The following is a 114217-nucleotide window of genomic DNA, read 5'->3' as shown; positions in this document are numbered from 1 at the left end:
AGTTCGCGCGCGTGGATCTGGGCGTGCAGGACGAACTTCGGCTTCTTCCCCGTACTGTTCAGCGCACAGTCGCCGGTGGTCAGCTTGGTGATGCACAAGGCCTGGATGTCGTGCCCACCTTGCCCTTTCGCCTTCTGCCACGAGTCCCCGATGTCGTACAGCTTCACCAGGTCCGGATGCGCGGCGGCCACTGCGGCATTGTGCTGCTCATGGCCGAGCACGTTGTGGTAGCCGCCGTAGTACGTCGTACTGGTGGTGCCGGCGCCGCGTACCAGCGGCTGGTAGACGCTGCCGCTCTTGCCGAGCAGTACGCCTCGGTCGCGCAAGCTCTTGGCTTCCACAGGGGTCGCGACCACGATCGGGCGAGTGCCGTGGCCGTGACTGATGTCGTAGCCGTCACGGACGAGCTGGGCGATGGTCAGCCCGGCTGGGAGCTTCAGCGTGTAGTACGCCGGGGCGCTGTCGACCTGGGCCACCGGTTCATGCGCTGGCGCGGCCGCACTGCCAGGGGCGAACCCGGCGACCGCAAGGGCGACTGCGGCCAGGCCGGCCAAGGACGTGGCGATTCTTCGCATGGGTGTTTCCTTCCGCTGGGCGGGGCGGCGCCCGAACAGCAAACCCCACCAGCAGTCACCACACCATCACAGTGAGCGCTCAAGCTCAGAACAGGATCGTCGCGAAGGTCTCCACGGTCCGGAAGCCGACTCGTTCGTACGCCGCTCGTGCCGGGGTGTTGAAGGCGTTCACGTACAGCGTCACGACCGGGGTGAGCTGCCGGGCGAGTTCCACCACGGCGGCCATACCCGGCGCGGCCAGCCCTTCGCCGCGCCGCTCGGGGTCGACCCAGACCCCCTGGATCTGGCAGACACCGGTTCCGACGGACCCGATCTCGGCCTTGAAGACCACCTTGCCGTCCTCGATCCGCGCGAACGCCCGGCCGGTCCGGATCAACTCGGCCACCCGGGACCGGTAGAAGGTGCCGTCCGGCCCGGTCTGCGGCGGTACGCCGACCTCTTCGGTGTACATCGCCACGCAGGCCGGATAGAGGATCGGCAACTCGACCGGCTCCACCGCGCGGACCAGCGGATCGGGGGTGATCACCGGCGGCCCGTCGATCACCATGAACGGCTGGTCGTCGCGGACCTCGCGAGCCGGCCCCCAGTGCGGTTCGAGCGCTTCCCACAACACCTCGACCGCGCGGGCCGGGCCGAGGATCTGGAAGCAGTTGCGTCCACGCCGCAAGGCATAGGCGGCGAACGCCCGGAGCGCGGCCTCGCCGGCGCCGACCGGGACCATGTTGCCGCCGGCATGGCAGAGCGCCTCGAGCACGCCCTTCTCGACGTACCCCCAGACCTCCGCGCCGCGGCGCGGATCGAGTCCGGACGTCTGCACCAGACTGTCCACGAAGACGTTCACGACCGGATCGCGGGCGATGACGGCCCTCGCTGCTGAGAGGTCGCGAGGACCCAGTACCCGTACGCCCACGGGGCAGAACCTAGCGGATTCCCGCCGTTCAGGCGTGCAACGGGTCGTGCGCCGCCGCGATTCGCCGCAACGGAGAGGTCCAGGCGACCACGACGGCCACCACGCCGCCGACGCCCATCAGCACCATCCCGGACCGGATCCCGAGCCAGCTGCCGAGCACGCCACCGACGACCGAGCCGCCGGTCCAGCCGACTCCCCAGGACAACATCCGGCCGGCCGTGTTCACCCGGCCGAGCAGCTGCTCCGGCGTCACCTGCTGCCGGTAGGAGACCGCGTTGACGATCACCAGCACGTACGCCGAACCCCAGACCAGCAAGGCGATCGCGGCCAGTTCCCAGTTCGGCATCAGCGGACTGACGATCCCGAGTGCGGCCGACACCGGGATGGCATAGAGCGTGACGGCGGCCGGCGGCATCCGCTTCAACAGCCTGGGCAGCCCGAGCGCCGCGATCAGTCCGCCGATCCCCCACGTCCCGTAGACGAGGCCGAACCGGATCCCCGACGTACCGACGTGCAGCACGCGGTCGCACCACACCACCATCAGCGCCATGAACCCGCCGCCGGCGAACGACTGCAGGCTGCCGACGATCGTCATCGTCCGCACCCCGGCGTGCCGGAACAGGAAGCGCAGCCCTTCGGCGATGTCCGCGAACACCACCCGCGGCCGCAACGGCCGCTGTCCGGTCCGTGGCTCGGACATCGCCCGGACGATGCCTCCGATCGCGACAGCCGACGCCGCGAAGCTCAACGCGTCGATGCTGAGCAGGCTGGCCGGATTCATCACGGCCAGCAGAACGGCAGCCAGCGGTGGGACGAACAGCTCGATCAAACTCGACGCCGTCCACACCGCCGCGTTCGCCTGCGCCACCCGCTCTCGCCCGACCAGCACCGGCAGTGCGCCGAAGTTGGCGCCGTCGAAGAACGTGAACACCGTCTGGACGATGAACCCCACCACCAGCACCTGCGCGACGGTGAGGACCCCGGCCAGGTACGCGAGCGGGACCGAACCGATCACCACCGTGTTGATCAGATCGGCCGACACCATCACCCGGCGCCGGTTCCATCGGTCCGCGAGAGCCCCGGCGAACAACCCGACCAGCAGGTACGGCGCAGCCTCCAACGCGGTGACCAGCGCGGTGAGGAACGGCGATCCGCTCAGCCGGTAGACCAGCACCGGCAGCGCGATCGCGGTCACCATCGACCCGGTCAACGACGACGAGCGCGCCAGCCAGTACCGCCGGAAGTCTGGATCGTCGCGCAGTCGGAGCGGCATGTCGGTGATCATCGGGCCTCGAGCCCACTTGAAGTCAACCCGTGCACCACGACGGTCTGCCCGTCCGGATCCGCAACGATGAGACGGTCCGCTTCCCGCCGTACTTCGTACCCGCCACCCGCCACCCGCTCGGCGACCGCCCCGAGCTCCTCGGTCGTGTCCAAATCGATCCGTACGGCGAAGGCGTCGGCGGGCGACCCGTAGTACACGGACTGACCACCGCCGAGCACCGCCAGGAACCGCTCCCACTCGGCCTCGTCGGCTCCGGTGAGCCGGGGCTTCACCGACCATCGCGGATCCGGGGCGCCGTCGTGGACCTTGTAACCGTAGAGATCCTCGGCGCGCTCGTCGAACCAGATCTGTACGCCGCCGGACGGGGTCACCGAGAGCACCCGCCCGTACGCCTCGTCCCAGATGGTGGCGTCCTCGTACCCCGCGGCGATCAGCCGGTCCTTCAAATCGTCGATGTCGTCGGCCTCGAACGACAGCGTCGTGTGACCTGGGGCGGCACCCATCGCGGAGGCCGCCGAGTCGTGCAGGGCGACCATCCCCCGGCCGCCGATCATGTCCACCCAGCCGCCGCGCTCCGACTCGATCCGCGACCGCAGGCCCAGCAACTCCAGGAACTCCCACATCGCCGCCAAGTCGGCGCTGAACCTCAACGGACGGATCAGGATGTCGTTCATCCGCGTGCCTCCCCATGCTTGTCCAGGTAGTCGGCCAGCGCCTGCTCGACCAGCGCCGACAGACTCACCCCGTCGTCGATGGCCTTGTGCTTCACCCGCCGGATCAGCTCCGGCGGCAGATACACGTTGAACTGCGCCTTCTTGGCAGCCTCTGCACTCATGTCTAGGATGCTAGCATTCTAGGTAGCTACCAAACAAGAAGGCGTGACACCGTCCGGGTGTCACGCCTTCACTGGGTCCGACGGCAGCTTCAGACGGCGGCCAGGAGCGCGTCGTCGAGTTCCTTCAGGAGTTTGGCCTTCGGGCGGGCGCCGACGACCGACCAGATCAGCTCGCCGCGGTGGAACAGCATCAGCGTCGGCAGCGCCATCACCCGGTACCGCGAGGAGATCTCCGGGTTCTCGTCGGAGTTCAGCTTCACCACCGTGAGCTGGTCCTTCCGCTCGACCGCGATCTGAGCCAGGATCGGCACGATCTGGTGGCACGGCGGGCACCATTGCGCCCAGAAGTCGACCAGTACCGGCTTGTCTCCCGCCAGCACCACCTGGTCGAAGTTCGTGGTGTCGACTATCTGCAGATCCGTCATGGTGCCCTTGTCCTCCAGCTCTCGGCATCGGCAAGGAGGTCGGTCAGCCTGGCCCGCAGCTCGGTCAGTTCGGCGATCCGCCGGTCCACCTCGGCGATCCGGGTCCGGTACGCCGTCAGCGACGCCGGGCAGACGTCCGCCCGGTCGTTTCCGGCCCGCAGGCACTCGATGAACGGGTAGGTCTGTTCCGCGGTCAGCCCGAGCGACAGCAACGCCTTGACCTCGCGGACCACCGCGACGTCCTCGGCACGGTAGGTCCGGTACCCGTTGGGTTCGCGGCCGGGCTTGAGCAGCCCCTGCGATTCGTAGTACCGGACCGCCTTGACCGTCACGCCGGCCTCGGCCGCCAGATCGCTGATGTGCATCCCGCCTCCTCGACACCGACGCTAAACCCTGCCCTTGGGGTCAAGGTCAAGCCAGAATAGCGGGCATGTATCTCGGCAAGTTCGTCCACGATTCCGGCCTCGACCTGACCGCGCCCACGCTCGAACGGGTCGCCGTGCGCGGCGTGCTCTTCCGCGGCTCGCAGTTGCTGCTGCTCCGCTCGCGGCACGGCGACTACAAGTTCCCGGGCGGTGGAGTGGAGAGCGGCGAGACGATGACCGCGGCGCTGCAGCGTGAGTTCGTCGAGGAGTGTGGGCTGCGCGAGGTGGAGGTCGGGCTGGCAGTCGGACTGACTGTGGAGTATCTGCGGGCGGCTGAACCGGAGTACGCGGTCTTCAAGATGACCTCGCACTACTTCTACTGCTCAGGCGGGGTGACCGGTGGTTCGCAGGCGCTCGAGGACTACGAGAGCGAGCTGGAACTGACTCCTGAATGGGTCAGTGTCGCCGACGCGCTCGCCGCGAACGAGGCGGTCGCGGAGAGCGGCATCGGCGTACAGCGGTGGCTACCGCGCGAGACCCAGGTCCTCTCCCACTTGAGCTCGAACCCAGTCGCCTAGCACCTTGGCGCTCGTGTCCACCAACGCCGGCCAATCCATCGCAGCTTCGTCGGCAGTGTCCGACACGTGCTTCACCAGCCGCACCGGTACGCCGTACTCACGGCAGGCGAACGCGACGCCATAGCCCTCCATGTCGACCAGGTCCGCCCGCTCGGCCAACCGATCCCGTACTGCGGGGTCGGTCACGAACACGTCGCCCGACGCGAGCACCGTCCCGTCGCCGCCGCCGATCGTCAACGACTCCTGCGGATCAAGCCCGATCGCCCGCACCGCATCGGCGTTGATGTCGTGGTTGATCACCTCGCTCGGCAGGTAAAGCCCTGACATCCCGTCGCGCAACGCACCCGTGGTCCCGATGTTCAACACCACGAGCTCGGCGGTGTCCCTTGCCGCCAGAGCCTTGGCGGTCGCCACCGCAGCCGCCGTCTTCCCCACACCAGTCAGCACAACGGAGATGCCTTTCGGCACATACTTCGCTTCCCCCGCAATCGCACTAACCACCAGATATCGGGTCACCAGCCAAGGCTAGTAGCTCAAAGCGACCCCTTCGGAACGACCCACTCCGTCGGCTGTCCGGTGACCTTGGCAATCCGGTCGTAGTCGTCGTCGTAATGCAGGACGGTAAGCCCGGCCAGTTCCGCCGTGGCGGCAATGATCAGGTCCGGCAACGCGAAGTGGCGATGCTGACTCAACCGAGCAAGTTCCCGATGCACCACCAGCGCCCGATCCATCGCCTCGGTCGTCACGTCGATCCACCGCTGCCCGTGCACCGCACTCCAAAGGAGCTCATAACGCCGCGGATCGGGAGCGTTGTTCAAATACTCCAAGGCGGTCATCTGACATGCGGCGAGGCGACCTTCGATCAGGAGAGCCTGGAACCTCCGCTGCACCTCAGGCGAGCGCCCCTGGTAGACGAAGACCGAAGTGTCCGCCAGGTACGCCTGGCCGGTCATCATGCGCTGCGATTCTCTCGCGCGCGATCAGCCAAGCCCTCCAGATCGCGACCGCCGCCGTACCGCCACGCGGTCTCCGAGCCGGAGAAGTCCATCGGCACGGAAGCGAAGATCTCCGCAATCTCCCGCGCGCGCTTCTTCAGCGCGAACTGCTCGAGGGCAGCGTTGATGGTCGCCACCTTGGTCTCAGTGCCGAGTTCCTCCCGGGCGGCATCAAGCCACTCGTCGTTGACGTCCACCGAGATGCGTGTCATGAACGCAAGCTTACACCAGAGTCACCTCTTCGGACGCACCAAACTGATGAGCTAGATAGCACCAAGTAAAGGTCGCGCACGGCACCAACCACTGCGCGGCGGTTGTTCCATATCAACCTGGCGGAGGAAAGGGCCCAGGCGTTGTCCGCCTGCCGACGCACGGCGGTCCGGGTGGTCGGGGCGCTGCTGTGGAGTGCGGCGCTCGGATGTTGGCACTGCCCGTACCGCAATCCCAGCCGCAACGTAGGAGCAGCGTCTGGGACAGGAGTCCGCGACGCAGGCGCGAGCTGATGGCCTAGGAGTTTGCGCAGGAGCAAGCGTGGGCGGGCTGCAACCTCGCACCCAACCAACCCGTGCCACCGCCGCAGTCGCGACGCAGGAGCCGCGTTCAGGGTGGGAGCACGCGACGCAGGAGCCGCGTTCAGGGTGGGAGCACGCGACGCAGGAGCCAGCGTGGGCGGGCTGCAACGCCGACCACCCACCCGCACCACCGCCTCAGCCGCGACGCAGGAGCAGGCGTCCCCGGGGTGGGAGCCCGCGACGTAGGAGCAGGCGTCCCCGGGGTGGGAGCCCGCGACGTAGGAGCAGGCGTCCCCGGGGTGGGAGCCCGCGACGTAGGAGCAGGCGTCCCCGGGGTGGGAGCCCGCGACGTAGGAGCGGGCGTGGGCGGGCGTAGTACTAGCTGACTGTGACTGTGGGCTCGCCGCTGGCTGCGGACTCGCCCATTTCTTCGGCGATGCGCAGCGCCTCTTCGATCAACGTCTCGACGATCTTCGACTCGGGGACGGTTTTGATGACCTCGCCCTTGACGAAGATCTGGCCCTTGCCGTTGCCGGAGGCAACACCGAGGTCGGCCTCGCGGGCCTCGCCGGGGCCGTTCACGACGCAGCCCATCACGGCGACGCGGAGCGGGACCTCCATGCCCTCCAGGCCGGCGGTGACCTGCTCGGCCAGGGTGTAGACGTCGACCTGGGCGCGCCCGCAGGACGGGCAGGAGACGATCTCGAGCTTGCGCTCGCGCAGGTTCAGCGACTGCAGGATCTGCAGGCCGACCTTGACCTCCTCGACCGGCGGCGCGGACAGCGAGACGCGGATGGTGTCGCCGATCCCCTTCGACAGCAGCGCACCGAAGGCAACGGCCGACTTGATCGTGCCCTGGAACGCCGGGCCTGCCTCGGTCACGCCGAGGTGCAGCGGCCAGTCCCCCGCCTCGGAGAGCAACTCGTAGGCGCGCACCATCACGACCGGGTCGTTGTGCTTGACCGAGATCTTGAAGTCGTGGAAGTCGTGCTCCTCGAACAGCGACGCCTCCCAGACGGCCGACTCGACCAGCGCCTCGGGCGTCGCCCGGCCGTACTTCTGCAGCAGCCGCGGGTCGAGCGAGCCGGCGTTGACGCCGATCCGGATCGAGGTGCCGTGGTCCTTCGCGGCGGCCGCGATCTCCTTGACCTGGTCGTCGAACTTGCGGATGTTGCCCGGGTTCACCCGGACGGCGGCGCAGCCGGCCTCGATCGCCGCGAACACGTACTTGGGCTGGAAGTGGATGTCCGCGATCACCGGGATCTGCGAGTGCCTGGCGATCTCCGGCAGCGCGTCGGCGTCGTCCTGCGACGGGCAGGCGACCCGGACGATGTCGCAACCGGCCGCGGTCAGCTCGGCGATCTGCTGCAGCGTGGTGTTGACGTCCGAGGTGAGCGTCGTCGTCATCGACTGCACCGACACCGGCGCGTCGCCACCGACCAGCACCTTGCCGACCTTGATCTGGCGGGTCTTGCGGCGCGGGGCGAGGGTGGGCGGCGGCAGCGCGGGCATGCCCAGGGAGATACTCATTTGTCCTTTGTCCGTTGAGAAATTGTCGGTTGCGGGATCATCCGTTGAACAGCTTGATCGGGTTGACGATGTCGGCGATGACTAGCAGCACGCCCATCACCACGATGAAACTGGCCGCGACGTAGGCGATCGGCAGCAGCTTGGCGACATCGACGTACCCCGGGTCCGGCCGGTGGAACAGCTTGGCGAACCCGCGCCGGATGCCTTCCCAGATGGCGCCGACCATGTGGCCGCCGTCCAGGGGCAGCAGCGGGATGAAGTTGAAGAGCGCGAGGAAGAGGTTCAGCGAGGCGAGCAGCGAGACCAGGAAGGCGATCCGCTCGCCACCGGTCAACTGGTTGTTCGAGGCAACCTCACCGGCGACCCGGCTCGCACCGACGACGCTCATCGGGCTGTCGGCGTCCCGGTCGCCGCCGACGATCGACTTCGCGACGCCGACCAGCTTCGACGGGAAGTGCCCGAGCGCCTTCACGGTCGCGACGCTCAGCTCGCCCATCTTGTCGACGACGAAACCGAAGTTCTGCCGCTCCACCTTCATCTCCGGCGACACCCCGAGGAAGCCGACCGAGACGATCCTGTCGGAGCCGGCCTTGTCGACGACCTGGTTGAGAATCGTGCTGGTGTGCAAGGTGGTCTGCTGACCGTTGCGCTCGACAACGATCGTGGCCGGCTTGTCGGTGTTCGCGCGGATCAGCGGGGTGAGGTCGTCCCAGCTCTTGATCGCCGTACCGTTGAAGGACACGATCTTGTCGCCGACCTGGAAGCCGGCGGTCTTGGCCGGCGACACCTTGTCGCCCGGCTGACACTTGCGATCCGCCGAGGCCTGCGAGGCGGGGACCACACAGTCGGTCACGGTGGAGACCGTGGTCTGCGCGACATTGGCGCCGTAGAACATGAACAGCCCGGCGAACAGGAAGAACGCGATCAGCACGTTCACCAGCGGCCCGGACGCCATCACGATCAGCTTCTTCCACCACACCTTCTGGTAGAACAGCCGGCCGTCGTCCTCGGGCGCGATCGTCTCGTACTCCGCGGAGCGCGCGTTCTCCACCATCGACTGGATCGGGCCCGTGTTCGCCTTCCGCACCTTCGTAGGATCCTGCCCCTTCGCGGGCGGCATCATCCCGATGATGCGGACGTACCCACCGGCGGGGATCAGTTTGAAGCCGTACTCCGTCTCGCCGCGCTTGGTGGACCAGACCGTCCGGCCGAAGCCGACGAAGAACTGGGTCACCTTCATGCCGAACGCCTTCGCGGGCAGCATGTGGCCCATCTCGTGCAGGGCGACCGACGCCAGGATGCCGACGACGAACAGCACGATCCCGATGAGGGTGAGGAGTGCGCTCATGCCTGTGTGATCTCCTGGCGCTGGTCGGTGGCGGCGGTCAGTTCACGGGCCCTGGTCCGCGCCCAGGTGTCCGCGGCGAGCACGTCGTCGATGGATAGTTCCTCGTACGAGGGTACGTCGTGTTCGGTCACAATCCGGGCCACGGTGTCGACGATCCCCAGGAACGGCAGCCGCCCCTCGCGGAACGCCTCCACACAGACCTCGTTGGCGGCATTCAGTACTGCGGGCGCCGTACCGCCGCGCTCCCCCGCTTCCCGGGCCAGTTGCACCGCCGGGAATGCCTCGTCGTCGAGCGGCTCGAACTCCCAACTGGCCGCGGTGGTCCAGTCGCACGACGGCGCGGCGTCCGGAATCCGGTCGGGCCAGCCGAGTGCGAGGGCGATCGGCAACCGCATATCGGGCGGTGAGGCCTGGACGACGGTGGAGCCGTCGATGAACTCGACCATCGAGTGCACGATCGACTGCGGGTGCACCACCACGTCGATCCGGTCCATCGGGAGCCCATAGAGCAGGTGGGCCTCGATCACCTCCAGGCCTTTGTTGACCAGGTTCGCCGAGTTGATCGTGATCACCGGCCCCATGTCCCAGGTCGGATGGTTGAGCGCCTGCTCCGGTGTGACGTCGGCCATCTCGGCCCGCGACCGACCGCGGAACGGCCCTCCGCTCGCGGTCACCAACAACCGGCGTACCTCGTCGGCTGTACCACTGCGTAGACACTGGGCGATCGCGCTGTGCTCGGAGTCCACCGGCACGATCTGCCCCGGCTTGACTCGCTTGACGACGAGCGGACCGCCGATGACCAGCGATTCCTTGTTGGCGAGCGCCAACGTCGTACCAGCGTCCAGTGCGGCCAGTGTCGGTCGCAGCCCGACCGAGCCGGTGATGCCGTTCAGTACGACGTCACACGCCATCCCGGCGAGCTCGGTGGAGGCGTCCGGCCCGGTGAGAATCTTGGGGATCCGGAAGTCGCCCTGCGCGTAACCGCGGCGCTGCGCCTCGGCGTAGAAGGCCAACTGGAGGTCCTGGGCGACCGTCGCCTTCGCGACGCCGACCACCTCGACCTCGAACTCCAGCGCCTGCTGGGCGAGCAACCCGACGTTGTCACCGCCGGCCGAGATGGCCAGCACCCGGAACCTGTCGCGGTTGCGGCCGATCAGCTCGAGTGCCTGGGTCCCGACCGAGCCGGTCGAGCCGAGGATGACGACGGTACGCGGATTCACGTCGGTCATTGTCCCAGGTAAGCGGTGATCGCGGCGATTCGCCGTACTGCGGTTGTGGCGATTCGCCGTACTGCGAAGGCCCGGTGGCGGCGCTACCTTTGCTCCCATGAGTTTGGAGCAGCCGCCGCCCGAGCATCGGGCCTCTGACCACGACCGCGAACAGGCCGCCTCGGTGGTGCAGGAAGCCCACAGCGACGGCCGGCTCGATTTCCAGGAACTGGACGAGCGGCTGACCCAGATCTACTCCGCCAAGACCCAGCTGGAGCTACGGACGGCGACCGCCGACCTGGTCCCGCTCCCGCACGGCAGCAACTCCGCCGAGCTGGTGATTCGCGGGAAGCACAGCGCGCAGAAGCGCGAGGGTGCCTGGCAGGTGCCCGAGCGGGTGGTCGCGGTCGGCGAACACTCCTCGATCCGGCTGGACTTCACCGACGCGGTGGTCCGGTGGCGGGAGATTCACGTGGACGCGCGGATCAAGCACAGCTCGGTGGTGATGATCGTGCCGGCGGGCTGGAGCATCACCATGGACGAGATCGACATGGTGCACGGCACAGCGTCCAACAAGGCCGGTGCGCCGGCGCCCGGCGGCGTACGGCTGCGCGTGACCGGCGAGGCGCGCCACGGGAGCATCGTCGTACGGCATCCGCGCAAGCGTCGCTGGTGGTGGCCCTGGTACCGCAAGTAGCGGTGAGCAGTGCCACACGGGCTTGTGGATATCTGAAAGCACGGCCGGCCTGGATGCGGCTAGCGTGACGTCATGACCGTTTCGCTGGATCTCGTCGACGTCGACTCGCTGCTGACCTCCGAAGAGCTCGACATCCGGGCCACTGCGCGCAGGTTCGCCGACGAACGCCTGCGGCCGCAGCTGCCCGAGTGGTTCGAGTCGGCGACGATTCCCGCCCGCGAGCTGGCCAAGGAGCTCGGGTCGCTCGGGTTTCTGGGGATGCACCTGACGGGGTACGGGTGTGCCGGTGTCGGGCCGGTCGCCTATGGGCTGGCGTGCCTGGAGATCGAGGCCGCGGATTCGGGGATGCGGTCGCTGGTGTCGGTGCAGGGGTCGCTCGCGATGTACGCGATCTGGAAGTACGGCAGCGAGGAGCAGAAGAGTGAGTGGCTGCCGCGGATGGCGGCCGGCGAGGCGATCGGCTGCTTCGGGCTGACCGAGCCGGACTTCGGGTCGAACCCGGCGGGCATGCGGACCAACGCCCGGCGTGACGGGGACGACTGGGTGCTGAACGGCTCGAAGATGTGGATCACCAACGGGTCGGTGGCCGACGTCGCAGTGGTCTGGGCGCGCGCAGAGGACGGGGTGCGCGGCTTCGTCGTACCGACTTCCACGCCTGGATTCTCGGCGCCGGAGATCACGCGGAAGCTGTCGCTGCGGGCGTCGGTGACGTCCGAGTTGGTGCTGGAGGATGTGCGGCTGCCTGCGTCCGCGATGTTGCCGGAGGCGCGCGGGTTGTCGGGACCGCTCGGGTGCCTGAACGAGGCGCGGTTCGGGATCATCTTCGGTGCGATGGGGGCGGCGCGGGACTGTCTGGAGTCGGCGCTGGACTACGCGGCCGAGCGGCAGGTGTTCGACAAGCCGCTGTCGGCGTACCAGCTCACGCAGGCGAAGTTCGCCGACATGAGCGTCGAGCTGAACAAGGGCATCCTGCTCGCGGTCCACCTCGGCCGGCTGAAGGAGAAGGGCTCGCTGCGACCGGAGCAGGTCAGCGTCGGCAAGCTCAACAACGTCCGCGAGGCGATCGCCATCGCCCGCGAATGCCGCACGATCCTCGCCGCCAACGGCATCAGCGGCGAGTACCCGATCATGCGGCACGCCAACAACCTCGAATCCGTCCTCACCTACGAAGGCACCTCCGAAGTCCACCAACTAGTGATTGGCCAAGCCCTCACCGGCCAGGCCGCCTTCCGCTGACCCGTGCTCGTCGAACCGCCGGTCGACCGGAGCACGCTGACCGACGCCGTCCTCCAGTACTACGGCCTCACGGTCTCGTCGCTGGAATACGTCCCGGTCGGTTGGGCCACCGCGGGCTACTCGGTGTGGGCCGACGGTTCGCAGTACTTCCTCAAGCTCTGGCCTGATCGCGAGCGAGCGACCGGCGCGTTGGAGCGGCTGCCTTTCGTGCAGGAGCTGCACGCGCATGGGCTGCGGGTGCCCTATCCGTTGGCGACGAAGACGGATGAACTGTGGGTAGAGGTCCCCACGGGTGTGATCGCGTTGTTCCCGTTCCTCATCGGGGAGATCCTGCCGGACTGGCCGGTCTGGCCGCGCTCTGTGCTGAGGGAGATCGGCAGGACGGTCGGGCAGCTGCATTCGATCCCGCTCGAGCTGCCGTTCCGCGAGGAGTTCGAGATGAAAACGCGCGAGCAACTCCGCCCGTACTACGGCGGCGAGGTGCTCCGGCCGTACGAGACCGAGTTGGCGGCTCAGCTGGATCGCCTGGACGAGTTGCAGGCTGCGGCGCGTGCCGTGCCGAGTCGCTTCGTCGTCAGTCATACCGACCTCTACGGCAACAACATGCTGGTCGACGGCGATGGACACGTCAGCGTGCTCGACTGGGACGACATGCGGCTCGCGCCGCCGGAGTACGACCTGTCCTTGCTGCTGCACGGCGTACAGCCGATGGACGCCAGTGCGTTCCTGACTGTGCTCGAGGTTTATCCGATCCGGCCGCTGCGGTTGGAGTTGTTCGCGTTCTTCCTGCTGAGGCGGGCGTTGAACGATTTCACCGCCCGCGTGGTCGTGCTGGCCGACCCTGACCTGAGCGCTGCAGCGGTCGCCGATGCTCGCGAGGGGCTGGAGGTTTGGGGTGCGGAGCAATGGCGTCACCTCGATCGGCTTCTTGGGCTTATCCGGGCACCTTTGGCGGGGTAGGTTCTGCGGGTGACTGGACGGCTGGGGATGAAGTTGGTCGGGGCGGGCGCTGTTCTGGCTCTCCTTGTGGGCGGTGGTGCGGTGGCGCTCCGTCGTACTGGAACTACCGACGCGACGTGGACCGTGGCGAGGGCTACGCCCACACCTACGGCCACTCCGTCAGCAGCGGTCAGTCCTGGAGCCACCGCTACTACGACTCCAGCTGAGCAGCCGCTCGCCGCCTCGAATCGGGCGGTGATGCAGAACCCCCTCTATCGAGTCGGTCAGTTGCCGGCATCGCATTGCAAGGAGCCGTCCGCCAGGCCGACGTCGGTCGCTCAGGTCAAGGCCTACTACACCGAATCCATCCGTTGCCTGGATCGGGCGTGGGCACCCGTCATCCGCAAGGCGGGCTTCACCTTCTGGTCTCCCCGGCTGGAGGTCCTCGCGCCCGGGCAGGTCCGGACGCAGTGCGCGATCACCGACTCAGGTGCCTACTGCAACGGTGTCATCTCGATGCGGGCTGACTTCGACCTGACGAACCAGCGCCGCTACGACCGGCTCTGGACGCGGACGACGATGGCGTTCCTGATCGCGCACGAATACGGACACCACATCCAGCGCTTGACCGGGATCATGGCCGCGTCGGACACCCGGGCGAACTATGCCAACGGCACCGACGCGAGGCTGACCGAGAGCAGGCGGCTGGAACTGCAGGCCTCCTGTTTCAGTGGCGTCTACCTCGCCGCCGACCGTCGGTACTTCCCCGCCACCGGTGCCTGGCTGAAGAAGTGGCTCTGGACGGTCGCCCACCGCGGCGACGAATGGAACCCAGAACGCTCGCACGGCAACAAGACCAGCCACAGCCGCTGGTCCCGCCGTGGCCTGACGTCCGCCAGTCCGGCGTCGTGCAACACGTTCACCGCTGCTCCGGCGGCCATCGCCTGAACAGGTGGGTGCTTGACAAGCGTTTGATTGGGTACTGAGAGTGAGTAAGGGTCAACAATTAGTCACTTCTGATCGGTGCCGCCCTGCCGGGGTAGGGAGCAAGGATGCGAATCAACTTCGGGATCCTGCTGATGGCGGCCGGCGCGATCCTCGCCTTCGCTGTCCGGGACGGCTCCGGACCGGTGGACCTGAGCGTGGTCGGCATCGTCATCATGCTCGGCGGAGCCGCCGGGCTCTGGTTCTCCTACCGGGTCGCGAACCAACGGGAGCAGGAAGAGATCACGCTGATCAAGCCGGGGATCGAGGAGCAGTACGACACGACTCCGCACGAGTACGTCATCGAGGAACAGATCGACGTCACCCCGGTCGAGTACCAACCCGGCCACTCCCCCGAGCAGGCGTAGTACCGGCTGAATCTCCAACTACCCCTCCTGTGCGATCGGCTTTAAGTCTGGCTGAAGCAATCCGGAGCACACTGAGAATCGGCAACGGGGCCGAAAGGGGTGGCGGAGATGACCGATCGCAATCGAGAACTGCTGGAGCGGTTGTGGCCGATGGACGGGCAGCTCGCGCTGTCCGCCGAGGCCGAGCACGAACTGCGCACCGAGGGGTACGTGCTGGAGTTGCCGCAGTCCGGCGAGCGGATCGTCGGGCGGGACACGATGCGGTCGATGCAGCAGGAGTACCCGAACCCGCCGGCGATCGAGATCCAGCGCATAGTCGGCGCGGGCGACCACTTCGTCGTCCTCGGCCGGTCGGACTACGGCGGCGACGTGTACTACGTCGCGAACATCGTCGAGTTCGACACCGGCCGGATCGCCCGCGAGACCCGCATCTACGGCTCCCCCTTCGAACCGCCGGACTGGCGCACAAAGTACGCCGAACCTCACTAACGCAGGAGGAACCAGCCGATACGCCGCACCGGCCGGGGCGGGCCGCGGCGCAACGCACGCCACACGCGCCGAGGCCGGTCGCCGGTACGACGCACCCCGCACGCGCCGAGGCCAGTCGCCGGTACGACGCACCCCGCACGCGCCGAGGCCAGTCGCCGGTACGACGCACCCCGCACGCGCCGAGGCCAGTCGCCGGCGCGACGCACGTCGTACGGGGCTGAGGCCGGTCGCCGGCGCGACGCACCCCGCACGCGCTGAGGCCGGTCGCCGGTACGACGCACCCCGCACGCGCTGAGGCCAGTCGCCGGTACGACGCACGCCGTACGAGCTGAGGCCGGTCGCCGGCGCGACGCACGTCGTACAGGGCTGAGGCGGGTGCCGGTACGACGCACGCCGTACGCGCCGAGGCCGGTCGCCGGTACGACGCACACCGTACGGGCTGAGGCGGGTCGCCGGCGCGACGCACGTCGTACGGGCTGAGGCGGGTGCCGGTGCGACGGGCGTCGTACCGGCTCCGGCTACTTCGCGACCTCGGTGGCGCGGGATTCGCGGACGACGGTGACCCGGATCTGGCCGGGGTAGGTGAGTTCCTCCTCGACCTGCTTGGCGATGTCGCGCGCCATCACCTGCGCGGCGATGTCGTCGACCGCGTCCGGCAGCACCATCACGCGAATCTCGCGGCCCGCCTGCATCGCGAACACCTTCTCGACGCCGTCGTGGTGCATCGCGATCTCCTCCAGCCGCTCCAGCCGCTGGACGTACGCCTCGAGCGACTCGCGCCGCGCACCCGGCCGCCCACCGCTCACCGCATCGGCGGCCTGCGTCAGCACAGCCTCGACAGTGCGTACCTCGACCTCGTTGTGGTGAGCCTCGATGCAGTGCACAACATCGTCGTCCTCGCCGTACTTGCGCGCCAGTTCCGCCCCGACGATCGCGTGACTGCCCTCCGACTCGTGCGTGAGCGCCTTGCCGATGTCGTGCAGGAACGCGCCGCGCTTGCATCGCTTGGCATCCAGCCCGAGTTCGGCCGCCATCATCCCGGCGATATGCGCCGACTCGACCAGGTGCTTCAGCACGTTCTGCCCGTACGACGTGCGGTAGCGCAGCAGCCCCATCGTCCGGATCAGCTCCGGGTGCAGATCGGTGATCCCCACCTCCGCCATGGCGTCCTCGGCGGCGCGCTCGCACAACTCGGCCACCTCGCCCTTGCTGCGCTCGTAGATCTCCTCGATCCGGCTCGGATGGATCCGGCCGTCGAGTACCAGCGAATCCAGCGTCAACCGCGCGGTTTCCCGGCGTACCGGATCGAAGCAGGACAACAGCACTGCCTCGGGGGTGTCGTCGATGATCAGGTTGACGCCGGTGGTCTGCTCGAACGACCGGATGTTGCGGCCCTCGCGACCGATGATCCGGCCCTTCATGTCGTCGCTCGGCAGGTGCACGACAGAGACGACGGACTCGCTGGTCTGCTCGGAGGCCAGTCGCTGGACCGCGCCGGTGATGATCTTGCGCGCCTTGACCTCGCCCTCGTCCTGCGCCTGCCGTTCGATGTCGCGGACGATCGTGTGCGCGTGCCGCTTCGCCTCGGCTTCGATCGCGGCCACCAGTTCGGCCTTCGCCTGCTCGGTGGTCAGGTTCGCGACGCCTTCGAGGATCCGGCGGCGCTCGTCCTCGAGATCGCGGATCTCCTGTTTGCGCTGATCGAGTTCGGCGAGCTGGACGGACAACTCGTTCTGGCGCTCCTCGATCGAGCGGTGCTGCTCGTCGAGGCGTTCCTCCCGCTCGGTCAACCGGTGCTCGCGCCGCTCCATCTCGAGCCGCTGCTCGCGCAGATCATCGCGGATCGACTGCGCCTCGAGCTCAGCCTCCCGGCGTACGTCGGACGCCCGCTGCTCGGCTTCCCGCCGTACTTCGGACGCGCGATCCTCGGCGCCACGGCGGATCTCCTCGGCCCGCTGCTCAGCAGCCTCGGCCCGGACCCGCAGTACCGCGGCTTCCTCCTCGGCCTGCCGGCGGACCAGCTCGGCCGACGCCTTCGCGCCGGCGGTGATGTTCGCGGCCTCCAGCTTCGCCGTCGCCTCGGCCGCGTGGACGGCGGCCGACGCATCGGCCTCCTTGCGGCGCGACAACGTGAAGCCGATCCACGCGAGGAGACCCACGATCAGTAGGCCGATCAGGACGAGCCCGACTGATGCCGCCACCGGCATGGCCGCGAGTGACATCGGCGTCTCCCCTCTTCGGAGTCACGCTCGGCGTGACTTTGGCTGCGACGAAGGGATGGTCCACTCGGCGGTCGGACAACGGTACGGCGAAACACACCACCCTGGTCGGGGCGGTGCCCGGTCCGTCGGCATCGGCCGAGCGGTCCGGTGACCACGTCGTCGACGGTGCCATCCGTTCCGGCCGGGCCGTCAGCCATGACGGGTTTCCTGCCGCTACAACGGTCCCTTCTTGGTGACCCGGCCCGGCCTGTGCTGGCCACGCCTGTCCGCCGAGGCGGTTCCGTCCTATTCCAGCCGCGATCGGGTCGCGGTCGTCCGTCTTTCAGCTCGGTCGAGCGTTGGTCTCGCGTTCATCGTCCGGCAGTCAGCCGGTGATCAACCGGCCCGCCGGTGCTATATCCGCCACCGTCAGGTGGAGTGATCCCTTACTGATCCCGAGGCTAAGCGCGGCTATCCACAGGGTCAAGACAAACACCCACCCCCCACATCACGGTCTGCCCCACCACCCCACCCCAGTCATCCCCCCATCACCCTCCGCCAACCCCACCCGACCCACCCGCGCACAGAACCAACCCGACGAACAGCACCCGACTCGGCGCGGATTCCGCTCGCGCACAACTCCAACCCCGCGGCAGAGCAGGCTCGCCGACAGCACCCCGACTTCGCCGGAGTCCGACTCGCCGGCAGCCCAGACTCCACAGCGGAGCTAGCCTCGCCGACAGCGTCCCGACTGCGCGCGGAGACACGTAACGAACAGCCCCCCGACTCTCGGCGGAGGCAGGCTCGCGCATAGCTCCGACTCCGCAGCGGAGCCAGACTCGCCGACAGCCCCCGCGCCTCCGCGGCGGACAGCCTCACGGACACAGCTCGGCCCCGCGGTGTGCGAACTGCGCCTGACCGCGGGGCCTGAGCTGGTTTCTGTGAGCTGGTGCCGACCCAGGCTGGTGCCAGCCGGTCGACTCCAGGCCGGTTAGGAGCGCGGGCCTGGGAGGCCGCCTTCTGAGCTGTCGGCGTCGTCCGCGGACACCCCGGTGGCAGTGGCGCCGGGCCTGGCGTTTTCGGCATTCGACCCCGCCGAACTACTCGGCTGCTCAGCTACATCAGGCACTTCTCCGCCAACCACACGCCCATCAGCCGCGGCGGGCGCTTCCCCCTGGGTCTCCCCCTCAGGCGCACCATCACCCTGCTCAGCCTCGTCACTTCCCCCGGTCTCATTAGCCTGAGCCGTCTCCCCAAGCCCCGCGTCCTCGCCACCGGCAGTGGCGTCGTTCGAGTCCGTGGCTGCGCCGGCATCAGCCGACTCCGCAGTCGAATCGCTACTCACGTCACCGTCGGTGCCGGATACCCCAGCCGAGTCGTCGGCCGAAGTCGGCGTCTGGGTCGTGTCCGTGGTGGTGGTGCTGTCGGCTTGTTCGGGTGCGGTGCTGTCGGAGGTACCAGGAGTACCGGGCTCTTTGGCGGCCTGCGTATCGACGTACTGGCCGACCTTCTCCTGCACGGAGTCGATCTTGTCGGCGTACTTCCCGCCGGTCTGCTTGTCGATCAGGTCGCCGGCCTTCTCGAAGCCAGCCTTGATCTTGTCCGGGTCTTGCTTGACGACATTCCGGAGCCAGTTCTTCGCCTGTTCCTGGAAATCGTTCATTTGCACCCTCCGAGAGGTGTCAGGGGCGGATCGGACGAAAATCTCAGCCTACGGACCAGTCACAAACACCAGTCCACACTCCGGATCAGACACCGTCCGCCCCCACCCGTCAACGTCCCTCGCCGCACACACCCCCGTCGATCCCCCACAACAACGCCCCAACCACCCCGCCAAAGCTGCCCCACTCCACCCCTCCACCCCCGCGAAGCCGCCCCGCCCGCACCGAGCTGCCCAACCAACCGACGCACACCGAGCTGCCCGACCAACCAACGGACGCACACCGAGCGACGCGAGCCCTCCAACAAGACGCCCGACCAGCCAACCGACTCACGCCGAGCGACGCCAGCCCTCCAACAAGCCGCCCGAGTAGGCGAGCAGTCACCCCGGCCTCCCCCCGCCATATCCCGCCCGCCGAGCACCACCCACACAACCCGACACTCGCCCTCGTTTCGAGCTGGCAGACCGGACCTACGCGACCAACCCAGCGTGATCCACCAAGCAGCACCTCGCGGTGGCCGATGGCTACTGGAGCGCCACCACCCGACCAACGCGGCCGAACATCCGATACCCGCGCAACCAAACCTGCCGTACGAAAGGTGGCGGGTGGCGGATCAGTCGGCTTCTAGGCCGGAGTCGTTGAGGAGAGGGAGTTCTTCGTCGCTGGCGGCGAGTTCCTGCTTGATGACGGTCATCGCCAGCGAGCCCGGGTATCCCTTGCGAGCCAGCAGACCCAGGAGCCGACGCATGGCTACCTGGCGGTCGAGTGAACGCATCGAGCGGAGCTTCTTCCGGACCAGTTCCCGCGCGGTGGCTTCCTCCTGGTCGGGATCGAGCTCGTCCAAAGCATCCCGGGCCAATTCGTCGTCCACGCCCCGGCGACGGAGCTCCTGGGCCAGAGCGCGTTTGCCCAGCCCGCGACCTCGGTGTCGTGACTCGACCCAAGCGTTCGCGAAGGCGGCGTCGTCGATCAGCCCGACCTCGGTGAAGCGATCGAGCACCTCATCGGCCACCTGGTCAGGAATCTCGCGCTCGGCCAACACATCAGCCAACTCTGCCCGCGTCCGCGGCTGCCCGGTCAACTTGTCCAGCAAGATCGTCCGCGCCACCGAATGCGGATCCCCCACCGGATCCACCTCAGGATCAGCCTGCCGAGGCGGCCCCGCTCCAAACCTCCGAGTCCGCCGCACCCCCGGCCGCCGCCCAGAACGTCCCGCAGAACCCCCCACCGACCCCGAAGTGTCACCCGGCAGACCGTCGCGGCCCACGCTCGCCGGTGCCCCATCCAACACACCGTCGCGACCCTCGCTCGCCGGTTCATCCGACAAGCCGGCGCGACTCATACTTGCCGGTGCCCCATGCGACGCCGAATCGGGACCAGGCCGTCCATCGCCACCAACAGCCGCCATACCGTCGCCGCTGCTAGCAGGAGGCGAAGTCGGCGCAACCTCGCTCAGGCTTGAAGCAACGGCATCGGCTGACACGGACTTTCGGCGCGAACCCGCAACGGGCGACACCACTTCGTCGTCCCCCCACACCGAACCAGCCTCCGCCGACGCGGAAATCCTGCCGGTCGCGCCAGCAGGTGAGGCCGATGGGTCCTCGCCCCAGATCGAGTCGGCTGTGCGGGCGGTTCGGGTACGTCGGCTCGAATCGGCCGGCGAGGTCGACGCTTCGTCACCCCAGGCTGAATCAACCGCGGCAGAATCGGCGGACGGATGGCCAGAACCGGCGGACGGTGAGGCCGAATCGTCGTCGTCACCCCAGATCGAGTCCGCACGGCGTGAGGTCGGGGCAAGGCGGCTCGAATCGGTCGGCGGGACCGAGGCGTCATCACCCCAGATCGCATCGGCATCGGCCAGTCCAGGCACATCGCTCGAACCCCCAGCGGATGAGGGCGGCGTGTCGTCACCCCAGATCCGGTCAGAAGTGGGTGAGGCCGAGGTACGACGGCTCGAAGTGGGCGCGCCTGAGGTTGGAGTGTCCTCGCCCCAGATCGGGTCGGCGGCGGGTGAGGTGGACGGGTGGGAAGTTGAAGCGTTTGTGCGCCGCTTGGAAGCGCGGGTGCCTGCTATCTGGTCCTGAGCGTCGGGATCGTCCGTGGGTACGTCGAACCAGTCGGGACCGCCGGAGCGTTCACCCGCGTTGGTCGACCAAGGGTCGAACTCGGCGGGTTCGGAGGAACCGAGGCGACTGGACCTGCCGCTGCGTTTGCTCTGACCAGAGCGATCCGCAGTCTTGCCGAAACGGTTGCCAGCCGCACCAAACCGTTCACCCGTAGCGCTGGAGCGCGGATTGGTGCGGCCGCCGGTCGCGCTAGGAGGAGCGGCCGATTCGTCGTCGGTGCCCGGCTTGGCGACGCGATCGGCGGACCTGGCCGAGCGGTTGCCGGACTTGGCCGAGCGGTTGCTTGGCGAGGTGGAGCGGTTGCGACGGGCGTCCTGCGTGGTTGCGGGAGAGCCGTCTCGGAACCATGGGAGGGGCTGGACGGGTGGACGTTCCGCGTCCGGGTCGGGACCCGCCGGTTTGGGGGGCGGGGTGATTCCCGACAGTCCGCGGCGTACTCCGTCGGGCAGCTCCGGTAGCGACTTCTTGGAGCTGCCCTGACGGTTGGTGCCGGCGGACGGGGTGTGGTCAGAAGTCGACATCGACCTCGACCGGCGCCGTGGCGTCGACCGGCTTGTCCAGGGTCGGACCGATCCCCATCTTTTCCTTGATCTTCTTCTCCAGCTCGTTGGCGAGGTCAGGGTTGTCGCGCAGGAAGTTCCGCGCGTTCTCCCGGCCCTGGCCGAGCTGGTCGCTCTCGTAGGTGAACCAGGCGCCGGCCTTACGGACGAAGCCCTGCTCCACGCCGAGGTCGAGCAGGCTGCCCTCGCGGCTGATGCCCTGGCCGTAGATGATGTCGAACTCGGCCTGCTTGAACGGCGGGGCCACCTTGTTCTTCACGACCTTGACCCTGGTCCGGTTGCCGACGAAGTCGGTGCCGTCCTTGAGGGACTCGATCCGGCGGACGTCCAGCCGGACGGAGGCGTAGAACTTCAGCGCCTTACCACCGGTGGTGGTCTCCGGTGAGCCGAACATGACGCCGATCTTCTCGCGCAGCTGGTTGATGAAGATCGCGGTCGTGTTGGTACCGCTGACCGCACCGGTCATCTTGCGCAGCGCCTGGCTCATCAGCCGGGCCTGCAGACCGACATGGCTGTCACCCATCTCGCCCTCGATCTCGGCCCGGGGCACCAGTGCGGCGACCGAGTCGATCACGACGATGTCGATCGCGCCGGAGCGGATCAGCATGTCGGCGATCTCCAGCGCCTGCTCGCCGGAGTCGGGCTGCGAGACCAGCAACGCGTCCGTGTCGACACCGAGCTTCTGGGCGTAGTCGGGGTCGAGGGCGTGCTCCGCGTCGATGAACGCCGCGATACCGCCGGCCCGCTGCGCGTTGGCGACCGCGTGTAGGGCCACCGTCGTCTTACCCGAGGACTCCGGGCCGTAGATCTCCACCACCCGGCCGCGAGGCAGACCGCCGATCCCGAGGGCGATGTCGAGCGCGATCGACCCAGTCGGAATGACCTCGATCGGGGCGCGGCCCTGCTCGCCCAGCCGCATCACCGAGCCCTTGCCGCACTGCCGCTCGATCTGCGTCAGCGCGGTCGCCAGCGCCTTTTCACGATCTCCGGCCTTGCGCTGCTCCGCCGCCGCACTCGCCGCTGCACCAGCCATCTGACTGCCACCTAACCCATCTAGTAATCGGGGCCGCTGTCCCAGCCGCCCGGAGGAAATTCTTTGTCGCCAGAGACGGTATTGGTTACGTCGGACAGTTTTCGGTGCCACTTGAAATCTGTGGACAACTCGGCCGTTCCGACGAACTCGTACGAGACAAAATAACCCGAACACGTGTTCGAACCGCAACTGACACGCCGGAACCTGCCGGAACAACCGTTCTGCCCTGCCCAGTCCCTACCCTTGCGGGCGTGACAGAGCGCCCCGACGTCCCCGATTCCGCCGTGGTCCTGGCCCTGAGCCGGGTCGAGTTCGGCATCGACTCGGTACTGGACGCGCTGCGGACCCAGGATCCCTTCGGCATCCGCAGCATCCTGACGGAGTACTCCGCCCAGGAGCAACCCAACCTGGCCGAGAAGGGCCTGATCCTCGCAATCGACCGGCTGCTGAAGATGAAGGTGCCCGGGCATGCCGAATGGCCGACGCTGCCGCTGGCCGAACGCTGCGACTGGTGGGTCGAGCGGCTCGGCGGGTTCGCTGCGGTCGTCGCCGGACTCCCCCGGCTCAGCGGCGCCGCGGCCGACACCTTGCCGATCAAGGACACGCTGGGCGCCGCAGTACAGGCAATGGTAATCGGTGCGGTCTGCCGCGAGTACGGCGTCGAAGCGCACGCCGATCGAACAGCAGTGATCGCCAGGGTTCTGACCGAGCGTCCGATCACACCGGACGCAGTACTCGAGTACGACGACCCCACTGCCGCTGGTCAGGACGTGGCCAGGCAACTGGGGTTCGGTGACGACTCCGAGGAGGCTGGGCTGCGCAAGGGCATCAGGTTGGTCTGGCGGATCAGCAAACTGCTCGGCGGGCTAGGTGATGTGTTCGAGGATCGTCCGCGCGGCAGCATCGGCGCCAGGATCATCGGCAAGCTCCCGGCCGTCGGTGTCGTCGGCGGCTTCTTCGACGAGCGCAAGGGCATCCGGAAGGCCGCGTACGCCGCCGCAGAGCTGCTCACCACCGGCTCCTTCCGCGTCAAGCCCGTCTGACCGCCACAGTGCAAGGCCCCTGTGCCGGCAGCGTCCGCCGCTGGGATGATCAGTCCATGAGCGCGATCGTGATCGTCCAGCCGGACGAGACCTGGCCGGCGCAGTACGAGAAGACCGCTGAGACCATCCACCGGATCCTTGGCAGTACTGCGGTCCGCGTGGACCACATCGGCTCGACCTCCGTGCCGGGGCTCCCCGCCAAGGACATCCTCGACATTCAGGCGACGGTGGCCACCGAGCCCGCACTGGACGACGCAGCGCAGCTACTGGTCGCAGCCGACTGGGAGCTACGCCCCCCACGCCGCGACCACCCAGTACCCGGTCTGCCCAAGGATGAAGGCCAATGGGTGAAGCGGCTCGTCGTCGAGCCCATGTACCGACGCCGGGTGAACCTGCACATCCGCGTGGACGGACGCGCCAACCAGAGGTACGCACTGCTGTTCCGCGACTATCTACGGGCTCACCCCGACACAGCCGCGGCGTACGGCGAGTTCAAACGGCGAGCAGCGTCGTTGCCGTTCGACGGTGTCGGTGACTACGCCGATCTGAAGGACCCGGTGTGCGACCTGGTCTATCTACCGGCCGAGGAGTGGGCGACGAGGACCGGCTGGTCCGCCTGATCAAGGTGCAGAGCTCAGCGCTCGCTGGGCGGTAGCTGGAGGTGGGCCCAGACGGCGCGCCAGACAGTCTTGGCGTGCTCGCCCTGGGCCAGCGCCTCGGTGACCGTACGACCACCGAGGCCGCTCACCACCTGGGTCTCTGCCCAGGTGCGTGAGTAGGCGGGACCGAGATGGCGATCCATCCGGTCCCAGAATTCCGTCAGTCTCATGCCTGCCCGTCGTTGTCCGGGCGGTTCCAGCCGCCCTGTTGTCCACCCTGTTGCGGCGGCTGTCCCCAGCCACCTTGCTGCGGCGCCGGACCCTGCTGAGGAGGTCCCTGCCGGGGCGGTCCCTGCTGAGGCTGCGGCCCTTGCGGGGGCTGCGCCTGCGGCGGCTGACCCTGCGGCCCAGGCTGTCCCCAGCCGCCCGGCCCGTGCTGTGGCGGCCCACCCCACTGACCCGGCTGCTGCTGCCCAGGATACTGCCCTGGTTGGGGCTGTCCCGGGTACTGCGGTTGCCCCTGCGGCCCAGGACCACCCGGCTGCCCGTACTGCGGTCCACCCGGCTGCGGTCCGTACTGCGGTCCGCCCGGACCCGGCTGCCCATACGGACCACCTTGACCCGGCTGGCCGCCGTACTGGGGTCCCCACTGGCCGGGCTGCGGCTGTCCGGGGTACTGCCCGTACTGGCCCGGGTACTGCTGTTGGGCGGCGGCCTTGCGGCTCCGCAGTACGAAGAACGCCACGGCACCGGCAGCGGCGAGCAGCAACACGATGATGAGGATGAGAGCCCACAGCGGGAAGCTGCTGCCCGCCTCCGACGTCAGGTCGACATTGCCGAGCTTGTCCAGGCTGTCGTAGGTCGCCGTCCGGCCGTCGACCTTGGCGCCGTCGTCGTGGGCGGTGATCTTGCCCGGCATGGTGATCTTGAAGTTGACCACCGGGTTGGTACCGGCCGGGGTCTTCCCCAGATCCATGCCCTTGACAGTGACGTGGAACGTGTCGCCGTCCTTGCTGAAACCCACCCCGTCGTCGGTCGACGAGCCCATCTTGCTGAACGGCACGTCGTCGAACTTGCAGTCGGAGCCGACGTACTTGTCGTCCTCGAACGCCTTGCAGGTGACGCCGTCGGTGGTGGTCTGTTTGATCCCGCGTTCCATCTGGTCCCGGACCTTGTCGAGCGACTGGCCGCTGGCTTCCATCAGCTGCTTGTCGACGCCGATCTTCATCGAGCCGGCCACGGTCTGGTCCGAATTCACCTTGAGGTCGCCATCGATCTTCACGCACCCGGTCAGCGAGACCAGGCAGGCGATGACGACGAGCGCAGCGCGCACGCGGTTCTTCATGCGTCCGATCATTCCAGAAGCGGGGGACATTCCCCTCCCGGGTGCCGACCGCGGAAAACTGTCGGCGGTACCCGGCAAGATGGGTGACGTGCAGAGATCCACCGCGTTCAGCCGCTTCTCGCCCGCGACCCGGGCGTGGTTCGGCGACGTCTTCGAGGCGGCCACCCCGGCCCAGCTCGAGGCGTGGGACGCCATCACCGCGGGCCGGGACGCACTGGTCGTGGCTCCGACAGGCTCCGGCAAGACGCTTGCCGCCTTTCTCTGGGCGCTCGACCGGCTGGCCACCGTGCCACCGCCCGACGACCCCAAACTGCGCTGCCGGGTGCTGTACGTGTCGCCGCTGAAGGCGCTGGCGGTCGACGTCGAGCGCAACCTGCGAGCTCCGCTGATCGGCATCCGCGAGACCGCCCGGCGCCTCGGTGAGGCCCCGCGAGACGTGGAGGTCGCGGTCCGCTCCGGCGACACCCCGGCGAACGAGCGGCGCAAGTTCGCGACCAAGCCGTCCGACATCCTGATCACGACCCCCGAATCGCTGTTCCTACTCCTCACCTCGCAGGCGCGCGAGTCGCTGCGTGGGGTCGAGACGGTGATCGTCGACGAGGTCCATGCCGTCGCCGGCACCAAGCGCGGCGCGCATCTGGCCCTCACGCTGGAGCGACTCGACACGCTGCTGCCGAAGCCGGCCCAGCGGATCGGCTTGTCCGCGACCGTGCGCCCAGTCGAGGAAGTGGCCCGGTTCCTCGGTGGCGAGCGGCCGGTGACAGTGGTGCAGCCAGAGTTCACCAAGCAGTGGGACCTGAGCGTCGTCGTGCCGGTCGAGGACATGGCCGAGCTGGCCAACACCGAGATCGAGACCTCGGGCAGCGCAGCCGGGCCGCCGCGGCACGCGTCGATCTGGCCGCATGTCGAGGAGCACGTGTTCGACCTGATCTCGGCGCACAGTTCCACCATCGTCTTCTCGAACTCGCGCCGCCTGGCGGAGCGACTGACCGCCAGGCTGAACGAGATCGCGGCCGAGCGCGCCGAGCGGGAGCTGCCGGAAGCGGGCTCGCCGGCCCAGCTGATGGCGCAATCGGGTGCCTCGCTCGCTGCGCCGCCGCTGATCGCGCGGGCCCATCACGGATCGGTGAGCAAAGAGCAGCGTGCCCTGATCGAGGCCGATCTGAAGTCCGGTCGGCTGCCCTGCGTCGTTGCGACCAGCAGCCTGGAGCTCGGCATCGACATGGGCGCGGTCGATCTGGTCATCCAGGTCGAGGCGCCGCCTTCGGTCGCGAGCGGTCTGCAGCGGGTCGGCCGGGCCGGGCACCAGGTCGGTGCCGTTTCGCGTGGGGTGCTCTTCCCGAAGTTCCGCGGCGACCTGGTCGACACGGCCGTCGTGGTCCAGCGGATGCGCGATGGGATGATCGAGAGCCTGCACATCCCGGCCAATCCGCTCGACGTGCTCGCCCAGCAGATCGTCTCGATCGTTGCCCTCGACACCGTCGACGTCGAGGAGCTCTTCACCCTGGTACGCCGGTGCGCCGCGTTCGCGACGCTGCCGCGTTCGGCGTACGACGGTGTGCTCGACATGCTCTCCGGGCGTTACCCCTCGGACGAGTTCGCCGAGCTGCGGCCGCGGATCGTCTTCGACCGGGTCAGTGGCCAGATCTCCGGGCGGCCGGGCGCTCAACGGCTCGCGGTCACCAGTGGCGGCACGATCCCGGACCGCGGGCTGTTCGGTGTGTTCCTGGTCGGCGAGTCCACGAACCACCGGGTCGGCGAGCTCGACGAGGAGATGGTCTACGAGTCGCGGGTCGGCGACGTGTTCACGCTGGGTGCGTCGAGTTGGCGGATCGAGGACATCACCCACGATCGGGTGCTGGTCTCCCCCGCGCCTGGTCAACCGGGGCGGCTCCCCTTCTGGAAGGGCGACGCGGTGGGCCGTCCTGCGGAGCTCGGCGCAGCGACCGGGGCATTCGTGCGGACGATGGCTGCCCTGCCTGCGACCAAGGCGGTCAAACGTGCTCGCGAGGCTGGGCTGGACGAGTTCGCGGCCAACAACCTGGTCGCGTATCTGGCCGAGCAGAAGCAGGCAACCAGCCGGGTCCCCGACGACATCACCATCGTGGTCGAGCGGTTCCGCGATGAGCTGGGCGACTGGCGGGTGTGCATCCATTCTCCGTACGGCGGTCAGGTGCACGGGCCGTGGGCGCTGGCGATCGCGGCCCGTCTCCGCGAGCGGTACGGGATGGATGCGCAGTCGGTCTCGGGCGACGACGGCATCGTGCTGCGGCTGCCGGAGACGGACGAAGCGCCGCCCGGGGCCGAGTTGGTGCTGTTCGATCCGGCGGAGATCGAGGACATCATCACCACCGAGGTCGGCGGTTCGGCCTTGTTTGCGGCACGTTTCCGCGAGTGCGCCGCGCGTGCACTGTTGTTGCCGAGGCGAAACCCGGGTAAGCGGTCGCCGCTGTGGCAGCAACGGCAGCGTTCGGCGCAATTGTTGAGTGTGGCAAGCAAGTACGGCTCGTTCCCGATCGTGCTGGAGACGCTGCGCGAGGTTCTGCAGGACGTCTACGACATCGATGCCCTGAAGGATCTGCTGACCGGGATCGGCGAGCGCCGCGTGTCCGTGGTCGAGGTGGAGACTGCGGAAGCGTCGCCGTTCGCGAAGTCGTTGCTGTTCGGCTATGTGGGCGCATTCATGTACGAGGGCGACACTCCCCTGGCCGAGAAGCGTGCCGCTGCGCTGTCCCTCGACCAAGGCCTGCTCGCCGAATTGCTGGGCAGGACCGAGCTTCGCGAACTGCTCGACGCAGAGGTCGTACTGCGCACAGAGGCCGAGCTGCAGAGGCTGGCCGAGGACCGCCGCGCCCGTGATGCCGAGGGGCTTTTCGACGTACTACGGATGGTCGGGCCGCTGTCGATCTCCGAAGCCGCGCAGCGTTGTGTCGAAGGGGCCGACGCAGAGACCTGGTTGACCGAGTTGGCCGCCGCTCGCCGGGTCGTCAGGGTGCGGATCGCCGGCGAGCATCGGTGGGCCGTCGTCGAAGATGTCGCACGCCTGCGCGACGCACTGGGCGTGCCCCTACCACCTGGTGTGGCCGAGGCTCACGCCGAGCCGGTGGCGGATCCCCTCGGCGACCTCGTCTCACGTTATGCGCGGACGCATGGTCCGTTCCGAGCCGTCGATCTCGCCACGCATCTCGGCACCGGTGTCGCCGTCGTGACGGACACCCTTCGCCGGTTGGGTGCTGCCGGGCGCGTAGTGGAAGGCGAGTTCCTCCCCGGCGGCATCGCCATGGAGTGGTGTGACAGCGAGGTGCTGCGACTACTACGGCGCCGGTCCCTCGCGGCGCTGCGCAAGGAGGTCGAGCCGGTCGATCCAGCGGTGCTGGCTCGTTTCTTGCCCGCATGGCAGGGCATCACGAGCAGCCGCGGGCGTGGGTACGACGTACTGCTGGCTGCCGTAGAGCAACTCGCGGGATGTGCGGTGCCGGCGTCGGCGCTCGAATCGATCGTGTTGCCGTCGCGCGTGCCGGGGTACCAGCCATCCATGTTGGACGAGCTGACCGCGACTGGTGAGGTGGTGTGGGCAGGCTCGGGTTCGCTGCCGGGCACCGACGGCTGGATTTCCCTGCATCTTGCGGACAATTGCGATCTGACCCTGCCCGACCCGGATGCGACCTTCGAACTGGGTGAGACCCACCAAGCGGTGCTCGACGCGCTCGCCGGCGGGGGCGCGTTCTTCTTCCGGCAACTCAGCGATGTCGTCGGCTCGACCGCCGGTGTCGTCGACGACGAGACGCTGGTGGGCGTGCTGTGGGATCTCGTCTGGGCGGGCCAGCTCACCAACGACACGCTGGCACCGGTACGCGCGCTCGTCGGTGCAGGCCGGGGCAGCCACCGAACACGCCGTACTACGCCTCGCGCGCGCCCCGGCCGGGCGATGCGACCCGGGCGACCGGCGATGCCGTCGCGCAGCGGTCCTCCGACTGCAGGCGGCCGGTGGTCATTGCTGCCCGAGCGCAATCCAGATGCGACTCGGAGGGCCCACGCGGCAGCCGAGACCCTGCTCGACCGGTACGGGATCGTCACACGAGGCTCGGTGATCACCGAGCGCACGCCAGGCGGCTTTGCCGCGGTTTACAAGGTGCTGAGCGCGTTCGAGGAGTCGGGTCGCTGCCGACGCGGGTACTTCGTGGCTGGGCTCGGGGCTGCCCAGTTCGCTCTGCCTGGGGCGGTCGACCGGCTACGGGCGATGGCTGAGCTGCCTGGGACGGCCGGCTCACCACCCCCTCGCAGTGCTGCAAATCGCCCTGGCAAGGAGGAGGTGGCCGCGCGGGCCGTAGTACTGGCTGCTTCGGATCCAGCGAACCCATATGGTGCGGCGTTGCCATGGCCGGAGCGTGACGGGCACCGGCCAGGGCGAAAGGCGGGGGCACTCGTGATGCTGGTGGACGGGCGGCTGATCGTCTACGTGGAGCGTGGCGGACGGACGGTACTGAGCTTCACCGAGGATCCCGAGTTGCTGCAACCCGCGGTCGATGCGTTGGCGCTCGCGATCAGGGACGGGCATCTGGGCAAGCTCAGTGTCGAGACCGCCGACGGCGAACAGGTCAGGCATACGGCGTTCGGGGATGCGCTGGCGAAGGCCGGTTTCCATGCGACGCCGCGGGGCCTGCGGCTGCGGGCGTGATCCATGCCTGAGGGTGACACCGTTTGGCGAGCGACGAAGCGACTGGACCAAGCGCTGGCCGGACTCGAGCTGACCCGGACCGACTTCCGCGTGCCGACGCTGGCAACGACCGACCTCAGTGGCCGGACCGTGCTCGAAGTTGTTGCTCGCGGCAAGCATTTGCTGATGCGGCTCTCCGGCGGGCTGACGATCCATACCCATTTCCGGATGGAGGGCAGTTGGCATCTGTATCGGCCCGGCGAGCGATGGAAGGGTGGTCCGGATCATCAGGTGAGAGCCGTGCTCGAGACCGAGAAGTGGGTGGCCGTCGGCTACCGGCTGCCGGTGCTCGAGGTTGTTGCCACCGACGCCGAGAACGAAGCGGTCGGGCATCTCGGGCCTGACCTGCTCTCGCCGGAGTTCGACCGCGCGACCGCGATCGCGAATCTCGCCGCCGAGCCGTCACGGACCATCAGCGAGGCGCTGCTCGACCAGCGCAACCTGGCCGGCATCGGCAACTTCTACCGTGTCGAAGTCTGCTTCCTGCTCGGGTTGCATCCGTGGCGGCCGGTCTCCTCAGTGGACCTCGGCGCGGCCGTCGATCTCAGTCGGCGGCTGATGAAGGCCAATCTGCGCAACGGCACCCAGGTCAGCACGGGCGTGGACCGGCCGGGTCAGCGCAGTTGGGTCTTTGAGCGCGCCGGGAAGCCGTGCCGGCGGTGTGGCACCACGATTCTGACGGCGCCGATCGGCGAGCCGCCGCGCGACCGGGTCAGCTTCTGGTGCCCGAACTGCCAGCCCGCTCTCTGAACCCTGTGGACAACCCGCCACACCCCTCCGAATCCGGATACCTTCTCTGACACATCGAACACTTGTTCGAGTCCGAGAGGGGAAGACCATGTGCTTCAAGTGCGACGGAATGACCGATGACCAGTACGCACGGCTGATCGAGCAGAACATCAACGCCTACGGGTGGACCGTGCAGCATGTGGAAGCCGACGGCAGTCGCAATCCGTCCTTCGCCTACACACTCGGCCTGAGCCTGCGCGGACATCCGGAGCTGATCACCTTCGGCTGCGCCCCCTACCCCGCCTACAGAGCCTTGGAGCCGCTGGCGCTGGCCGTGCTCGCCGGTCGCCGCTTCGACGAGGGCGACGACGTCAGCGATCTGTACGCCGGTCGCCCGGAGTTGCTCCGAGTGCCGGACTCGACGACCCATCTGTTCCTGGCCAACGACCTCTTCCGCCGGCCCGGGCAACCGCCGATCGCCGCGCTCCAACTGGTGTGGCCGACTCGGCTACGGCCAATGGCCGAACTGCTCGAGTTCCCGAGCCAGGACGGGGACGCCCGGTGAGGGCCTCTCAGCCGGGCAAGGGCACCGGCTCGGCTGAGGCTCGCCAGACGCCGGAAGCGGCGCCCGGGCAACGGACTGCGCGGCGGTCCAGCCGCACAAGCAACGGGTTGGGGCGGCAGTCAGTCCACACAAGCAACGGCTTGGGGCGGCGGTCAGGCCGCAGAGGCAACAACCGCGGGCTCGTGGGCCAGTACCAGAGCTTCTTCGCGCGCCAGGTCTTCGCTCACTTCGGCGAAGATCGTCGACAGCGGGACGTCCAGCGCCGTGCAGATTGCCGCGAGCAACTCGCTCGAGGCTTCCTTCTGGCCGCGCTCGACCTCGGACAGATACCCGAGACTGACTCGGGCATCGGCAGACACCTCGCGCAGTGTGCGCCCTTGGCGCAGCCGCTTGCGCCGCAGGACGTCGCCCAGGAGGCCACGAACCAGCACCATGAGGTTTCTCCCTTCCGCCTGTCGGACCGAATCTACTCGCACGGTAGCTCGGCCGTGAGGACCAACGGTACCCGTTGCCGGGTCACTACTCCTCGCAATGTCCGGCTTCGGTGCGCCGTGCCAGTCTGCCCTACCTGTTCCCATGCTGGTCCCAACACTCCGATCAGCCTGGTTCTTCCGCGACCAGCTCGACCGCCAGCTCGAAGACGCCCTGCACACTGCCCCTCCGGACAGCTTCCCGGTCACCACTCAACGACAGCCGACGAACCCGTACGCCGGTTGGGCCGGCCACGCCGACATAGACCGTCCCCGGCTCGACCCCAGCCTGCGGGTCGGGTCCGGCCACACCGGTGGTCGCCAGCCCGTAGGTGGCCCCAAGCCGCTCCCGTACGCCGGAGGCAAGGGCTGCAGCCGTGTCTGGATGGACCGGTCCAACATCGGCCAGCAGATCCGCGGGGACGCCTGCGAGCGTCGCCTTCAGGTCCGTGGCGTAGACGATCACGCCACCTCGGTAGATCGCCGAGATTCCGGCGACTTCGGTCAGCGCTGCACCCACCATGCCGCCGGTCAGCGACTCGGCGGTGGCCAGCGTGGCTTCGCGCTCCCGCACGAGCTCGATCAGCTTGTGCATCGCCGCCTGTGACTCGTCGTGGGTCATGGCAGCGGCCTCTTGGCGGCGGCCCGGAGGCGGAGTGCGCGGCCCACGTAGTCCAGACCCGTGACGATCGTGACGATCACGGCTGCGCCCATGAAGACGATGGCGGTCCAGTGCAGGACAGCAACGGACTGCCATGGAAGGAGGTAGAGACCCAATGCGAACGCCTGCAGGACGGTCTTCAGTTTGCCGCCACGGCTGGCCGGCATCACGCCGTGCCGGATCACCCAGAAGCGGAGCGCTGTCACACCCCATTCGCGCACCATCACGACGATGGTCACCCACCAAGGCAGGTCACCAAGGATCGACAACCCGATGAACGCGGCCCCGGTCAGCGCCTTGTCGGCGATCGGGTCGGCGATCTTGCCGAAGTTCGTCACCAGGTTCCAGCGCCGGGCGATGTCCCCGTCGAACCGATCGGTGACGATGGCCACCACGAAGGCGGCCGTCGCGAGCAGCCGGGCACCTTCGGCGTCGCCGCCGTCGCGGAGCAGCAGCCAGACGAACAACGGCACGAGTACGAGCCGCAGCACGGTCAGCGCGTTGGCCACATTCCAGGCACTCGGCGCGCTGAGCGGGCCGGCTGCCGCGCGCGGCACCGGGTTCGTCGGCGGGATCGTCACGCGGTCAGGTTAGCTGCCGGGACGCCTTCCCGGGTGGCCACGTGCGCGGCGTATTCCGCGATCAGGTCGACGCCATCGCTCCCGACCACCTCGGCGGACACCAGGTCGCCGACGGCCAGGCCGTCCGGAAGGCCGGTCAGCGTCGTCGAACCGTCCACCTCGGGGCCCTGGTGTGCGGCGCGGCCCTCGGCGGTGCCGTCCTCGATCGACTCGATGAGGATCTCCACCGTCTCGCCGATCCGGGCCTCCGCGCGGGCCGAGGTCAGGTCCTCGGCCAGTCGGGTCACCCGGTCGAGGCGAGCCGCGATGGTGTCCTCATCCAGCTTGCCGTCGTACGTCTCCGCCTCGGTGCCGTCCTCGTCGGAGTAACCGAACACCCCGATCGCGTCCAGACCGGCGCGGGAAAGGAAGTCGCAGAGAATGTCCACGTCCTCCTCGGTCTCCCCCGGGAAGCCGACGATCACGTTGCTCCGGATACCCGCGGTCGGCGCCTGCGCGCGGACCAGCTCGATCAGGTCGAGGAAGCGCTCCGCGTCGCCGAACCGGCGCATCCGCCGCAGCAGCGGGCCGGAAGCATGCTGGAAGGAGAGATCGAAGTACGGGACGACGCCCGGAGTCGACGCCATCGCTGTGATGAGCGTCGGGCGCATCTCGGCCGGCTGCAGGTACGAGACGCGCACCCGGGTCAGACCCGGAACGGCCGCGATCTCGCCGACGAGCGTCTCCAGCAAACGGATGTCGCCCAGATCCTTGCCGTACGAGGTGGAGTTCTCGGAGACCAGGAAGACCTCGCGGACCCCGTTCTCGGCCAGCCAGTGGGCTTCGCCGAGCACCTCGGTCGGCCGGCGCGAGACGAAGGCACCACGGAAGGCAGGGATCGCGCAGAACGCGCAACGGCGGTCACAGCCGGAGGCGAGCTTGAGCGGCGCCATCGGGCCGCCGTCGAGACGACGGCGCATCACGCGAGGGCCACTGGCCGGTGCGGACTGCAGATCAGGCGCATCGATGGTCAGCTCGCGGTCGGAGGCCTTGACCGTCCTGCCCTTGAGTTCACGATCGGTCGAGCCGCCGGTGAGGTCGGCGCGAGTGACGCCCGCCTTCTCAAGCTCGTCGTCCGTCAAAGCCTGGCCGTCGAGCACGCTGAACTCGGCACTCACCGGCGTCAACGAACGACCAACCTCAGCCTGCGAGTTGGTTGCCGCTTGCGCGGAGGGATCGCCGCTGCCGTCTGCACGCGGGTCACTTGCTGACGATGCGGAGGGGTCGCCGGGAGCGGCTTGCATGCTGCTTGGCGACGGTGCGTTGGGGTTGCCGTGGCCGGGGACTGCGACGCCGGGGGCGTTGGCGCGGTCGGCCGGGGCGAGTGGGAGCAGCTTGCGACGGTCGCGGGGGACGTGCGACTGGTGCTTGTTGCCGGCGAGGATCGACCGGAGGCGCTCGGAGATGTCGGCGTAGTCGTCGAAGCCGAGCACGGCGTCTGTCTCGGGGAGCGCCTCGGCCAGTTGCTCGCCGTACCGCTCGGCGAGGCAGCCGACAGCCACGACAGCCTGCGTGCGGCCGGAGTCCTTGTAGTCCGAGGCGGCCAGCAAGGTGTCGACCGAGTCCTTCTTCGCGGCCTCGACAAAACCACAGGTGTTGACCACCACGGTGTCGGCCTCGGCGGCATCGTCGACGAGGCGGAATCCGCCGGCTTCCAATCGGCCGGCCAACTCCTCGGAGTCGACGTCGTTACGAGCACAGCCCAGCGTGACCAGGGCGACGGTGGTGGGTGTCTTAGTCATCACCCACGAGTATGACTGCTCCGCCCACCCCACAGAAACCAGCCCATCAGCACCACTCCCCCAGAGGCATGCGATCGGTGCCGCCGAGCAGACGGGCGAGTCCCTCGGCCAAGTACGCGAACGTATACGCAGGGGGTGGAGCGAATGTGCACGCGGGGGTGGGATAGGTGGCAGCACGCTGACGGTGGCGCACGCAGCCGCCGCACCCGCCCGCCGAGGACGCAAGCCGGCGGCCCCCGGCGCGGAAAGAGCAGGCTGGGCCGCGAGCCGGGCTTACTTGTCGGAGCGAACGGGCCTGCTTGCCGGAGCCAACGGGCCTACCGGTCCAGCGCGAACGGACCTACTTCCCGGCCGAGGTGGCCCAGTTGGCCGGTGAGTGAGCCTACTTGTCCGGTGAGTGGCCTACTTGTCCGGCGCGAACGGGCGTACTTGGCCGGCGAGCGGGCCTAGTTGCCCTTGAGTGGGCCTACTTGGCCGGTGAGTGGGCCTGCTTGGCCGGCGAGGGGGCCTACTTTTCTTTTTGGATTGTGCCGGTGGGGGTGATGATGAAGCGTTTGGATTTGGGGGCTGCTGGTTTGTCGTTGATGCGGATGGTGATGTTCGCCAGCGAGCCGAGGCTGACGCGGATGGAGCCTGGGTAGACGACTGTCTGGGACGAGCCGGGGCCTAGCAGGCCCTGGAAGAGTTTGAGGCCGTGGTAGTTCCGCAAGGTGACGTACGAGCCGTCCTTGGTGGCCGTGAGGGTCAGCTTGACCTTCTTGGCGGCCGGCTTCACCGGTGTCACCGGCGGTTTCGTCGACGTCTTGGTGGGAGTCGGCTTCGGCGACGGGGTCGTCACGGCGATCGTCGGGGTGGTGCGGGAGGCGTTCGCCTCGATGTCGCTCGGGAGCGTGAAGAGACGGATCATCCCCCAGCCCATCAGGCAGACCAGGATGGCGCCGACGACGAGCGTCCAGCGCGGCCGGGCCGGGTGCAGCGACGGTCCCTTCGCGGTCAGGCGTTCCTCGCGACGAGTGCGATCTGCGTCCTCTGTCGGGTGCGACTCGTCGTACTTCGCCAGCAGGACGGCTGGATCCGCCTTCACGACTCGCGCGATCGCCCGGATGTGGCCGCGGGCGTAGAAGTTGCCGCCGCAACGGGAGAAGTCGTCGGCTTCCATCGCCGTGAGCAGGCCGGTTCTGATCCGGGTCGCGGCGCTCAGCTGGTCAATCGTCAGGCCCGCCCGTTCGCGGGCTGCTGTGAGCTCGCTGCCGATGCTCACGCCATCACCGCCTCTCCACCGTGCCTGATTGTTCGGTCCCGTCGACTCCACTAGTCAACGGTCGCGGGCCGACGGGGTCACGGACGGGTCAGAGTTGTTCCCTGACCGGACACCTGGCATCGGCCAGCATGTGCAGCGCTTGCAGCACTTCCCCGTTCGACGGCCGCGCCGTCAACCCGAACGGTACCGCGAGAGACGTCCCGGTCAGCCGACGGTTGGCATCGGTGACCTTGCGAGTCGTCTCGGGCATCGCGGCCACGACTGGTCCGGGGTCGAGCAGGTGGACCGCGATCCGGCCGTCGTCGAGCAGGTGCCGGCGTCGCAGTACGGTGACTTCTTCGATCTCTTCCCAGCGGGCGCCGATCCACTCGTCGCGGATCCGCAGCCGGATCCCGACCTTGTCGGCAACGAACATGTCCCCGGTCGTGAGGCCCCGGGCGCACACCACGGCCAGCGCAGCGAAAGCGGCGGCCGCGATCCAGCGCAGTACGCCGGTGGCGCTGGTCGACGCGGACGCGGCGAAGCCGATCGCGACCAGTGCCGCGCCGGCCGCGAGCGCGCCGTGGACCTGCTGCGAACCGCGGATCGTGAACTCCTGGCTCACGGCGTCCGCGTCCACCGGGTGGGCGTGGGGCATCGTGGAAGAGGCGGTCACGGGTCACTCTCCTCGCAGTGTGGCGATGAAGTCCTCTAGATCGTCCGGTTTCACCAGGACGTCGCGGGCCTTGGATCCCTCGCTCGGCCCGACCACGCCCCGGCTCTCCAGGATGTCCATCAGCCGGCCAGCCTTGGCGAAACCGACCCGGAGCTTACGCTGCAGCATCGACGTGGAGCCGAACTGCGTGGAAACGATCAGTTCGGCGGCTTGCACGACCAGGTCCATGTCGTCGCCGATCTCGTCGTCGAGGTCCTTCGAAGGACCGGCGACAGCGGTGACGTCCTCGCGGTACGTCGGCTGCAACTGCTCCTTGCAGTGCTCGACGACCGCGCGGATCTCGTTCTCGGTGACCCAGGAACCCTGGATACGCATCGGCTTGCTCGCGCCCATCGGCAGGAACAGGCCGTCGCCTTGACCGACCAGCTTCTCCGCGCCCGGCTGGTCCAGGATGACCCGGCTGTCGGCCAGTGACGAGGTCGCGAAGGCGAGCCGGGAGGGCACGTTGGCCTTGATCAGACCGGTCACGACGTCGACCGACGGCCGCTGCGTGGCCAGCACCAGGTGGATACCGGCGGCGCGGGCGAGCTGGGTGATGCGGACGATCGAGTCCTCCACGTCGCGCGGCGCGACCATCATCAGGTCGGCCAGCTCGTCGACGATCACCAGCAGGTACGGGTACGGCGAGAGCACGCGCTCGCTGCCGGGCGGCGGCTTCACCTTGCCGCTGCGGACCGCCTTGTTGAAGTCGTCCACGTGCCGGAACCCGAAGGCCGCCAGGTCGTCGTACCGCATGTCCATCTCGCGGACGACCCACTGCAGCGCCTCGGCCGCCTTCTTGGCGTTGGTGATGATCGGCGTGATCAGGTGCGGGATGCCCTCGTAGTTGTTCAGCTCGACCCGCTTGGGGTCGACCAGCACCATCCGGACCTCGTCCGGCGTCGAGCGCATCAGCACCGAGGTGATCAGCGAGTTCACGAACGACGACTTGCCGGAGCCGGTCGCGCCGGCGACGAGCAGGTGCGGCATCTTGGCCATGTTCGCGACCACGAAGCCGCCTTCGACGTCCTTGCCGAGCCCGGCGATCATCGGGTGATGGTCGTTGCGGGCGGTGGCGGACCGGATCACGTCGCCGAGGCTGACGATCTCCTTGTCGGTGTTCGGGATCTCGATGCCGATCGCGGACTTGCCCGGGATCGGCGACAGGATCCGCACGTCGGCGCTGGCGACGGCGTACGCGATGTTCTTGCTCAGCGCGGTGACCTTCTCCACCTTCACCGCGGAACCGAGCTCGACCTCGTACCGCGTGACGGTCGGGCCACGCGTGTAGCCGGTGACCTGCGCGTCGATGCCGAACTGGTCGAACACCTCGGTCAGCCGGTCGACAACGGCGTCCGAAGCCTTCGTCCGGGCCTTGTGGACCGAACCGGGCTTCAGGATCTGACCGTCGGGAAGCGTGTAGGTGATGTCGCCGGAGAGGCTCAACTGCTCGACGCGCTGCGGCAGCGGCGTGTGTGGTGGCGGCTCGGGAGCCGACTCGGGCTGAGCAGCAGCCGGCTTCATCGCGGCAGCAACCGCGCCGTACGCCGGCGGAGCACCAGCCGCCACGTCGCCGTCGACGTCGTACGGCTCCTCCTCCGCGGCCTTCTTGCGGCCACGCTTGGAGATCTCGCGCCCCTCGAGCACAGGCGAGTCGTACGGCTTGACGGTAGGCTCGCCGTCCTCGTCCAGAGCTGCCTTCGCCCGGCGCTCCTTGCGCGTGAGCCGGACGGTCTCGTCGGCAGCGGCCGCGACCGACGGGGCATCCGAGGGAATCTCCGTACGGCCGAGCAGTACGTCGAATGCCGCCCGCACTCGCAGCGGTACCGCGTAGATCGGCGTTCCGGTGACCACGAGGGCGCCGAAGATCGACAGCAGCACAAGGAGAGGCGCCGCGACATACTGCGTGAGCAGGTCGGACAGGAGCGAGGACACGACGTACCCGATTGCGCCGCCGGCATCCTGCAGGCTGCCGTCCGCGGAATTGCCCGGGCGAGGGATGCCGTTGGCGATGTGGACCAGGCCGAGGACACCGAGCGAGATCGCCGTCCAGCCAATCACCTGGCGTCCAGCCGGGCCGTTGCGGTCCGGGTGACGCAGGGTGCGCAGAGCGATGAACAGAAGCATCAGCGGAACCGCCCAGCCGAGCATGCCGACGCTGCCACCTACGACGGTCCGTACTGCGTTGCCGACCGCGCCGGGCAGTTGCCACCAGAGCGCAGCGGCCACGACGACCGCCAGGCCGATCAGGGTGAGCCCGGCACCGTCACGACGGTGTGCCGGGTCAAGGTCACGGGCGCCGTGGCCGACACCGCGGACCACACTGCCGAGCAGGTGCGCGATGCCGATCCAGCACTTCACGAAGCCACGCCCGAGGTACAGCATGGTGGCCGCGAACGGACCCGCGCCGGTGGGTCGGGACGCGCTGGGACGCGCAGTGGTGGAGCCACTGCGCTTCTTCGCGCTCTGCCCACGCTTCTGGGCGCCTGACGGACGGGAGCGTCCACCAGCTGCCGACCGGCCCGTTCCAGGGCTGTTGGCTGCCGACTTCCGCGCCCGCGCCGGGGAAGACGTGCGGGTCGCCATATCTAGCAGGCTACCCCGACAACCTCTCGAGTCCCACGTGTCACACGCCGATCACGCTGCCCCATCCGTAGCGTCACGGCGCAGACACCGGCGCGGCGCCGCCGCCGGACACCATGTGGGGGCACCGCGACCGCGCCGGCCGGTCGCGGTGCCCGAGCTGCCCACGGGCCAGCTGTCGAGATGCAGGAGCGTTCCGTCGACACCTGAGGCCGGGTCAGGCGCCGGTGACGCCGTCGAGCTGTTCGCGCAGGAAGTCCGCGTGCCCACAGTGCCGCGCGTATTCGCCGATCAGGTGGATGTAGATCATCCGCAGCGACGACACCTCGTCACGGAACGTGAACCGCTCGTCGAGCGATCGCCCCGCCGCCGCCTTGTCCGACAGCTCCCACTCCTCGATCAGACCTTCGTACTCCGCTTGGGCGCGACTCGCGTCGATCAGCTCGAAGTCCGCGTCCTTGCCGAGCTCGGGGGCGAAGACGGGTTCAGCCGGTGCACCGTCGGCGAAGTGGATTCGGAACCAGATCCGCTCCACCTTGGTGAGGTGTCGGATCAGCCCGAGCAGCGACAGGTTCGACGGCGGCGCGGGACGCTCGGCCAACTGCTCGGCGGTCAGGCCGGCGCACTTGTACAGCAGGGTGGTCCGGTAGAAGTCCAGGTAGCCGGCGAGCAACTCTCGCTCGGGCGCCACCAGCGAGCCCTCGGGCCGGGTGACTTCGGGTGCGATCCAGGTCATCCGCGCATCCTCCCCCGCCGGCACCACGCAGTACCAATCCTTATCCCGCGGCGACGAGCCTGTTCATCCCGCCGCGAGGAACCGGAGCTTCATCCCCCGCGAGGAACCGGAGCTTCATCCCGGCGCGAGGAACCGGAGCTTCATCCCCCGCGAGAACCCGGAGCTTCATCCCGCCGCGAGGAACCGCAGGCCGTCGCGTAGATAGACCCGCGGGTTCGTGTCGAGGTGGTTTGCCCAGTCCGGCGCGGGCTCGCCGCGGAGCCAGGCATATCTCGCCAGCGCGTAGCCGTACATCGCCTCGGTCAGGTAGCCGAGCCGGCTGGTCCGGTAGCTTCCCCGCGAGTTGCGGAACTCGAACGCCGCGTTGGCCGAGAAGATGCCGAAGCCGAAGAAGACGGTGAACAGGTCCGTGAGCGGCTCTCCGTCCCGCCGGGATCGTGAGATTCGCGACTCGCCCAGCAATCGTTCGTGGCCGAGTTCGTGCGCGATGGTCGCGACCAGCGCCAGCGGCTCGCGCGCCTTGGCCGACTGCACCGTGATGACGGTGGCTCCATCGCGTCGCTGCCAATGGCCGGCAGCATCCTCGCTCTGATAGTTCACCGGCAGCACCGAGAGCAGCTCCGTGGCCTCTTGGGGTTCGATCTCCAGCTTCACCCGCTCCGGCTCGACGGCGACCAACCCGCAGATCTTGGCGAAGACAGCCCGTACGTCGTCCTCGGTGCCGCGGTAGCCGGCCGGGAAGAACGAAGCCTCGGGGACAACGACCGGGCGCCGCAGGATCTCGGTGCCGAACTCGTCGGCGAACAAGTCCAGCGATTCCTCGATCCAGAGCTGTTCCTCGGTGCGTACCGGGCACTTCGGCTGCTTGTTCCACCACATCGTGAGCCACCTCCGGCTGGTCGGACGCAGAACGGCCCCGTCAGGTTGCGTCTCAACATGTGTCCAGCTATCCCAGAAGATGAGATTGGTGCTGGCGCAGGCAATGGTTCGTTGGTTACGGTCTTGGCCAGGTCATGAGTGTCAGCGTCAAGCCCCGGCTCGCTGGCCGGCAACCCTCCTCCGCGGTGGGGTGCCCCGGGTGAGGACCCGGCCGTTCGGATGCCCCGATCGGCAAGTGCGGACCACCGGGAGCAGAAACATGTCGATCCTCTCCATCCTCGAGCCTGCCAACGCCACCGCCGCGCGGCCGGCCAGTGTGCGGCTGACCAACGGCAGCATCCCCGCCACCGTCGGCTCCGATCTGCTGGTGCCGCTGGCGGACGGCCGCGTCACCGACTACGCCAACTTCGACCACGGCGCGAGCGCACCCTGTCTGGAGTCGGTGCGAGCCGCGGTAGAGGCCGCCCTCCCGTCGTACGCGTCCGTGCATCGCGGCAACGGCTACGCGTCCCGGATCACCACCCAGTGGTACGAGCGGGCCCGCGCCGAGGTGCACGGCTTCGTCGGCGCCCGCGAGGACGATCAGGTCATCTTCACGCGGCAGACCACCGACGCCCTCAACCTCCTGGCCCGCGCAGTACCGGCCGACGCGACGGTGATCGTCTTCGAGTCGGAGCACCACGCAGCGCTGCTCCCCTGGCCGGCCGACCGCACAGTTCGTCTAGCGGCGCCCAGCTCGACAACCCAGGCCGTAACTGCCGTCGCCGACGCACTGCGCACCGCGCCCGAAGGACCGCGGCTGGTCGTCGTCACCGGGGCGTCCAACGTCACCGGCGAAATCTTCCCGATCGCAGAGATCGCCGCTGTCGCCAGGGCCCATGGTGCCCGGACCTGCCTCGACGCAGCCCAGTTGGCGCCGCACCGCGTGGTGAACATCGAAGAGCTCGACGTCGACTGGGTCGCCCTGTCCGGCCACAAGCTGTACGCCCCGTACGGCGCGGGCGCGTTGATCGGCCGCACCGACTGGCTCGACGCCGCAGACCCCTACCTGTACGGCGGTGGCGCGACTGCAGCCGTCAACGGCAACGACACGGTGTGGAACCAAGGCCCCGCAAGGCACGAGGGCGGCTCTCCCAACGTCATCGGTGCGATCGCCCTGGCAGCAGCATGTGCGGCGATCACCAAGCACCGCGAGGCGATCGAGCAACACGAGCGCAGCCTGCTGGCGCGCCTCCGGACCGGTCTGGCGCAGCTGCCCGGCGTAACGACGTACTCGATCTTCGGTGTTGAGGCCGACCGGGTCGGCACGGTCTGCTTCACCGTCGACGGCATCAGCTCGACGCTGGTGTCCGCTGCGCTCGCCGCCGAGTACGGCATCGGCGTACGCGACGGCAAGTTCTGCGCACACCCGCTGGTCGGCCACCTACTCGCCGACTCCCCGGAGCACGGTACTGCGGTGCGCGCGAGCCTGGGTCTCGCCACGACCCGCGAGCACGTCGATCGCCTCGTCAACGCCGTCCGCACCCTGGCCACCAACGGTCTGAGCCGCCGCTACGAAGAATCCACCCACGGCTGCCAGCCCGCCGACGACCCCCGCGACCTCGAGGCCCCCCGCATCTGGTGACGCGCCTCAGCCGTCCCGCTCGTCAGCGCTCAGCAAGTCGCCTCACCGCTACGGTCGCTGAGAACGAGCTGTCAGCCAGGTGGCGATCTGACTGCGGGAGCTGAAGCCGAGCTTGTCGAGGATGTGGACGACATGCGATTCGGCGGTCCGCCGGCTGATCACCAGCCGCAGCGCGATCTCCTTGTTGGTCAGGCCTTGGGCAACCAGTTCGGCGACCTGGTACTCGCGTTCACTCAGCGACCCAGGTCGTGCGGCGGCGGGACGCGGTTCGGCGACCCCGGCGTCGCTGCCAACGGCGTACGAGATCGCGTGGTCGAACTCGACGGCGGCAGCCGCACCGCGGTCGAAGGCGGCCTGGTAGCGCTCAGGGCCGAGCGCCTCCAAGGTGTTGCGTTCGCAGGTCTCGTGGGCGTCGATCATCAACAGCGAGCCCAGCATCGGCTGTCCGCCACCCAGCTGCCAGAGCTTGCTCCCGACTCCAAGCAGTACGGCGGCGCGCTCGAACCGGCCCATTGCCGCGGTCGTCCAGCACAGCAACTCCAGCCACGTCGCCGCGCCCAGTACGTCGTTGAAGCTCCGCGCCAGCCGGACGGCCTCGGTCAACCCGGCGGCGGCCTCGCTGTACTCCCCCAGCATCCAGCGGCTGAGCGAGCAGGCGAACAACAACGCACTGCGCGCATACTGCTCGCCAGTCTCCTCACAGAGCTCCAGACCACGGCTCGCAGTCGCCAACCCCTCGCGCAGCTGTCCCTGCCAGATCTCTGCCTGAGCAATGGCGGAGTAGAGCTGCAGTACGAAGCTGCCTGCTCCATTGAGCGCTTCGAGCCGCGCCAGCGCGTCGCGGAAGAGCGGCAGCGACTTCTCGATGTCGCCGGTCATGAACTAGTAGGCGCCGAGCAGGAACACCGTGTGCGCCAGTAGATCCTCGTCCTCGTTGCTATGGGCAACTGCTTCGGCCTCCCTGGCGTAGGAGTAGATCATCGGCGCGTGACCGGTCAGGCTCAACGCGTACGCGATGATGCCCAGCGCTTCGGCACGCTCCCTGGTCGGCTCCGGGTTCAGCTCCAGCGCCCGCTCGAGCCAGACCCGCCCCTCGGCGGCGTGCCCGCAGAACAACCACAAGAAGTGCAGGGCAATCACCATCCGCAGACCGGTCAGCTCCTCCCCCGCCGTACCGAAGCTGAAGTCCATCGCCGCTCGCAGGTTCGCGAGCTCCGGCCGCGCCTGCGCATATCAGGGTTCTTGTTCAGCTCGGTGAGGAACTCCCGCACTCGCCGTTCGATCCGCGGATCGGAACCTGCGTCGGGGATGTCGAACGATGCACTCATGGCATTTCTCCCTGCTCACGGGTGGGACTGGTGACCCGAGTCCATCACCGCCCACCGTGAGCAGGCATCCGTCAAAATACCGACCTCCTACTGCACAGAAGGCGGTTCCAGACCGGTGTGGTGGGCTGCGAACGCCAGTAGGTCGGCCCATTCGGAGGCGACCATCGCGGCGGGTTTGCCGAAGCCGTGGCCGGTGTCGACCTCGATGCGGGTCAGGACGGGCGCCGAGCCGGACTGGGCGTGCTGCAAGGCGGCGATGAACTTGTGACTGTGCAGTGGTACCACCCGGTCGTCGTGGTCGCCGGTGACGACCAGCGTTGCCGGGTACGCCGTACCGTCGCGCAGGTTGTGCAGTGGCGAGTAGGCGAGCAGGTCCTCGAACTGCTCCGGGTCGTCCGGCAGGCCGAAGTCCGAGGCCCAGGCGGCGCCGACGGTGAAGAGGTGGAAGCGCAGCATGTCCATCACGCCAACACCGGGCAGTGCGACGGCGAAGAGGTCCGGCCGCTGCGTCATGACAGCGCCGACCAGCAACCCGCCGTTGCTGCGGCCGTGGATCGCGAGCTGCGCGGCCGTGGTCACGCGCGTCTTCTGCAGGTGCTCGGCCACCGCGATGAAGTCGTCGAACACGTTCTGCTTGTTCTTCAGCCGTCCTTCCTCGTACCACGCGGTGCCGTACTCACCACCGCCGCGCAGGTTGGCGATCACCAGGACGCCGCCGGCCGCGAGCCAAGCCGGCCACCCGGGCCGGTAGTCGGTGAAGATCGGCACGCGGAAACCGCCGTACCCGTACAGGACCGTGGGCCGAGGCTCCGAGAGATCGAGGTCGGCCCGGCTGATCACGAAGTACGGCACCTCGCGGCCGGGCTCGACGACACGTCGCACGGTGATCTCCGGCGCCACGAAGGCTTCACCGGCAGGCGCCAGCGAAGGAAGTGGCCGGAGATCGCCGGAGGCGGCAGACACGACGTACGAGAGCGTCGGCGCCGTCGGGGACGACAACCCGATGAACAGCTCGTCGTACTTCGCGCCGGCGGTGACATCGACCAGCCCACCACTCGCCAGTTGCACCGACCGCGTATTGCCGCCGTCGAGGTCGTGCAACCTCAGCTCCGGCTGGGCGTCGACCAGGTAGATCGTCGCCAGCCCGCCCGAGGTCGCGTACGCCGACCGTAGCGCGTGCTCGCCCTCGGGGATCACGTCGGTGAAGTTGCCTTCGAGATCACTGCTGACCACCCGGCCGCGCGGCGCGTCCCGGTCCGTCCGCAGGATCAGCCGGTCCCCCGCCATCCGGACGAAATCGAGCTCGTCGGCGAACTCGTCGACCACCTTGATCGGATCGCCCAAGCCATCGGTGGTGATCGGGTAGAGCCACAACCGGGTGGCGGCGTCGGTGCCTTCGTGCAGGTGCATGACGACGTACCGGTCGTCCTCGGAAACGACTGGTGTCACGAAGAGTCGCGGCTGGTCCGGGAAGCTCAACACCAACTGGTCCTCGGCCTGCGGCGTACCGAGCTTGTGTAGCTTGAGCTGACCGCCGCCGAGCATCTTCGTCTCGGTCCCCTCGCTGCGTCCGCTCGCGGGATAGTGCGAGTAGAGGTACGCCGAGGAGTCGGGCAGCCAGACCGCCTCGGAGAACTTGGCTTCGGTGACCACGTCGTCCACCTCGGCACCGGTGGCGACCTCGAGCAGCCGGAACGTGGTCCAGTCGCTGCCGCTCTCGTTGATCCCGTACGCGAAATAGCGGCCGTCCGGGCTGACCGTGAAGGTGCCGAGCGAATCCGTACCGCCTTCGGACAGCGTGTTCGGATCGATCAGCACCCGGCCGCCTTCGAGCAACGCGGCCAGCGAGTCGGCGACGTACACGACGTCCTGCGCCTTCGTCCCGTCGTTGCGGCCGACGAAGAACCACCCCGAGGACTGCACGGGCACCCCGGCACGCGGCCGGCGAAGGATCGCGGTCATCGTCTGCTGGAACCAGTCCCGTTCGGCGTACTGCGTGAGCACGCTTTCGGTGCAGGCGTTCTGCCGGCTGACCCAGTCCTTGGTCTCAGCGGCATCGGCGTCCTCGAGCCAGCGATAGGGATCGGCGATCTGATGGCCGTGCAGCGTTTCGACGACACTCTCGTCGCGACGGCTCTCGGGATAGTCGGCAGTCATACCGCCAACCTAGTACGCCGAATCCGCTCAGCTCGAAGGATTTCCCCTTCCTGCCGGTGACAGGTCCTTGCGCCACAGCACGGTGTTGTAGAGGTCGCGGAGCGAGACGGTGAGAACGCCGCTGTGCGGGTCGATCTCGGCATGACCGAAGAACTGGTTGCCGCCGCTGGGCGGCTGGCTGGGGAAGTCCGCCGCCTTCTGGAACTCGACCTTGGGACCGAAGGTCGGGTCGAGCGCGTTCGGTCCGAACGTGCCCGCGTTCACCGGCCCGGCAACGATCTCCCAGAACGGATCGAAGTCCGTGTACGCCGCCCGCGCCGGGTCGTAGTGGTGGGCGGCGCAGTAGTGCACGTCCGCGGTCAGCCAGACCGTGTTGCGCACCTTCCGCCGCTTGAACTGCGAGAGGACCCACGCGATCTCGTGCTCACGTCCACCCGGAGCTCCGGCCAGGCCGTTGGCGACCGCCTCGATCTCGGTGCCGTCCGGAACCAGGAGACCCAGCGGCATGTCCGAAGCGATCACCTTCCAGGTGGCCTTGGACGCAGCCACCTCGCGCACCAGCCAGGCGGCCTGCTCCGCACCGAGCATCGCGACCGGGCCGGCCCCACCGGGAGCGGGGTTGGCGCCGCGATACGTCCGCATGTCGAGGCAGAACACGTCGAGCAGCGGGCCGTAGCTCACCTTGCGATAGATCCGGTCGCGCCCGGCAGTGTGCACCATCGGCAGGTACTCGAGGAACGCCTTGCGGGCGCGGGCTGCGAGCACGTTCACCCGCTTCTCGGTGTAGCGGTCGTCGGTCAGGATCTCGCCGGGATACCAGTTGTTCAGCGTCTCGTGGTCGTCCCACTGGCTGATGATCGGCACGTCGGCGTACAAGTCGCGGACGTTCTCGTCGAGCAGGTTGTACTTGTACCGGCCCCGGTACTCCGCCAGCGTCTCCGCAACCTTCGAGACCTCCTCGGTCACCACGTTCTTCCAAATGGTGCCGTCGGCAACATTCACGGTCGGCTGGATCGGTCCGTCGGCGTAGATGTTGTCGCCGGAGTGCAGGAAGAAGTCCGGCCGGGTGCGGTGCATGGCCCGGTAGGCGATCATGCCGCCGAGGTCCGGGTTGATCCCGTACCCCTGGCCGGCCGTGTCACCGGTGAAGACGAAGCTGACCGGGCGGCGGCGGCCCGGCGTACTGAAGGACCCCAGCGCGGTCTCGCCGAGGCGGCCGGAGGCGTCCTCGAAGCCGATCCGGTAGTCGTAGCGCTGACCCGGCCGGAGTCCGCGCAACGGAAGTTGGGCGGTGAAGTCGTCGTCGGCCGAGGTGACCGGACCACGAAGCCGGATCGCCCGGTCGAAGCGGCCGTGGCTGGTCAGGTCGACGACGAGCCGGCCCGGGCGATCCGCCCGGGACCAGACGACCGCGGAGTTCGAGGTGACATCGCCGCTGGCGATCCCTGACGTCAGGGCCGGCCTGCCCCGGCGTACGACGCTCGGCGCGGCGGCGGCAGAGAGGGTGGCGGGAAGGGCCAGTGTCGCGCCCGCGGCAGTGGTGGCGGCCAGCAACTGGCGGCGGCTCAGGTTCATGCTGCCGAAGGTGCTCCACCCGGATGACCGCCCGGTGACAGCTGAGCGAACTACCTGACAACTCAGCCTGGGTGGTCGCGGCCTTGTCCGGGGACAGATGATGGGAAGACTCCGGGTCGAGAGGGAACGCTGGGAATGACACGAGAACATCGCCTGACGCAGGTGTTCATCGAGCTGGCCGACACGCTCGTCGCCGAGTTCGACCTGGTCGACTTCCTCGGCCGGCTCGCCGAGGCGACCGTCGAGCTGATCGAGGCCGACGCGGCCGGGCTGATGCTCGCCGACGACCACGGCATCCTGCACGTGATGGCCTCGTCCGACGACCAGGCGGAGCTGCTGGAGCTGTTCGAGCTGCAGCAGGACGAAGGCCCCTGCCCGGCCTGCTTCCGGTCCGGTCAGCCGGTGGTGAACGTCGACCTGCGCAGCTGGCCGGATTTCGCGGCGGCGGCAGCGGCCGGCGGTTACGTCTCCGCCCACGCCGTGCCGTTGCGGCTACGCGGCCAGGTCATCGGTGCGATGAACCTGTTCCGCTCCGACGCGGCGCCGTTGTCGACCGAAGACATCGCCCTGGCCCAGGCACTGGCCGACATGGCCACGATCGGGCTGCTTCATCAGCGCGAGGTGGAGGGCCACCGAGAGCTGTCGAGCCAGCTCCAGCACGCTCTGGACAGCCGGGTCGTGATCGAGCAGGCCAAGGGCATGCTCGCCGAACGGGCCGGACTGAGTGTGAGCGAGGCCTTCAGTGCGATGCGTTCGTACGCGCGGGGCAACGGCTGCGGCCTGACCTCGGTCGCCCAGAACGTCCTCGACGGATCGTTGCAAAGTGATGCACTGCTGACGCGTTAGTTGCGTCTGGCAGTCAGCCGTGGTTCCGTTGGAGTATCAGCCACTTTCTCGTGGCGCTGCCCTGGACCCGGTGGCGCATCTCGACCGATGCACTCCGGATGGGGCGTTCTTCATGTCACAGCTCATTGCAGGCGGTAGACCTCCGCAAAGTCCGCAACAGCGGCACGCGAGTCTTTACAGCGACCTTCTGAACACCGTGCGTGAGCTGGGGCTGCTCAAGCGCCGCCACGGCTACTACTGGACCCGGATCGGGCTGGTGCTCGCCGCGCTGGGCGGCGTCGTGACCGGATTCATCCTGCTGGGCGACTCCTGGTTCCAGCTGTTGATGGCCGGCGCCCTCGCGCTGGTCCTGGTGCAGGTCGCCTTCCTCAGCCACGACAGCGCCCACCGCCAGATCTTCAACTCGGCCGCTTGGAACGACTGGACCGCGCGGGTGCTCGCAGGTGGTTTGGCCGGGATGAGCATCACCTGGTGGCGTAACAAACACAGCAAGCACCACAACGCCCCGAACCAACTGGGCAAGGACCCCGACATCGACATCGGCGTCGTGGCGTTCACCCCCGACCACGTCGCCCGTCGCACCGGGTTGGTGAAGTGGCTCGGTGATCGCCAGGGCTGGCTCTTCTTCCCGTTGCTGACCCTCGAAGGACTCAGCCTGCACGTCGCTAGCCTGCAGCACCTACTGCGCCGCAACGCCACCAAGGTCGAGCGGATCGAAGCCGCGATCGTGCTGTCCCGCCTCGGCGCGTACGTCGCAGCGCTGCTGATCCTGCTGCCGATCGGCAAGGCCGGCGCGTTCCTGGGTCTCCAGCTGGCCGTCTTCGGGGTCGGCCTCGGCGCGTCGTTCGCGCCGAATCACAAGGGCATGCCGCTGGTGCCGAAGACGATGAAGCTGGACTTCCTGCGCCGCCAGGTGCTGATGTCGCGCAACATTCGCGGCGGCGTACTGACCGACTTCGCGATGGGTGGGCTCAACTACCAGATCGAGCACCACCTGTTCCCGAGCATGCCGAGGCCGACCCTGAAGACGGTCCGCCCGATCGTCCGCGAGTACTGCGAACTGCACGGCGTGAAGTACACCGAGGTCGGGCTGTTCGAGTCGTACAAGATCGTCATCGACTACCTCAACAACGTCGGCCTGCGCGCTCGCGACCCGTTCCAGTGCCCGCTGTCCGCCCAACTGCGGGACTAGCCCTTCAGGAGTAGCAGGCCCGCGGCCAGAGCATCCTCGGCCGCGGCTTGTCCCAGTCCGTGATGGTCGGCGAGCACGGTCGCACCCTCCAGCAGCATCAGGAGCTGCCGGCCGACCCGCGCGGGGTCTGCCACGCCGGCTGTCGTCGCGATCTCGGTGAACAACTCCAGATAGCGATCGAGGTGGCGGGCCACGATGGTCCGGGCCGGCTCGACGTGCCGCTGGGTGGCCGCGTTCACGATCGCGCAACCGCGGAAGTCCGGTTCGGAGTACCACTGGCCCAGTACGCCGAAGACGGCCGTGAGCCGGGCCACGGCGTCGTCGCCGGCAGCCTCGGCAGCCGCGCGGATCCACGCGTTGACGCGGTCGCTGCGAGCCTGCAGGACGGCTTCGATCAGGCCGTCCTTGGAACCGAAGTGCCGGTAGAGCGTCTCCTTGGACGCACCGACCGACGCGCACAGCTCGGCGATCCCGACACCGTCCAGACCACGCTGGTAGAAGACCAGGCTCGCGGCCCGCAACATCTCCGCGCGGGTCCGCGCCGGATCCAGCGAACTTCCCTTGGCGACCGGCATGAGACAGATGGTACCGACCGGATCGATCTCTTGCTAGCGTTCATCATCGTACCGATCGGTTCGATGAAGACGAGAGGCCCGCCATGTACGCCAGCACACCTGCCTTCCCTGTCCCCAGCGCGGGTTTCGACCTGCCCGGAGTCCTGCATCTGCCGGCCGGCGCCGGACCTCATCCCACGGTGCTCCTGCTGCACGGCTTCCCCGGCAACGAGCGCAACTTCGACCTCGCCCAGGTACTGCGACGCGCCGGTTTCGCCACCCTCGTCTTCCACTATCGGGGCAGCTGGGGCGCGGCCGGCGCCTGGTCCTGGAGCAATGTGCTCGAAGACGCCCGGGCCGCCGTCGCAACGCTGCGCAGGGCACCCGGCCTCGACCCGGACAGGTTCGCCATCGTCGGCCACAGCCTCGGCGGGTTCGCCGCCCTGCACACCGCCGCCGCCGACCCCGCGATCTCGGCCGTCGCCTCGATCACCTGCTTCGATCTCGGCGCGGCCGGCACCGCCACCGATCCGGACCAGTACGTCGAACCGTGGGACGGCGAACTTCTCCCCCTGCGCGGCACCAGCGGCCGCGCGCTCGTCGACGAGATGGTTGCTCATGGCCCCGAATGGCGGTTGGCCGGCCTCGCCCCCGCTCTTGGCGGCCGGCCCGTGCTGTTGATCGGAGCCGGCCGCGACCAGGCCGCGCCGTACGAGCAGCATCATCTCCCGCTGGTCGAGGCCTATTCCGGAGCCGAGCACCACCTCTTCCCCACCGATCATGCGCTGTCCGATCATCGCGAAGAGCTCGCTGCGACGGTCCTCGACTTCCTGCAGCGGCAGCTGTGAAGTACCGGCTCGCGCTCGGCTCCGCGGTCGCCCTCGGCTTCGCGCGCTTCGCCTACGGCCTCGTGGTCCCGGCGATGCGCGAGCAGCTGGGTTGGTCACTCGCGGACGTTGGACTGCAGACCACCTCGAACGGCGTCGGCTACCTGGTCGGCGCGATCGTCGTCGCGACGGTGGTCCGCAAACTCGGCACCGCCCGGACGTTCCAGTTCGGCATGGTCATCAGCACCCTCGCCCTGGCAGCCACCGCGGCCACTTCTTCGCAGCTCCTCCAGTTGTTGCTGAGAGCAACGGCTGGGTGGGCCGGCGCGCTGGTCTTCGTCGCCGGCACCGTCGTCGCCGCGCGGCACGAGGATCGCTCGGCGCTCATCGTGTACTTCGGCGGCGCCGGGCTGGGTGTCGCGCTCAGCGGCTTCGTCCTGCCCCTCTTGCTCGACGGCAACTCCGGCCGGTGGCCTGTCGCGTGGTTGCTGCTGGCAACCGGTTCCTTGATCGCCACCGTCGTCTCCTGGTCGGCGGTCAGCGCTGTCCCGCCGACTCCGGATGTCAAGGCAAGGCTGGGACGTCTCTGGCCGGTGGGGTTCGCCTACGTTCTCTTCGGCGCCGGCTACATCGTCTATCTCACGTTCCTCACGGCCTATCTCAGGGCCGAGCACAGCACCGCACGCCAGGTCGCCATCACCTGGACCTTGATGGGCGTCGCCGCGATGGTCGCGCCGCCGCTGTGGAACCGTCCGCTGGCGACGTGGCACAACGCCCGGCCCATGGCCGCGCTGCTCGCGCTCCAAGTGGTCGCCGCCTTGCTGCCCTTGATCAGCCGGACGACGGTGCTGGTTTCGGCGGGGATCGTCGGCGTGACGTTCCTCAACGTTCCCGCCTCGGTCGCCGCGCTGGTACGGCGTACTGTCCCGCAACCCGAGTGGACCGCGGTGATCGGCACGCTGACCGTGTGGTTCGCGGCCGGTCAGACCGTCGGTCCCTGGCCCGCGGGATTTCTCGCGGACCAGCTCGGAGCGGGTGCTGCGCTCGGCTGGACCGCGGCGCTCTGCGCGGCCGGAGCGGTGGTTGCCGCTAGCTGGACGGCGGGATCTCGCCTGAGCCGCGGATCGTCAGTTTGACCGGCACCCGCACCGTCCGCCCGGGCCGGTGCGGTTCGGGGAGCCGCTCGGTCATCAGCTGGATCGCGGTCCGGGCCATCACGTCGGCCGACTGGGCCACCGCGGTCAGGCCGGGGCTGAGCAGATCGCCGAGCGCGAGGTCGTCGAAGGAGACCAGCGCGACCCGGTCCCGCCGGCCGGCCATGCCGCGTAGTACCTCGGCCGTGGTCATGTTGTTCGCCGACAGGATCGCGGTCGCCGGCTCGGGCCGATCCAGTACTGCGGACAGGGTGATCCCGATGCCCTCGGTGGTCGGCTCCGACAGGTGGACCAGATCCTCGTCGACGTCGATCCGGTGCCGGGCCATCGCGGCCCGGTAGGCGACCACGCGCTCGCGGGCGGTGAAGATCCGCTCGTCGTCACCGAGATAAGCGATCCGGCGGTGCCCCTGCCGGATCAGGTGATCGATCGCCTGGTCGATACCGCCCGCGTTGTCGGCGAGTACCGCGTCGGCCTCGATCCCGTGCGCCGGCCGGTCGATCGTGACGACGGCCATCCCGGCGTCGACGTGCGGCGCCAGGTATTCCTGGGTCTCGCCGATCGGCGCCATGATGAGCGCATCGGGGCGGCGGGCAACGAACTCGAGGCAGACGTCGCGCTCGCGCTCGGGGTCCTCGTCGGTCAGACCGATCATCACGACCGAGCCGCTGGAGCGCGCCCACAATTCGACCGCGCGGCCGAGCGAGGCGAAGAACGGGTCGCCGATGTCGCGGATCACGACCGCGATCGTGCCGGTCTTGCCGCGCCGCAGCATCCGGGCGCTCTCGTTCGGCGTGTAGTTCAGTTCCTTGATCGCGGCCTGGACCTTGGCGGTCAGCTCCGGGCTGACGTTCGGCTCCTCGTTGACCACCCGGGAGACGGTCTTGAGCGCCACGCCCGCCCGGGCCGCGACCTCTTTCATGGTGGGCCGGCGCTGCCCCGTGCCATTGACACCAGTAACGCTCATGCCCACTGTCTCCTTAGCTTTCGACGACGACCGGGATGATCATCGGCCGGCGACGATGCGTGTCGCTGACCCACTTACCGACCACGCGGCGGATGACCTGCTGCAACTGGTACATGTCGTCCACCCCGCTCCCGATCGCCTTCTCGATCTCCGCCTCGATCTTCGGCTTGAGGTCGTCGAAGACGGTATCGTCCTCGGCGAATCCCCGGGCCTGGATCTCCGGTCCTGCCGTCAGTTTGCCGGTGACAGAGTCCATCACGGCGATCACCGAGATGAAACCCTCGTCGCCGAGAATCCGGCGGTCCTTCAGCGACGTCTCGGTGATGTCGCCCACAGTCGAGCCGTCGACGAAGACGTACCCGCACTCCACCTTGCCCGCGACAACGGCTTTGCGATCGATCAGGTCGACCACGACACCGTCCTCGACGACGACCACGTTCTCAGCCGGTACGCCGGTCTGCCGGGCCAGCTCCGCGTTCGCATGAAGATGCCGGATCTCTCCGTGCACCGGCATCACGTTGCGCGGCTTGACGATGTTGTAGCAGTACAGCAACTCCCCCGCCGACGCGTGGCCGGACACGTGCACGAGCGCGTTGCCCTTGTGGATCACGTTCGCGCCGTGCCGGGTCAGGCCGTTGATCACCCGGAACACCGAGTTCTCGTTACCGGGAATCAGCGAGGACGCCAGGACGACGGTGTCGCCGGGCTGGATCTGTACGACGTGGTGGTCGTTGGCCGCGATCCTCGACAGCGCCGACATCGGCTCGCCCTGCGAACCGGTGGAGACCAGCACCACCTGCTCCGGCGGGTAGTTCTCCAGTTCGCGCATGTCGATCAGGGTGTCGCCGGGCACGGTGAGGAAGCCGAGATCGCGGGCCACGGCCATGTTGCGGACCATCGAGCGACCGACGTACGCGACCTTGCGGTGGTGCTTCACGGCCGCGTCCATCACCTGCTGGACGCGGTGCACGTGGGAGGCGAAACAGGCAACGATGATGCGCTGGTTCTTCGCCTTGCTGAAGACGCCGTCGAGGACCGGCGCGATGTCGCGCTCGTGGGTGGTGAAGCCGGGGACCTCGGAGTTGGTGGAGTCGACGCAGAACAGGTCGACGCCCTCCTCACCGAGCCGGGCGAACGCGCGCAGATCGGTGATCCGGTTGTCCAGCGGCAACTGGTCCATCTTGAAGTCACCGGTGTGCAGCACAAGGCCGGCCGGCGTACGGATGGCTACTGCCAGTGCGTCCGGAATGGAGTGGTTCACGGCGACGAACTCGCACTCGAACGGGCCGAGCCGGACGGTCTCGCCCTCGGTGACGGTCTGCTGCGGCACATTGCGGTGCCGGTGCTCCTTCAGCTTGCCCTCGAGCAGCGCCAGCGTGAGCTGCGAACCGAGCACGGGGATGTCGCCGCGCTCGCGCAACAGGTACGGCAGGCCGCCGATGTGGTCCTCGTGGCCGTGCGTCAGCACCACCGCCACGATGTCGTCCAAACGCTCCCGGATGGGCTGGAAGTCCGGGAGGATCAGGTCGACACCGGGCTGGTTCTCGTCCGGGAAGAGTACGCCGCAGTCGACGATCAGCAACTTGCCGTCGTACTCGAAGACCGTCATGTTCCGCCCGACCTCGCCGAGGCCGCCGAGCGGGATGACCCGCAACGCGCCGGGCGCGAGCGGGCCGGGAAGGTCGAGATCCGGATGGGGGTGACTCATGCAATCAGTCCTGCCGTCTTGAGGTCGGTGGTGAGGGCGTCGACCTGCCCGGCCGTCGCCTCGACCAGCGGCGACCGGACGGTCGCGTGCTCGATGACACCGGCCAGCTTGAGCGCGGCCTTCACCATGATGGCGCCCTGGGTCCTGGTCATGATCGCCTCGACGGCGGGCACCAGCCGTCGATCGATGGTTCGCGCGGTGGTCAGGTCGCCGCGCACGACCGCGTCGATCAGTTCGCGGTACGGCTCGGAGGCGACGTGGGCGACCACGCTCGCGATCCCGACCGCACCCATCGCGAGCCAGGCGAGATTCAGCTCGTCGGCTCCGCAGTAGTAGAAGAGGTCGGAGTTGGCCAGCACCTTGGTGGTCGCGGCGACATCGCCCTTGGCGTCCTTCACCGCGACGATCCGCGGGTGCTCGGCGAGCGCGAGCAGCGTCTCGGTCTGGATCGGCACGCCGGCCCGGCCGGGAATGTCGTACACCAGCACGGGCAGCCCGGTCGCGTCGGCGACCTGCGTGAAGTGAGCCTTGATGCCTTCCTGCGGCGGCTTGTTGTAGTACGGCGTGACGACGAGCAACCCGTGCGCACCGGCGGCCTCGGCAGCCTTCGCCGACTCGACACTGTGCGCGGTGTTGTTGGAGCCGACCCCGGCGACGACCTTGGCGCGGTCACCGATCGCCGCCAGCACCACCTTGACCAGCTCGACCTTCTCGGCGTCGGTCGTGGTCGGCGCCTCGCCGGTGGTCCCGTTGATGATCAGCGCGTCGTTGCCCTGGTCGACCAGCTGGGTCGCGACCTTCTGCGCTGCCTCCAGATCGAGCGAGCCGTCGGGGCTGAACGGGGTGATCATCGCCGTGGTCAACCGGCCGAAAGGCAGCGCCTGCGAGGCGGAGGATGCGCTTGAAGACATGGGGCTCAGATTACCGCTCCACACGCTTCGAGAAATGAGTAGGCCTGGTAGCTGTCCGCTCGGGGGTCCGGGCAGCTACCAGGCTCACTCGTCCTATCGTGGCGGCCCCAGGAGTCGTTACAGCTTCCACCAAAAAAGTCAGAAAAACTTTCTGTAATCACCTTCGGTCGCGATCTGGCTACTTTGTGTTGATTCTGGTGAGCGATGGCACCGCGAACGGCTAGCGTTCGGCCGTGTCCACACCGATGACTGCCCCCAAACCCGCGGCCGCTGCCGGCCTGACGATGGTCGTCGCCGCGATGATCGCGGCGATCCCGATGATCACGCTGGTGATGTGGTTCGTGCTCGCCGGCGACGGCATCGGAGATTTCCCGGGCGGCTGGGCGCCGCTCGTCGTCGTCGCCCTCGCCGTGGCCGCTTACAGCTTCTGCGAACTCGCCGGCTTCCGCGCGCTCGCGTTGCCACCTGGTGGGCAACCGGCCGAGATCGAGAGGGAGTCGTGGCAGAAGTTCACCTCGTCGACCTTCGTCCGGTTCGCGCTGTGCGAGGCGGTCTTCCTGGTCTCGATCGCGATCGCCTTCGTCGTCGACAGCTATTGGATCGTCCTCATCGGCGCAGTCCTGGCGTTGCCACTGGTCGCATGGGAGGTGTGGCCGAGCCGCCGCAACCAGCAACGCTTCGCCGCCGCGCTCGAATCGGCCGGCCACCCGTCGTACCTGCTCGGCCGCCCGCAGGATTACTGACCTGTACTACGCCCCGCCGGCGATCCAGATCGACGTGGTGGACCAGATCGCGGCGGCGAGGTTGGTCAGGGTCGCCCAGGCGCCGGGGAGGAGCAGGACGCCGCCGATGACGAGAGCCGGGGCGATCAGCAGGTTCTCCACCCAGCCGCCGGTGCGGAAGCGGAGATGACGTGGGAGACGTATCTCGTACCAGGTCTCGCCGCGGATGGGGACAGGCCACAGCCACGGGCAGCCCGAGCGGGTGAGGCTGTCGCCGAGGCAGTGCACGAACATACCGAGCGCGACGGCGACGCCGATCCAGCTGCCGATCCCGGCGAGCCCGGCCTGCAAAGCTTCGGCCGCCGTAGTACCGGGTAGTGCTTCGGCCGCGGCATCCGGCAGGACAGCGTTGACCACTGACCAACCGGCCGCGCCGAGAGCGGCGAGCACGATCCAGTCGCCGAGCACATCAGCAGCCAGCACGAGACCGGTCACGGCAATGGCGAGCACCGCCCACTTCCCACCCCGCTCCCCCGCGCCCGCGGCGAGGAAGCCGAGCAACAGCGCAGCCGCAACGGTGTGGGTGGCGTGCCGGTGCTTGCCGGTGCCCTCCTCGTCGCGCGGTCCCTTCGTGACGTTGTAGAGAATCCCGGAGAAGGTCCGCAAAGCCCCGGAGACGATGCGCGTGATCGGCCCGAGCAACCGCGAAGCCTTCGCGCCCGGGTGGTCGAGGTCGGGCAACAACGCATAGCCGGCCGTCGCGGCGGCGAACGGCACCACCTCGGCCACCGAGGTCAGGCCGACCAGCGGCGCCACCGCCAGTCCCGCACACCAACCGGACAACGCATGCGAACGCCCCATCACGGCGCCCCACCCCCATCACTCGTGAGCCGCCGATTCTTCCAGCGATCACCGACAGTTCCGGGAAGCCACACGGAGCGGGCGTCCTGACCTCGACGACCTGCACCGAAGCTCGCGGTACGGGCCGGGGCGTCAGCTTTCCGCCATGCCGGATTCCGACAGGTTCGATCCGGTACTACCCGCGTCACCGCGGCCAATACTGAGGGCAATCCACTCCACCGCCGTCCCGGCGAAGTCTTAGGAGAGCTATGAAGAAGTCCCTTGCAGGGTCGGCGATCCTGCTCACCCTCGTGCTGGCCGGCGGTCCCGCGGTCACCGCGGCCCAGGCCTCGGTCAGTTCCGTCGCCGCGGCGCCGGCCGCCGTACAGACTCTGTCGCCCGAGCAGACCAGCGCACTTGCCGCGAAGCTCAACGCACTACGGCCGACAGACGGGTCGACTCTGGCCGCCAAGGTCCAGGCCCAGGTCGCGATCGACGACGACCTCAGTGCGGCCGTCATTCCTACCGCGTGCAACCCCTCCACCCCGGTCCGGGACTGGGCTGCGGCACAGCGGTCCGACTGGACCGCTGCCGACCTGCAACTCGCCGACGCCATCAACAGCTTCCAGCCGCTGCTGCTCGACGTACTGCTGTGGCCGCAGGACGCGGGCTCAAACTTCGGCCTCAGCGGTGAGTTCAACACCGACGTCAACCACACGTTCCGCGACCTCGGCCGGTTCTGGGACATCGACCCGGCCGGCATCCGGCTGGAGCCGATGAAGGGCACCATGCTGACCGACCAGGCCCGGATGTTCCGGCTCTTCAACGTCGCCTACGGTTTCCCCGCGGCCACCGCGACGGCCCTGGCGACCGAGGTGGTCACCGCGATGAACCAGGAGAAGTTCGACCACGGCAACCACCCGTACTTCAGCTTCAACGCGTTCGCCTACCCGGGCACGGTCATTCCCGGCTTCGTCATCCCGAAGATGATCGTGATGGGCGACGGCGTCCTGGAGGCCTTCAAGGCGATCGGGTACTCCGACGTCACCGCTCAGGCGATCCTGGCGCACGAGTACGGACACCACGTGCAGTTCCAGCGCAATCTCTTCCAGAGCGACCTGACCGGGCCGGAGGCGAGCCGGCGGACCGAGCTGATGGCCGACTCGTTCGCGGCCTACTTCCTCACCCATGCTCGTGGGGATGCGCTGCAGTACAAGCGGATCCAGCAGTTCGACCAGGTCTTCTTCCAGCTCGGCGACTGCGGCTTCACCAACCCGAGCCACCACGGCACGCACGCCCAGCGCCTCAGGGCGGCCGACTGGGGCTACAGCGTCGTGCAGAACTCACCCGACCAGGGCCACATCCTGCCCAGCCTCACCTTCGCGAACCTCTTCGAGGCCGAGCTGCCCGTCATCGTTGCCTGATCGCTTCGGGCCTGGATCCCCACCACCGCGGGGATCCGGGCCCGAAGGACGTCAGGCCTCGCGAAATACTTCAGGCGCCGAAGTACGTCAGGCGTCGAAGTCGAGGGTGACCTTCTCGCTGGTCGGGTGGGACTGGCAGGTGAGGACGTAGCCGGCCCGGATCTCATCCGGCTCGAGCGCCCAGTTGGTGTCCATCCGGACCGAGCCTTCGACCACCTTCGCGCGGCAGGTGCCGCACACGCCGCCCTTGCAGGCAAACGGAGCATCAGACCGTACGGCGAGCGTCGCGTCCAGCACCGCCTTCGCGTGCTCGCCGAGCGGGAAGGTCGACCGCCGCCCGTCGAGGATGACCGTCACCTCGGCGGCGTCCTCGTCGATCGTGGTCTCCTCGACGCGCGCTGTGGGTGCCTCGTCGCCGACGTGGAACAACTCCGCGTGCACCGTCTCGCGCGGAACGCCCTGCTCCAGCAGGAGTTCCTGCGCGCCGACCACCATCGCGTACGGACCGCAGAGGAACCATTCGTCGACCGACTTCACCGGCAGCAAGACGTCGATCATCCGGCCCAGCCGCTCGCGATCGATCCGGCCGCTGAACAGCTCGACCTCGGTCGACTCGCGCGACAACACGTGCACCAGGTGCAGGCGTTCGGCGTACACGTCCTTGAGGTCGGCCAACTCGTCCGCGAACATCACCGAGCCCGCCGTACGGTTCCCGTAGAGCAAGGTGACCCGGCTCTCCGGCTCGACCGCGAGGGTGGTGGCGACCAGCGACAGCACCGGAGTGATCCCGCTGCCTGCGGCGATGAACGCATAGTGCTTCGCGTTCGCCGGATCGAGCTCCGTCCCGAAGCGGCCGAGCGGCGTCATCACCTCGATGGTGTCACCCGGCTTGAGCTCGTTCGCGGCGTACGAGGAGAACTCGCCACCCGGGATGCGCTTCACGGCGATCCGCAGTACGCCGGATCCCGCGGGCGAGCAGATCGAGTAGCTGCGGCGTACTTCGTCACCGGCACGACGGACCGTGAGGTGCTGCCCCGCACTGAACTCGTACTCCGCGGCGAGGTCGTCCGGCACCTCGAAGGTGATCGCGACCGACTCGTCGGTGATCGCGTCGATCGCCTTGACCTTCAACGGATGGAAGGTCGCCCGGCGGCGGGTCATCGTCGTCATCAGATCGCCTTGCTCTGTTGGCTTCTCAAAGGTCTTTGAAGTGATCGAAGGGCTCGCGGCAGGAGTTGCAGCGCCAAAGTGACTTGCAGGAGGTGGATCCGAACCGGCTCAGCTCGGTCGTGTCCGGCGAGCCACACAGCGGGCAACGGATGGTCAGGCTGACCGACACCGGCCCACCGACAGCACGCGTTCCGGTCGGCGGCGCGATGCCGTACTCCGTCAGTTTCGCCTTGCCCTCTTCGCTCATCCAGTCCGTGGTCCAGGCCGGCGACAGCACCGTCTCGACCCGGCCGTCGACGTGCAGGGCCTGAAGAGTGAGCTCGACCTCGTGCCGGATCAGGTCCATCGCCGGGCAACCGGAGTACGTCGGGGTGATCGTCACGACCACTTGATCGCCCTCGCGACGGACGCCACGCAGTACGCCGAGGTCGGCGATCGTCAGCACCGGCACCTCCGGATCGGCGACCTCCCCCACCGCATCCCAGATCGCTTGGTCGGTCAGCATCGTGGTCACCACTGCGCGCCCGGGTGCGAGCGCGCGATGTGCTGAAGCTCGGCAAGCAGGTAGCCGAGGTGCTCCGAATGCCGGCCTTGGCGACCGCCGGAGTGCTGGTACGACGAGGTCGGCATGCTGCAGGTGGATTCCTCGATCACCTGCGTCACCCGGCGAAGCCATTCCTCTTCGAGCGTCGACGGATCGACCGCCACGTCCAGGCGTCGCACCAGGTCATCGGAGGCGAACAGCTCAGCCGTGTAGGGCCACATCGCGTCGAGCCCGGCCTGCATCCGCCGATGGCTCTCTTCGGTACCGTCGCCGAGCCGCAGCACCCACTGGGTCGCGTGATCGACGTGGTACGCAACCTCCTTGACGGCCTTGCCCGCCACCCCCGCCAGCGTCTCGTCGGCACAACCACGCAGCTCTTCGTAGAGAAGATGCTGGTACGTCGCGAAGTACAGCAGGCGGGCCATCGTCGCCGCGAAGTCGCCGTTGGGCAGCTCGACCAGCTGCACGTTGGTGAACTCGCGCTCGTCGCGGAAGTAGGCCAGGTCGTCCTCCGACCGGCCCGCGCCTTCGAGCTGTCCGGCGTACTGGAGCAGGGAGCGGGCCTGACCGAGCTGGTCGAGTCCGATGTTGCCCAGGGCAACGTCTTCCTCGAGCTGCGGCGCGGCGGCGATCCACTCGGCGGTGCGTTGGGCGGCGATCAGCGCATCGTCACCCAACCGGAGCGTGTAAGTGAAGAGGTCGTTCACAGATGGTCCACGCCCTCTGGCACCTGGTAGAAGGTCGGGTGCCGGTAGACCTTGTCGCCGGCCGGATCGAAGAACTCGTCCTTCTCGTCCGGGCTGGAGGCGGTGATGTCGGCCGCGGGCACGACCCAGATCGACACCCCTTCCTGGCGGCGGGTGTAGACGTCGCGGGCATTGCGGAGCGCCATCGTCGCGTCCGGCGCATGGAGGCTGCCGACATGCACGTGCGACAGACCCCGGCGGGACCGGACGAAGACCTCCCACAGCGGCTCGATCAAACTGCCCGACCCACTCATGCGGCACTCGCCTTCTTCTGTGCTTGTTTCCCGGCGTACGCCGCGGCAGCCTCGCGGACCCAGGCGCCGTCCTCGTGGGCCTTCACCCGATGGGCGAGGCGCTGCTCGTTGCACGGGCCGTTGCCCTTGACAACTTCATAGAGCTCGGTGAAGTCCGGCTGGGTGAAGGAGTAGTGCCCGGTCTCCTCGTCGTACCGCAGCCCGTCGTCGGGCACCCGGATGCCGAGCACGTCCGCCTGCGGGACGGTCATGTCCACGAACCGCTGCCGGAGCTCGTCGTTGCTGTGCCGCTTGATCCCCCACGCCATCGACTGCTCGGAGTGGGTGGAGCTCGCGTCCGGCGGGCCGAACATCATCAGACTCGGCCACCACCAGCGGTCCAGCGCGTCCTGCGCCATCGCCTTTTGCGCCTCGGTGCCGTTGCACAGCGTGTGCAGGATCTCGAACCCCTGCCGCTGGTGGAACGACTCCTCCTTGCAGACCCGCACCATCGCCCGCGCATACGGCCCGTACGAACAGCGGCAGAGCGGGACCTGGTTGACGATCGCGGCGCCGTCGACCAGCCAGCCGATCGCGCCGATGTCGGCCCAGGTCAGCGTCGGGTAGTTGAAGATGCTCGAGTACTTCTGCTTGCCGGCGTGCAGCAGATCGAGCAGCTCGGCCCGGTCGACGCCGAGCGTCTCGGCCGCGGCGTACAGGTACAGCCCGTGACCGGCCTCGTCCTGCACCTTGGCCATCAGGATCGCCTTCCGGCGCAGTGACGGCGTGCGGCTGATCCAGTTGCCCTCGGGCTGCATGCCGATGATCTCGGAGTGGGCGTGCTGCGCGATCTGCCGGATCAAGGTCTTGCGGTACCCCTCGGGCATCGCGTCGCGCGGCTCGATCCGGCCGTCGGCGTCGATCGTCGCCTGGAAGCTGTCCATGAGCGCCAGCATAGCCCAGTTGTGACACTTCGTCTGCAAATCGACGAGAAGTGTCACAACAGCGGACAGGCGGCTCTTTGGTGGGTTTGTCGGCCTCGGCCGGACCTTTGTGACCACTGGAGTAGCGGTGAGCTGGAGGCTTCCAGTACCTCGTCGAACGGGACTCGCGGTGGTGCTAGCACCACCGCGAGTGTGGGGTCAGACCGCTGGGGGCGGGCCGCGGGCACCGGCAGGATCTTCGGTAACAGCTCAATCCCGACACAGTTTCCCGGAAGGAACTCCCGTGACGCAGCTCGCCACCCCAGCCCCGGTCGCGGCCGACCATCGTGGTCCGGTCCGCGGCGCCGAGCGGGCGCTGGCGCCCGACCTGATCCGCGGCGCGATGCTGCTGATGATCGGGCTCGCCAACGCCGCCAACTTCGCCTTCGCCGGCAGCCCCGGCCTGAACGGCAATCCGCACGGCCTCGAGCGGATCCTCAACTTCGTCAAGATCACCCTCGTCGACGCCCGGGCCTACCCGGTGTTCGCGGTGATGTTCGGCTACGGCCTGGTCCAGCTGGCCCGGCGCCAGCGGAACTCGGGCGCGACCCCCTCCGCAGTACGGAAGATCCTGCTGAAGCGCAACAGCTGGCTGGTCGCCTTCGGCCTCGTCCACGCGACACTGCTGTACTTCGGTGACTTCCTCGGCGCCTACGGCATCGTCGGAGTGCTCTGCACGCTGCTACTCCTCAACCGGGGCGACAAGTTCCACAAGATCGTGCTGTGGATCTGGGGCGCTCAGGTCGTCTACACGATCGTCGTAGCCGCTACGACCGCACTGGCCGTCGTTGGCTCATCCGGTCCTACGCACGGCATGACGAACGCCCCGAACCCGTCGCTGGGCGCGACCAGCTACTTCGCCAGCATGATCGACCGGCTGCACGAGTGGCCCGCGCACACGGCGTACGTGCTCGGCTTCGTCGTGATCGTCTGGCTCGGCATGTGGGCCGCCCGCAAGCAGTTGCTAGAGAACCCACAGGCACACCGGGCACTGCTGGCCCGCGTCGCCGCGGTCTGCATGAGCATCGTCGTACTCGGTGCGCTGCCGCTCGCTCTGGTGGCCGCCGGCTGGCTGAAGGTGGACGACGCCGCGCTGAGGTCGATGAACTTCCTGCACAACATCAGCGGTCAGTTCGGCGGACCTGGGTACGTCGCACTGTGGGCGCTGCTGGTCGGCAAGCTGATGACGCGTCGGCAGCCGTTGAGCAAGCCGGTCGTCGCGATCTCCGCCCTCGGGCAGCGGTCGATGAGCGGCTACCTGTTCCAGTCGGTGTCCTGGATGGTGCTGCTGGCACCGTTCACCCTCAACCTCGGCGACCGCCTCGGCAACACCGCCTACACCGCGGCGGGCGCAGCGATCGCGGTCTGGACGATCTCCGTCATCGCCGCCTACCAAATGAAGAAGCACAACTACCGGGGCCCCGCCGAGACCTTGCTACGGCGACTGACCTACTGATCCCGCCGGCTGACTTCTAGAGCCGCTGCTCGGCAGGACACCTCCCCGACGGGTGTCCTGCCGAGCGGCATTTGAAAGGATGGGCGGCATGAGCGACGACTTCGGCGTACCGGAACCCGAGCATCTGTCTTCGATGGGTGGCACCGAAGACCCGATCGCCGAGTCGAGTGTGCGGTTGGCGCTGCCGGCCGAGGCGGACGCGATCGGGCAGATCCAGGTCGCCGCCTGGCGCCGGGCGTACGAGGATCTGCTGCCGGCCGACGTACTCGCAGACCTCGACCCCGCCCAGTTCGCCGCTCAGTGGCGAGCCGCGCTGCTCATGCCAGGCGAAGCGCGCAACCGCGTGATGGTGGCGCTGGCAGGTCGTACCTTGGTCGGCTTCGCCGCGATCACCGCCTCCGACGACCCCGACGCCGACCCACGCAACGACGCCCTCGTCGCCGAACTCGCGGTCGACCCCGAAGCAACCCGCGCCGGTCACGGCTCCCGCCTGCTGAACGCGGTCGTCGACACGATCCGCGCCGACGGGTTCAGCCGCGTCACCGTCTGGGTCAACTCCACCGACGACGTCCTCCGCGCCTTCTACACCGACGCCGGCTGGGCCCCCGACGGCGCCAGCCGCGAACTCGACCTGTACGGCGACGGCAGCACCCGCGTCAAACAGGTCCGCCTCCACACCGACCCAACCGAGCGCACCGAGCTTGACCTTGCCCCCTAGGGGAAGGCTTACGGTCCCGGGATGCACCTGCTCCTGATCTCGGGCAGCACCCGAGCCGCCTCGACCAACACCGCCGTACTGCGAACGGCGCAGCAACTCACCACCATCGAAACCACCTTGTACGGCGAACTGTCGGCACTGCCGGCATTCAACCCCGACGACGATCGGGAACCCTTGCACCCGGCGGTGACCCGGCTCCGGGAACAGGTCGAGGCGGCCGACGCGATCCTGTTCTGCACTCCCGAGTACGCCGGCGCACTGCCCGGGAGTTTCAGGAATCTCCTCGACTGGACCGTCGGCGGCACCGGCATGGACCGCAAGCCCGTTGCCTGGATCAACGTGTCGTCGGTAGCCGCCCCGACAGGTGGAGCAGACGCCCACGACTCCCTCCGCAAAGTCCTCGGCTATCTCAACGCCACTGTCGTCGAGGACGCCTGCGCCCGCCTTCCGATGACCCGCCAGTCGGTCGACGCCGACGGCCTGGTCTCGGCACCCGCCATCGTCACCGGCATCCGTCACACCCTCGCCACCCTGGCAAGCTCGGTCGCCTGAGCTGCTCACCTCTTGGGGTGGGCGTTCCGACGGACAGGTAGTGCACAACGCGTACGCCGTACGTGGGCGCCGGAGTGCGCTCAAGTGCACTAGTCGGCAACCAACACCTCCTGTCCGTCGGATCGCCTCGGCTGGTCAGGCGCGCGGAGAGGTGAGGGCGAAGCGGCGGCGGTATTCGCTGGGTGGGAGGCCGGTTCGGCGGCGGAGTTGAGTGCGGAGGTTTGTCGCCGTGCCCAGGCCGGTTTGGCGGGCGACCGCGTCGAGGCGGACCTCGCCTGCTTCCAGCAGCCGGCAGGCGAGCGCGACCCGTTCGCTTGTCAGCCACGCCAGCGGCGTCGTCCCGAGCTCCGCCTGGAAGCGGCGATGCAAGGTCGCCTGACTCATCGCCGCATGCTCGGCGATATCGCCGACGGTGAGCGGAGTCGCCAGTTCACTGCGAATCCACGCGAGCAGCGGCGCTAGCGACGTGTCGGCGACCACCGGCACTGGCCGGTCGATGAACTGCCGCTGACCGCCGTCGCGATGAGCGGTGTAGACGAGCCGGCGGCTGACCACGTTCGCCACCTCGGCACCGTGGTCGCGGCGGATCAGGTGCAGCCCGAGATCCAGCGCGGCCGCGCTTCCCGCCGCGGTCAGAACGTTGCCGTCATCAACGAACAGGACGTCGGGCTCGAGCTTCACCGCAGGGAACATCCGCTCGAACAACCCGGCCCACCGCCAGTGCGTCGTCGCTCGCCGCCCATCGAGAACACCAGCCGCCGCCAAGCTGAAAGCACCCGTGCAGAAGCTCACCAGCCGAGCCCCGCGCGCGGCAGCCCGGCGTACGGCGGCCAGAACCTCATCGGTCGGGAGCACCTCGGGATCGGGACGGTTCGGCACGATCACCGTGTCGGCGTCGTCGACCGCGTCGATGCCGGCGACGTCGGTGAGCGTGAAGAAGCCCGAGTGCATCCGGGTCGCGCCGCCCGGCGTACAGAGGGCGAAGTCGTACCAGGGGCGATCGAGTTCGGGGCGGCGCAGGCCGAAGAGTTCGGTCGCCACGCCGAGCTCGAACGGGTTCGATCCCTCGTCGACGATCGCGACGACCTTGTGCTGCGAGGATTGTTGCGGCATGCGCTATTCCTAGCACTCACGCTCTGCTGACGCATGCCGCGACGATGGAGAGGTGACCAACGAACCGATCGACCTGCGCGCAGTACTGAAGACCTTCGACGAGCTGTGGAGCCCGCGGATCGCCGCGCGGATCAACGACTACGACGTCCGCGTCACCCACGTGGCCGGCTCGTACATCTGGCACGTGCACGAAACCACCGACGAGTTCTTCCTCGTCCTGGACGGCGAACTCAGCATCGCCCTCCGCGACCCCGACGAACGCGTCGTCTCCCTCACGCCTGGCACAGTCTTCGTCGTACCTCGCGGCGTCTACCACCGCCCGTTCTCCGAAGCCGGCGCCGACATCGTCGTCATCGACCCAGCCGGCACCCCCACCACCGGCGACACCCACGACCCCCTCCCCGACCACATCCAGACCCACACCGGCATCCCGATCGACTGACCTCCCGTACTGCGAACCGCCGGTCCCCGGTCGCGACAGCCGGACCGGCAATCGTCAGCTGCCGCCGGGAATCGTGAGCTTCGACGGGGATCGTCAGCTGCCGCCGGAACCGTCAGCTGCCGCGGGGACCGTCAGCTGCCGCCGGGACCGTCAGGTGCCGCCGGGACCGTCAAGTGCCGAAGCGGGCGTGGATGGCGTGGAGCAACTCAGCCGGCCGCGTGCGCTGAACGGCGTGGCCGGCACCCTCGATCGTGATCAGCTTCGCATCGGGGACGAGCTCCACGACCTTCGCCAGCAACTCCTGCGGAACCGGGCTGGTGGAACCACCGCCGACAACGAGGGTAGGCACGGTGATCGCGGGAAGGTCCGCCCACCAGGCGGGGTCCGGATCGGCCAGCTGGGCGAAGATCGCGACCACCACCTCCCAGTCGAAGCCGAGCTGTTCCTCCGGCTTCGACGGCACGGTCCAGTCTCCGTGCCCATCGGGCGGCGGGCTGTCGATGAGGATCAACCCGGACAGGCGCTCGGCGTACCGCTCGGCGAAAAGCGCCGCGACGGTGCCGCCCATCGAATGCCCACAGAGCAGGAACTTCTCCAGCCCGAGCCCGTCCACGAACTCGAGCAGATCCGCACGCATCAGCTCGAACGAGTACGACGACGTGCGCACGCTCCCGCCATGACCGCGTTGATCGAGCGCGATCACCCGCCTCGACCGAGCCAGCTCCGGAGCGACGGCGGCCCACGTCGACCCATCCGTGTGCGACCCGTGGACCAACACCATCGGCGGCGCCGATGCCTCGCCGTATTCGACGTACTGGAACTCACCGGCCGTCAACGTGATCTTCAACTACCGATTCCCCTCATTGGCCTGCGCCCAGCCAACAACCACGATGCTCTTCCCGCAAACGCTTTGACGATCGTTGAAATCAAGGGCTTCACGATCGTCGAAGTCAGCGGTGATGGAGTTGGTGGCCTACGGCGTAGGCGCGGGTGAGCCAGTCGGTCACCTCGGCGTCTACGTCCGTTGGATCATGGAAGCGGAAGGCGTGCAGGATATTGCGCGGTGAGTACACCTCGATCTTGGTGAACCGATCGCTGGTGAGCCTCTCGGCCAGAACAACGTGACCGTCGAGCCAGTGGATCCGCGGGGTGAAGGCGGCGAAACTCATCCGGGCGTGCAGTGCGATACGGGTCTTCTCGGCGAGGACGTCCACCGGACCCAGCTCACGCACGATGCCGACGATCCGGTCGAACGTCTCGCGCACAGCCGGGTCCTTGCCGTCGAAGTGCGCGTCGAGATCACCCAGCGGGCGGCAGGCGTGGGACTGGTTGCGATTCGCGAACGTCCGGGCACAGCGCGGACATCGCCACAACGCGGACAGTTCAGCCATCGGGTCCACCCGTCTCAGCTGATCCGACCTTAAAGCCGATCGGTGACCCTTTCCACCGTCAGGACAGATCGACGGCTAGGCCGGTTGCGTAGACGATCAGGTCCTCGTCGGTGGCGGTGCGGCCGGTGGGTTTGATGCTTTCGGTGAAGGTGACGACAATGCTGCCGCGCTGGACAGCGCAGACGCGCACCGGAGCACTCGGGCTGCCGTCGCCGCACCAGCCGCTGCCGACCTTGGTGAGGTTGTTGCGGGTGGTGATCGCGTCCTTCGCCTTGGCCAGCGGGCCGTACACGGTCGCGACGTACACCGGCGTCTTGTTGTCGAGCTGCTCCAGCGGCTTGGTCGCGTAGTACTTCGCCACCACCCAGTCGTACTTCGCGCCGCCGACCTTGAACGTCGCCGGATCCCCATTGTCCAAGCGATACAGCCCGGCACTCGTCGCCGGGAACTCACTCGGCGGCGGAACCGACGGCACCCCCTTCGCAAACGGCCCCCCGTCGATCACACCGACCCGACTCAGCACCACAACAGCCACCAGCACGACCACGACGGCGACCCCGACCAAGGCCAGCACCACCCCGCCGCTCTTCCCCTTCCGCGGCGCCACGCCGTACTGCGGCCCGCCGAACTGCGGCCCCTGAGGCCCCACCCCGTACTGCGCCCCGCCGTACGGCGGTTGTCCAGCCCCACCCCCGTACGACGGAACCCCTTGCTGAGGCGGAAGCCCCTGCTGCAGCACCCCTTGCTGCGGCGGGACTCCCTGCTGCGGCACCCCTTGCTGCGGCGGGACTCCCTGCGGCACCCCTTGCTGCGGCACCCCTTCCCGCGGCACCCCCTGCTGCGGCATCCCTTGCTGTGTGGGGACTCCGTGCTGTGTGGGGACTGCTTGCTGTGGAGGGAATCCCTGCTGGGGTGGGTAGCCCTGTTGTGGTGGGTAGCCCTGCGGGGGTGGGCCGTACGGCGGCGGCTGGTTGTTGCCCGGGTAAGACATGCTGCACCTCTCCGACGGCTCGACTCCCCCATCGGCGGCTACTAAACCACACCGGCCTAGACCGCCACACCTACCTCCCGGACAGCGTGCCTCAGCTCAAGAGAGCGTGTCGGCGAAGGCTGTCGCGTAGCCGACCAGTCCACTGTCGGTGGAAACACGCCCGGCCGGTCCGATGTACTCCACCACGGTGGCGACGATGCTGCCGCGCTGGACGGCGCACTCGCGGATCGGTCCCGCCATGTCTCCATCTGCGCACACACCGGCGCCGACCGGGACGATGTTCTTGCGGGTCGGGATCGCGTCCTTCGCCTTCTTCAACGGGCCGTAGATCGTGACGACGTAGACCGGCGTGTCGAAAGCGCGCTCCCCCGGCGGCTTCGGCGAGTAGTACCAGGCAACGGCCCAGTCGAACTTCGCACCGTCCGGCTTGTACGTCGCCGCGTCGTCATCCAACCGATACAGCCCACCTGCCTGCGCCGGCATGATGCTCGGCGGCATCACGGACGGCACCTTCCGCGCGAACGGCCCACTGTCGATGACACCGGCCCGGCTCAACACGACGAACGCCACCAGCCCAAGCGCCACGACCACTCCCACCAACACCAGAACGACCGCCCGCCTCTCACGCAGCCGCCCCGGCCCAAACTGCGGCATCCCCGGGCGCGACGAGTAGACCGGCGACCCACCCTCCGCCGGCTGCCCGTACGACGGCGGCCCACCCTGCGCGGGTTCGCCGTTCGGTGGGGGCTGGTTGTTGCCCGGGTACGACATGCTGCACCTCTCCGCCGAACTCAGCCCCCATCGGCGGCTACTAAACCACACCGGCCTAGACCACTCGCGGATCGGCGCGCATCGCAAGGCCTGACAACCGTCCACCGCCGCCGGTGGCATCGCCCCGGCGGCGGCAGACCAGGTCGGGTCAGGTCAGGTCCGGTCGGGTCAGCGTTGGTCTACGAGGTCCAGGCGCTCTTCTGTCGCGTCGCGGATCAGCGCGAAGGCTGCGCCCGCTTCGGGCATCGTCGGGGCGACGGCGACGGCAGCTGCCAATGCCTCTGCCGACTCCCACGTCCACAGATCAAGCCAGGTCTCATCGTCCACCCGCGCCAGCCGGGTCTCGGTCAACCCGGGCACCTTCGCGCGCACCGCGTCGATCAACACGGCGCGGGTGGCGAGCATCTCGTCCACCCGTCCCGCATCCAAGCCGAACCGGGTCAATCGCAGAATCGTCATCACAAACTCCTTGTAGTTGAACTCTAGTGATTAACTCTAGAGATACTACAAACATGAACCCGGTCAAGAAGTTTCCCGAGACAAAAAAGCCGGACGGCCGAGCAGCGAAGGCCAAGCTGACCCGCGCCCGGATCCTCGACGCGGCCGGTGAGTTGTTCGTCCGGAACGGGTACGGCGCGACCTCGTTGCAGGACATCGCCGATCAGGCCGAGGTCGCCGTGCAGACCATCTACTACAGCTTCGGCAACAAGCAGTCCGTGCTGAAGGAAGTCGTCGACCGGACGATCGCGGGCGACGACGAACCGGTGGCGACACTTGACCGGCCCTGGTTCCAGCAGGCACTCGCCACCGCGTCCGCCGCCGAGCATCTCGAGGCGCACCTCGAAGGCACTCGCGCAGTACTGGACCGCGTCGCACCGATCCTGAAGATGGTCGAGGCGGCCGCAGCGGTCGACCCCGCGATCGCGAAGCTCTGGCCTGAAGAAGAAAACCCCCGGCTCACAGTGCAAACAGCCGCAGCCGAGAGCCTGCTGGCCAAGCCCGGAGCCAATCCCGGCATCTCTGTCGAGCAGGCCGCCGACGTCCTGTTCGGCCTGTTGAGCCCTGAGGTGTATCTGCTCTTCGTCAGCGAGCGCGGCTGGACGCCGAAGCGATGGCAGGCCTGGACCTACGAGACCCTGCACGCCCAGCTCTGCGCACCTCGAACCGGCAGTCCCTTAGCAGGCGGATGATCTGACGCCGGGCCGGGGGTGGTGCTCGACCACGCGCAGCGGGCATGACAGATTGCGACGGTCCGAACACGCTTGGCCATCCCTGGAGGATGTATGAAGTTCCGTACCCTGGCCGCCGGCCTCGGTATCTCCGCCCTCTCCGCGACCGCCTTGCTGGTGGTCCCCGGATCGAGCGCGACGGCATCGCAGCAGCAGGCGGCCGCCGTACAGACCGGGCCGAACCGGATCGCCAAGCGGTATCTGGACCAGAAACCGGCCTGGCGAGTGTGCGGTGATCCGGAACTGAAGACGTCCTGCGCCAAGATCACCGTCCCGCGCGACTGGTCGGACCAGGCGCGGCACGTCGACATCCAGCTCGCGATCAGCAAGGCGGGCGGCCCGGCGAAGGGCAGAGCGAGTCGCGTCGTGTTCGGCAATCCCGGTGGCCCGGGTGGCGCGGGACTCGGCATGGCGCCGTACCTGGCCAGTCAGAAGGCACTCTCCAAGGACCACCTCGCCATCGGCTTCGACCCGCGCGGCACCGGCGACAGCGCGAACGTCACCTGCCAGGGCGCGCCCGGCTTCACGATGGACGCCCGTGACCGCGACCCGTGGAACCTCGACCTCATCGCAGAGGCGTCGGAACTGACGCTCCCGTACTGCGACGGCCAGTCACGTGGACTGCTCCCGTTCGTGAACACGGTTCAGACCGTGCAGGACATGGACCTGATCCGGCAAGTGCTCGGCTACGACAAGATCGACTACGTCGGGTACTCCGCCGGCACCTGGCTGGGCGCGTACTACCAGACCTATTACCCGGCCCACGTCGGCCGCTTCGTGCTCGACTCGAACACCGACTTCACCGGGCCGTGGCTGAACACGTTCATCGCCCAGCCGCAGGCGTTCGAGCGCAGGTTCCGCGAAGACTTCGCGCCCTGGGCCGCGAAGTACGACGCTCAACTGAAACTCGGCGCCTCGCCACGCTTGGTGATCAGGACGTACGAGCGACTGCGGGCCGCGCTGAAGAAGGAGCCCGCGGTCGAGGAGTTCCTGGACGGGTCGGTGAAGATCAGCTACGACCAGAACACGCTGGACAATATCGTCACCGGCGACCTGTATACAAAGGTGGATTTCCATTCGCTGGCGATTGATCTGGCATTCCTGCGCGGCCTTTCCGAGGCGCAGAGCAAAAGCGGCGCCCGGGCGGCCCAGCGAAAGGTCGACGAACTCCCGTTGGCGCGCCAGCAAGAACTCGTCCAGCGAGCGACCCGGCGTACGGTCGGCATCACGCCGCTCGGCCGGCCCTTCGCCGACGACGCGGAGAACGCGACCTTTACCGCCGTCACGTGCAACGACACCGAATGGCCGCAGGGCCGCGAGTACGGCGAGGCGCTGTCGGCCCGCCTCGGCCCGCGGTACCCGCTGCTCGGTTGGTCGATGAGCGAGAACCCCTGCGCGTTCTGGGACCGCCCCAACCTCGAGCTTCCCATCCCTACCGGCGAAGGCTTGCCGACAACGCTGATGGTGCAGTCGGTACACGACCCGGCGACCAACTTCTCGCTGGCAGCAGCGGCCCACAGCCGGTACGCCGGTTCGCGGCTGGTCACCATCACCGGCGAGGGCGACCACGGCATCTACGGCGGCGTGAACAAGTGCGCCGACAAGATCGTGAACACCTTCCTCACCACCGGCAAGGCGCCCGCCAAGGACACCACCTGCGCCGGCGAGGGGATCCCCGCGCCGTCGTCGGGCGGGATGGATCCGAACGACGACGACGCCGTGAACGCCCGCGCACCGCTGGCCCGCATTGCCGGATTCACGAAAGCGGTTTCCGGATATCTGCGCTGATCTGATCGACCTCCGACTACGCAGCGCGCTATTGCCGCGATGATTCGGTGCCAATTGCCGCCTAATTCCCGCACGGAGCGAGAACGCGTCATCACATTCGGCGAGATCGCGAGAGGGCGTTCGTTGTCACCACCCTGTTGTCAGGGCGATGTCAGGGTTGCGTCCCTGTGCGACAGAGTGTGACCAAGCCAATCTTGAGTCAGCGCGGGAGAACCGGAACGCCGACCGGGAGGGCTCGGTGGGACGGGGAACATCGCCGACGTGGCTTCGGCCGGCTGTGGGGTGGGGGGACTGCCTGGGGGGTCAGACAGAGACACAGCCGGCCGGGTCCCGTAAGGCCGCATGGGCCTCCCGGCCGCAGATCCCTCGCGGGGTACCTTCGATCCCCCAGGTCGTGGTGCCTCGCGAGGCTCCATTTGTCCCCGGCCCAGGTGCTCGGAGACGGATCGCCGGACTCCGCCCGAGTTGTCCAGAGGCGGTGCTGTTCAGAAGCCAGTTCGGCGGAGCTGGTCAGAGGCGGGTGGAGCGGTCTGCGTCGGCGGACGGGCCTGGGTAGCCGTCGGCTACGGCGGCGAGCGGGGCCGCGCGTCCTGCTGACCAGGCGGCCCGAAACGCGCGCCGGTCGAGAGCTTCTTCTATGGCTTGTTTGGTGCTCTGCAGATCGGCCTTCTCGATCTCCGGCACCGGCGCCCCGATCACCTCGCGGATACCGTCGGCCGCGCCGAGGAGGAAGGCCGCGTACTCCGTCCGGTTCCGTTGCTGGGCGACCGTCGCGAGCTCTTCCAGCACACTCGCCGATCGCCACCGGTCCCCCAGATCGCGATGCTCGGCAAGGCTCTCGTCGAGGAAGTGCACGGCTCGCTCGGTCAGCCCGCGGCGCCGCTCGACGATACCTAACTGGTTCAGCGACCAGGCAACACCTTCGCGATACCCGAGCCGCTGCGACAACGCCAGACTCTCCTGCAGCAACTCTTCGGCCTCAGCCAGCTCACCGCCGTACTGCGCGATGGTGCCCAGGCTGATCAAGGACCACGCGAGCCCTTCGCCGTCACCGAGCACGCGGAAGCTGTCCCGCGCTCGCTTGCAGCGCCGCGCCGCGATCTCCAGGTCACCGCGCAACCACGCGACGAACCCGAGCTGGTTGTGCGCCCACGACATCCCCGACCGGTCGCCGAGACTCTCGAACAGGTCGTAGCTCTGGCAGTGCAGGTTCTCCGCGGTCACATAGTCGCCGCGCTCGCGGGCCACTCCCCCGAGTCGCTGCATGACCAGCGCAGTACCGGCTGTGTCGTTCAACGCCTTGTACTGCGTGAGTGCCGACTCGAGTCGCGCGGTCGCCACGTCGTACTCGCACTGCAGGAACGCCAGCATCCCCGCGCCGAGACAAGCTTTCGCCTTGTACGGCGCGAGTTCGGGGCCGCCCGTGTCGGCCAGCTTCAGCGCACGTTCGAGCCACTCACTGCCTTCGGCGTAGTGACCGCGGAGATAGCAGAACAACCACAGTCCACCCGCGAGCCGGACGGCCTCGGTCACCGCCTCGGCGCGAAACGCCCACGCCATCGCCGCTCGCAAGTTGTCGAGCTCGCCGTCGAGGCGATCGAGCCAGTCGCCCTGATTCGGCCCACGGAGATGGGATTCGGCCTCTTCGGCCAGCGCAATGTAGAAGCCGGCGTGGTTCCGCGCGGTTTCCTCGTCCGAACCGGCCAGGGCGAGCTGTCCCGCCGCGAACTCCCGGATCACGGCGAGCATGTCGTACCGCGCGATGCCCCGATCGCGCGACACCCGGATCAGCGACTTGTCGACCAGCCTGCTGGTCAGATCGAGCGCCGTGGCACGCTCCAGCGGCCCCGGCACGAGCCGGCCGGAGAGCACTGCCGCGGCCGCGTTCAAACTCCACCCACCCGCGAAGATCGACAGCCTCGCGAACAGGTCCCGCTCGGACGGCGTCAGCAGAGCGTGGCTCCAGCCGATCGCTCCGAACAACGACTCCTGCCGCGAACCCGCCGCGCTGGAACCGCCGGCCAGGATCGCGAAGGAAGAGTCCAGTTCGGCGGCGAGTTCTTCGACAGTCAGCACGTTCGTCCGGGCGGCGGCGAGCTCGATGGCGAGCGGAATCCCTTCGAGCCGGCTGACCACGCGGGCGACCTGGTCGAGCTGCCCGGTCGGCGGAAATCCCCGCGCGGTCGCGCGATCCACGAACAGCCGCACGGCAGGCGAGCCGGCCGAGTCCTCGTCGTCGCTGGGCAACGTCAGCGGCGGTACGACGTACACACGCTCGCCCGGCACTCGCATCAGCTCGCGACTGGTGGCGAGCACCGTCAGATTCGGGCAACACTCCAGCAGCGTCGAGACGACCCCGGTCGCGCCGGCGAGGACGTGCACGCAATTGTCGAGCACCAGCAGCAGGCTCCGGCGGCCGATCTGCTCGGCGATCTCCTCGGTGAGCCGTCCGCCATCCACGGGATGTAGCCCGATCGCGGCGGCGATCGCGGGTGTCACCGCGGCCGGTTCCAGCACGGGCGCGAGAGGTACCCAGCAGACGCCGTCCTCGAACCGGTGCGCGACCTGCGACGCCACCGCCAGCGCGAGCCGGGTCTTGCCCACTCCTGCAGGACCGCTCATCGTGAGCAGCCGGGTGGCGCGCTCGCCAATCAGGCGGGAAGCTTCTTCGACCTCTCGCGACCGGCCGATCAACTCGTTCGGAGCGACCGGCGGCAGACGTAGTACAGAGCGGGTGGTGTCGGCGTCGCGGCGGGCGGCAGCGGTCAACTGGGCGCGATCAGGCGCCCCGAGCCGCAGAGCGTCGCCCAGCAACCGCAACGTGTGCGGTCTGGGCGCACGACGGCGTCCCCGCTCCAACGCCGCGATCGCGTCGACGCTGAGACCGGCCAGCTCCGCCAGCTTCTCCTGCGACAGTCCGGCGTCTCGCCGGTGCCGTCGGAGCAAGTCACCGAAGCCAGTGCCCTGCGCGTCGTCCGAGCCGCGGCGAGACCCGTCTGATGGCAAAGGACGGCCCACCCAGTCTCCGACCTGTCGACCGTGGCGGTCGCCACGCTCACCCTGAAGGTATCCCGATCCCGCCCGGGTTGTCAGGCTGAACCGGTCGTTCCCAGCCAACTCACAGGAAACTCCCCGGATTCAGGTCTGATCGTGGTACTGGATCGCCGTGCGCATCGACGACCGGGCCCGCTTGCGATCACCGGCCGCGTCGTACGCCGTCGACAACCGGAACCAGACCCGCCAGTCCTCCGGCGCCGCTTCGGCCTCCTCCTTGTACTGCGTGAAAGCGGCGTCGGCCGCGACCCGCTCGATCCGGCCCGACGGGCGCCGGGGCAGGTCGTCCACGGGGAGGCCGCCTTCCCGATCCAGTTCGTGCGCGAGCGCCTCGGTCCGGCGGCCGAACTGGATCTCGCGCCAGACCAGATACAGGCCGAGCAGCGGGATCACCAGCACAGCGATCCCGAGCCCGATCGCGACCGGGTCGCCGGTGCCGATCAGCAAGACACCGCGCCAGCCGAGCAGTACGGCGTACGCGATGAAGACGACCGCGATCACCACCACGGCCCGCTTGGCTGTCACGCGCGTCCTCTGGTCGTCATCAGTCCAGATCGAGGAAGTTCTCGAGACCGACGGTCAGGCCCGGGGTGTCGACGACGCGCCGGATCCCGACCACGACGCCGGCCATGAACGACTCCCGATCCATCGAGTCGTGCCGGATCGTCAGCGTCTCGCCGACATCCCCGAACAACACCTCCTGGTGCGCGATCAGCCCACGCAACCGGATCCCGTGCACCCGGATGCCTTCGACCTCCGCGCCTCGCGCGCCGTCGAGAGCGGTCGTGGTCGCATCAGGGATCGGCTTTGCGTTTGCCTCCTGCCGGGCAGCGGCGATCAGTTCCGCCGTACGCCGCGCAGTACCGGATGGGGCGTCCACCTTGTTCGGGTGGTGCAGTTCGATGATCTCGACCGACTCGTAGTACTTCGCGGCCTTCGCGGCGAACTGCATCATCAGGACGGCGCCGATCGAGAAGTTGGCGGCAACCAGTACGCCGGTGTCGGGGCTCGCCGCGAGCTGCGTGCGCAAGGTGTCGAGCCGCTCGGCGTCGAACCCGGTCGTTCCGACCACCGCATGGATGCCGTGCTCGATGCACCACTTCAGGTTGTCCATCACGACCTCGGGGCGGGTGAAGTCGACCACCACCTGAGCACCGGCGATCGCCAACTGCTCGAGCTCATCACCCTGGTCGAGCGCAGCCACCAGTTCGAGCCCGTCGGTCCGCTCAACCGTCAGGCAAACCTGGGACCCCATCTTCCCCTTGGCCCCCAACACCCCAACCTTGACCATCCACACCCTTCCTCAGCTGTCCGCCCAAGTTTCTCACTCCCGCACAGGCTCCCCCACGCCGGCACCACGCCCGCCCCCGCGTCGCCCACCCGCAGCCGAGCTCCCACCCACGCAGAAACGGCAGACAGAAACACGTCGCTGCGGCGAGAACGCGGTCGGCTCGCGACAAGGTCTGCGACGCTGGCCACATGAGTGCGCGGTTGAAAGGCAGGCGCCGTCGGGCGGACGCGGCGATCGACGGCATCACGGCTTGGGCCCGCTCCCAGGCCGACGTACGAGGGCTCGCCTTGGTTGGCTCGTTCGCCTACGGTCGGCCGCGGATGGCTAGCGACGTGGACCTGGTCCTCGTCACCGTGGACAAGGAACGGCACATCACCGGCATGGACTGGGCAGATGTCGTCGACCGCCGACCTCGACTGATTCGCTGTCAGGAGTGGGGACCTCTCACGGAGCGGAGGGCTCGCCTCAGTAGCGGGCTGGTCGTGGAGCTGGGAATCGTCACTGGGGAATGGCTTTCGACTCCACTGGACGCAGGAACGGCGAAGGTACTACGCGACGGTTGCCGTGTCCTGTACGACCCGGAAAATCTGTTCAGCCACGCCCTCGGCCAACTGTGACTTCCGGCCAGCTCAGGCGGTGAATCCGTCTACGCCTAGGGCGAAGTCCCAGTGGGCTAGTCCGTTGGCGGCCAGGGAGACGGTGAGGAGGCCCATTCCTTCTAGCCAGTGGGCCATCTTGAGGGGGCCGGCGTCCAGGGGGCGTAGGCCTAGGGTTCTGATGAAGGTGGCCACAGCCGCTTTGGATTGCGCGTTGTCGCCGGCCATGAAGACGTGGGGGCGGCCGTTTTCCAGGACGTTGCGGAAGATGGTGTTGAAGGCCTTCACCACGGTGGCGCCGGGTGGGGCGATCTTGGCGGCTTCCTGGGCGATCGAGGTTTCCTCGCTGTGGGCCAGTCCGTCGAATGTGGCGTTGAAGGGGTTGCTGATGTCGACGATGACCTTGTCCGCAAGTGCGTTTCCGTACTCCGCGATGGCTGGAACGACACCGTCGTACAAGATCGCCGTGATGACGATGTCCCCGGTCGGGATCGCGCCCCACTTGCCGGCAGTCGCGTCGCCGCCCAGGAGCTTGGCCAGGTTGTCGGCCTTGGATTGATCGCGTCCCATGACCTCGACGGTGTTGCCGCCTGCCACTGCGAGCGTGCCGATGGTGCGGGCCATGTTCCCCGTACCGATGAGGGTGATGCTGCTCATGCGTGTGCTCTCTTCTTGTCGAGGGGATGGGTCAGATGGCCGTGGTACCGCCGTCGGCGACCAGTTCCAGGCCGTTGACGTAGCTGGAATCGTCGGAGGCGAGGAACAGCGCGATGGTGGCGATTTCTTCGGGGCGGCCCATCTGTCCGCGGGGAATCAGCGACTCGAAGGCCGTCCTGGTCGCCTCGTCGAACAGTTCTTCCTGTTTGGCGGTGGCGACCTGGCCAGGAGTCAGGACGTTGACCCGGATCTTCCGGTCGCGCAGTTCGTTGAGCCAGACGCGAGCCCACGCTTGCTGGACGGCCTTGCTTCCCGCGTAGAGACTCCAGCCAGGGAAGGCGCCGAGGGAGGCGTTGGACCCGGTCATGAGGATCGAGCCGTTGTCGTTGATCAGCGGCAGGGCCTTCTGCACGGTGAACAGGGTGCCGCGGACATTGAGCGAGAAGGCGCGTTCGAACTGTTCCTCGGTGATCTCGCCTAGTACGCCGGGTTCGCCCATTCCGGCGCTGGCCCACAGGACGTCGATCGAGCCCTTCTCGCGTTTGACGGTGTCGTACAGGCGGTCCAGGTCGTTCAGGTCGGCCGCGTCACCCTGAACGCCGGTGACGTTGCGGCCGATCAGCTTCACGGCGTCGTCCAGTGCATCCTGCCGCCTGGCCTGGATGAAGACATGCGCTCCTTCCTCGACGAACAGTTGGGCGCCGGCCAGTGCCATGCCGGTGGATCCGCCGGTGATCACCGCGACCTTGCCATCGAGCTTTCCCACGATCACTCCGTTGATTTTGAGGGGGTATCCGGACCAGCTCGGTGCTTATATAAACCAAACTGTGTACTTAACGTATCCGGCCTTCGCCCGGAGTGCAAGCTAAGTACACCGATCAGTACCGCGCGCGCTATGCTGGCGATATGACGGAGTTGGAGAAGGGCCCGCTGGGCCGGCGCAAGGGCAGGGGGGCACGCGAGCGCATCCTCAGCGCGTCACAGCAACTGTTCCGCGATCAGGGCATCAACCGCACCGGCATGGACCAGCTCTGCGCGGTCGCCCAGGTGTCCAAGCGGACGGCGTACCAGCACTTCCCCAGCAAGGACGAACTGGTCGCCGAGTACCTGCGCCGCTTCGATCCTGAGATCATGCCCGGGGTGTTCGACCGCACCGACCTCACTCCGCGCGAACGACTACTCGCCGCCTTCGACATTCCGGCGTCCATGCCGCTGTGCCCCTACATCGGAGCGGCTGTGGAACTGCACGATCCGGAGCACCCCGCATCGCAGTACGCACGCGATTACAAGACCGCGATCGCTGCCCGGCTTACCGAAACCGCGCGCGAAGCCGGCGCCACCAACCCCGAACAGCTCGGCGAACAACTGGCACTGCTCATCGACGGCGCCTCGGCCCGCACGCGAGTCCTCAACAGCGAGTCCTTCCCAACGGCCGCAGCCATCGCCAAGGTGCTCATCGACAACGCCATTCCCGCTTCGTCGTAGGGCCTGAAGGATCGCTGCAGCGGCTCCTACTGAAGCAATGCCTTCAGGCAGTTGTAGGCCGCAGCTCGGCGGTCGGCTTGCCATTCGGGGCTTTTCTGCCAGTAATAGTGGGTCTTCGACTCGGGTGCCAGCGCGGCGATGTCGAACGTGGTGAGGGCGAGGTGGACTTGGTCCCAGCTCGGGAGTGGCGCCGAGCGATGTTCGGCGTACGCCGTCCAGAGGTGCCGGCGGAGGTCGCCGTACGAACGTTCGGCGGCCCAACTTGCGCTGGCCCACTGGCTGCAGGTGAAGTCGACCAGCGGAGACAGTACGCCACCGAATCCCCAGTCGAGAATCCCGGCCAGCGCGCCGGAGTCGTCGAGCAGCAGGTGCTCCTCGTAGAGGTCGCCGTGGGCAAGGACCGGGTCCATCGCGTCGACAGCTTTAAGGGCTTCGAGCAACGTCGTACGCGCCGCCGGGCCGACAACAGGTGCGACCAATTCGGCGAGGTGGTCAGCGCCGCCCAGCTCGCGGAGGGGCGAGTAGCAGTCGGTTGCGGTTGGGGGCGTAGTCGGCGGTTCGGACCAGGCGTTGGCCCAGAGGCGCCGAGGGACGCGCTCGAGACTGATGTCGTGGCAGGCCGCTAGTACTACGCCGAGCTGCTCTGCCAGCGTTTGCAGTTGCTCGGGCGAAATGTCGCCGCGCGTGGAGCCTCGGATCAATGTCACGGCGAAGAACGGGTACGGCGAGATCGCCGGGTCGTCCCACCGCCCGAGGAGTTTCGGCACGAGCGGGTGGTCAACCGTCGCGTAAACCTCACACTCGCGCTCGAGCTGCCCGACAATCGTGTGATTGCGAGGAAACAGAAATGCGCGATCATCCGCGAGCAGCACATGCTTCGTCGCACCATCGAACCGCGGCTCGATCGGCCCGTCTACCTCACAGACCTCCCTGAATCGCTTGAGCTGCGTAGCAACAAGAACAGCAGCAACAGCCGCTTCGTCATCCACGCCGAGCCACCGACAGACACGTTCCCCACAAGAGTTCGCACACCTGTCGTCTCCAATCAACCACACGCCTCCGGACCGAAAGCCTATGCCCCTCGACGTGCGCGGGGCGGAGGAGCGGGCGACGGGCCTGGCGTGGGATCAGTTGGTGAGGGTTGCTGTGTAGGTGGATTGGGATTGTTCGGCGAAGTGGCAGGAGACCTGTTGGCCGGTGGGGATGGTGCGGAGTTCGGGGATGTCGGTGGAGCAGCGGGGTTCGGCTTGGAGGCAGCGGGTGTGGAAGCGGCAGCCAGTGGGTGGGTGGACGGGTGAGGGTGGGTCGCCGGCGAGGATGATGCGTTGGCGGCCCTTGCGGGCGAGGCCGGGCTCGGCGGAGAGGAGCGCCTGGGTATACGGGTGGGCCGGTACGTCGTACACCTGGTGGTGCTCACCGAGTTCGGCGACGCGGCCCAGGTACATCACGGCTACGCGGTCCGAGACGTGCCGGACCACCGAGAGGTCGTGGGCGACGAAGATGATGCTGAGGCCGAGTTCGCGCTGGAGGCGCATCAGCAGGTTCACCACCTGCGCCTGGACCGACAGGTCGAGCGCCGACACCGGCTCGTCGCACAGCAGCACGTCCGGGTTCAGTGCGATCGCTCGCGCGATGCCGATCCGCTGGCGCTGACCGCCGGAGAACTGATGCGGGAACTTCGTCTCGTCCTCAGGACGCAACCCGACCAGTTCGAGCAACTCACGCACCCGATTCCGGATGTCCATCCCCTTCGAGACATCAGGATGGACCTCCAGCGGCTCGGCGACGATCTCGCCGACGCGCAGCCGCGGGTTCAGACTCGAATAGGGATCCTGGAAAACCACCTGGACGTTCCGCCGCCACTTGCGCAATTCCTTCGCCCGCAGCTTGCTCACATCGACGCCGTCGTAGAACAGCGAGCCCGACGTCGGCTTCTCCAGAGCGGCGAGCAGCCGGACCAGCGTGGACTTCCCGCAGCCGGACTCACCGACGATGCCGAGCGACTCGCCCTTACGCAGTACGAGATCGACACCGTCGACGGCGCGGACCAGAGTCTTCTGCCCGAACGAGAAGGCCGGGCTGATGTCGTAGTGCTTCACCAAATCAGTTGCCACCAGCAACTCTGACGACATCAGACTGCCTCCTTCGCGGAGATCGAGGTACGCCGGATGCAGGCCGCGTCCCGCCCCGGCGCCACCGTCAGCAACGGCGGCACCTCCAGGGCGCACTCCGGTACTGCGATCGGGCAGCGGGTCCGGAACGCGCAGCCGGACGGGATCGCGCGCAGCGACGGCGGCGTACCGGGGATGGTCGGCAGCTCCTGCCCCTTCAGCTCCGCCGAGGGCATCGAGAGCAGAAGCCCTTCTGTATAAGGATGAACGGGGTGCTCCAACGCCGCCGAGGTAGCGGCCCGCTCGACCACGTGACCGGCATACATCACCACGACGTTGTCGGCGACGTCGGCGACCACACCCAGGTCGTGGGTGATCAGCACGACGCCCATGTCGCGCTCGGCCTGCAGGTCGGCGATCAGTTCGAGGATCTGCGCCTGCACGGTCACGTCCAGTGCCGTCGTCGGCTCGTCCGCGATCAGTACGTCGGGGTCGAGCGCGAGCGCCATCGCCAGCATCACCCGCTGCCGCATCCCGCCGGAGAACTCGTGCGGGTAGTCGTTCACCCGCTTCGCCGCGGCCGGGATCCGCACCTGGTCGAGCATCTCGGCGGCCCGCTTCATCGCGTCGCCCTTCGACAGACCGCGATGCACCCGGTAGCACTCGGCGATCTGCTTGCCGACGGACTGCACCGGGTTCAGCGCGGACAGCGAGTCCTGGAAGACCATCGTGATCCGATCGCCGACGATCTTGCGCCGCTCGCGGGTCGTCATCGCGATCAGGTCCTGGCCTCGGTACTGCGCGGTGCCGGACACGATCCGTCCCGGCGGCATCTCCAGGATGCCGGTCAGCGCCTGCGTCGAGACGCTCTTGCCGGAGCCGGACTCGCCCAGGATCGCCAGCGTCTCCCCCGCGCGCACCTGCCAGGACACGCCGTCCACGGCCCGCACCCGGCCGTGCGGGGTGTCGAACTCGACGGTCAGATCGTCAACCTCGAGGAGTACTTCGCCAGTCGTCATCGGATCAACTTCGGGTCGAGGGCGTCCCGGATCGAGTCGCCGATGATCATGAACGAGATCGTGGTGGTCGAGATGAAGATCGCGGGCCAGATGAACAGGTGCGGGCTGTCGCGGTACGACGCCGCGACGCCGAACTGCGATCCCCAGGAGATCGACGGCGGTTGCAGCCCGACCCCGAGGAAGGTGAGCACGGCCTCCAGCCCGATCAGCCCACCGATCCCCAGCGTCGTCATCGCCAGCAGCGGAGCCATCGCGTTCGGGAACACGTGTTTGCGCAGGATCCGCAGCGGCGGTACGCCGATGGAGCGCGCCGCCAGCACGTACTCGCGGTTCCGCACCGAGAAGACGGTCGACCGCATCACCCGCATGCCCTGCGGCCAGCCGGTGACCAGGATGATGCCGACGATGATCCAGATGCTCCGGTTCGGCACCGAGTTCAGGATCACGATCAGCGCGATCAGGCCCGGCAGCGCGAACAGTACGTCGGCGACCCGCGAGATGATCGTGTCGACCGCGCCCGGGAAGTAGCCGGCGAGCAGACCGAGGATGCCGGCCACCGCGAACCCGCCGAACCCGGCCACCAGACTGACCAGCACGGACGGCCGGGCACCGTAGATCACGTTCGCGAAGTAGTCGCAGCCCTGGATGTCGAAACCGAACGGGTGCCCGGGCTCGCGACCGCGTTGGCTCTTCCCCAGCTCACAGAAACGCGGATCGACCGAGGTGAACAGCCGCGGGAAAGCGGCCATCAGGAAGACGGCCACCACCAGCAGGACACAGATCACGAACTGTGGCTTCTTCAGCAGCGCCCGCAGCAGTTCGCGATTGGACAGCGTCCGGCCTTCGAGGTCCTGCGTCTCCGACTCGAAGACCTGTTGTGCCTCAGACATTGCGCACCCTCGGATCGATGAAGCCGTAGACGATGTCGACGACGAGGTTGATCGCGATGAACATCACGAACGCGAGGGTCGACAACAGCACCACCACCCCGCCCTCGTGGAACCTGATCGACTGGAACAGGAACTGTCCCAGCCCCGGCAGGTTGAAGATGCTCTCGGCAAGGACCGCGCCGGCGAAGATGCCGGCGAAGTCGATGCCCATCAACGTGACCACCGGCAGCAACGCGTTCGGCAGCACGTGTCGCCAGAGGATGCGCTGCTCCCCCAGCCCTTTGGCCCGGGCCGTCTTGACGAAGTCGGCGTTCGCCGTGTCCACGATCGAGGTCCGAGTCAACCGCGCCATCCCGGCGAAGCCGGTGATCGCGATACATGTCGCAGGCAACAAGTACGCCAGCGGATAGCCCTCGGTAATCCCCGAAACCGGCAGCCACTTGAGCTGTACGCCGAACAGGAACTGGCCCGCGAAGTACAGGACCAGCCCTGGGACGGCGAGCACCACGAGGGTCGACAGCAACAGCATCCGGTCGACGACCCCGTTGCGCCGGAACCCGGCGTACAGGCCGAACAACAGTCCCGCGATCCACTGCAGCGCAAGGCTCAGCGTCGCCAGCTTCAGCGTCACGGGGATCCGCAACCGGAGTTGGGAGGCGATGTCGGCACCGGCGAACGTCGTACCGAAATGGCCGGTGAACATGTCCTTCATCGACAGCAGGTACTGCACGATGAAGGGATCGTCGAGGTGGAACTGCGCCCGCTTGGCCGCGAGTACCGCTGCCGGGATCGGCTTGTCACCGGCCAGTTCGCGCAAGGGGTCTCCGGGCATCGCGAACACGAGCGCGAAGACCCCCAGCGTGACGATCAGGCCGATCGGGATGGCCGCCAGGATCCGGCGGAGGACGAACCGGGTCACTTGAACGTGGAGTAGAGCGCCTGGACGCCGGTGTACTTCGAGACCCGCGGCATGATCTTCGCCGAGTGCAGGTACGCGTTCTGCTTGGCGTACAGCGGAATCAGCGGCATGTCCTCGAGCGCGATGTCCTCGGCGTGCTGGTAGAGCTTGATCGCCTTCTCCGGGTTCGGTTCGGCGTCGCCCTGGGCCAGCACCTTGTCCAGCTCGGGGCTGTTGTAGCCGGAGAAGTTCGCGTCACCGTTGGACTTGAACATCGGGGTCAGGTAGTCCTCGATCGACGGGTAGTCGTGGCCCCAGCCGCTGAACCGCAGGCCGTCGAGCTTGCGGGTGTCGGCCAGCTGGGTGATCTCCGAACCCTGCTTACCGGTGTACTTGACGGTCAGCCCGAGGTTCTGCCGGAGCATGTTGCCGATCGCCTCGGCGAAGATCTGGCCGGTCGCCGAGGTGGTGTTGTAGTTGATGTTCACCGCGCCGGAGAAGCCACCCGCCTCGGCCAGCAGTTGCTTCGCGGCGGTCGGGTCGAAGTTGCAGTACTTGCAGGCGTCCGGCCGGTACCCGTCCATGTCCGGCGAGACCAGCCCGTTGGACGGCGTGGCCAGGCCGACCAGGTCCGCGAACGCCTTCCGGTCGATCGCCATCGAGAACGCGTGCCGCAGCTTGGGGTTCTTGTACCGCGGGTCCCAGGCCGGCATCGTCAGGTAGTTGGCGCCGGAGCTCGTCGCGGTCACCCAGCCGTCGGGAGCATCGGTCTTGAAGGTCTTGATCTTGGTCGGTGGCACGTCCACGAAGTCCACGTTGCCGGCCAGGAACTCGTTGTACGCCGTGTCCGCGTTCGGGATGAACCGGAACGTGATGGCGTCCGCCTCGGGCGCGTTCGGGCCCTTGTAGCCGTCCCACTTGACCAGCTTGATGTCGTCACCGGGGTTCCAGGCGCCGTCCAGCTTGAACGCGCCGTTGCCGATCGGCTTGCGCTTGTAGGCGTCCGGGTTCTTCCGGACCTCCTCCGGCAGCGGGGCCAGGCCGAGGTACTGCAGGGTCAGCCCGAACTGGGAGAACGGCACCTTGAGCTTCACCGAGAAGGTCAGGTCGTCGAGCTGCTTCAGGCCGCTCAGCGTCTTCACCGAGGTCGGCTTCGGAGTAGCGCCGTCCGGCGTCGGCGGGTTCATCGCGTCGTAGCCCTCGACCTTGGAGAAGAAGCCGTTGTTCTTCCATGCGGTCGAGCCCTGCGCGGTCAGGTTCCAGCTGTCGACGTAGTCCTTGGCCGTGAGCGCCTGGCCGTTCTGGAAGGTGTTGCCTGGCTTCAGCTTGATCGTCCAGGTCTGGCTGGTCTTGTCCGGCGTCACGGAGTCGGCCATCACGTTCACCGTCTTGCCGGTGTTCGGGTCGGTGGCCACCAGCGGCGCGAACACCGCCTGGGCGACCTGGATGCCCGGGCTGCCGTTCTCGTTCAGCGGGTTGATGTAGTCCAGCGGGTCCGCCGCGATCGCGATGACCTCGCTCTTGGCACCGCCACCGGCGCCGCCGCCGGAGCCCTTGCCGTCTCCACAAGAGGTGAGCACCAGGGCGAGCCCGAGCGCCACCCCCAGAACACCAGTCGCACGTCGCACGGTCGAACCAACTTCCTCGGCGGGAGGGCCGGTAGGCGGAATAGCCGCCATGTTGGCTGGTTCCCGGGAACCATGTCAACGTTGTCAGGGACAAACCACGGGCGCGTTATCGTTCCGAGACCTCAGAGCACCTGAACCCACAACGGGGTGTTCGGTCGCGACAACGCCGACTTCATCCCAAGTCATCAGATGTCAAAGGCGGGAGATGCAAAAAGACGGACCGTCCGCACACGGAGTGCGAACGGTCCGTCCTGGTCAGCAGGCGACTACAGAGTGAAGGCGGTGGTGTCCTCGTCGAAGGGGCCCATCACCGTCAGGGCCGGGTCCCCGGCGTACAGGTCTGCGGCCAGGGCGCAGACGTCGTCGAGCGTGACCGCATCGATGCGGCGCAGGATCTCGTCGACGGTCGGCAGTTCGCCGTACACGAGTTCGGCCTTGGCGATCCGGGTCATCTTGGCGCCGGTGTCCTCCAGGCCCATCACGACCGAGCCGCGCATCTGGCCCTTGCCGCGGAGCAGTTCGTCGGCCGTGATGCCGCCCTTGGCGATCGTGGCCAGCTCGGCCCGGATCACGTCGAGCACCTCCGGAGCCTTCTTCGGCAGGCAGCCCGCGTACACACCGACCATGCCGGTGTCCGCGTACGCCGAACCGAAGGTGAAGACCGAGTACGCCAATCCGCGCTTTTCCCGGACTTCCTGGAACAACCGCGACGACATCCCGCCGCCGACGATCCCGTGCAGTACTCCGGCGACGAACCGCCGCTCGTCATTCCGCACGAGACCGGGCATCCCCAGCACGAGATGCGCCTGCTCCACGTCACGGTGGTGCACCTGCACACCCCCGTACGTCGGAACGCGGCGCGCCGACCCCCGTCGTACCGGCGTCGGCTCGGCATCGCCGGTCGCCCAGTGCCGCTCGAACGCCTTGCGGACCAGTTTGACGACGTCGGAGTGCTCCACGTTGCCGGCGACGGAGACGACGATGTTCTCCGGGCGGTAGCGGCGGCGGTACCAGCCCGCCACCTGGCGACGGGTCAGCGCTGCCACCGACTCCGGCGTACCGGTGATCGAGCGGCCGAGCGGTGACGGGCCCCAGAGCTGCTCGGCGAACAGGTCGTGGATGTGGTCCGACGTCTCGTCGGCGTGCATCGCGATCTCTTCGTCGATGACGTCGCGCTCACTCTCGACGTCGTCGGCGGTCAGCGTCGCCGAGGTGATCATGTCGCAGATGACGTCGACCGCGAGCGGCAGATCGGAGTCGAGCACCCGCGCGTAGTAGCAGGTGTACTCCTTGCCGGTGAACGCGTTCATCTCGCCGCCGACCGCGTCGATCTCGGCAGAGATCTCGAGCGCGTCGCGGCGCTCGGTGCCCTTGAACAGCAGGTGTTCGAGGAAGTGCGTCGCACCGGACAGCTGGATCGGCTCGTCCCGCGAACCGACGCCGACCCACAGGCCGAAGGTGACCGAGCGGAAGCCCGGTACGGACTGGGATAGCACGCGGAGCCCGGAGGGCAGGACGGTCCGTTTGACCGGACCGCCTGCCTCCGAGCTCAGCAGCGTGCTGGTGATGGCACGTGTCACTCGGCGGGAGCGACCTCTGCGTCGTCACCCTTGGCGTCGGCCTTGGCCGCGTCCTCTTCCAGCACCGGGATCAGCGACAGCTTGCCGCGGTCGTCGATCTCGGCGATCTCGACCTGGAGCTTCTGGCCGACGGACAGGATGTCCTCGACGGCCTCCACCCGCTTGCCACCGGCCAGGCCGCGCAGCTTCGAGATGTGCAGCAGACCGTCCTTGCCCGGGAGCAGGGAGATGAACGCACCGAAGTTGGTCGTCTTCACGACCGTGCCCAGGTAGCGCTCGCCCTTCTCCGGCATGGTCGGGTTGGCGATCGCGTTGATCATCGCGCGCGCCGCGTCGGCCGAGGGGCCGTCCGTCGCACCGATGTACACCGTGCCGTCGTCCTCGATGGAGATGTCGGCACCGGTCTCGTCGGTGATCTGGTTGATCATCTTGCCCTTGGGGCCGATGACCTCGCCGATCTTGTCGACCGGGACCTTCACCGAGATGACCCGCGGCGCGAACTCGCTCATCTCACCCGGGGCGTCGATGGCCTTGGCCATCACGTCCAGGATGGTCAGACGGGCTTCCTTGGCCTGGGTCAGCGCGCCGGCCAGCACGTGCGCCGGGATGCCGTCCAGCTTGGTGTCCAGCTGCAGGGCGGTCACGAAGTCCTTCGTACCGGCGACCTTGAAGTCCATGTCGCCGAACGCGTCCTCCGCGCCGAGGATGTCGGTCAGCGCGACGTACTGCGTCTCGCCGTCGACCTCACCGGAGATGAGGCCCATCGCGATCCCGGCCACCGGCGCCTTCAGCGGCACACCGGCCGACAGCAGCGACAGCGTCGAAGCGCAGACCGAACCCATCGACGTGGAGCCGTTGGAGCCGAGCGCCTCGGACACCTGACGCAGTGCGTACGGGAAGTCCTCCCGCGACGGCAGCACGGGCACCAGGGCCCGCTCGGCCAGCGCGCCGTGACCGATCTCGCGGCGCTTCGGCGAACCGACCCGGCCGGTCTCACCGGTCGAGTACGGCGGGAAGTTGTAGTTGTGCATGTAGCGCTTGCGCGTCTCCGGCGACAGCGTGTCCAGCTGCTGCTCCATCCGGAGCATGTTCAGCGTGGTGACACCCATGATCTGGGTCTCGCCGCGCTCGAACAACGCGGAACCGTGCACCCGCGGGAGCACCTTGACCTGTGCCTTGAGCGGCCGGATGTCGGCCAGGCCGCGACCGTCGATGCGGACCTTGTCGGTCAGGACGCGCTTGCGGACCAGCTTCTTGGTCAGCGAGCGGAAGGCTGCGGACAGCTCCTTCTCACGACCCTCGAAGTCGGCGGCCAGCTTGTCGATGACGGCGGCCTTGACGGCGTCGGTGGCCTCTTCGCGGTCGTGCTTGCCGGCGATGGTGAGGGCCTGCGACAGCTCCTCGGTGGCAGCGGCCTCGACAGCGGCGAACGCGTCGTCCTGGTAGTCCGGGAACAGCGGGAACTCACCGGTCGGCTTGGAAGCCTTCGCGGCCAGCTCGGACTGCGCCTCGACCAGCGTCTTGATGAACGCCTTGGAAGCCTCGAGGCCCTGGGCCACGATCTCCTCGGTCGGCGCCTGCTTGCCGGCGGCAACGGCGTCGAAGGTGCCCGGGGTGGACTCGGCCTCGACCATCATGATCGCGACGTCACCGGTGTCGGTGACCCGGCCGGCGACCACCATGTCGAAGACGGCGTCCTCGAGCTCGGTGTGGGTCGGGAACGCAACCCACTGCTGGTCGATCAGGGCGACGCGGGTGGCGCCGATCGGGCCGGAGAACGGCAGGCCCGCGATCTGGGTGGACATCGACGCGGCGTTGATCGCCAGCACGTCGTACAGCTTGTCCGGGTTGAGGGCCAGGACCGTGATGACGACCTGGATCTCGTTGCGCAGGCCGGACACGAACGACGGCCGCAGCGGGCGGTCGATCAGCCGGCAGGTCAGGATGGCCTCCTCGGAAGGGCGGCCCTCCCGGCGGAAGAACGAACCCGGGATCCGGCCGGCGGCGTACATCCGCTCCTCGACGTCCACCGTCAACGGGAAGAAGTCGAACTGGTCCTTGGGCTTCTTGCTGGCCGTGGTGGCCGACAGCACCATCGTGTCGCCGTCGAGGTAGGCGGCGGCGGAGCCGGCGGCCTGCTGGGCCAAACGGCCCGTCTCGAAGCGGATGGTACGGGTGCCGAAGCTGCCGTTGTCGATGACTGCTTCAGCGAACTCTGCGCCCTCCATGGGCGCGTTTGTGGTTCCCGACACGGGATACCCCTCTCGTCACTTGAGACGACTGTGAGGCGCGAACTCTCCGGGGGTGTGCCGGTCTTCGATCGAGGCCCGCGGGTGCAGCTGTGCTGTCCCGAAGGCCACTACCGAGGACCGGTCGTCGGCCCGGTACGCAAATCGCGTCGTCTCGTTGTCGTTGATTATTCAGTTGTCCCACGCCAGGCGTGGATACGCGAGAAGCGGCCACCCCAGAGTGCGGTGGCCGCTTCTCACGACGTCATCGGCGAAGACCGAGCCGCTCGATCAGGGACCGGTAGCGGTTGATGTCCTTCTTCGCCAGGTAGTTCAGCAGGCGGCGGCGCTGGCCGACCAGCAGGAGCAGACCACGACGGCTGTGGTGGTCGTGCTTGTGCTCCTTCAGGTGCTCGGTCAGGTCCGCGATGCGGTGGGTCAGGAGCGCGACCTGGACCTCGGGGGAACCGGTGTCGCCCTCGGTCAGGGCGTACTCGCCGATGATCTTCTTCTTCGCCTCAGGATTGGCTGACGACACGTGCGATCCTCTCGATGTCCGTTGCGCGGCGCACCGGGGCTTGGGTCACCCGGGCACTCTCGATCCGCGGCCGTTCAGACGGCAGCGTCCACGGTACCAGTCCGTGGACGCGTCACCCTAATTTGAGTGACCCCTAGCGACACGCGCTAGGGGTCACTGAGTAAGGATGCGGCGGGCGTTGTCGACATCGAGCTTCATTTGGACCAGGAGGTCGTCGATGGTGTCGAAGCGGATCTGGGTGCCGCGGAGGCGGGCGACGAAGTCCACCGCGATCCGCGAGCCGTACAGCTCCAGGTCGTCGCGGTCGAGGACGTACGACTCGACCCGGCGGTCGACGCCGTCGAAGGTCGGGTTGCTGCCGACGCTGATGGCCGCGGGCAACGGTTCGCCGTACTGCGGGGTGCCGGGTGCGGGCTCGATCACGGTCAGCCAGCCGGCGTACACGCCGTCCAACGGGACCGCGGCGCCTGCCAGGGCAGGGATGTTGGCCGTCGGGTAGCCGAGTTCGCGACCGCGCTTGTCGCCCTCGATCACGGTTCCGGTGACCCGCAGCGGCCGCCCGAGCGCCTCGGCCGCACCCTCGACATCACCTTCGGCGATCAGGTTCCGGATGTACGTCGAGGACCACCGCTGGGCGTCGCCCGCGAGCGAAAGACCCTCCACCTCGAAGCCCGCGGCGGCACCTGCCTCGACCAGGGTGTCGACGTGACCGGCCGCGCGGTGGCCGAAGCGGAAGTTCTCCCCCACCACGACCGCCTGGGCGTGCAGGGTGCCGACCAGGACCCGGTCGATGAACTCCTGCGGCGACCACGCTGCCGTCTCCTTGTCGAACGGCAGGATCAGTACGGCGTCCGCCCCCGCCTCGCCGAGCAACTGCGCCCGCTCGGCCGGCTCGCTGATCATCGCCGGCGCGTGGCCGGGCCGTAGTACCGCCATCGGGTGCGGGTCGAAGGTCATCGCGACGACCGGAAGGCCGCCGAGCGCCTCGGCCCGGGAGCGGGCGTGCGCCAGCACCTCCTGGTGACCGCGGTGCACTCCGTCGAAGTTGCCGATGGTGACGACCGAGGGGCCGAAGTCGGCGTCCACCTCGTCCAAACCGTGCCAGACACGCATGGCAGCAGGATTCCATGCCCGCCCGGTCTTCCGGTCGGCAGGGACCCCGATTACTACTTGGTCACCCCTTGTAATCGCTCGGTGACTCGACCTAAGGTGGCCGCGGCATCTGGTCGACCCTCGGAGGACCTGTGAAGATTCACCGCCTGATCGCTGCCTGCACGGCCGCGGCGCTCCTCGGGACACTGTCGATCACGGCTCCCGCGACCGCCTTCGCCCCCGCCGCGCAGTACAAGAAGTACGTCGCGCTGGGTGACTCCTACACCTCGGCGCCGCTGGTGCCGCTGCCCGAGCTGCTCTCACTCGGCTGCCTGCGGTCGATCGCGAACTACCCGAAGCAGGTCGCCGCGCAGCTTCAGATCACCTCGTTCACCGACGTGAGTTGCGGCGGCGCCGACACCACCAACATGACGCAGCCGCAGAGCACCCCGCTCGGCACCTTCCCGCCGCAGTTCAACGCGCTGACGGCCGACACCGACCTGGTCACCTTCGGGATCGGCGGCAACGACTTCGGCGTCTTCGGCGACATCACCAGCACCTGCCCCGGGCTGCGCGCGAGCGATCCGGCCGGCGCACCCTGCAAAGCGCACTTCACCGTCGACGGCAAGGACACGCTGGCCGGCAAGATCGCACAGACCCAGGTCCGGATCACCGCGGTCGTCGACGGCATCAAGCAACGCTCCCCGAAGGCGAAGATCGTGCTGGTCGGCTATCCGAAGATCGCCCCGGAGCACGGCACCTGCCCGGCGATCCTGCCGTTCGCTGACGGCGACTACGCCTACCTGTACTCGATCGAGCAGAAACTCAACCAGGCCGTCGAGAACGCGGCGTCGGCCGGCGGCGCGACATACGTCGACACGTTCGGGCCGTCGACCGGTCACGACGCCTGTGCCCCGGAAGGCCAGGCCTGGATCCAGGGCAAGGACATCAACCTGCTCCGCGCCCTGAACTACCACCCGCGCTTCGAAGGTCAGGCCGGTGTTGCAGCGCTGACCGTCAAGAAGCTGACCGGTGCTCAAGAGACCGTCACCGCGGCCGAGCAGGCGAGGTGGGCCGCGGAGGCCCGCGCGCTCAGCGCGAAGGCTGCGAAGGACCCGGCCGTCCAGGCCGCCATGAACCGCCTACGGACCGGCGCGCAACGCTGACCCTTTCCAATCCGTACGGCGGACGCCGGGCCGGCCCCACTTCACGCGTGGACCGGCCCGGCGGCTCGTTCAGGACGCTTGCCCGACCAGGGTCTCGGTCAGCGTGGTCAGGGCTTCACCCAACGGGAGATTCACCCGGACGGTGGCGTAGGGATCGCCGCGGGTGAGGCCCTGGTTGATGATCAGGACCGGTTTGCCGGCCTTGGCGGCATGGCGGACGAACCGGAAGCCGGACATCACCGTGAGGGACGAACCGAGGACCAGGACGGCGCGCGCGTCGTCGATCAGTTGGTAGCAGCGTTCGGCGCGCGCCTTCGGGACGTTCTCGCCGAAGAAGACGACGTCCGGCTTGAGCAGGGACGATCCGCAGGTCGTGCAGTCGACCAGGCGGAAGGTCCGGACCACCTCGTCGGGGAGTTCGACATCGCCGTCGGGGTTGATCCGGGTGGCCTCACCCTCGAACCCCGGGTTGGCTTCCCGGAAGCGGCGGTCCAGTTCCTCGCGCGCGCTCGTCGTCCGGCAGTCCAGGCAGATCACCCGGTCGAGATTCCCGTGCAGTTCGATGACGTCCCGGGCGCCGGCTGCCCCATGCAGACCGTCGACGTTCTGCGTGATCACTCCGTCGACGAATCCTCGCGCCTGCAGTACGGCGACCGCCCGGTGACCTTCGTTCGGGTGCGCCCGCGCGATCGTCCGCCAGCCGAGGTGACTGCGAGCCCAGTACCGCTGCCGACCCGCTTCGCTGCCGACGAAATCGGCGTACGTCATGGGGGTGTGGGTGCGCAGGCTCCCGCTCGCGCCGCGGTAGTCGGGGATGCCCGACTCGGTGGAGATTCCGGCGCCGCTGAGCACCACCACTCCCCCGGCACCGACCACGTCTGCCACCGGCGCGACATCCGTCGTACCGGGCTCCAGAGAGAGCACGTCGGGGCCAGGTGACCAGGTCAGTGTGGGACGGGAACGCACTCGTCCAGCGTACTGTGCCTCGCTCAGTGGTTGGCGTCGTCGCGGATCAGCCGCAGCCAGCCGAGCACGGCCATACCGATGGCCCAGGCCAGCATGACGATCACGGACGAGGTGTTCGTGAATCCCCGGTCGGTCGGTTCTCCGTTGAGGAGGAACACCGCGCGCGACCCCGGGAGGAGATCGGCGACGGTCGTCAGCCAGGCGTAGCCGAACTGCGGCAGGATCAGCGGAAGCAGAAGGATCAGCAGAAAGACCGAGACCAGCCCGCCCGCCGTGTTTCGCAGAAGGAAGCCGAGCCCGGCCGCGAGCGCGGTCCCGGCCGCGAGTACGAAGGCAATGGTCGCGAGTCCGTGGATGCCTTCGCCCAGGGGAAGGCTGAGGGCTGATCGGGCGGCGACGAAGGCCGCCACGGCAGAGCCGAGGGCCAGCACTGTGCCCGCGACGGTCGCCGTCCCGACCGCGACCCCGGTGCGCGCGAGGAAGAGGATCGTCCGGCGAGGCGTCCATTGCAGGGTCGGGATGATCCCGCCGGTGGCGTAGTCGGAGGTCACCGCGCTGAGGACGAGGGCGAGAAAGGCGAACTGCGCCGGCAGGACCGTGAAATGCGCTGCCGCCCAGGCCGAGGCGTTCGGTGAAGGAGTCGGATCGCTGCCGGCGTCCAACCCGGCGACCGCACCGAGCCCGACCATGATCGAGGCTGCCACGGCCAGGAACCACCAGGTGGCCTTGACGGTCCAGAGCCGGGTCCACTCCGCAGCACAGGCCCGCGCGAACACGCGCCCGCTGGAGATCCGGACAGGCATGGCATCGGTCGTCATAGTGCTACCTCCGTTGCGGCGTCGACCGGCTCGGCCCGATGGCCGTGGTACTCCACGCTGTCGCCGGTCAGCTCGAGGAAGGCCTGCTCGAGGGACTGCTGGACATCGGAGAGGTGGTGAAGCGGAATGTGGAAGTGGTGAGCGAGCTCGCCCACTTCCTCAGCAGTCCGGTCCTCGACCTGCAGTTCCTGCCCGTCGAGCTGCTCGACCGCGAAACCGTCCTCCTGCAGATGTTTGAGCAACTCCACCGGTCGAGGGCTGCGCACTCGTACCTGGCGGCGCCCCAGCCCGTTGAGGATCTCCGCTGTCGTCGCGTTGGCGATCAGCCGCCCGCGTCCGATCACCACGAGTCGATCGGCCGTCTGCTCCATCTCGCTCATCAGGTGACTGGACACCAGTACCGTGCGGCCGTCGTCCGCGAGCCGGCGCAACAGGTCGCGGATCCAGCGGACGCCGTCGAGGTCCAGGCCGTTGATCGGCTCGTCGAACAGCAACACCCGCGGGTCGGCCAGGAGAGCCGCCGCGATCCCCAGACGTTGACGCATACCCAGCGAGTAGCCCTTGATCCGGCGCCGTGCCGCGCTGCCGAGGCCGACCTGGTCGATCACCTCCTCGACCCGGCGCAGCGGGAGGCCATTCGTGCGGGCGGCCACTCGGAGGTGGTTGCGCCCCGTGCGGCCGGAGTGCACGGCGCCGGGATCCAGCAGCGCCCCGACCTCGCGGAGGGGTTCGGCGTACGCCGCGAACGGTTGCCCGTTCACCAGCACCTCGCCTGAGCTGGGCCGGTCGAGCCCGAGGATCATCCGCATCGTCGTCGACTTCCCCGCTCCGTTCGGCCCGAGGAAGCCGGTCACCTTCCCGGGCTCGACGTCGAAGCTCAGATCGTCGACGGCCAGCACGTCGCCGTACCGCTTGGTCAGACCGCGTATCCGAATCATGACCAGACAGTAGAAGTCCTGCTGGGCAGGCTTTGCGGACGATTTGCGAAGATCTTGTGCAGATCGGAAGGCAGCTGAGCCGCGACGCTCAGCTGCCGTCGTGCGCGAACCGGCCGGCCTCAGGCAAGGCCGGCCTCCAGGGCTGCGATCAGCTGGGGGCGGAGCTCCTCGGGCCGGATGACGGCGTCCACTGAGCCGACGGCCACGGCTCGGTGGATGTTGTGCACCCGGTCGAACTCGGCCGCGACCTCGCCCAGCTTCTCGGCTCGCACGGCCGACCGGAGCTCGGTCAACTCGTTGGTCAAGGTGGCCCGCTCCGCGCCCTCGGCCGCGGCGAGCCGGGCTGCGACGGAAGCGACGCGCGGGTCGGCCGACGTACGGGTGTCGACCTCGCGGGAGAACACCACGGCCGCCGCCGGTGCGCCGCCGATGACCGAGGCGAACGAGCCCTCGACCGCGAGCACGGTCATCCGCGGGTTCAGCGCCTTGGAGAAGACGACGAACGCGCCACCGTGGTACCGCGAGACCACGCAGAAGACGATCGGGCCGTCGAAGTTGACGATCGCCCGGCCGATCTCCGCGCCGTACTCGAGTTGCAGGTTGCGCATCGAGTCCGGTGAACCGTCGAAGCCGGACAGGTTCGCCAGCACCACCAGCGGACGGTTGCCGCTGGCACCGTTGATCGCGCGGGCCGCCTTCTTCGACGAGCGCGGGAACAGCGTCCCGCCGGTGTAGACATCCGGGCCGTCCGTCGGCGAGAGGCCACGCCGCGGTACGGGCTTGGACTCGATGCCGAGCAGGCACACCGGCAAACCACCCAGCCGGGTGTCGACGACGACCGCGGTCTCCGCGTCGGCCATGCCGGCCCAGCGCTCCAGCATCGGGTGGTCCTGGTCGGCCACCGAGCGCATCAGCGTGCGGATGTCGAACGCCTTCTTGCGATCCGGGTTGGTCGTGTCGGAGAAGATCCCGCCGATCGTGGTGAAGCCGCCGTCGGCCGGATCGTGCGGGTACGTCGTGACGTCGCGGTCGTGCGGGTCGGTGGTCGGTGCCCTTCGCGGCCCGGGCTCCCCCGGTACGACGTACGTGTGGTCGTAGTGCGCCATCAGGATGTCGCGTGCACCGGCCAGGTCGGGTGCCCAGTACTGCGCTTCGCCGTTCGGCCCCATCACCCGGTCGTAGCCGCCGATGCCGTAGTTGTCCTCGGCCGAGACGCCGCCGGCGAAGTCGAGCGTCTCCTTGCCGGTCAGCACCATCGCCGAGTCGGGCGTCATCACCAGGATGCCCTTGGTGTGCATCAGCATGGTCGCTTCGGCGTTCCAGTACGGCTGGGCACCGACGTTGATGCCGGCGACCACGACGTTGATCTCGCCACCGGCCTGGGTGAACTCGACGATCCGCTTGAGCGCCTTCGCGACCCAGTCCATGTTCTCGGTGCCGGAGTCCATCGAGATCCGCGCCCCGGCGGACACGGCGAACCACTCGACCGGGATCTGCAGCTTCTCGGCCAGGTCGAGGGCGGCGATGATCCGGCCGCACTCCGCTTCGGCGACCGCTCCGAGTGCCTTGGTCGGGTCACCGCTCAGCACGACCCGCGTGATGCCCTCGGGATGCCGGCGGGTCGGCGTACTGATGACGCCTGCGATCAGGCCGGCCTTGTTCAGGCCGCGGGGCCGGTCGACCGGGACCAGTGTGCCGGTGTCGTCCAGGTCGTACTCGACGTAGCTGCCGCCCGCGCCGGCGACCATCCCGGCCACCTCGTAGGGGTAGACGGTGTTGCGGCGACGAGCCCGGAGCACCTTCTGTGCATAGTCGTCGAGCGGCTTGAGCGGCTCGGTCGCGGGCCGCTCAACGGCCGTCACAACGCCCGCGCCGGGCTGGTAGTAGAACCGGCCGACGACGGCGAACGGTACGCCGTTCGTGCCCATCACGCGGCCGGCGACGCTGACCTCTTCGATCCCGGCGCCGGAGGTCAGTGGCGCGATGTTGCGCTTCAGGGCCGTCAACTCGGCGACCTCGGCGTCGAGGACCGGCCAGATCGTCACCCAGACGTGGTTCATCTCCAGCTTGGCCCCGGCGGCACCGCGAGCGGTCCTCGCCCGGCGGATGCCTTCGAGGCAGTTCGCGATCGCGCGCTCGACGTGCGGCAGCGCGGTGATCTTGCCGTCCTCGTCGCGCACGGCAGCGAACTGGCGGACCTGGGCCAGCGCGACCAGGCGTTCGTCGGCTTCGTTGTCACGGGCAACGCAGTGGTACAGCAGCACGTCCTGCGGCGCGTCGAGCCGGGTGATCCGGAAGTCGCGCAGCCGCCACAGGTTGAGGCGCCGTCCGACCATCGGGTGGACCCCGCGCACGTTGTCGTCCTCGACAGCACCCTGGGTCGACAGCCGGTAGGTGAAGTACCAGACCTCGCGGCCGCCACCCGGTACGACGGCGATCGCGACCCGGCGTACCTGCTGCTCGAACAGCAGCGGGGCGACGATCTCGCACAACCGATCGGACGCCTCCTGCGGCGACTCCGGGGTCTGCGGCCAGGACAGGTACAGGTCGGCGACCGTCTCGTGGCCCTCCGGGCGGGCAGCGAGCTCGGCGGACAGGTCGCGGACCAGCGAGCTACCGGGGTCGGCCAGCTCGTCGACCGTCCCGATCGTCGTGACCAGATGCGTCGGACGCGCGTCGACGGTGTAGTCCGCGGTCGTGAAGGCGCGGCCGTTCATCGTGACGTTGCGCAGACCGTGCAGCTCGTACTCGAGGTAGTGCCGGCGGACCAGCACCTCCAACATCGGCTCGGTGCCGTTGACGCCGCGTTCGAGCCGCTCGGCCAGGAAGCGCACGATCTGCTCGGGAATCGTCGCGAGCGCTTCGACCCGCTCGGCGTGCCCAGGAGCCTCCGGGTCCAGCGATAGCGCGGCCAGCTCGTCACCGACGCCTGCCAGCACCTCTGCGCGCGCCTGGTCCACCTGCGGCTGGTCGAACCAGCGGAACCGCACACTGCGAGCCAGGTCGCCGATCACTGGGAAGCGCAGCTGCGTAGCGAGCACCAGGTGCTCCAGTACGGCGTACGCCTCGGCGTCCAGTGGCGCCTCGGGCTTGTCCTCGACCAGCCACTGCTCCAGCAGCGACGTCACCAGCCGTACGTCGGGAGACGTGCGCTGCTGGGCCAGGAAGATCCGGAACACCGCGTCGGTCAGCTCGTCGGTGCGGTCCAGGTCGCTGACGCTGTAGTGGCCGAGGACTCGCGCCAACCGCTCGGTGAACTCCGCCGGAAGCCCAGCGCGCTCGGTGTCCAGAGTCTGCAGGTACGTGTGGAAGTGCTCCTTGGGGCTGTGCACCCGCAGCTCGGTGCGCAGGTCCTCGCTGGCCGGCCGGTTGCGGCTCAGCTCGGCCAGGTCGGCGAAGAGTCGCAGTACGCCGATCTCCTCCGCCACCGGCGGCTCGGCCAGCTCGGCCCGGGCCGACAGGTACTCGCTCAGCGTGCGGCCTTCGTCGATCGGGTCGATGTCGAACCCGAGCAACATGCTGCTCAGATCGTCCAGTCCGCGGGCCGCTCGCTCGGCCGCGGTCGCCTGCGCCGCCGGCTCGGGCAGCTCCAGATCGACGTTCTCGCTGGTCTCGACAACGGCATCGGCGTCACCGATCGGCTCCAGCAGCACCAGCGGCGCGCCGGTCTCGACCTGGCTGCCGGTCGACACCGGAAGCTCCCGCAGGATCGCCTTGAACGGCGCGTGCAGCACCGTCTCCATCTTCATGCTCTCCAGCACGAGCACCGGCGCACCGGCCTCCACCTCGGCGCCGACCGCGACCGGAGTCGCGACGACCAGGGCCGGCGAAGGCGCGCGCAGGAAGCCGCCCTCGTCCCGGCTCACCCGGTGGGTGACACCGTCGACCTCGACCAGGTGAACCGGCCCGTGCGTGGCGGTGACCAGACGGAACCGCTGACCGGCGACGACCAGGCGTACGTCGTACTCGTCCAGCCGCTCGTGCTCGACATCCAGAGATCGCACGCCGTCGCCGATCGCCACGCCCACGCGGTACCGGCTTGCCCCGATCCTCGCGACAGTCACCTTGTACGACGCGCCGCGCAGCTTCAGCGCGATCGCCCGGCCGACTTCGTGCTGCACCTGGGGACGGCCGCCGCGCGCTGTCTCCAGCAGGCGCTGCCGTTCGACCCGCTCGGCCTCCTGGTACGCCTCGATCGCAGCGGCGATCAGCGCGACGCCGGAGTGCCGGCTCGACACCAGCCGCCCTTCACCGCGGACCCGGTCGATCCAGCCGGTATCGGCGCTGCCGTCGATCACCTCGGGCTGGTCCAGCAGGTCGAGCACGAAGCTCTTGTTGGTCGCGCCGCCTTCCAGTACGACGACCGTGTCGCCGACCGCACGCCGCAGCCGCCCGAGCGCCTCGTCGCGAGTCCGGCCGTAGGCGATGATCTTCGCGATCATCGAGTCGAAGTCGGCCGGGATCGAGTCGCCCTCGCTGACACCGGTGTCCACGCGTACGCCGGGACCGGTGGGCAGCCGCAGCCGCGCGATCCGGCCGGGTGAGGGGGCGAAGTCGCGATCCGGGTCCTCGGCGTTGAGCCGTGCCTCGATCGCGTGCCCCTGCTCGACCGGCTGCGTGCCGACGAGGCGGCCGCCCGAGGCGACGTGCAGCTGCGCCTTGACCAAGTCGAACTCGGTCGTCACCTCGGTGATCGGGTGCTCGACCTGCAGCCGGGTGTTGACCTCGAGGAAGGCGAACAACTTGTCGCCCGGGTGGTACAGGAACTCGACCGTGCCCGCACCGCTGTAGCCGACGGCAACGGCCAGCCGCTCGGCGGACGTCTTCAGCTCGGCGACCTGGTCGGGCGCGAGGACCGGCGAGGCCGACTCCTCGATCACCTTCTGGTTGCGCCGCTGCACCGAACAGTCGCGGACGCCGAGCGCCCACGCCGTACCCTGTCCGTCCGCGATGACCTGCACCTCGACGTGCCGGGCGCCGGTGACGAGCCGCTCCAGGAACAACACACCGCTGCCGAAGGCGCGGGCCGCCTCGTCGCTGGTCCGCTGGTAGGCGTCGCGCAGATCGTCGTCGTCATGGATCACCCGGATACCGCGGCCACCACCACCGGCCGTCGCCTTCAGCATCACCGGGTAGCCGATGCTCCGCGCCGATTCCAGCGCCGCGTCGAGAGACTCGACAGCGCCGCGGCTCCACGGGGCCACCGGTACGCCGACCTCCTCGGCGATCAGCTTCGAGCCGATCTTGTCGCCGAGCTTGCGCATCGCCTCCGAGCTCGGGCCGATGAACGTCACGCCGATCCGCGCGCACAGGTCCGCGAACGCCGGGTCTTCGGCCACGAAGCCCCAGCCGACCCAGGCGGCGTCGGCGCCGGACTCGACCAGCGCCCGCTCGAGCTTCGCGTGATCCAGGTACGGGCGTTCCGAGGCCGGACCGAGCGGGTAGCTCAGGTCGGCCTCGCGCACGAACGTGGCCGTGCGCTCGGCCTCGGTGTACAACGCCACCGTCTCGACGGTGCTCCCCGTCTCGGCGTTGAGCTCGCGGACCGCGTTGATCAGCCGCATCGCGGCTTCACCCCGGTTGACGATGGCGATGCGGTTGAACACCGGGCGGCACTCCTGTCATCAGGCGTTAGCTGTCAAGGCACACATTCCCAGGCAGCCGGGGCTACCGTCGAGTCGGGGTTGATCAGCTCACGAAGACTGCGGTGGGTTTGGCCAGCGGGCCGTGCGGCTCGTAGAGCGCCAGGAACGTGCCCATGGGATCGAACATGGCGGTCTGTCCCGCCGCCAGTTTCAGGCCGGGAAGCGGCCGACCGGTACGAATAGCGGCTGCCTGCTCCGCGTCGGCGTCGTACCGCGGGAACGTGTCCGCCGCGACCTCGGCGATCGGCAGATAGCTGAACGACTCGGCCAGCTCCTCCAGCGTGTGGGCGGTCGACATCCCGAAGGTGCCGACGCGCGTACGCCGGAGCATCGTCAAGTGACCCCCGACGCCGAGTTCAGTGCCCAGGTCGCGGGCCAGCGCGCGGATGTAGGTGCCGCTGGAGCAGTCGACCGAGACGTCCACCTCGATCCCGGAAGGACCGGGCCGGACATCGACCACGTCGTACCGGCTGACCGTCACCGTGCGGGCCTTGAGGGCGACCTCTTCGCCGGCCCGGACCCGCTCGTAGGCCCGCTTGCCGTCGACCTTGATCGCGGAGACCTTGGACGGAACCTGCGAGATCTCGCCGCGGAACCCTGCGACGGCTGCCTCGATCCCCTCGACGGTCACCGAGGCGAGCGCCTCCACCGAAGCGGTGGTGACGATCTCGCCCTCGCGGTCGTCGGTACTGGTCGAGGCGCCGAGCAGGATCGTCGCGTCGTAGGACTTGTCGGCCAGTTGCAGATGGCCGAGCAGCCTGGTGGCGCGGTTGAGCCCGACCACCAGGACGCCGGTGGCCATCGGGTCGAGGGTGCCGGCATGGCCGACCTTGCGGGTGCCGGCCAGCTTGCGAATCCTGGCCACCACCGTGTGCGAGGTCAGCCCGGCCGGCTTGTCCACCACAACGATGCCGTCGGCAACGATCATGGTCGCGGCGAGCGAGTCACTCGTCGTCGGACTCATCGTCCTCGCGGTGCTTGTAGGGGTCGGCGTCGCCGGCCGGCTTGGCACCGGCGGCGGCCTTGGCCACCTCGGCGTCGGCCTGCCGGGCCTTCTCCAGCAGTTCCTCGATCTGGCCCGCGGTCTCCGGGATCGCGTCCAGGTAGAACGCCAGACTCGGAGCGCGCCGCAGACCGAGAGCCTTGCTGACCTCGCTGCGGATCAGGCCACGGGCCGACTCCAGCGCGGCCGCGGTCGACGCGCGCTCCTGCTCACCGCCGTACACGGTGTAGAAGACGCTCGCCTCACTCAGGTCTCCGGTCAGCTTCGCGTCCGTCACCGTGACGAAGCCCAGACGGGGATCCTTCACGCGGCGCTCCAGCAGTTCGGCCACCAGGACCTGGATCCGGTCGGCCAGTTGCTTAGCCCTTGCTTCACCCATCAGGGCTCACTCCTTCATTCAGACATGAACAACGTCCGGAGCGGCGGCTCACACCGCCACTCCGGACGTTACTAGAGGCTCTTAGCTGCGCGGCTTCTCGCGCAGTTCGAACGCCTCGACGACATCGCCGATCCTGATGTCGTTGTAGTTCTGCACGGTCAGACCACACTCGAAGCCCTCGCGGACCTCGGACGCGTCGTCCTTGAACCGCTTGAGCGACGACAGGTCGCCGTTGTCCACGATCACCGCACCGTCGCGGATCAGCCGGATCTTGGCGTTGCGACGGATGACCCCGGTGGTCACCCAGCAACCGGCGATGTTTCCGACCTTCGACGAGCGGAAGATCTCCCGGATCTCCGCCTGGCCCAGAGAAACTTCCTCGTAGACCGGCTTCAGCATGCCCTTCAGGGCCGCCTCGATGTCGTCGATCGCCTGGTAGATGACCGAGTAGTACCGGACGTCCACGCCCTCGCGCTCGGCCAGGTCACCGGCCTTGCCGGCCGGCCGCACGTTGAAGCCGATGATGACGGCGTCGGAGGCGATGGCCAGGTTGACATCGTTCTCGTTGATGGCACCGACACCACGGTCGATCACCCGCAGGTTGACCTCATCGCTGACCTCGATCCGGACCAGCGCGTCTTCCAGCGCCTCGACCGAACCGGAGCCGTCGCCCTTGAGGATGAGCAGCAGTTCCTGGCTCTGCCCCTTCTCCATGGAGGCCATGAAGTCCTCGAGCGTACGACGTGCGCGCCGCTTCGCGTTGGCCGCGGCACGTGCCCGGGCTTCCCGCTTCTCGGCGATCTGGCGAGCCATCCGGTCGTCGTCGACGACCAGGAACTTGTCGCCCGCTCCCGGCACTGCGGTCAGACCGAGTACCAGCACCGGACGCGACGGCAGCGCCTCCTGCAGCGAGTTGCCGTGCTCGTCGAGCATCGCCCGGACCCGTCCGTACGCCGGACCGGCCACCATCGAGTCGCCGACCTTCAGCGTTCCGCGCTGCACCAGCACGGTCGCCACCGGTCCACGGCCCTTGTCCAGGTGCGCCTCGATCGCGAGACCCTGGGCCGGCATGTCCGGGTTGGCCCGGAGGTCCAGCGCCGCGTCCGCGGTCAGGATGACGCCTTCGAGCAGGCCGTCGATGTTGATCCGCGACTTCGCCGAGACGTCGACGAACATCGTGTCGCCGCCGTACTCCTCGGGCACCAGGCCGTACTCGGTGAGCTGACCGCGGACCTTGGTCGGGTCGGCCGCCGGTACGTCGATCTTGTTCACCGCGACCACGATCGGGACGTTCGCCGCCCGGGCGTGGTTCAGTGCCTCGATCGTCTGCGGCATCACGCCGTCGTCGGCCGCGACCACCAGGATGACGATGTCGGTGGCCTGCGCACCACGGGCACGCATGGCGGTGAACGCCTCGTGACCCGGGGTGTCGACGAAGGTGATGGCGCGTTCCTGGCCGTCGACCTCGGTGGTCACCTGGTACGCACCGATGTGCTGGGTGATGCCACCGGCCTCGCCGGCCACGACGTTCGCGTGCCGGATCGCGTCCAGCAGCTTCGTCTTACCGTGGTCGACGTGACCCATCACGGTCACCACCGGCGGCCGGGCCGCCAGCTCGCCCTCGCCACCCTCGTCGGTACCGAAGTCGATGTCGAAGGACTCCAGCAGCTCGCGGTCCTCGTCTTCCGGCGAGACGACCTGAACGTCGTAGTTCAGCTCGGTGCCGAGCAGTTCGAGGGTCTCCTCGTTGACCGACTGGGTCGCGGTCACCATCTCGCCCAGGTGGAACAGCACCTGGACCAGCGACGCCGGGTCGACGCCGACCTTCTCGGCAAAGTCCGTCAGCGAGGCGCCACGGGCCAGCTTCACGACCTCGCCGTCACCGTGCTTGACGCGCACGCCGCCGACGGCCGGAGCCTGCATGTTGTCGAATTCCTGGCGCTTGGCGCGCTTGGACTTGCGACCACGACGGGCCGGACCGCCCGGACGCCCGAAGGCACCCTGCGTTCCGCCCCGGCCCCGGTTGCCCGGGCCCGGGCGACCGCCACCGCCACCACCGGGCGGGCCGCTGGGGCCACCACCCGGACGGAAGCCGCCGCCACCACCACCGCCACCCGGACGCGCACCCGCGCCGGGACCGCCGGAACCGCCGCCGGGACGGCCACGGCCGCCACCACCGGCACCCGCGCCACCGCCGCCGCCCGGACCGGACGGACGACCGGTGAAGGTACCGGCCGAGGACTTCGGCATCATCGCCGGGTTCGGACGCGGTGCGCCCGGCACGCCGCCGGACGGACGCGGCCGGTCGGTGCCACCGGTACGGGCCTGAGCCGGCCGCGGCGGCATGCCTGCCGGCGTACCACCCGGGGCCGGTGCCGCCGGAGCGCCACCACCCGGACCAGGACGGGCGCCACCGCGCTGCATGCCCTGGGTCGAGCTGAAGGGGTTGTTGCCCGGACGCGGAGCGCCCGGACGGCCGCCCTGGCCGCCGTCACGCCCACCCGGAGCACCCGGACGGGGCGATCCACCCGGACGCGGCGCACCCGGACGAGGGGCGTTGCCACCCGGCCGGGGAGCGTTGCCCGGTACGCCGGGACGCGGCGCGGGACGGGACGGAGCGTCGGCCGACCGCGGCGCGGCCGGAGCCGGGCTCGGTGCGGCCGGAGCCTGTGCGGCCGGAGCCTGCGCCGCCGGAGCATCGGCCGGAGCCGGTGCAGCCTTGGCGGCAGGCGCCTCGAACGCGGGCTGCGCGGGCGAGGACGGAGCCTCGACCGCGGGGGTCTCGGCGGCCGGGGCCGGCGTGGCCTCGACGCGCGGACCTGGCTTGGGGCCAGGACGCGGACCCGGACGAGCCGGCGACGGCGCGGACGTTCCCGCGGCCGGCGTGGCCTTCTCGGTCACCGTCGGCTCGGCCGCGACCGGAGCCGCCTGGGCGGCCGGCGCGCTGCGCTCGGTCTCCACAGCCGGTGCCGGAGTCGACGCGGCGACCTCGGGTGCGTTGTCCGCCGGGGTCACCGGCGCTGTTGCCTGCGCGGTCGCAGGCGAAGTACTGGCGGCGGCCTTCTTGGCCGCGCGCTTCTTCGGCGGGTTCTTCTCGAACTCCTCCGCCAACCGTCGTACGACGGGTGCCTCGATCGTCGAGGACGCCGATCGGACGAACTCTCCCATGTCGTTCAGCCTGGTCAGAACGACCTTGCTGGTAACTCCGAGCTCTTTCGCGAGCTCGTAGACCCGGACCTTTGCCACTACTCTCCCTCTGGTCCGAGCCTGGGGCGCGGACCGTTAATCGACGTACATGCTCATCGCATTGCACTCATCGCTGTGTATCCATCACTTTTGGACACTCATCGAGTAGTCATGAGTCGATGACCCGCCTTCATGTCGTCGCGACGGTTGTCGCGGGCGGCCCTGGTGACCGCACTTGGTCTTGCTGTTACTGCTGCCGCTCGACCAGTTCCCGCACGAGCGTGATGTCCAACGGTCCCGCGACCTTGAAGGCCCGTGGGAACGCTTTCCGTCGCTCGGCGAGGTCGAGACATCCGGTCGCCGGGTGCAGGTGCGCCCCACGGCCGGGTGCCCGATGCTCGGGATCCGGGAGGACAAGTCCTCCGGACACCGTCATCCGCAGCAGATCGGTCGGACTGGACCGCTTCCGACACCCGATGCAGGTACGCTCCCGAACCTTCTCAGGGCGCGCGTCTGCAGTTTGGATCACTGTTCCTCAGGGTGTGGTGACGACTCAGTCGACCGACCGAGAGATCAGTCTACCTTCTCGTCCCCACGAGTCACATCCGTATCCGGCCGGATGTCGATCCGCCAGCCCGTCAGCCGGGCCGCGAGGCGGGCGTTCTGCCCTTCCTTGCCGATCGCCAGCGACAGCTGGTAGTCCGGTACGACGACCCGCGCGGCGCGGGCAGCGGCGTCGACGACCTCCACGGAAGAAACCTGCGCCGGCGACAGGGCATTCCCGACGAAGGTGGCCGGGTCGTCGCTGTGGTCGATGATGTCGATCTTCTCGCCGTGCAGCTCGTGCATGATGTTGCGCACCCGCTGGCCCATCGGGCCGATGCAGGCGCCCTTGCCGTTCACCGACGGGTTCAGCGTCCGGACCGCGATCTTGGTCCGGTGCCCGGCCTCGCGCGCGATCGCGGTGATCTCGACGGTGCCGTCGGCGATCTCCGGCACCTCGAGGGCGAACAGCTTCTTCACCAGGTTCGGGTGCGTCCGGGAGACGGTGATCTGCGGGCCCTTGAAGCCCTTCCGGACACCGACGACGTAGACCCGCAGCCGCGAGCCGTGCTCGTACTTCTCCCCCGGTACCTGCTCCGGGGCAGGCAGCACCGCCTCGATCTTGCCGAGGTCGACCATCACCGAGCGCGGGTCGCGGCCCTGCTGGATGACGCCGGACAGGATGTCGCCCTCCTTGCCGGAGAACTCGCCGTAGCGGACCTCGTCCTCGGCGTCGCGCAGCCGCTGCAGGATGACCTGCTTGGCCGTGGTCGCCGCGATCCGGCCGAAGTCGGCGGGCGTGTCGTCGAACTCGCGCGCCACCGTGCCGTCCTCGGCGAGTTCGCGGGCGAACACGGTGACGTGCCCGCTCTTGCGGTCCAGCTCGACCCGCGCCTGCTGCTGTGCGCCCTCGGTCCGGTGGTAGGCCACCAGCAGAGCCTGCTCGATCGCCTCCACGACGATGTCGAACGCGATGTCCTTCTCGCGTTCCAGTGACCGCAGGACGGCCATGTCGATATCCATCAGTTCTCCTCTACCGCGCCGTCAACGGCGGATTCAGTGTCGTCGGTGCCGGCTGGCCGGTTGAACTCGATCTGGACCTTGGCCTTCTCCACGTCCGCGAACGCGATCGTCCGGGTCTGGCCCCGGACGTCCAGCTCGGCCGTGTCGTCGGTGGCGGACCTGATCCGCCCGGTCACCTTGTGGCCGCCCGCCAGCGTGACGGCGACCAGCCGGGTGACGTTGCGCCGCCAGTGCCGGGGCAGCGTGAGAGGCCGGTCCACCCCGGGGCTGGACACCTCCAGCACGTAAGCGCCGTCGCCCATCACGTCGTCGGCGTCCAGGGCCTTGGAGATCGCCCGGGTCACCTCGGCGACGTCGTCCAGGCTGATGCCACCGTCGCGGTCGACCAGCACCCGCAGCAGCCGCCGCTTGCCGGCCGCCGAGACGTCAACGTCTTCCAGGTCGCAACCGAACTGCTCGACGATCGGCCGCAGGAAGTTCTCGAGGCTCGTGGGGTCCGTGTGGTCAGTCTTTCGGCTCACAGGTAGACCTGCCTCTCTCCAGTTGTGTCACCCGTTGCGCACCCCGGCCATCCGGCCAAGGGCAGTAGCCCACCTTATCCGGCCCGCCGGGTGGTCCGGCCATGCGCCTGGGTCCGGGATATCGTTCGGGCCGTGCAGACCGAGCCTTCTCGACTGTCGCGACGTGCTGTTCTCCGGAGCGCCGCCGTCGTGGCGGGTTCGGCGACCCTGCTGACCGGCTGCGAGGACGAGAAAGACCACAGCGGTACGCCGGGCGCCACCGAAGGGCCGGACGGTCCGACCCCGCCGCCGCCGAGTACCGACCCGGTCGTCGTCGCCGCACTGACCACCGCCGCCACCCAGGTCGCGCAACTCTCGCTCCGCTACAGCCAGGTCCTGCAGGCCTATCCGAAACTCCGGGCCCAGCTCGCGGCCGGCGTGAAGAACCACGCGACCCAGTTCGCCAAGCTCAAAGAGGTGGGCGGCTTCGAGCCACCCCAGCCCGGCAAGCTCCCCGCAGTACCGGGCACCGCGGCCGCGGCTCTCGCGGACCTGGCCGGCCGGGAGCAGAAGTTGTCCGTCAGTCACGCGACCGCGGCCGCGAAGGTGTCCGGGGAAGCGGCCCGGTGGCTCGCGATGCTGGCGGCGGCCGAGAGCCAGCTCGCGGCCACGTTGACCGTCGGCGGCAAGAAGAAGGCGGCGTCTTGACCGAGAAGGAAGCTCTCCAGGCCGCACTCGCCGGCGAACACGCGGCCATGTACGGCGTCGGCGTGGCCGGCGGCAAGCTTTCCGGCGCACGGTTCGCCCAGGCCACGGCGTCCTTCGGGGAGCACCGCCGGCGCCGCGACCAACTGGCCGACCTGCTCGCCGACGACGGCGAGACCCCGGTCGCCGCCGAACCGGCGTACGACCTGCCGCAACCTGTCACCGGTACGGCGTCGGCCGTGGCGCTGGTACTGCTGATCGAGCGGCGACTGTCGGTCGTGTACGCCGACCTGGTCGAGGCCGCCGAGAAGGAACCGGTCCGGGCCCTGGCGATCCAGGCTCTGATCGCGACGTCCCGCGCCCAGCTCACCTGGGGCGGCACCGCGCAGGCCTTCCCCGGCCAGAGCTGAGTCGGCAGCACCGCAAGGATTCCGCACCATACCGGTTTCGGTGTGTGCCCGCGCGTTCACCGAACGCTGCCAAAACGGTGCTATAACGAAGGATTTCCGGCCCGGTTACGGGTGATCTGAAATTCGTTGCGTACTCCCCTTTACTCGGAGCGCGACCTTCCCTATATTTTCGGCCACGGAGACTGGGGGGTCGCCGGGTAATCACCAACGCAGCAAAGAAGTTCTGGTCCCGATGGTGGTCGGGAGCACTGCGACGTCGGTGATCGTCCAAGGCTGAATCAAAGCGTCTGACCGTGCCTTCAGTGCATTTCACTCAACTTCTTGAGCCGCGTCGCGGATCGGCTACGGAGGGTAGCGAAGCATGCGTACATTCGATTTGATCACCGGCGAGAGCCTGTTTGTGAAAGACCTCCGGGTCGTTCGCTGGGAGCAATACGAACTCGGCGGGCAAATGCCTTTCCAGGCAATGTGGTACAGCGTTCCACCAGGTTCGGAGAGCCCGATCGACCAGCATCCCGAACTGGAGTTGTCGATCGTCGTCGCGGGGACCGCGCACGTGCTGGTCGGCGGCGCGGAGCACGAAATCACCCACGGCAACGCGTTCCTGCTCAGCAGCACCGAGGCACACGTCGTACAGAATCGTTCGGACGACGAACTTCTGACGGTCTTCAGCGCCTACTGGATGCCCGTCGCCGATGACAGACCGGTCGAGGCAGTGACGGCCGATCATGCCTGACCAGGACGGGATCGAACCGGTCACGGTGATCACCTTCCCGCAGCCGACCGTCAACGGGCCACTGCACCTCGGCCACCTGGCGGGTCCCTATGTCGCCGCCGACATCGCCGCCAGGGCCGCACGGGCCAGGGGCGAGCGGGTCGTCGTCACGACCGGCTTGGACGTCCACCAGAACTACGTGCTCACCCGGGCCGAACGCGAAGGCGTCGAGGTCGGCGTGATGACGGCGGATTTCCGCGCCGACATCAGGGAGACCTACGAACTCGCCCGGATCGGTTACGACCGGTTCAGCGACCCGCTGACCGACGAGCACGCGCCGATCATCCGGCAGCTGATGAACCACCTGGTCGCCAGCGGGGCCACGCCGATGCGCGAGGTCACACTGCATGCCTGCAGCGACTGCTCGCGCACCCTGCACGAGTCCTACCTGGTCGGTCTCTGCCGCGGTTGCAAGGCTCCAGCGGCAGGAGGCGCGTGCGAGCAGTGCGGGGCGTTCACCTACGTCGACTCGATGATCGATCCGGTCTGCGGCCGGTGCGGTGGCGAGCCACGGCCCTTCCAGGCAACGGTTCCGGTACTGCGAATGGAGGATCACCGCGAAGCTCTGACGGCCATGTGGCTACGCGCCGAGCTTCCGCCGTCGGTCCGCGCCCTGATCGGCCGGCAACTGGCCGACGGCCTGCCGGAGATCGCGCTGGCCTACCCGACGAACTGGGGTATCGAAGGCGACGCGGCACTCAGTGGATTGCGGATCGGCCCTTACACCGAGGTCGCCTTGACCGATCTCTACAACGTCGCCAAAGCGGTCGATCCGGCCGCCGCCGATCTGCCCGGATACCTGGCCGCACTCGGCCGGGTGGAAAACCTCTGGCACTTCCTCGGCCTCGACAACGCCTACTGGTACGCCTTGTACTGGCAGGCTGTCTGGGCCGCGGCCGGCGTGAATCCGTTACCGGTTTCCGGTCTAGTCGTGAATGAGTTCTACCTGCTCGACGGCAGCAAATTCTCGACCAGCCGCAATCACGTCGTCGGAGCGAACGAAATACTCCGCGACGAGGACCCGGGAATAGTCCGGCTTTACCTGGCCTGGGACCGCCCGGACCGTTATCGCAGTGACTTCAGCTGGAAAGCGTTCCGCGCTTTTGCCGACCGGATCGGGCCATTGCTCGACGGCACCCGGACCTGTGCCGAGCCGCTCCACCCGGTGCTCGCCGAGATCGAACTGGCCCGGGCGCAGGACGCGCTCAGGCCGTCCGGTTTCGACCCGGCGCTGGCGGTCCGGATCATGATCGACCTGCTCGCCGCCGGGGTCCGGGACACCGGCCCGCTGCGGGCGGCCCTGACCGGGGCAGGCGAGTAGAGCGATGCGGATCTGTGTGATCGGTGCCGGTATCGCCGGCACCCTGTTGGCCAGGCGGCTGACCAGCTATCCCGGCGTACAGGTCGACCTGGTCACCGGCGTACCGGGCACTGACGCCACCGCGGCATCGGGTGGCGGCGTACGGGGTTTCGAGACGCACCCCGAGCAGCGCCGGCTGGCGGCCGAGAGTCTGGCGGAGCTGTTCGAGACCCCGGATCTGCTCGATCAGGCCGGCTACGTGGAGACCGGGTGCACCTACCTGCTCACGCCGTACGCCGGGCTCGAGGCGGCCGTCGCCGAGGTGGAGCACTTGCATCCCGGCTCGACCGAGATCGTCGACGCGAGCGCTCTGCGCGGGCGTGGTTGGCACGGGCTGCCGGACGGCACGGTCGGCGTACTGGAGAAGCGGGCCGGTTTCATCCGGCCGGATCAACTTCGCTCGCTGGTCATCAGCGAACTGGCGAGCGGTGAAGACAGCAGGGTCGTACCGGGCCCTGTGCTCGGTCTGGTCCCCCACCCCGACGGATCGGTCAGCTGCCGCACACCAGGCGACAGCTGTCGGTACGACGTGGTCGTGGTGGCCGCCGGACCGTGGACGCCGGGACTGCTCGCGGGCAACGCGTTGCCTGCCGAGCCCTACCGGACCAAGGCGATCCAGGTCGCCGTGTACGACGTGGACGGCGCCCTGCCGACCATGTTCATCGACGAGACCAGCGATCTGTACGGGCGCCCGACCGCCGACGGAGGACTCCTCCTCGGCGTCGACACCCACCGCTGGTCGGTACCACCAGGCAGCAGCAAGCCGGTCCCGGACCTGGCCACCGAGGCCGTCCGGATCGCCGGCGAGCGGCTGCCACACCTCAGGCTGCTGGGGACCAGGCACACGGTCTCCAACGCCGACTGTTATGCCGATCCGCCGGTACTGACGCTCTGGTCGGTACTCGGCAGCACACATCGGCTCTTCACTTTCACCGGTGGGTCCGGCGGCAGCGTGAAAACCGCGCTGGCCGCAAGCCGGACGGCAGCGAGCGATCTGCTCGGCCCGCTCGTCACCGGGGAATCCACGCGCACCACCACTTCGCGGACGGAGAACAAGCGCATGACGAATTCGGAACGAGGCACCGGCCACCCGCCCAGGTACCACACGATCGGCATCGGTGCCGGTCCGTCGAACCTGTCGCTGGCGGCCCTGTACAAGAACGTCACCACCGAGAAACTGGCCCTGTTCGACTCCCGCCCGGTGGCCGGCTGGCACACCCCGCTGCTGTACCCCGGGGTGCGGATGCAGACCGGCTGGATGAAGGACCTGGTCTCGCTGGTCGATCCACGGCACGAACTGACGTTCCTGAACTACCTGGTCACGTCCGGCCGGCTCTACGCGCTGATCAACTCCCAGTTCGACGCGCTGCCCCGGATCGAGTACGAGCGCTACCTCGCCTGGGCCACCGAGCGGCTCGGCGTGGTCAACTTCGACTGCCGGGTGGACTCGGTCTCGATCACCGACGAGGGCTTCCAGATCTGCGTGGACGGTACGCCGGTCGCGCTGTCGGAGCACCTCGTCCTCGGCCTCGGCACCCGGCCGGTCTGGCCGGAGTACGTCCGCGGGCTGGACTCCGAGCGGGCCTTCATCGCCGACGAGCTCGGCGCCCGGCTGCCCGGTATGGACGCCGACAAGGCCGACCCCGTCGCGGTGATCGGCGGCGGCCAGACCGGTCTCGAATGTGTACTGCGGTTGCTCGGCTCCGGCTTCACCGACATCCGCTGGATCGGCCGCAACCAGTGGTTCCGCAGTATCGACGACTCCCCGATGGCCAACGAGCTGTACCGGCCCTCACACATCGAGTTCCTGCAGGGGCTGAACCGGTCGAAGCGCCGGGAGATGATCGTGGACTCCCGCTACTCCGGCGACGCGATCACGCCGGGCGGCCTGAAGGCGCTGTACCAGGGCAACTACGACGGCCTGCTCACGCTCGGCCGGTTCCCGGTGACGCTGCTGCCCGGCCGCGACGTCACCTCGGCCGAACAGCTTGCCGACGGCACCATTCGGCTGCGCTGCACGACCCCGGCGATGCCGGAGGAGCACGAGGTACGCCGGCTGGTGATCGCCGCGGGCCGCGAGCACGTGCAGGCTCCGTTCGACGACGACCTGCGGGAGCGGATCGACTACGACGACGACGGCGAGATGCTGGTCGAGCCCGACTACTCGGTGCGCTGGAAGGGCATGAACGGCCACCGGATCTTCTCGTTCAACGCGAGCCGGTACAGCCACGGCCTGACGAACGCGGGGCTGACGCAGCTCCCGGTCCGGGCCG

General features: G+C 68.3%; 107 protein-coding genes and 1 riboswitch (2 of these 108 only partly in view). Of the genes, 34 read left to right on the top strand and 73 right to left on the bottom strand.

Annotated features, from left to right (window positions below):
- From DIZ26_RS12875 to DIZ26_RS12845, 7 genes are all read right to left on the bottom strand, one after another.
- On the bottom strand, positions 1-575 hold the 5' end (the start) of the coding sequence (locus DIZ26_RS12875; protein ID WP_112240741.1) for a M14 family zinc carboxypeptidase. It extends 787 nt beyond the left edge of the window; 575 of the gene's 1362 nt are visible here — the first part of the coding sequence; its start codon is at positions 573-575; its stop codon lies beyond the left edge, outside the window.
- Positions 576-660: 85 nt separating this feature from the next.
- Positions 661-1485, bottom strand: a complete 825-nt coding sequence (locus DIZ26_RS12870) for a GNAT family N-acetyltransferase (protein ID WP_112240739.1) — start codon at positions 1483-1485, stop codon at positions 661-663.
- Positions 1486-1513: 28 nt separating this feature from the next.
- Entirely contained in the window at positions 1514-2758 is a 1245-nt protein-coding gene (locus tag DIZ26_RS12865; protein WP_157979694.1) for an MFS transporter, read from the bottom strand.
- A gap of 8 nt (positions 2759-2766) precedes the next feature.
- Entirely contained in the window at positions 2767-3444 is a 678-nt protein-coding gene (locus DIZ26_RS12860) for a VOC family protein (protein ID WP_112240735.1), read from the bottom strand.
- Positions 3441-3605 (bottom strand): ribbon-helix-helix domain-containing protein, encoded by a 165-nt coding sequence (locus tag DIZ26_RS12855; protein ID WP_112240733.1) that lies wholly within the window; start codon positions 3603-3605, stop codon positions 3441-3443. Before DIZ26_RS12855 ends, DIZ26_RS12860 begins: the two co-directional genes overlap by 4 nt.
- Positions 3606-3694: 89 nt before the next feature.
- Positions 3695-4030, bottom strand: a complete 336-nt coding sequence (gene trxA / locus DIZ26_RS12850; RefSeq protein WP_112240731.1) for a thioredoxin — start codon at positions 4028-4030, stop codon at positions 3695-3697.
- Positions 4027-4395 carry a MerR family transcriptional regulator gene (locus DIZ26_RS12845; protein WP_112240729.1) on the bottom strand — a complete coding sequence of 123 codons (369 nt, stop codon included), beginning with the start codon at positions 4393-4395 and terminating at the stop codon, positions 4027-4029. Before DIZ26_RS12845 ends, trxA begins: the two co-directional genes overlap by 4 nt.
- A 65-nt stretch (positions 4396-4460) precedes the next feature.
- On the opposite strand from DIZ26_RS12845, the gene DIZ26_RS12840 reads away from it, so the two are divergent.
- Positions 4461-4973 (top strand): NUDIX domain-containing protein, encoded by a 513-nt coding sequence (locus DIZ26_RS12840; RefSeq protein ID WP_112240728.1) that lies wholly within the window; start codon positions 4461-4463, stop codon positions 4971-4973.
- Here the strand turns inward: DIZ26_RS12840 and DIZ26_RS12835 are convergent.
- The 6 genes from DIZ26_RS12835 to dxr all read right to left on the bottom strand — a co-directional run bounded on the left by DIZ26_RS12835 (position 4920) and on the right by dxr (position 10587).
- Complete coding sequence (locus DIZ26_RS12835; protein ID WP_112240726.1) at positions 4920-5489, bottom strand: nucleosidase; 570 nt, start codon at positions 5487-5489, stop codon at positions 4920-4922. The genes DIZ26_RS12840 and DIZ26_RS12835 overlap by 54 nt on opposite strands.
- A 17-nt stretch (positions 5490-5506) precedes the next feature.
- Entirely contained in the window at positions 5507-5929 is a 423-nt protein-coding gene (locus DIZ26_RS12830; protein ID WP_112240721.1) for a PIN domain nuclease, read from the bottom strand.
- Positions 5926-6180 carry a DUF2191 domain-containing protein gene (locus tag DIZ26_RS12825; RefSeq protein ID WP_112240719.1) on the bottom strand — a complete coding sequence of 85 codons (255 nt, stop codon included), beginning with the start codon at positions 6178-6180 and terminating at the stop codon, positions 5926-5928. Before DIZ26_RS12825 ends, DIZ26_RS12830 begins: the two co-directional genes overlap by 4 nt.
- 678 nt (positions 6181-6858) lie before the next feature.
- The gene (gene ispG / locus DIZ26_RS12820; RefSeq protein WP_112240717.1) at positions 6859-8010 is read right to left on the bottom strand and encodes a flavodoxin-dependent (E)-4-hydroxy-3-methylbut-2-enyl-diphosphate synthase; all 1152 of its coding nucleotides are present in this window, start codon (positions 8008-8010) and stop codon (positions 6859-6861) included.
- A gap of 37 nt (positions 8011-8047) precedes the next feature.
- Entirely contained in the window at positions 8048-9358 is a 1311-nt protein-coding gene (locus DIZ26_RS12815; RefSeq protein WP_112240715.1) for a M50 family metallopeptidase, read from the bottom strand.
- Positions 9355-10587, bottom strand: a complete 1233-nt coding sequence (dxr, locus tag DIZ26_RS12810) for a 1-deoxy-D-xylulose-5-phosphate reductoisomerase (protein WP_198676059.1) — start codon at positions 10585-10587, stop codon at positions 9355-9357. Before dxr ends, DIZ26_RS12815 begins: the two co-directional genes overlap by 4 nt.
- 97 nt (positions 10588-10684) lie before the next feature.
- On the opposite strand from dxr, the gene DIZ26_RS12805 reads away from it, so the two are divergent.
- The 6 genes from DIZ26_RS12805 to DIZ26_RS12780 all read left to right on the top strand — a co-directional run bounded on the left by DIZ26_RS12805 (position 10685) and on the right by DIZ26_RS12780 (position 15279).
- Positions 10685-11263 (top strand): DUF1707 SHOCT-like domain-containing protein, encoded by a 579-nt coding sequence (locus tag DIZ26_RS12805; RefSeq protein WP_112240713.1) that lies wholly within the window; start codon positions 10685-10687, stop codon positions 11261-11263.
- Positions 11264-11335: 72 nt separating this feature from the next.
- A complete protein-coding gene (locus DIZ26_RS12800) occupies positions 11336-12499 on the top strand; it encodes an acyl-CoA dehydrogenase family protein (RefSeq protein ID WP_112240711.1) in 1164 nt (387 codons plus the stop codon).
- 3 nt (positions 12500-12502) lie between these two features.
- Positions 12503-13459, top strand: coding sequence for a phosphotransferase enzyme family protein (locus DIZ26_RS12795; RefSeq protein ID WP_112240709.1), 957 nt, complete (start codon positions 12503-12505; stop codon positions 13457-13459).
- 9 nt (positions 13460-13468) lie between these two features.
- Entirely contained in the window at positions 13469-14386 is a 918-nt protein-coding gene (locus DIZ26_RS12790) for a neutral zinc metallopeptidase (protein ID WP_157979693.1), read from the top strand.
- Between the two features lie 104 nt (positions 14387-14490).
- On the top strand, positions 14491-14790 hold the full coding sequence (locus tag DIZ26_RS12785; RefSeq protein ID WP_112240705.1) for a DUF6458 family protein: 300 nt from the start codon (positions 14491-14493) through the stop codon (positions 14788-14790).
- A 108-nt stretch (positions 14791-14898) separates the two neighbouring features.
- Positions 14899-15279 (top strand): nuclear transport factor 2 family protein, encoded by a 381-nt coding sequence (locus DIZ26_RS12780; protein ID WP_112241142.1) that lies wholly within the window; start codon positions 14899-14901, stop codon positions 15277-15279.
- 518 nt (positions 15280-15797) lie between these two features.
- On the opposite strand, the gene rny is transcribed toward DIZ26_RS12780, so the two are convergent.
- The 4 genes from rny to recA all read right to left on the bottom strand — a co-directional run bounded on the left by rny (position 15798) and on the right by recA (position 22860).
- Complete coding sequence (gene rny / locus DIZ26_RS12775; RefSeq protein WP_112240704.1) at positions 15798-17501, bottom strand: ribonuclease Y; 1704 nt, start codon at positions 17499-17501, stop codon at positions 15798-15800.
- A 970-nt stretch (positions 17502-18471) separates the two neighbouring features.
- The gene (locus DIZ26_RS12770) at positions 18472-19143 is read right to left on the bottom strand and encodes an Rv0909 family putative TA system antitoxin (protein WP_112240702.1); all 672 of its coding nucleotides are present in this window, start codon (positions 19141-19143) and stop codon (positions 18472-18474) included.
- 611 nt (positions 19144-19754) lie between these two features.
- The gene (locus DIZ26_RS12765; protein ID WP_232828298.1) at positions 19755-20267 is read right to left on the bottom strand and encodes a regulatory protein RecX; all 513 of its coding nucleotides are present in this window, start codon (positions 20265-20267) and stop codon (positions 19755-19757) included.
- A gap of 1507 nt (positions 20268-21774) precedes the next feature.
- On the bottom strand, positions 21775-22860 hold the full coding sequence (gene recA, locus DIZ26_RS12760; RefSeq protein ID WP_112240700.1) for a recombinase RecA: 1086 nt from the start codon (positions 22858-22860) through the stop codon (positions 21775-21777).
- A gap of 251 nt (positions 22861-23111) precedes the next feature.
- Between recA and DIZ26_RS12755 the strand changes: the two genes are divergently transcribed.
- Positions 23112-23903, top strand: a complete 792-nt coding sequence (locus DIZ26_RS12755; protein ID WP_112240698.1) for a hypothetical protein — start codon at positions 23112-23114, stop codon at positions 23901-23903.
- A 56-nt stretch (positions 23904-23959) separates the two neighbouring features.
- The gene (locus DIZ26_RS12750) at positions 23960-24523 is read left to right on the top strand and encodes a GrpB family protein (RefSeq protein ID WP_112240696.1); all 564 of its coding nucleotides are present in this window, start codon (positions 23960-23962) and stop codon (positions 24521-24523) included.
- 14 nt (positions 24524-24537) lie between these two features.
- On the opposite strand, the gene DIZ26_RS12745 is transcribed toward DIZ26_RS12750, so the two are convergent.
- Together DIZ26_RS12745 and DIZ26_RS12740 are read right to left on the bottom strand one after the other, a co-directional pair.
- On the bottom strand, positions 24538-24732 hold the full coding sequence (locus tag DIZ26_RS12745) for a DUF3046 domain-containing protein (protein WP_112240694.1): 195 nt from the start codon (positions 24730-24732) through the stop codon (positions 24538-24540).
- Positions 24729-25847: an LppM family (lipo)protein gene (locus tag DIZ26_RS12740; RefSeq protein ID WP_112240692.1), complete on the bottom strand. Its 1119-nt coding sequence runs from the start codon at positions 25845-25847 to the stop codon at positions 24729-24731. Before DIZ26_RS12740 ends, DIZ26_RS12745 begins: the two co-directional genes overlap by 4 nt.
- Positions 25848-25926: 79 nt before the next feature.
- Between DIZ26_RS12740 and DIZ26_RS12735 the strand changes: the two genes are divergently transcribed.
- The 3 genes from DIZ26_RS12735 (at position 25927) to DIZ26_RS12725 (ending at position 31858) form a co-directional block, all read left to right on the top strand.
- A complete protein-coding gene (locus tag DIZ26_RS12735; protein ID WP_112241140.1) occupies positions 25927-30525 on the top strand; it encodes an ATP-dependent helicase in 4599 nt (1532 codons plus the stop codon).
- 3 nt (positions 30526-30528) lie between these two features.
- Positions 30529-31314 carry an Fpg/Nei family DNA glycosylase gene (locus DIZ26_RS12730; protein WP_112240690.1) on the top strand — a complete coding sequence of 262 codons (786 nt, stop codon included), beginning with the start codon at positions 30529-30531 and terminating at the stop codon, positions 31312-31314.
- Positions 31315-31423: 109 nt separating this feature from the next.
- Positions 31424-31858, top strand: a complete 435-nt coding sequence (locus tag DIZ26_RS12725; RefSeq protein WP_157979692.1) for a DUF4262 domain-containing protein — start codon at positions 31424-31426, stop codon at positions 31856-31858.
- Positions 31859-32010: 152 nt separating this feature from the next.
- Here the strand turns inward: DIZ26_RS12725 and DIZ26_RS12720 are convergent, their stop codons facing one another.
- From DIZ26_RS12720 to DIZ26_RS12705, 4 genes are all read right to left on the bottom strand, one after another.
- Entirely contained in the window at positions 32011-32292 is a 282-nt protein-coding gene (locus tag DIZ26_RS12720) for a helix-turn-helix domain-containing protein (RefSeq protein WP_112240686.1), read from the bottom strand.
- A gap of 163 nt (positions 32293-32455) precedes the next feature.
- Entirely contained in the window at positions 32456-32950 is a 495-nt protein-coding gene (locus DIZ26_RS12715; RefSeq protein ID WP_232828297.1) for a CinA family protein, read from the bottom strand.
- Entirely contained in the window at positions 32947-33570 is a 624-nt protein-coding gene (pgsA, locus tag DIZ26_RS12710) for a CDP-diacylglycerol--glycerol-3-phosphate 3-phosphatidyltransferase (RefSeq protein ID WP_112240684.1), read from the bottom strand. The genes DIZ26_RS12715 and pgsA overlap by 4 nt, the downstream gene beginning before the upstream one ends.
- The gene (locus DIZ26_RS12705; protein ID WP_112240682.1) at positions 33567-35351 is read right to left on the bottom strand and encodes a MiaB/RimO family radical SAM methylthiotransferase; all 1785 of its coding nucleotides are present in this window, start codon (positions 35349-35351) and stop codon (positions 33567-33569) included. Before DIZ26_RS12705 ends, pgsA begins: the two co-directional genes overlap by 4 nt.
- On the opposite strand from DIZ26_RS12705, the gene DIZ26_RS39215 reads away from it, so the two are divergent.
- Positions 35317-35727 (top strand): wHTH domain-containing protein, encoded by a 411-nt coding sequence (locus DIZ26_RS39215; protein ID WP_456298632.1) that lies wholly within the window; start codon positions 35317-35319, stop codon positions 35725-35727. The genes DIZ26_RS12705 and DIZ26_RS39215 overlap by 35 nt on opposite strands.
- 132 nt (positions 35728-35859) lie before the next feature.
- On the opposite strand, the gene DIZ26_RS12700 is transcribed toward DIZ26_RS39215, so the two are convergent.
- From DIZ26_RS12700 to DIZ26_RS12680, 5 genes are all read right to left on the bottom strand, one after another.
- Positions 35860-36612 (bottom strand): helix-turn-helix domain-containing protein, encoded by a 753-nt coding sequence (locus DIZ26_RS12700; RefSeq protein ID WP_112240680.1) that lies wholly within the window; start codon positions 36610-36612, stop codon positions 35860-35862.
- A gap of 88 nt (positions 36613-36700) precedes the next feature.
- Positions 36701-37267: a hypothetical protein gene (locus DIZ26_RS12695; protein ID WP_112240674.1), complete on the bottom strand. Its 567-nt coding sequence runs from the start codon at positions 37265-37267 to the stop codon at positions 36701-36703.
- 3 nt (positions 37268-37270) lie between these two features.
- Positions 37271-39691, bottom strand: coding sequence for an FtsK/SpoIIIE family DNA translocase (locus DIZ26_RS12690; RefSeq protein WP_112240672.1), 2421 nt, complete (start codon positions 39689-39691; stop codon positions 37271-37273).
- A gap of 415 nt (positions 39692-40106) precedes the next feature.
- Positions 40107-40625, bottom strand: a complete 519-nt coding sequence (locus tag DIZ26_RS12685) for a DinB family protein (protein ID WP_112240670.1) — start codon at positions 40623-40625, stop codon at positions 40107-40109.
- Positions 40626-40790: 165 nt separating this feature from the next.
- A complete protein-coding gene (locus tag DIZ26_RS12680) occupies positions 40791-41504 on the bottom strand; it encodes a hypothetical protein (RefSeq protein ID WP_112240668.1) in 714 nt (237 codons plus the stop codon).
- A gap of 130 nt (positions 41505-41634) precedes the next feature.
- Positions 41635-41748, top strand: a riboswitch (SAM riboswitch).
- Positions 41749-41763: 15 nt separating this feature from the next.
- Between DIZ26_RS12680 and DIZ26_RS12675 the strand changes: the two genes are divergently transcribed.
- Entirely contained in the window at positions 41764-43128 is a 1365-nt protein-coding gene (locus DIZ26_RS12675) for an aminotransferase class V-fold PLP-dependent enzyme (RefSeq protein ID WP_112240666.1), read from the top strand.
- A gap of 48 nt (positions 43129-43176) precedes the next feature.
- Here the strand turns inward: DIZ26_RS12675 and DIZ26_RS12670 are convergent, their stop codons facing one another.
- From DIZ26_RS12670 to DIZ26_RS12655, 4 genes are all read right to left on the bottom strand, one after another.
- Positions 43177-44007 carry a helix-turn-helix transcriptional regulator gene (locus DIZ26_RS12670; protein ID WP_112240664.1) on the bottom strand — a complete coding sequence of 277 codons (831 nt, stop codon included), beginning with the start codon at positions 44005-44007 and terminating at the stop codon, positions 43177-43179.
- Between the two features lie 3 nt (positions 44008-44010).
- Positions 44011-44319, bottom strand: coding sequence for a hypothetical protein (locus DIZ26_RS12665; RefSeq protein WP_112240662.1), 309 nt, complete (start codon positions 44317-44319; stop codon positions 44011-44013).
- Between the two features lie 224 nt (positions 44320-44543).
- The gene (locus tag DIZ26_RS12660) at positions 44544-46613 is read right to left on the bottom strand and encodes a prolyl oligopeptidase family serine peptidase (RefSeq protein WP_112240660.1); all 2070 of its coding nucleotides are present in this window, start codon (positions 46611-46613) and stop codon (positions 44544-44546) included.
- A 27-nt stretch (positions 46614-46640) separates the two neighbouring features.
- Positions 46641-48188, bottom strand: a complete 1548-nt coding sequence (locus DIZ26_RS12655) for an alkaline phosphatase D family protein (protein ID WP_112240658.1) — start codon at positions 48186-48188, stop codon at positions 46641-46643.
- Between the two features lie 135 nt (positions 48189-48323).
- On the opposite strand from DIZ26_RS12655, the gene DIZ26_RS12650 reads away from it, so the two are divergent.
- Both DIZ26_RS12650 and DIZ26_RS12645 read left to right on the top strand, forming a co-directional pair.
- The gene (locus tag DIZ26_RS12650; protein WP_112240656.1) at positions 48324-49034 is read left to right on the top strand and encodes a GAF domain-containing protein; all 711 of its coding nucleotides are present in this window, start codon (positions 48324-48326) and stop codon (positions 49032-49034) included.
- Between the two features lie 196 nt (positions 49035-49230).
- Positions 49231-50226, top strand: a complete 996-nt coding sequence (locus DIZ26_RS12645; RefSeq protein WP_232828296.1) for a fatty acid desaturase family protein — start codon at positions 49231-49233, stop codon at positions 50224-50226.
- Here DIZ26_RS12645 and DIZ26_RS12640 read toward each other — a convergent pair.
- Entirely contained in the window at positions 50223-50801 is a 579-nt protein-coding gene (locus tag DIZ26_RS12640; RefSeq protein ID WP_112240653.1) for a TetR/AcrR family transcriptional regulator, read from the bottom strand. The genes DIZ26_RS12645 and DIZ26_RS12640 overlap by 4 nt on opposite strands.
- Before the next feature lie 83 nt (positions 50802-50884).
- Between DIZ26_RS12640 and DIZ26_RS12635 the strand changes: the two genes are divergently transcribed.
- Positions 50885-51628 carry an alpha/beta hydrolase family protein gene (locus DIZ26_RS12635; protein WP_112240651.1) on the top strand — a complete coding sequence of 248 codons (744 nt, stop codon included), beginning with the start codon at positions 50885-50887 and terminating at the stop codon, positions 51626-51628.
- Complete coding sequence (locus DIZ26_RS12630) at positions 51625-52743, top strand: YbfB/YjiJ family MFS transporter (protein WP_112240649.1); 1119 nt, start codon at positions 51625-51627, stop codon at positions 52741-52743. The genes DIZ26_RS12635 and DIZ26_RS12630 overlap by 4 nt, the downstream gene beginning before the upstream one ends.
- Here the strand turns inward: DIZ26_RS12630 and DIZ26_RS12625 are convergent.
- Genes DIZ26_RS12625 through dapA form a run of 3 tightly spaced genes read right to left on the bottom strand, consistent with a single transcriptional unit; the run spans position 52697 to position 56347 of the window.
- Positions 52697-53728, bottom strand: a complete 1032-nt coding sequence (locus DIZ26_RS12625) for a LacI family DNA-binding transcriptional regulator (protein WP_112240647.1) — start codon at positions 53726-53728, stop codon at positions 52697-52699. The two genes, DIZ26_RS12630 and DIZ26_RS12625, sit on opposite strands and share 47 nt — an antisense overlap.
- A 13-nt stretch (positions 53729-53741) precedes the next feature.
- A complete protein-coding gene (locus DIZ26_RS12620; protein WP_112240645.1) occupies positions 53742-55436 on the bottom strand; it encodes a ribonuclease J in 1695 nt (564 codons plus the stop codon).
- Positions 55433-56347 (bottom strand): 4-hydroxy-tetrahydrodipicolinate synthase, encoded by a 915-nt coding sequence (dapA, locus tag DIZ26_RS12615; RefSeq protein WP_112240643.1) that lies wholly within the window; start codon positions 56345-56347, stop codon positions 55433-55435. Before dapA ends, DIZ26_RS12620 begins: the two co-directional genes overlap by 4 nt.
- A gap of 233 nt (positions 56348-56580) precedes the next feature.
- Here dapA and DIZ26_RS12610 point away from each other — a divergent pair, with 233 nt between their 5' ends.
- Positions 56581-57090: a hypothetical protein gene (locus tag DIZ26_RS12610; RefSeq protein WP_157979691.1), complete on the top strand. Its 510-nt coding sequence runs from the start codon at positions 56581-56583 to the stop codon at positions 57088-57090.
- 6 nt (positions 57091-57096) lie between these two features.
- On the opposite strand, the gene DIZ26_RS12605 is transcribed toward DIZ26_RS12610, so the two are convergent.
- Complete coding sequence (locus DIZ26_RS12605; RefSeq protein ID WP_112240639.1) at positions 57097-57930, bottom strand: metal-dependent hydrolase; 834 nt, start codon at positions 57928-57930, stop codon at positions 57097-57099.
- A gap of 248 nt (positions 57931-58178) precedes the next feature.
- Between DIZ26_RS12605 and DIZ26_RS12600 the strand changes: the two genes are divergently transcribed.
- The gene (locus DIZ26_RS12600) at positions 58179-59333 is read left to right on the top strand and encodes a hypothetical protein (RefSeq protein ID WP_112240637.1); all 1155 of its coding nucleotides are present in this window, start codon (positions 58179-58181) and stop codon (positions 59331-59333) included.
- Between the two features lie 87 nt (positions 59334-59420).
- Here the strand turns inward: DIZ26_RS12600 and paaE are convergent, their stop codons facing one another.
- The 5 genes from paaE to paaA are packed head-to-tail and all read right to left on the bottom strand — an operon-like array spanning position 59421 to position 62970.
- On the bottom strand, positions 59421-60503 hold the full coding sequence (gene paaE / locus DIZ26_RS12595; RefSeq protein ID WP_112240635.1) for a 1,2-phenylacetyl-CoA epoxidase subunit PaaE: 1083 nt from the start codon (positions 60501-60503) through the stop codon (positions 59421-59423).
- Positions 60504-60528: 25 nt separating this feature from the next.
- A complete protein-coding gene (gene paaD / locus DIZ26_RS12590; protein ID WP_112240633.1) occupies positions 60529-61008 on the bottom strand; it encodes a 1,2-phenylacetyl-CoA epoxidase subunit PaaD in 480 nt (159 codons plus the stop codon).
- Between the two features lie 5 nt (positions 61009-61013).
- Complete coding sequence (paaC, locus tag DIZ26_RS12585; RefSeq protein ID WP_112240631.1) at positions 61014-61754, bottom strand: 1,2-phenylacetyl-CoA epoxidase subunit PaaC; 741 nt, start codon at positions 61752-61754, stop codon at positions 61014-61016.
- Positions 61751-62047, bottom strand: a complete 297-nt coding sequence (gene paaB / locus DIZ26_RS12580) for a 1,2-phenylacetyl-CoA epoxidase subunit PaaB (RefSeq protein WP_112240629.1) — start codon at positions 62045-62047, stop codon at positions 61751-61753. The genes paaC and paaB overlap by 4 nt, the downstream gene beginning before the upstream one ends.
- Positions 62044-62970: a 1,2-phenylacetyl-CoA epoxidase subunit PaaA gene (gene paaA / locus DIZ26_RS12575; protein WP_232828295.1), complete on the bottom strand. Its 927-nt coding sequence runs from the start codon at positions 62968-62970 to the stop codon at positions 62044-62046. Before paaA ends, paaB begins: the two co-directional genes overlap by 4 nt.
- Positions 62971-63253: 283 nt before the next feature.
- On the opposite strand from paaA, the gene DIZ26_RS12570 reads away from it, so the two are divergent.
- The 3 genes from DIZ26_RS12570 to DIZ26_RS12560 all read left to right on the top strand — a co-directional run bounded on the left by DIZ26_RS12570 (position 63254) and on the right by DIZ26_RS12560 (position 65735).
- Positions 63254-64465, top strand: a complete 1212-nt coding sequence (locus DIZ26_RS12570; RefSeq protein WP_232828294.1) for a DUF418 domain-containing protein — start codon at positions 63254-63256, stop codon at positions 64463-64465.
- 88 nt (positions 64466-64553) lie between these two features.
- A complete protein-coding gene (locus DIZ26_RS12565) occupies positions 64554-65183 on the top strand; it encodes a GNAT family N-acetyltransferase (protein ID WP_112240625.1) in 630 nt (209 codons plus the stop codon).
- A gap of 21 nt (positions 65184-65204) precedes the next feature.
- Positions 65205-65735, top strand: coding sequence for an NADPH-dependent FMN reductase (locus DIZ26_RS12560; RefSeq protein WP_112240623.1), 531 nt, complete (start codon positions 65205-65207; stop codon positions 65733-65735).
- A 135-nt stretch (positions 65736-65870) separates the two neighbouring features.
- Here DIZ26_RS12560 and DIZ26_RS12555 read toward each other — a convergent pair whose 3' ends face one another.
- Complete coding sequence (locus DIZ26_RS12555) at positions 65871-66848, bottom strand: GlxA family transcriptional regulator (protein ID WP_112240621.1); 978 nt, start codon at positions 66846-66848, stop codon at positions 65871-65873.
- Between the two features lie 52 nt (positions 66849-66900).
- Between DIZ26_RS12555 and DIZ26_RS12550 the strand changes: the two genes are divergently transcribed.
- A complete protein-coding gene (locus DIZ26_RS12550) occupies positions 66901-67290 on the top strand; it encodes a cupin domain-containing protein (protein WP_112240619.1) in 390 nt (129 codons plus the stop codon).
- 169 nt (positions 67291-67459) lie between these two features.
- On the opposite strand, the gene DIZ26_RS12545 is transcribed toward DIZ26_RS12550, so the two are convergent.
- The 5 genes from DIZ26_RS12545 to DIZ26_RS12525 all read right to left on the bottom strand — a co-directional run bounded on the left by DIZ26_RS12545 (position 67460) and on the right by DIZ26_RS12525 (position 70902).
- Positions 67460-68137 carry an alpha/beta fold hydrolase gene (locus tag DIZ26_RS12545; protein WP_198676057.1) on the bottom strand — a complete coding sequence of 226 codons (678 nt, stop codon included), beginning with the start codon at positions 68135-68137 and terminating at the stop codon, positions 67460-67462.
- A 103-nt stretch (positions 68138-68240) separates the two neighbouring features.
- The gene (locus tag DIZ26_RS12540; RefSeq protein WP_157979690.1) at positions 68241-68681 is read right to left on the bottom strand and encodes a DUF5655 domain-containing protein; all 441 of its coding nucleotides are present in this window, start codon (positions 68679-68681) and stop codon (positions 68241-68243) included.
- A 58-nt stretch (positions 68682-68739) separates the two neighbouring features.
- Positions 68740-69672 (bottom strand): hypothetical protein, encoded by a 933-nt coding sequence (locus tag DIZ26_RS37855; RefSeq protein WP_198676056.1) that lies wholly within the window; start codon positions 69670-69672, stop codon positions 68740-68742.
- A gap of 96 nt (positions 69673-69768) precedes the next feature.
- Positions 69769-70443, bottom strand: a complete 675-nt coding sequence (locus DIZ26_RS12530; RefSeq protein WP_112240615.1) for a hypothetical protein — start codon at positions 70441-70443, stop codon at positions 69769-69771.
- Between the two features lie 168 nt (positions 70444-70611).
- Positions 70612-70902: a hypothetical protein gene (locus DIZ26_RS12525; protein ID WP_112240613.1), complete on the bottom strand. Its 291-nt coding sequence runs from the start codon at positions 70900-70902 to the stop codon at positions 70612-70614.
- Between the two features lie 53 nt (positions 70903-70955).
- Here DIZ26_RS12525 and DIZ26_RS12520 point away from each other — a divergent pair, with 53 nt between their 5' ends.
- Positions 70956-71633, top strand: a complete 678-nt coding sequence (locus DIZ26_RS12520; RefSeq protein WP_112240611.1) for a TetR/AcrR family transcriptional regulator — start codon at positions 70956-70958, stop codon at positions 71631-71633.
- Positions 71634-71726: 93 nt separating this feature from the next.
- A complete protein-coding gene (locus tag DIZ26_RS12515) occupies positions 71727-73460 on the top strand; it encodes an alpha/beta hydrolase (RefSeq protein WP_112240609.1) in 1734 nt (577 codons plus the stop codon).
- A gap of 510 nt (positions 73461-73970) precedes the next feature.
- Here DIZ26_RS12515 and DIZ26_RS12510 read toward each other — a convergent pair.
- The 3 genes from DIZ26_RS12510 to dapB form a co-directional block, all read right to left on the bottom strand.
- Positions 73971-76406 (bottom strand): ATP-binding protein, encoded by a 2436-nt coding sequence (locus DIZ26_RS12510; RefSeq protein ID WP_232828293.1) that lies wholly within the window; start codon positions 76404-76406, stop codon positions 73971-73973.
- Positions 76407-76598: 192 nt separating this feature from the next.
- Complete coding sequence (locus DIZ26_RS12505; protein WP_112240605.1) at positions 76599-77039, bottom strand: hypothetical protein; 441 nt, start codon at positions 77037-77039, stop codon at positions 76599-76601.
- A gap of 19 nt (positions 77040-77058) precedes the next feature.
- A complete protein-coding gene (gene dapB, locus DIZ26_RS12500; protein WP_198676055.1) occupies positions 77059-77805 on the bottom strand; it encodes a 4-hydroxy-tetrahydrodipicolinate reductase in 747 nt (248 codons plus the stop codon).
- A gap of 188 nt (positions 77806-77993) precedes the next feature.
- Here dapB and DIZ26_RS12495 point away from each other — a divergent pair, with 188 nt between their 5' ends.
- Complete coding sequence (locus DIZ26_RS12495; protein ID WP_198676054.1) at positions 77994-78422, top strand: nucleotidyltransferase domain-containing protein; 429 nt, start codon at positions 77994-77996, stop codon at positions 78420-78422.
- 12 nt (positions 78423-78434) lie between these two features.
- Here the strand turns inward: DIZ26_RS12495 and DIZ26_RS12490 are convergent, their stop codons facing one another.
- Together DIZ26_RS12490 and DIZ26_RS12485 are read right to left on the bottom strand one after the other, a co-directional pair.
- Complete coding sequence (locus DIZ26_RS12490; RefSeq protein WP_112240601.1) at positions 78435-79058, bottom strand: NADPH-dependent F420 reductase; 624 nt, start codon at positions 79056-79058, stop codon at positions 78435-78437.
- A gap of 31 nt (positions 79059-79089) precedes the next feature.
- Complete coding sequence (locus DIZ26_RS12485) at positions 79090-79824, bottom strand: SDR family NAD(P)-dependent oxidoreductase (RefSeq protein ID WP_112241131.1); 735 nt, start codon at positions 79822-79824, stop codon at positions 79090-79092.
- A gap of 140 nt (positions 79825-79964) precedes the next feature.
- Between DIZ26_RS12485 and DIZ26_RS12480 the strand changes: the two genes are divergently transcribed.
- On the top strand, positions 79965-80543 hold the full coding sequence (locus DIZ26_RS12480) for a TetR/AcrR family transcriptional regulator (protein ID WP_112240599.1): 579 nt from the start codon (positions 79965-79967) through the stop codon (positions 80541-80543).
- A gap of 26 nt (positions 80544-80569) precedes the next feature.
- On the opposite strand, the gene DIZ26_RS12475 is transcribed toward DIZ26_RS12480, so the two are convergent.
- The 10 genes from DIZ26_RS12475 to DIZ26_RS12430 form a co-directional block, all read right to left on the bottom strand.
- Positions 80570-81532: a phosphotransferase family protein gene (locus DIZ26_RS12475; protein WP_157979689.1), complete on the bottom strand. Its 963-nt coding sequence runs from the start codon at positions 81530-81532 to the stop codon at positions 80570-80572.
- A 138-nt stretch (positions 81533-81670) separates the two neighbouring features.
- Positions 81671-82675 (bottom strand): ABC transporter ATP-binding protein, encoded by a 1005-nt coding sequence (locus tag DIZ26_RS12470; RefSeq protein WP_112240595.1) that lies wholly within the window; start codon positions 82673-82675, stop codon positions 81671-81673.
- On the bottom strand, positions 82675-83673 hold the full coding sequence (locus tag DIZ26_RS12465; RefSeq protein ID WP_112240593.1) for an ABC transporter ATP-binding protein: 999 nt from the start codon (positions 83671-83673) through the stop codon (positions 82675-82677). Before DIZ26_RS12465 ends, DIZ26_RS12470 begins: the two co-directional genes overlap by 1 nt.
- Positions 83670-84563 carry an ABC transporter permease gene (locus DIZ26_RS12460; RefSeq protein ID WP_112240591.1) on the bottom strand — a complete coding sequence of 298 codons (894 nt, stop codon included), beginning with the start codon at positions 84561-84563 and terminating at the stop codon, positions 83670-83672. The genes DIZ26_RS12465 and DIZ26_RS12460 overlap by 4 nt, the downstream gene beginning before the upstream one ends.
- Positions 84556-85482: an ABC transporter permease gene (locus DIZ26_RS12455; RefSeq protein WP_112240589.1), complete on the bottom strand. Its 927-nt coding sequence runs from the start codon at positions 85480-85482 to the stop codon at positions 84556-84558. Before DIZ26_RS12455 ends, DIZ26_RS12460 begins: the two co-directional genes overlap by 8 nt.
- Positions 85479-87089 carry a peptide ABC transporter substrate-binding protein gene (locus DIZ26_RS12450; protein ID WP_232828292.1) on the bottom strand — a complete coding sequence of 537 codons (1611 nt, stop codon included), beginning with the start codon at positions 87087-87089 and terminating at the stop codon, positions 85479-85481. Before DIZ26_RS12450 ends, DIZ26_RS12455 begins: the two co-directional genes overlap by 4 nt.
- A gap of 266 nt (positions 87090-87355) precedes the next feature.
- A complete protein-coding gene (locus DIZ26_RS12445; RefSeq protein ID WP_112240585.1) occupies positions 87356-88669 on the bottom strand; it encodes a M16 family metallopeptidase in 1314 nt (437 codons plus the stop codon).
- The gene (locus tag DIZ26_RS12440; protein ID WP_112240583.1) at positions 88666-90897 is read right to left on the bottom strand and encodes a polyribonucleotide nucleotidyltransferase; all 2232 of its coding nucleotides are present in this window, start codon (positions 90895-90897) and stop codon (positions 88666-88668) included. The genes DIZ26_RS12445 and DIZ26_RS12440 overlap by 4 nt, the downstream gene beginning before the upstream one ends.
- A 265-nt stretch (positions 90898-91162) precedes the next feature.
- The gene (gene rpsO, locus DIZ26_RS12435) at positions 91163-91435 is read right to left on the bottom strand and encodes a 30S ribosomal protein S15 (protein WP_012920573.1); all 273 of its coding nucleotides are present in this window, start codon (positions 91433-91435) and stop codon (positions 91163-91165) included.
- A gap of 153 nt (positions 91436-91588) precedes the next feature.
- Positions 91589-92548, bottom strand: coding sequence for a bifunctional riboflavin kinase/FAD synthetase (locus tag DIZ26_RS12430; RefSeq protein ID WP_112240581.1), 960 nt, complete (start codon positions 92546-92548; stop codon positions 91589-91591).
- Between the two features lie 131 nt (positions 92549-92679).
- On the opposite strand from DIZ26_RS12430, the gene DIZ26_RS12425 reads away from it, so the two are divergent.
- Positions 92680-93693: an SGNH/GDSL hydrolase family protein gene (locus DIZ26_RS12425; protein ID WP_112240579.1), complete on the top strand. Its 1014-nt coding sequence runs from the start codon at positions 92680-92682 to the stop codon at positions 93691-93693.
- Between the two features lie 69 nt (positions 93694-93762).
- On the opposite strand, the gene DIZ26_RS12420 is transcribed toward DIZ26_RS12425, so the two are convergent.
- The 10 genes from DIZ26_RS12420 to rimP all read right to left on the bottom strand — a co-directional run bounded on the left by DIZ26_RS12420 (position 93763) and on the right by rimP (position 108715).
- On the bottom strand, positions 93763-94659 hold the full coding sequence (locus tag DIZ26_RS12420) for an NAD-dependent protein deacetylase (protein WP_112240577.1): 897 nt from the start codon (positions 94657-94659) through the stop codon (positions 93763-93765).
- A gap of 23 nt (positions 94660-94682) precedes the next feature.
- Positions 94683-95477: a hypothetical protein gene (locus DIZ26_RS12415; RefSeq protein ID WP_112240575.1), complete on the bottom strand. Its 795-nt coding sequence runs from the start codon at positions 95475-95477 to the stop codon at positions 94683-94685.
- Positions 95474-96415, bottom strand: coding sequence for an ABC transporter ATP-binding protein (locus tag DIZ26_RS12410; RefSeq protein WP_112240573.1), 942 nt, complete (start codon positions 96413-96415; stop codon positions 95474-95476). Before DIZ26_RS12410 ends, DIZ26_RS12415 begins: the two co-directional genes overlap by 4 nt.
- Before the next feature lie 119 nt (positions 96416-96534).
- Positions 96535-102021 carry an ATP-binding protein gene (locus DIZ26_RS12405; RefSeq protein ID WP_112240571.1) on the bottom strand — a complete coding sequence of 1829 codons (5487 nt, stop codon included), beginning with the start codon at positions 102019-102021 and terminating at the stop codon, positions 96535-96537.
- Positions 102022-102103: 82 nt separating this feature from the next.
- A complete protein-coding gene (gene truB / locus DIZ26_RS12400) occupies positions 102104-103024 on the bottom strand; it encodes a tRNA pseudouridine(55) synthase TruB (RefSeq protein WP_232828291.1) in 921 nt (306 codons plus the stop codon).
- On the bottom strand, positions 103005-103442 hold the full coding sequence (gene rbfA / locus DIZ26_RS12395; protein WP_198676053.1) for a 30S ribosome-binding factor RbfA: 438 nt from the start codon (positions 103440-103442) through the stop codon (positions 103005-103007). The genes truB and rbfA overlap by 20 nt, the downstream gene beginning before the upstream one ends.
- A gap of 81 nt (positions 103443-103523) precedes the next feature.
- On the bottom strand, positions 103524-106688 hold the full coding sequence (infB, locus tag DIZ26_RS12390) for a translation initiation factor IF-2 (RefSeq protein WP_112240563.1): 3165 nt from the start codon (positions 106686-106688) through the stop codon (positions 103524-103526).
- Positions 106689-106875: 187 nt separating this feature from the next.
- On the bottom strand, positions 106876-107157 hold the full coding sequence (locus DIZ26_RS12385) for a YlxR family protein (protein ID WP_112240560.1): 282 nt from the start codon (positions 107155-107157) through the stop codon (positions 106876-106878).
- 44 nt (positions 107158-107201) lie between these two features.
- Entirely contained in the window at positions 107202-108194 is a 993-nt protein-coding gene (gene nusA, locus DIZ26_RS12380) for a transcription termination factor NusA (protein WP_112240558.1), read from the bottom strand.
- On the bottom strand, positions 108194-108715 hold the full coding sequence (gene rimP, locus DIZ26_RS12375) for a ribosome maturation factor RimP (RefSeq protein WP_112240556.1): 522 nt from the start codon (positions 108713-108715) through the stop codon (positions 108194-108196). The genes nusA and rimP overlap by 1 nt, the downstream gene beginning before the upstream one ends.
- A gap of 132 nt (positions 108716-108847) precedes the next feature.
- Between rimP and DIZ26_RS37850 the strand changes: the two genes are divergently transcribed.
- From DIZ26_RS37850 to DIZ26_RS12350, 5 genes are all read left to right on the top strand, one after another.
- Complete coding sequence (locus DIZ26_RS37850; RefSeq protein ID WP_112240554.1) at positions 108848-109402, top strand: cell division protein FtsK; 555 nt, start codon at positions 108848-108850, stop codon at positions 109400-109402.
- Positions 109399-109809, top strand: coding sequence for a ferritin-like domain-containing protein (locus DIZ26_RS37845; protein ID WP_112240552.1), 411 nt, complete (start codon positions 109399-109401; stop codon positions 109807-109809). The genes DIZ26_RS37850 and DIZ26_RS37845 overlap by 4 nt, the downstream gene beginning before the upstream one ends.
- Positions 109810-110185: 376 nt before the next feature.
- A complete protein-coding gene (locus DIZ26_RS12360; protein WP_157979687.1) occupies positions 110186-110545 on the top strand; it encodes a cupin domain-containing protein in 360 nt (119 codons plus the stop codon).
- A complete protein-coding gene (locus DIZ26_RS12355; protein WP_112240548.1) occupies positions 110538-111905 on the top strand; it encodes a class I tRNA ligase family protein in 1368 nt (455 codons plus the stop codon). Before DIZ26_RS12360 ends, DIZ26_RS12355 begins: the two co-directional genes overlap by 8 nt.
- Before the next feature lie 4 nt (positions 111906-111909).
- Positions 111910-114217: the 5' portion of an FAD-dependent oxidoreductase gene (locus DIZ26_RS12350; protein WP_112240545.1), read on the top strand. 74 nt of this gene lie beyond the right edge of the window; only the first 2308 of its 2382 coding nucleotides appear in the window; the start codon lies at positions 111910-111912; its stop codon lies off the right edge, out of view.

It is taken from the genome of Kribbella monticola (assembly GCF_003261635.1).
GTDB lineage: Bacteria > Actinomycetota > Actinomycetes > Propionibacteriales > Kribbellaceae > Kribbella > Kribbella monticola.
The sequence above is the reverse complement of the archived record's forward strand: the minus strand, read 5'-3'. Positions and strand labels throughout refer to the sequence as shown.

Excerpts from the sequence above, each read along its gene's own strand:
- DIZ26_RS12715 (WP_232828297.1), bottom strand. The coding sequence starts at position 32,950 with ATGACCCACGACGAGTCACAGGCGGCGATGCACAAGCTGATCGAGCTC.
- DIZ26_RS12725 (WP_157979692.1), top strand. The coding sequence starts at position 31,424 with ATGACCGATGACCAGTACGCACGGCTGATCGAGCAGAACATCAACGCC.
- DIZ26_RS12830 (WP_112240721.1), bottom strand. The coding sequence starts at position 5,929 with ATGATGACCGGCCAGGCGTACCTGGCGGACACTTCGGTCTTCGTCTAC.
- DIZ26_RS12720 (WP_112240686.1), bottom strand. The coding sequence starts at position 32,292 with ATGGTGCTGGTTCGTGGCCTCCTGGGCGACGTCCTGCGGCGCAAGCGG.
- DIZ26_RS12555 (WP_112240621.1), bottom strand. The coding sequence starts at position 66,848 with ATGCCGCAACAATCCTCGCAGCACAAGGTCGTCGCGATCGTCGACGAG.
- DIZ26_RS12690 (WP_112240672.1), bottom strand. The coding sequence starts at position 39,691 with ATGCTGTACCTCGGGCGTGGCTTCGTGAAGTGCTGGATCGGCATCGCG.
- DIZ26_RS12460 (WP_112240591.1), bottom strand. The coding sequence starts at position 84,563 with ATGTCTGAGGCACAACAGGTCTTCGAGTCGGAGACGCAGGACCTCGAA.
- rbfA (WP_198676053.1), bottom strand. The coding sequence starts at position 103,442 with ATGGGTGAAGCAAGGGCTAAGCAACTGGCCGACCGGATCCAGGTCCTG.
- DIZ26_RS12845 (WP_112240729.1), bottom strand. The coding sequence starts at position 4,395 with ATGCACATCAGCGATCTGGCGGCCGAGGCCGGCGTGACGGTCAAGGCG.
- DIZ26_RS12470 (WP_112240595.1), bottom strand. The coding sequence starts at position 82,675 with ATGTCGTCAGAGTTGCTGGTGGCAACTGATTTGGTGAAGCACTACGAC.
- DIZ26_RS12565 (WP_112240625.1), top strand. The coding sequence starts at position 64,554 with ATGAGCGACGACTTCGGCGTACCGGAACCCGAGCATCTGTCTTCGATG.
- DIZ26_RS12490 (WP_112240601.1), bottom strand. The coding sequence starts at position 79,058 with ATGAGCAGCATCACCCTCATCGGTACGGGGAACATGGCCCGCACCATC.
- DIZ26_RS12815 (WP_112240715.1), bottom strand. The coding sequence starts at position 9,358 with ATGAGCGCACTCCTCACCCTCATCGGGATCGTGCTGTTCGTCGTCGGC.
- dxr (WP_198676059.1), bottom strand. The coding sequence starts at position 10,587 with ATGACCGACGTGAATCCGCGTACCGTCGTCATCCTCGGCTCGACCGGC.
- DIZ26_RS12480 (WP_112240599.1), top strand. The coding sequence starts at position 79,965 with ATGACGGAGTTGGAGAAGGGCCCGCTGGGCCGGCGCAAGGGCAGGGGG.
- DIZ26_RS12530 (WP_112240615.1), bottom strand. The coding sequence starts at position 70,443 with ATGTCGTACCCGGGCAACAACCAGCCCCCACCGAACGGCGAACCCGCG.
- DIZ26_RS12355 (WP_112240548.1), top strand. The coding sequence starts at position 110,538 with ATGCCTGACCAGGACGGGATCGAACCGGTCACGGTGATCACCTTCCCG.
- DIZ26_RS12735 (WP_112241140.1), top strand. The coding sequence starts at position 25,927 with ATGGGTGACGTGCAGAGATCCACCGCGTTCAGCCGCTTCTCGCCCGCG.
- trxA (WP_112240731.1), bottom strand. The coding sequence starts at position 4,030 with ATGACGGATCTGCAGATAGTCGACACCACGAACTTCGACCAGGTGGTG.
- DIZ26_RS12410 (WP_112240573.1), bottom strand. The coding sequence starts at position 96,415 with ATGATTCGGATACGCGGTCTGACCAAGCGGTACGGCGACGTGCTGGCC.
- DIZ26_RS12415 (WP_112240575.1), bottom strand. The coding sequence starts at position 95,477 with ATGACGACCGATGCCATGCCTGTCCGGATCTCCAGCGGGCGCGTGTTC.
- ispG (WP_112240717.1), bottom strand. The coding sequence starts at position 8,010 with ATGAGTATCTCCCTGGGCATGCCCGCGCTGCCGCCGCCCACCCTCGCC.
- DIZ26_RS12670 (WP_112240664.1), bottom strand. The coding sequence starts at position 44,007 with ATGACCGGCGACATCGAGAAGTCGCTGCCGCTCTTCCGCGACGCGCTG.
- DIZ26_RS12730 (WP_112240690.1), top strand. The coding sequence starts at position 30,529 with ATGCCTGAGGGTGACACCGTTTGGCGAGCGACGAAGCGACTGGACCAA.
- DIZ26_RS12685 (WP_112240670.1), bottom strand. The coding sequence starts at position 40,625 with ATGACCTGGATCGCACCCGAAGTCACCCGGCCCGAGGGCTCGCTGGTG.
- DIZ26_RS12430 (WP_112240581.1), bottom strand. The coding sequence starts at position 92,548 with ATGCGTGTCTGGCACGGTTTGGACGAGGTGGACGCCGACTTCGGCCCC.
- DIZ26_RS12675 (WP_112240666.1), top strand. The coding sequence starts at position 41,764 with ATGTCGATCCTCTCCATCCTCGAGCCTGCCAACGCCACCGCCGCGCGG.
- DIZ26_RS12465 (WP_112240593.1), bottom strand. The coding sequence starts at position 83,673 with ATGACGACTGGCGAAGTACTCCTCGAGGTTGACGATCTGACCGTCGAG.
- DIZ26_RS12560 (WP_112240623.1), top strand. The coding sequence starts at position 65,205 with ATGCACCTGCTCCTGATCTCGGGCAGCACCCGAGCCGCCTCGACCAAC.
- DIZ26_RS12865 (WP_157979694.1), bottom strand. The coding sequence starts at position 2,758 with ATGCCGCTCCGACTGCGCGACGATCCAGACTTCCGGCGGTACTGGCTG.
- DIZ26_RS12440 (WP_112240583.1), bottom strand. The coding sequence starts at position 90,897 with ATGGAGGGCGCAGAGTTCGCTGAAGCAGTCATCGACAACGGCAGCTTC.
- dapA (WP_112240643.1), bottom strand. The coding sequence starts at position 56,347 with ATGTCTTCAAGCGCATCCTCCGCCTCGCAGGCGCTGCCTTTCGGCCGG.
- DIZ26_RS12650 (WP_112240656.1), top strand. The coding sequence starts at position 48,324 with ATGACACGAGAACATCGCCTGACGCAGGTGTTCATCGAGCTGGCCGAC.
- DIZ26_RS12750 (WP_112240696.1), top strand. The coding sequence starts at position 23,960 with ATGAGCGCGATCGTGATCGTCCAGCCGGACGAGACCTGGCCGGCGCAG.
- rny (WP_112240704.1), bottom strand. The coding sequence starts at position 17,501 with ATGTCACTCGCGGCCATGCCGGTGGCGGCATCAGTCGGGCTCGTCCTG.
- DIZ26_RS12680 (WP_112240668.1), bottom strand. The coding sequence starts at position 41,504 with ATGTGGTGGAACAAGCAGCCGAAGTGCCCGGTACGCACCGAGGAACAG.
- paaB (WP_112240629.1), bottom strand. The coding sequence starts at position 62,047 with ATGAGTGGGTCGGGCAGTTTGATCGAGCCGCTGTGGGAGGTCTTCGTC.
- paaD (WP_112240633.1), bottom strand. The coding sequence starts at position 61,008 with ATGCTGACCGACCAAGCGATCTGGGATGCGGTGGGGGAGGTCGCCGAT.
- DIZ26_RS12655 (WP_112240658.1), bottom strand. The coding sequence starts at position 48,188 with ATGAACCTGAGCCGCCGCCAGTTGCTGGCCGCCACCACTGCCGCGGGC.
- DIZ26_RS12705 (WP_112240682.1), bottom strand. The coding sequence starts at position 35,351 with ATGACTAAGACACCCACCACCGTCGCCCTGGTCACGCTGGGCTGTGCT.
- DIZ26_RS12745 (WP_112240694.1), bottom strand. The coding sequence starts at position 24,732 with ATGAGACTGACGGAATTCTGGGACCGGATGGATCGCCATCTCGGTCCC.
- DIZ26_RS12635 (WP_112240651.1), top strand. The coding sequence starts at position 50,885 with ATGTACGCCAGCACACCTGCCTTCCCTGTCCCCAGCGCGGGTTTCGAC.
- dapB (WP_198676055.1), bottom strand. The coding sequence starts at position 77,805 with ATGGTCAAGGTTGGGGTGTTGGGGGCCAAGGGGAAGATGGGGTCCCAG.
- DIZ26_RS12840 (WP_112240728.1), top strand. The coding sequence starts at position 4,461 with ATGTATCTCGGCAAGTTCGTCCACGATTCCGGCCTCGACCTGACCGCG.
- DIZ26_RS12660 (WP_112240660.1), bottom strand. The coding sequence starts at position 46,613 with ATGACTGCCGACTATCCCGAGAGCCGTCGCGACGAGAGTGTCGTCGAA.
- DIZ26_RS12515 (WP_112240609.1), top strand. The coding sequence starts at position 71,727 with ATGAAGTTCCGTACCCTGGCCGCCGGCCTCGGTATCTCCGCCCTCTCC.
- DIZ26_RS12600 (WP_112240637.1), top strand. The coding sequence starts at position 58,179 with ATGAAGAAGTCCCTTGCAGGGTCGGCGATCCTGCTCACCCTCGTGCTG.
- DIZ26_RS12855 (WP_112240733.1), bottom strand. The coding sequence starts at position 3,605 with ATGAGTGCAGAGGCTGCCAAGAAGGCGCAGTTCAACGTGTATCTGCCG.
- DIZ26_RS12605 (WP_112240639.1), bottom strand. The coding sequence starts at position 57,930 with ATGGGGCGTTCGCATGCGTTGTCCGGTTGGTGTGCGGGACTGGCGGTG.
- DIZ26_RS12800 (WP_112240711.1), top strand. The coding sequence starts at position 11,336 with ATGACCGTTTCGCTGGATCTCGTCGACGTCGACTCGCTGCTGACCTCC.
- DIZ26_RS12540 (WP_157979690.1), bottom strand. The coding sequence starts at position 68,681 with ATGGCTGAACTGTCCGCGTTGTGGCGATGTCCGCGCTGTGCCCGGACG.
- DIZ26_RS12625 (WP_112240647.1), bottom strand. The coding sequence starts at position 53,728 with ATGAGCGTTACTGGTGTCAATGGCACGGGGCAGCGCCGGCCCACCATG.
- DIZ26_RS12780 (WP_112241142.1), top strand. The coding sequence starts at position 14,899 with ATGACCGATCGCAATCGAGAACTGCTGGAGCGGTTGTGGCCGATGGAC.
- DIZ26_RS12520 (WP_112240611.1), top strand. The coding sequence starts at position 70,956 with ATGAACCCGGTCAAGAAGTTTCCCGAGACAAAAAAGCCGGACGGCCGA.
- DIZ26_RS12860 (WP_112240735.1), bottom strand. The coding sequence starts at position 3,444 with ATGAACGACATCCTGATCCGTCCGTTGAGGTTCAGCGCCGACTTGGCG.
- DIZ26_RS12665 (WP_112240662.1), bottom strand. The coding sequence starts at position 44,319 with ATGGACTTCAGCTTCGGTACGGCGGGGGAGGAGCTGACCGGTCTGCGG.
- nusA (WP_112240558.1), bottom strand. The coding sequence starts at position 108,194 with ATGGATATCGACATGGCCGTCCTGCGGTCACTGGAACGCGAGAAGGAC.
- DIZ26_RS12740 (WP_112240692.1), bottom strand. The coding sequence starts at position 25,847 with ATGAAGAACCGCGTGCGCGCTGCGCTCGTCGTCATCGCCTGCCTGGTC.
- DIZ26_RS12640 (WP_112240653.1), bottom strand. The coding sequence starts at position 50,801 with ATGCCGGTCGCCAAGGGAAGTTCGCTGGATCCGGCGCGGACCCGCGCG.
- DIZ26_RS12785 (WP_112240705.1), top strand. The coding sequence starts at position 14,491 with ATGCGAATCAACTTCGGGATCCTGCTGATGGCGGCCGGCGCGATCCTC.
- DIZ26_RS12825 (WP_112240719.1), bottom strand. The coding sequence starts at position 6,180 with ATGACACGCATCTCGGTGGACGTCAACGACGAGTGGCTTGATGCCGCC.
- DIZ26_RS12805 (WP_112240713.1), top strand. The coding sequence starts at position 10,685 with ATGAGTTTGGAGCAGCCGCCGCCCGAGCATCGGGCCTCTGACCACGAC.
- DIZ26_RS12495 (WP_198676054.1), top strand. The coding sequence starts at position 77,994 with ATGAGTGCGCGGTTGAAAGGCAGGCGCCGTCGGGCGGACGCGGCGATC.
- DIZ26_RS12770 (WP_112240702.1), bottom strand. The coding sequence starts at position 19,143 with ATGAACGATTTCCAGGAACAGGCGAAGAACTGGCTCCGGAATGTCGTC.
- truB (WP_232828291.1), bottom strand. The coding sequence starts at position 103,024 with ATGAGTCCGACGACGAGTGACTCGCTCGCCGCGACCATGATCGTTGCC.
- paaE (WP_112240635.1), bottom strand. The coding sequence starts at position 60,503 with ATGACGACGATGACCCGCCGCCGGGCGACCTTCCATCCGTTGAAGGTC.
- DIZ26_RS37855 (WP_198676056.1), bottom strand. The coding sequence starts at position 69,672 with ATGTCTTACCCGGGCAACAACCAGCCGCCGCCGTACGGCCCACCCCCG.
- DIZ26_RS12525 (WP_112240613.1), bottom strand. The coding sequence starts at position 70,902 with ATGACGATTCTGCGATTGACCCGGTTCGGCTTGGATGCGGGACGGGTG.
- recA (WP_112240700.1), bottom strand. The coding sequence starts at position 22,860 with ATGGCTGGTGCAGCGGCGAGTGCGGCGGCGGAGCAGCGCAAGGCCGGA.
- paaA (WP_232828295.1), bottom strand. The coding sequence starts at position 62,970 with ATGGACAGCTTCCAGGCGACGATCGACGCCGACGGCCGGATCGAGCCG.
- DIZ26_RS12620 (WP_112240645.1), bottom strand. The coding sequence starts at position 55,436 with ATGAGTCACCCCCATCCGGATCTCGACCTTCCCGGCCCGCTCGCGCCC.